We start from the raw sequence: 115,343 nt of genomic DNA, 5'->3' as shown, positions 1-115,343 counted from the left end.
CGTGGCTCTTTGAAGCAAACTCTAAACCTGGGCGAACTGTATTCCAAGATGAAAAGTTAAAAGAACAAAGTGAACTGACGCGCCAATTATTTTACGAATATGCCATCTACTTAACTGAACATTCTTTGCGCGATGCAAAAGAAAAAATGTCTCAAATAAAATCCGGAACTCCATCAAACACCGAACATATCCCATCCCCTATGATTCACTTACAAATACAAAAACAAAAACTTCCACCTCATTCATAAGGTGGAAGTTTTCTATTTACACAAGTTTCACTACAACCTCTGTTTCCACATTACACATCCCGCAATAAAAAACATGATTGCAGTACTCTTGTGAATTACTATGTGTTAACCCATCTACTGCACTTAATAATTCTTGATCCATATACGCACTATAATCGTCTATGTAATCTACAGTTTTCCCATAATCTTGGAGTATACCTTGGCAATTTTGACAAGAATATGTTTGTGATTCTAATGCGTTGCAAAGCGGGCAAATTCCCATCACGATTCCTCCATACGTTATCATTTACAAGCAGATTGAAGAGAGCATCTAGCCGTGTATAGGAGCGTCCTGTCCCACCCCTACTTAAAATAGAACTATAAAGTTGCTACCGATTTCATTTTAGTAAGTCATAAATAAGAAGTTAATGATTTGCCCCACAATAGCGGGATACAAAAAGAAAAACATATTTCATATCGCTCTTAGTTTAGCCTTCTTTCTAAAAAATACAACGATTACTCTTATTTCATAATTTACGAAATCGCTAAGATTTTTTTACAAAATTTACAAATTATTATTTCGTATATCTTTCTAGGTAACATCCATACTATGAGTACAAACTTAATTACCGATGGATTAGCGCCAAACGGGGCGATAATCTGGTTCAAATCCAGCTAGTCCAACCAAAAAAAATTTTTATAACTCTAAGGAGGATATATTCCTATGGCAAACCAAAATTCTTCAAATCAATTAGTAGTACCAGGAGCAACAGCTGCAATCGACCAAATGAAGTACGAAATCGCTCAAGAATTTGGTGTACAATTAGGAGCAGATTCTACGGCTCGTGCTAACGGTTCTGTTGGTGGAGAAATTACAAAACGTCTAGTTGCAATGGCTGAGCAAAGCCTTGGCGGATTCCAAAAATAAATATATATGGCAAAAAGGTCTCAAGGCATATGCCTTGAGACCTTCCTTAATTTACTGCAACATTTGTAAAAACTTCTTCGTGCGTTCTTCTTTTGGATTTGTAAATACATCTTCTGGTGTACCTTGTTCGACAACGACACCGCCATCCATGAAAATAACACGGTTCGCAATTTGATGCGCAAAACGCATTTCGTGCGTTACAATAACCATCGTCATGCCTTCTTTAGCAAGTTCTTTCATGACTTTCAGAACTTCTTGAACAAGTTCAGGATCGAGTGCTGACGTCGGTTCATCAAATAGTAATACTTCCGGCTCCATCGCAAGCGCGCGAGCAATTCCAACGCGCTGTTGTTGTCCGCCTGATAATTGGAACGGATATAAGTCTACTTTATCCGCAAGACCAACTTTTTCAAGGAAATAGTTTGCTTTTTTCTTCGCTTCTTCTTTCCCCATCTTTTTCACTGTAACGAGCCCTTCCATTACATTTTGAAGTGCTGTTAAATGCGGAAATAGATTATGGTGCTGGAATACCATACCTGTTTGCGTACGAAGATTGACAATATCTTTCTTCGATACTTTTTGAGAGAAGTCGAGCTCTTTATTACCGATGCGAATATTACCAGCGTTCGGCGTTTCTAACACGTTGAGACAACGCAGGAATGTCGTTTTACCAGATCCCGATGGCCCGATAATAACAACAACCTCCCCCTTCTCAACTGATAAATCTATATGCTTTAGTACGGTATTATCTCCGAAACTTTTTTGTAAATGTTGAATTGAAATCATAAAAACAAAAACTCCTTTTATGAAAGGGTTATTTTAGAGTGTAACGTTCTGAACGTTTTTCTAATATTTGTTGCACAATAGATAATAAGAAGCAAATTGCCCAATAAATTAGACCTGCTTCGAAATAAACAATTAAAAACTCATAGTTCATTGCCGCAATTTCCTGCGCTTTTCGGAACATTTCTGTTACTAAAATTAACGATGCTAATGAAGTATCCTTCACTAAACTAATAAATGTATTCGAAAGCGGCGGAATAGATACTCGCGTTGCCTGCGGTAAAATAACACGTTTTAATGCTTGCGGGTATGTCATCCCAATTGTGTAAGCTGCTTCCCACTGTCCTTTCGGGATTGAAAGGATAGAAGCACGAATAATTTCAGATGCATACGCACCAACATTTAACGAAAATCCAATAACTGCTGCTGTATATGGCTCAACTTCAATATTAAGAGTTGGAAGACCATAGAAAATAATAAATAACTGTACAAGAAGTGGCGTTCCGCGAATGATAGATACATAGATACGAGCAATCCATTGTAAAATACGACTACCTGAAATACGTGCAAGCGCCGTTAACGTCGCAAGTATAATCCCGATAATAAATGTAATAAGCGTTAATGGAATTGTCGTAAATACAGCTTCCTTCAGCATAGGCATGAAGGAAGACTGCATAATATCTATCCAAGTAGACAATCGATCTGAAAGCAACGCACTACTTAGATACATTTTCACCGAACCATTTTTTCGCTATTTTATCGTACGTACCATCTTTTTTCATATCTTCTAACGCTTTATTTACTTCTTGTACTAGCTTGTCGCTACCTTTACGGAATAAGAATCCACTTTGTGACGCTTCTTTTTCTGTATCTACAATTTTAATTTTTGCATCTTTTTTCGTTTCTAAGTAGTTTAATACTGATAACTTATCATTAATTGTGAAATCAACACGGCCAGTGTTTAATAATTCTGCAGCTTGGCTAAAGCCTTCTACATTCGTGATTTCTGCACCATTTTTCTTAGCAATATCTGCATAGTTACTTGTTAAAGATTGTGCTGCTTTTAATCCTTTTACATCAGCAAATGTAGCAGGTTTATCTTTATCCTTCGCAATAACTAATACCGCTGAAGATGAAACATATGGGCTAGAGAAGTCATATTTCTTTTGACGATCTTCACGAATACCAACTTCATTCGCAACCATGTCGAAACGTTTTGCATCTAAACCAGCAAGTAAGCTATCCCATTGTGTTTCTTTAAATACAGGTTTTACTCCTAAACGTTTTGCAACTTCTTCTGCTAATTCAACGTCAAATCCAGTTAATTTATTACTTGAATCGTGGAATGTGAACGGTGGATATGTACCTTCTGTTCCAATTACAAGTTCACCACTTTGTTTTATCTTTTGTAACGCATCTTGATTAGCTGTATCTTTTTTCTCTTCTTTACCACAGCCCGCTACAATCCCGATTGCTAATGTAGTTACTGCAAGTACTGAAAATAATTTTTTCATGATGGTAATCCTCCAAGTATTCTGATAGGAATTTAAAAACTATATTGATTGTATGCAATCTTGAACAATTTTTCAATGAAAATGTTCTTATTTAGTTTATCCTTTTTCTTCATAATCAAACAAAAGGGGAAAATAACGCTACATACAAAAAATAAGTAACATTTTTTAATATAGCATTTATAAAGAAAAAGGTAAAACAATACTTCTTATTTAACAGCCCTGATTCACTAAAAAAGAACTTGTGAAAATCACAAGTTCTCCTCCATACATATTAAGCGCTCTGGTTTCCTTCCATTTGCGTTTTGTACATATCGTAATAACGCCCGCGCTTTTTCATTAGTTCATCATGAGAGCCTTTTTCTAAAATCGTTCCTCTATCAAGCACAATAATTTGATCTGCGCTTTTAATTGTTGAAAGACGGTGAGCAATAATAAATGTCGTTCTTCCTTTTTTCACAACTTCTAACGCTTGTTGGATCATCGCCTCTGTTTCTGTATCAATACTAGACGTTGCTTCATCTAAAATTAAAATGGCTGGATCAAAAGCGAGTGCTCTAGCAAACGAAATAAGCTGACGTTCTCCGGTTGAAAGTGTGCTTCCTTTCTCCGTAATTTCTTCATCTATATTGTTCGCAAACCGTTCAGCACCAACATCACGCAATGCTTTTACGATGCGATCTTCTGAAATTTTTTCATTCTCTAAGCTTACATTAGAAGCGACCGTCCCGCTAAATAAAAACGGATCTTGCAGTACGATTCCCATATGTTCACGCGTTGCTTGTTTCGGCATCGCTTTTACATCGTGACCATCAATCGTAAGCTTCCCTTTTTCAAACTCGTAAAACTGGAAGAGTACATTCATAATAGAACTTTTTCCTGATCCAGTATGACCGACAAGTGCCACTGTCTCGCCTTGTTTCGCTTCAAAAGAAATATTTTTTAGCACTTCATCTTTTCCATTATAAGAAAACGACACATTATCAAACTTCACATTTCCTTGTAAGCGAGGCATACGTTCCTCTTCTACTGCTTCCCCTTTTTCCTCTAACAATTCAAAAACACGTTCTGATGCAACACGCGATTGTTCTAAGTTAGCAAGCTGATTTACCATATTTGTAATTGGTGAGAACAATCGTGTTAAATAATCAACGAACGCATACAGTATCCCTAAAGAAATGACGCCTGTAGCACTTAATGAAGCGCCACCGAAATACCAAATCACACCTGTGAAAGCGATATTTCTTAATACAGACACTAAATTATGAGAAGTTGCGGCATTTAAATTCAAAATTTTATTTTGATACTTAAAATAATCGCCATTTAATTCTTCAAACTCTTTTTTCGTTTCACGCTCTTGACGGAACGCTTGAATAATTGGCATACCTTGAATGGATTCATTCACTGTTCCGTTAATATCAGATAAACGTGAGCGCATTTTATGATTGTATACAGACGCATACTTTCTATAAAGAATTGCCCAAACGATTAAAATCGGGATGATAAGTAAACATAACGTCGCCAATTTTACGTCGAGTAAAAATAGCGCAGCGAATATCCCGATAATATAAATGATACTAGAAACGAATGTCGCAAGTACCGTTACGTATAGATCACGAATGGCTTCCGTATCATTCGTTACACGCGAAACAATTTTCCCTGCTGGTAAATGATCGAAATAACGAATCGGCAACGTTTGAATATGAGAAAAGACATCTTCCCTCATAATTTGAATAATTTTGTTCGCTGCTTTCTGTAAGAAAAATTGCTTTCCGTATGCAAATAATGAGACAACTACTAATAAAGCGAAATAGCCACCACCAAGTAATAATAGGGGGTTTATTTCTGGTTTATAAAAAGCAAACACTTCTTCTTTCGTTAATGCTTTCGCTTTATACACTTGCACCGCCTTACCATTTTGGACGGTAATCATATCACCTTTTACAGTACGTGACCCTTCAGCATTCACTTTATTTGGTACAAAGTAATATTGAAAACCGACCTGCATCACGCGTACTTCTTTTCCTTTTTTCTCACCTTGTTCAAAGCGATCACTTCGCTTATAAAAGGCACCATTATACGAAACAGCCTCTGCACTCTTTTCTGTTTCATACCAAGGTTTCTCTATTCCAACGATATGATCGTCAATCATCGTTTTCGCGACGAAAGGACCAGCAAGTTCTGCGATGACGAAAATAAATAACATTAGCATCGCTGCAAAAATTGTCCCTTTTACTTTCATGGCATATTGGAACAATCGTTTTGATACGCTCATATTTTCACCCCACTATCCGCACTTTCACTTTCCCCTTGTTGTCTTTCAAACTGCTCCGCATACCAGCCTCCGCTTTGAATAAGCTGTTCATGCGTACCTTCTTCCATTACTTCACCTTCATCCATAACGAGAATCCAATCCGCATGTTGTACGGCAGATAAACGGTGCGTCGTAATAATCGTCGTCTTTCCGCTTCTTTCTGTTCTTATATTGTCAATGATCGCTGCTTCCGTACGAGCATCAACAGCTGATAAAGAATCGTCCAAAATTAAAATTTCCGGATTTTGAATAACAGCTCGCGCAATTGAAATCCTTTGTTTTTGCCCTCCTGATAAAGAAACACCTTTCTCTCCGACGAGCGTTTCTAACCCTTCTGGTAAAAACTCTAAATCCTTTGTAAACGCCGCAATTTCAATTGCTTTCTCGAGTTCTTCTTCCGTCGCTTCTCGGTTCCCAAATAAAATATTTTCCCTCGCTGTCTTTGAGAACAAAATATGTTCCTGAGGTACATACCCAATCCACCCGAGTACATTTTCATTCGTTATTTTATCTAACGTCACATCAGAGACCGCAATATCCCCATCACCAAGCGGATATTGACGAAGAAGCTGACGTACAAGCGTCGTTTTTCCGCTTCCTGTTTTTCCAACAACTCCAAGCGTCTCCCCTTGTTTTAATGTAAATGAAACCTTCTTTAAATTTGTTTCATTTGATGAAGGATATGAAAAGGTAACGTCATCAAACTGAATATAATCCGGCTCTTGTACAAGCTTTGGGTTTTTCGGATCCTTTACATCCGGTTCGTACGCTAATGTTTCATTCACACGGTCTAACGAAGCGTTTCCTCTTTGCATAACATTGATTAACTCGCCAATTGCAAACATCGGCCAAATCATCATCCCTAAATACACGTTAAATGAAACAAGTTCACCAAGTGTCACCTTTGATTGAAATACAAGATACGCGCCGTACACTAAACCAATTAAATAACTAAGACCGACAAGCATTTTCACAGTCGGCTGGAATAATGCATCGATTCTTGCTACCTTCATATTTTTTTCGTAGACGTCATCTCCTAACTGATGAAACCTTCCCTCATCTGCATTTTCCTGTACGTATGCACGAATAACGCGCACGCCAGCAATCGATTCAAGTACTTTATCATTCATATCTCCGAACGCATCTTGCGCAACTGTAAATCTCTCATGCAATTTCTTTCCATATATGTTCATCGCATACGCCATAATCGGAAGTGGTATAAGCGCCGCAAATGTAAGCTCCCAACTGATTGTAAATCCCATCATAAAGACAATCGTAAGCATATATAAACTCGAATCCACGAGCGTTAATATACCGAAACCAGCTGTCATAGCAATTGCTTTTAAATCATTTGTCGCTCTCGCCATTAAATCACCAGTACGATTTTTATGATAAAACGTCGGTGTCATTTTAAGTAAATGCCCCATAAATTTAGAACGCATCGTCTTCTCGAGTACGAATGCTCCCCCAAACAGCTGATGTTGCCAAACGAAAGTAAGACCATATCCAATTACCGTAACCCCTATTAAAATAAGAATAAATTGCATAATCGCCGCATTCGTTAACGTTCCTGTTTTTATATTATCAATCGTAACCCCTAACACTTTCGGGGGAATGACTTCAACTATATTTACAATTAAAAGAGCTCCAATAGCGATACTATATCTCTTCCAATGCTCTTTAAAAAACCATTTTAGCTTTAGTAATACTGATAACAATGTAACCTCTCCCTTCTCGTTCTCGTTTCACTCCCATTTCTTTACCCACTATCCAGATCCATCACATTTACATTTCGTAATCCATACAATCTCATCACATTTTTCCACCTTCCAAAGTTTTATATAGTAATGTGGAAAACAAAAAAAAGCATACCGCCGCTTGACGATATGCACAAAAATGCATAAAAGCGTACGTTACGATATACGCAACGTACGCTTTTTATAAGACAAAGATGCCTTATATATCCGCACGGGTTGCGTAATGATATGAATGTTTTCTGCCATTTAACAGAGCTAAGCCCATTACATTTACGATTACAATCATTACGCACACCCCCTTCATTTATTTTCCATTTATAATCTTACAACTTTATTGAGTATTCTGTCAATTGTTTTTTCACAAACTGAATAAAAATATACGCTACATCCGTTTGAAATAAGAGAATCTTCTGTAAGAAAGGGCATACAAAATAAAAAAAGAATAAGAAATCGTTTTCACAAACATTTCATTTGAAAAATGTTATCAAACACCCTACAATCACCTTATACTCACTCTTACAAGTTGCTATTTTAGGAGGACTAATCATGACAACTAGCAATACGTACAAATTTTATTTAGACGGAGAATGGAGAGAAAGCTCTTCAGGAGCAACAATCGAAATTCCATCTCCATACTTACACGAAGTAATTGGACAAGTACAAGCAATTACTCGCGGAGAAGTAGATGAAGCAATTGCATCTGCAAAAGAAGCTCAAAAATCATGGGCGGAAGCTTCTCTACAAGATCGCGCAAAATATTTATATAAATGGGCTGATGAGCTCGTAAATATGCAAGATGAAATTGCCGATATCATTATGAAAGAAGTCGGTAAAGGTTATAAAGATGCGAAGAAAGAAGTTGTTCGTACAGCTGATTTTATTCGTTACACAATCGAAGAAGCTCTTCATATGCACGGAGAAAGCATGATGGGCGATAGCTTCCCTGGTGGAACGAAATCTAAACTTGCGATCATCCAACGCGCACCACTTGGTGTTGTATTAGCAATCGCACCATTTAACTACCCAGTAAACTTATCTGCTGCAAAACTTGCACCAGCATTAATTATGGGTAACGCTGTTATTTTCAAACCAGCAACTCAAGGTGCAATTAGTGGTATTAAAATGGTTGAAGCACTTCATAAAGCTGGCCTTCCAAAAGGTCTTGTAAACGTAGCGACAGGACGCGGTTCTGTAATTGGTGACTACTTAGTAGAACACGAAGGCATCAATATGGTATCGTTCACAGGTGGTACAAACACAGGTAAACATTTAGCGAAAAAAGCTGCAATGATTCCACTTGTATTAGAACTTGGTGGTAAAGACCCTGGTATCGTTCGTGAAGATGCTGACTTACAAGATGCTGCAAACCATATCGTAAGCGGTGCATTCTCTTACTCTGGTCAACGTTGTACTGCTATTAAACGTGTACTTGTACACGAAAACGTAGCGGACGAGCTTGTTAGCTTATTAAAAGCGCAAGTAGCTGAGCTATCAGTTGGATCTCCAGAACAAGACAGCACAATCGTTCCATTAATCGACGACAAGTCTGCTGACTTCGTTCAAGGTTTAGTTGACGACGCTGTTGAAAAAGGTGCAACAATCGTTATCGGTAACAAACGTGAGCGTAACTTAATTTACCCAACATTAATCGACCACGTAACAGAAGAAATGAAAGTTGCTTGGGAAGAGCCATTCGGCCCAATCCTTCCAATCATCCGTGTTTCTTCAGATGAGCAAGCAATTGAGATTGCTAACAAATCAGAGTTCGGCTTGCAAGCAAGTGTCTTCACAAAAGACATTAACAAAGCATTTGCAATTGCTAACAAAATCGAAACTGGTTCTGTTCAAATTAACGGACGCACAGAGCGCGGCCCTGACCACTTCCCATTCATCGGTGTAAAAGGTTCAGGTATGGGCGCACAAGGTATTCGTAAGAGCCTTGAATCTATGACACGTGAAAAAGTAACTGTATTAAACTTAGTTTAATCTTATATGTAGAAGCTGATCTAGTTTTAGATCAGCTTCTTTTTATATCAAATAATTATTCATTCCCAATAACAAACTCTTCTCTATAATCTGATTATTACTATATCCATTGACGTATAAAAATACATTTGTTACTCTTAACTACGTTAATTTAATATTAAAATCCTCATTCGTATCTCGGTGAGGTAGAGGTTGCAATCATTAAGAGTATCGTTTCAGGAGATGTAGTGGCATTGATGAAGGAATGAGAAAGGAATGATTGCCGAAGTAAGTTGTGTCCACCATGCACACTTGCTGGGTCTGCATTTAATAAGTGCAGAACTGTCACAAACGAAACGTTTCGTTTGTGGAGAGCTATCGAGAGGTATGTCGTGGGTTTCTTATAAGATAGAAAGCATGTAGCGGCAAATTACGTGCTTTTTTTGTTTTGTTTGGGACTTCTCTTCTCTACTAAGAAGACATACATATCTCCTCGCTTGACTTGGTTATACTAACTTTGGAGGTATTTTCTATGCAACAAAAAAAATGGGGCTTTTGGGTACTAACAGCTTTCGTTGTCGGTAACATGGTTGGCGCTGGTATTTTCATGGTGCCAAGTACGTTGGCACAAACAGCAAGCCCTCTCGGTGTCACTTTAGCTTGGTTAACAACAGGGTTTGGTGTATTAATGCTAGCTCTTGTTTTCGGTAATTTAGCAATTCGTCGTCCTGATTTAACGACAGGACCACAAAGTCATGCATATGCTTTATTCTCATCACCAAAAAAGAAAAAAATGGCTGGTTTCAGTATGGTATGGGGATATTGGGTTGCAAACTGGGCAAGTAACGTTGCCATCATTACATCTTTCGCGGGATATTTATCACTCTTTTTCCCAATTATGAAAGATACACGACTACTATTTTCAATCGGTTCTTTTAACATAGAAGTCGGAAAACTAATTACATTTACGATTTGTTCCATCTTACTTTGGGGAACTCATATTATATTAACAAACGGTGTAAGCGGAGCTGGAAAGCTAAACTTCTTAGCAACAACAACGAAAGTAACTGGATTCCTTTTATTCATCGTCGTTACTTTATTTGCATTCGAAGCTTCTAAGTTTGGACAATGGTACACACCGATGATCGATAAATCAGGTGTATCACACGGCCTTCTTTCACAAGTAAATTTAGCCGCTCTTACGACGCTTTGGGCGTTTATCGGAATTGAATCAGCAGTACTTTTATCAAACCGTGCTACCTCTCCTAAAACGGTAAAACGCGCAACAGTGGCTGGATTACTTATTACAGTTGCGATTTACTTAGGAATTACCATTTTAACAATGGGTGTACTTCACGTTGATAAATTACAAGCTTCGGAACGTCCATTAGCAGATGCACTAAACGCTGCAATGGGTCATGGCGGCGGGAAACTGATGGCATTACTTGCTCTTACTTCCCTATTCGGTTCTATATTAGGCTGGATTTTATTAAGCTCAGAAGTACCGTATCAAGCAGCAAAAGAAGGTTTCTTCCCTTCCTTCTTTACGAAAACAAATAAAAAAGGAAGTCCAATTTACTCATTACGACTAACAAACATTATGTCGCAAGTGTTCTTATTCTCAACACTATCCGGAACAATTGCGGAAGCTTATACATTCGTTATTACCGTATCAACACTAGCCTACCTCATTCCATATCTCGTTTCACCAATCTTCCAGTTAAAACTAGTCGCAACTGGTGAAACATATAAAAATGAAATGCGGGCAAGAATTACAGATGGCATAGTCGCAGTGATCGCACTTTGCTACGCACTATGGGTTATTAAAACCGGCGCATCCGATATAAAAACGTTCCTTCTCGGAATTGGTTTATTCGTAATCGGCTTTGCCTTCTATCCATTAATGAATCGTGATCAGAAAAAAAATAACGAAAAGAAAAACGAGCAAGTTGCATAACGCAATTTGCTCGTTTTTTCTTTTATAAAACATATATAATAGAACAAAGAGGTGAAAAACATGTCAATTGAATCGCTATGGAGCAGTCGCTTCCAACAACATATGCAAAATGTCATTACATACTTTGCACGTATGATTAACGGTTTACTATATAGCTTTATCTTTATTTCATGCGTTGGCGCATACTACTATGCTCAGTTTCTAAAAACATCCCCTTCTAAAGGACTATCTTTACTACTTATCACGATTGTACTTACATTCATTATAACCAGATGTCCTATCCGTACATTTATTCAAAAACCTGATGCTGTCTATTTACTAGCACTAGAAGAGAAATTAACTTCTTATTTCAAAAAATCTCTTCTATATAATTACATCATTCAGCTTTTCCCATTATTATTTACGTTCCTTATTCTCGTTCCACTTGCACTGCAATCCTTACAAGTAACGGTACCTTTCTTATGTACAATCTTTATCGTTTTAATGATTACGAAAGCTTGGAACCTGTACATACATTGGATGTGGCGTGATAGTTATGAAAAAAGCATATGGTTCATTATTCGTATTACTTGTAACGCACTAATTACTTATATGCTGTTTTACTCAGCACATGTTCTCATATTAGGCGGATTACTCTTACTACTTGCTTTCCTGCTTCTATACACGAAAAACCAGCCTACAAAACGAATACCGTGGGATTACATAATCGAACAAGAAGAAAAAATGAACGTTCGTTTTTATCAATTTGCTAGCATTTTCACCGATGTTCCGCAACTAAATAAGCAAGTAAATAAAAGAAAATGGCTTACCAATTGGATTGAACCTTTATTGCATAAAAAACGAGCAACTTTCTTCTATTTACATACACTCGCATTTTTACGCGGGAATGATTATTTCGGTATATATATTCGCTTAGGAGTAATTGGTGCCTTCGCCTTATATTTTATACCAAATATATACGTAAAAGGCGCTATCGCATACATCGTCCTATATATGATTTCTATGCAGCTCCGTTCCCTGTGGAAATATTTTTCGGGAAATATTATTGCAGCATTATATCCAATTGATACTGAAAAACGAATGAATCAATTTCTTCGCTTAATCTTTATATTGCTAAGTATTCAACTCATTGTATTTTCAAGTGTTATCCTCATTGCTACAGGTCAATTTTCACATAGCCTTATCATTATAATTATCGGGTTACTCTGGATCAAATTTATTATTGTGCCAAAAACGAAGCAACGCATTTCTTCGTTTTAACGAAAAGAAGTATCTTAAAAGCCAAGGAGAAAATAAATTATCTCCTTGGCTTTTTTATTTTTCTTCCTCAAACAAGAATTACCGGAACAACCGATATTTTATGATTTTACATACAAAAACGATAATACATGTTTACGCCCTAACAAAAAGGGTATGTATTAAATTAACAGGGCAAAGGAACTGGAGGGAATGAAAAACATGAATTAAAGTTTTACTTTATAAAAGGCATTGCTCAAGGATGATTCTGAAACCGATACTATAATGTAAGGAGCTGTTTGCAATGAGTAAAAAAATTGCTATTTTAATAACGGATTATTTCGAGGATACAGAATACACAGAGCCAGTAGAAGCTTTTAATCAAAAGGGATATGAATTAACAACTATTGAAATGGAAAAAGGTAAAACGGTACACGGTAAACAAGGAAAAAGTGAAGTCGTAATTGATAAAAGTATTGATGATGTTTCTCCAGAGAACTTTGATGCCCTCTTCATACCAGGCGGATTTTCCCCAGATATACTTCGTGCAGATGAGCGTTTTGTTCGCTTTAGCAAAGCATTTATGGATGCGAAAAAACCTGTTTTTGCTATTTGTCACGGACCTCAGCTACTTATCACTGCACAAACACTTGAAGGACGCGATGTGACTGGATATAAATCTATTGAGGTCGACTTAAAAAATGCTGGTGGACATTTTCATGACAAAGAGGTTGTCGTATGCCAAAATCAGCTAGTAACAAGTAGACAACCGGAGGATATCCCCGCGTTTATTGAAGAATCATTGCGTATATTAGGATAGTTACTTTGGCTAACCTCATTTTATTTGTATGAAAAAAATTTAATCAGTGGGGTTTTGTTCATCCCCTACTGATTATTAGCCCTCACCAACTGGTCGTTTACAGGCAATCCGACCTCCACAAATAGCGGGATAAATAAAAAGAGTGTAATCCAAAAGTGCAGTTTTAATGACCTTTTGGTTTACACTCTTTTCTCGTCCCAAAATTTCTAATCACTTTTCATAGGCCTTTCTCATATAGTGAAAATAACTATACGATTCCTATCCATAAGTTAAATAATAATTTTACACATATATAAATAAAAAAGATGGGAGCCTTAATTATGAATAACACTCCACCTTCAACGCCCCCAAATCCTACTGAAACAAATACTCGTGAAGTGAGCTTACAAACGTTACGCGTCATTGGGCTTATTGTACTAATTAGTGGCTACATATTAGTAGCTCTTTCTGAAGTAGGAACGCTAAAAAATCTTTTGCTACAGCCTAACACTACTCCAAATTTAGCTAAAGTTGATCCGTTCTAAAAATTATATAAAAAGCGAGTCCAGTTCGTTCGCTTTTTATATAGTTTTATCCAATCTGAGAAGCATTTCTCTCACCTTCATACTTCTCTCTCCCAATCGCCTTCATAAATAATAAAATACTGCTCATACCAACGATAAAATACAGAGCACTCATTCCCCAAGATGCAAGAAATGAACCTAGCATAACACCTAATGCCCCGTTCATTTTTGCAACTTGAAAGACCATCCCGTTAATCGCCATATAAGAACCTCTTGCCTCATTTGGCACCATATCTGCCATTATAGATTGACGAACCGGCACATACATCATCTCTCCTACAGTTTGGAACAGCCCTGCAATTAATAAGATCCATAAACTATTGCTCGTTCCGATTATTGTAAATCCAATTGTATAAATGAATAAACCTACATATAAAATTTTCAAATCGTTGAAGCTTTTTAGCATTTTAATAAGAAGTGCTGAACATAACACAACTAAAATTGTATTCTCTGCTGAAATCCAGCTCAACATTCGAATACCTGTTAAATCAAACGTAAAACCATTCCCGAATAAAAAGTGCACCGTTTCAAATTCCTGCTGCAAACGTACTCCTAAATAATTATTAATTTGAAACTCTAAAGACAATGTACATATACTTGCTGCACAAAAAATTAAAAATGCTCTATCTTTCATCACGACTTTATAACTATCTGCCATATCTTTTAATACATTTTTCTTCTCTACTGTTTTTCTCGCTACATACACTTCTTCCATATATACAGCCATCACATATAAAGTAATAACGGCAATAACTGTTAATCCGATAAACAATTGCAATCTATAGTTCTCAAATAGTAATCCGCCAAATATTGCTCCAATTGCCATTGATAAATTAATAGCCCAATAGTTAATGCTGTACATCACTTTTCGATTTTCAGGTGTACTCACATCAATTAACATCGCCTCTGTCGCAGGGTTCATAAGTCCAGACCCTAAACTATTCACTAACATAAAGATAAATGTTAGCCACGGTGAATCTACGTAATCCGAATTGGCAACCCCCATACAAGCGATGGAAATGACTTGTATACTTTGACCAATAATCATCACCTTTTTACGACCGAGCCGATCCCCAACATATCCACCGTATAAACCAATTACTAATGAAGCTATGACATTAATGAGTAATAACGCACCTGCAATCGCACTACCTAACTTTATTGAAAAGTATATCGCCATAAATGGAAAAATCATCGTGGACACAGCACGTGTTAAAAACGAAGTTATAATTCTAATTTTTATATTTCGATGCATACTCCAAAACCCCATTGTTTCCCCCTCCTTATGCTTACTTATTTTACTTTGAAAAAGAGGAAGAAAAAGGTTAGAATATTCTAAAGAGTTTCCCCTTTTATTATAGAAGGAAGTGTATATATGAAAATTATGGACTATTACATTAGACTAAGACTACATGCACAAGATCAACAGCATATCCGAAATAGCTTACAAGAACTAGCGGATATTTTATATTGCAGTACGAAAAACGTGAAAATTTTATTAAAGAAAATGAGCGAGGAGCAATTAATTCACTGGACTCCAGGGCGTGGACGCGGGAATAAAACGGAAATTAAATTTTCGCATAGTTTCCTAGAAGCGATTGAATCCTATACAGATGAACTGTTAGATCAAGAAAAATTAAAAGAGGTCTTTCTTCTTTTAAAAGAACCCCTATCTCTTGCACTTCAAAGAAAGATAGAAAATAAACTGCATCATCATTTTGGATACGAACCTTCAAACGATATGTACGATATATTAAAGATTCCTATATCGAGAAAGATATTCCCATTAGATCCGGCCTTTGTCGCTGTAACTACGGAGAGCCATCTTACGAGTCAAATTTTTGACACGTTAGTCGTTTATAACGGTGTTACTGAAACAATGGAGCCACACATTGCGCATACGTGGGATTTAAGTGAAGACGGGCTTACGTGGACCTTTTATTTACGAAAAGATATACATTTTCATAACGAAACAGTTTTAACTTCTAAAGATGTACAATTTTCATTTGAACGATTAAAGCAAGTTCACTCTCCTTTCGAATGGTTAACAGAAGAAATTGTTCAAATTGAAACACCATCACCACTGCAAATACGGTTCCATTTAGCAAAACCAAATTTATTTTTCTTACACTATGTAAGTTCCATGCAACTAGCAATTTTGCCGTGTGATGCTAGTATTCAAGATCATCATTATATAGGCACTGGACCTTTCAAACTTGCTCATTACTCTGAAGATAATATCGTACTCGAAGCGTTCACCCATTATTTTAAAGAGCGCGCGTTATTAGACCGTATTGAATTTTGGGGTATTCCTGATCATGTGCAAATCGATGCTGATTATGAACTACCAAATGAAGAGGAAAATGAAAGGCATGATATACAAATAGAAGAAATAGGTTGTATTTATGCTAGCTTCAACTTTACAAAACCTGGTCCTCATCACGACATGTACTTTCGAAAAGCCTGGAGAGAACTATATGACGTTGAAACGATACTTCATAGCATAGAGGGTAGACGAACAATTGCTGCATCAAGCTTTTTCCCTGAAAGAAGTCGCCAAACTTCTAAAAGATCTTACTCTTTAGAAAAAGCGAAAGAGTATTTAAAAAAGAGCATCTATAATGGAGAAACGATACATATTTACTTCTTCGCATTTAAAGATAGTGAAAATGACGCACACTTCCTAAAAGAACGGTGTGAAAGTTTAGGTATACAAGTAGAGCTTCACCCATTTCTCGTTTCAGATTATACGGATCATTCTATCGATAAACATGCCGATATTATTTTCATGGGAGAAGTGTTTGCTGCCGATCATGAACTTGCATTCTTAAATGTATTTAAAAATAAAAGTTGCTTCGTAAACCGGTTCATGGACCCGCACTATGCAAACCAAATTAACTGTTTACTTGATACCTTTTTATTAGAAGAAAATAAAAAGAAGCGCTATGAGCTCATGTATGAAATCGAAGAATTTTTACAAGCAGAGCACATCATTTTATTTAACTATCACGTTTTGAAAAGGAAAACATATCCTTCTTCTTTAAAAAATGTAACAATTGATTCATTCGGCTGGGCAAATTTTGCGAAGTTATGGATACAGCCATCCACGTATTAAAATGTGAGTTTTTATAAAGTGAAACTTTAATCAGTGGGGTTTTGTTCATTCCCACTGATTATCAGCCCTCACCAATCGGGCTTTTACAGGCAGCCCGACCCCCACCTAACTTCTTTGCCTCCGCTGAATTTTGAGGTGGGGGTCTTACTACCCGCAAATAGCGGGATAAAAGGAGAAGAAACATGAAACGCACCCTAGAAAAAAGACTTTCTTATCTATACACAGGTGAGTTATTTTCAGTCATTACTTTTATTTTCACAAGTTACTTACTTAATTACGCTTATCCTACATTACATTTATATTCCCTATATTCTTTTTGGGTCTCATTTCTTCTTTTAGAGTTTATCTTATTACAAGGAATAATTTACTGGTACGTAAAGTTGAAACGACTAAAAAAAGAGAAAACATCTGTTACGCCCATTAGGATGATTCAATATTTAAAAATACTTAAAAAGATAAATATAGCATTCATTATCGCAGGATTTATTACGTTTACTATTGATTTTATAATTTTGTTTCCCCACTTACCTTTAGGCGGGCTATCATTCACTCTATTTATTTATATTTTTGCATTACTTGAGTACATTAACTATTATCACACTCAGCTTTCATACGATAACATCTCTGATATTAAACATTTAATCAAATCAAAAAAACTAAAACAGTCCTGTATAAGTAAAGATTTTCAACGTATTTCACAACATGAAGCTTAATTAGTGAGAGTTTTGTTCATCCCACTAATTATTCACCCCCACCAATCAGGCTTTTACGGGCAGCCCGACTCCCCACAAATAGCAGGATAAAACAAAAACCCCTTACCGTCGTAAGGGGTTTTATTACTTCGCAAAACTTTCAGCTAGCTGTTTCTCTCTCCACATAAATGTAATGCCGAGACCAACTATTAAAACAACTCCCGAAAATGCATATGGATAATGAATGTTCATATCAAATAATATTCCGCCCATCGCTGGTCCTGCAATATTCCCTAAACTCGTATACGTTGAGTTCATACCAGCAACGAATCCTTGCTCTTTGCCAGCTGCTTTTGATAAAAACGTCGTTAAAGCTGGACGAAGTAAATCAAATGCTAGGAAAATGAAGCAAGTAACGAGAAGTACAATCCAATAATTAAAGACTACAGTTGAAACGAATGCTAATACTGCACCTACAATTAAACATATTTGAATTAACACTTTTTCACCGAACATGTCGACCAATTTGCCAAACATAAATACTTGCACAACTACCCCAAAGATTGAACTAATTGTAATAATTGCCGCAATATCTTTCGGTGTGAATCCAAATTTATGATCAGAGAACAGACTAAACACAGTTTCATACGCTGATAATCCGAATGCGAGTACAAATACGATAATAAATGCAATTGCATACATTGGATGTAATGATTTCTTTAAATCTCCAATAAAACTTGATTCTTTCGTATTAGCAGAAATCTCTGCAAGCTCTTCTTTCGTTAACGGTTCTTTTAAAATAAAGATAGAAATTACACATGCTATAAAAGCAATTGCTGCTGCAACGAAAAACGGCACACGTATACCGTATTCTGCAATAAATCCGCCGATTCCAGGCCCTATAATAAATCCAGTGCTAATAGCCGCTGATAAATATCCCATCGCCTTTGGACGTTCCTGCATAGATGTAATATCCGCAACATATGCCGTAACACCAGGCATAATAAACGCAGCACTAATTCCGCCTAGCACCCTCGCTACATAAAGCATCCACACATCTTTTCCTAATCCAAAAAGAAGTTCTGAAACACCAAAAATAAATAATCCAATGATGATCATTTTCTTCCTACCATAAAGATCGACCCACCGGCCTGTAATAGGTGACGTAATGAGCTGAGCCATTGCAAACACTGCAACGAGATATCCCATCGTCTTCCCTGTTAAACTCATGTCATTCATAAAGGACGGCATAACCGGAATGATTAATCCAATCCCTAAAAAAGCGATAAATATATTACTCAAAAGAATGACCAATACCATCTTTTGTTCTTTTATCGGTTTCTTCACTTTTTAACACCTCTTCCCGTAAGCTCCTCTCAAAAAAAATAATGCCCAAGAAGCTTTTTCTTTCTCCTACTATTTGTGGGCTAATCATGAGTAGAGATGCCCCTACCCATTAGAATTTCACTCTATCCTTCCACACATACATACGTATTAGGTGAATGACTATCATTCATTTCTCCTCAAAAATAAACCTACCTTTTCAGACAGGTTCATCTTACTACTTCTTTATATGTAGTGCATGTGTTAAAAAATCTAGTACTTCTGCCTTCTGTAGCTCGACTTGCTCATCATCTTTATGATCATATAAATAAACTTGTTCCGCTGCTGATTCAACTAGAGCGATAAATAACTTAGCTGTTCGCTCTGCATGAACCGAATCGCGAATTTCACCAGCTTCTTTCGCCTCATTTAAAAATTCACTTAGCCACATATAAAGAGGCTCATACACAGCTTCCCATTCTTTTATATGTTCTGTAGATGCAAGACCTGCATACATTAAAGCTTGTATTTCACGATACTCAGCTATGAAGTTAAACACGGCATCTATTACTTGCGTAACTTTACTTGAAAAAGGCGCATCATTTTGCACTTTTTCTTTCACTGCAAGTATCATCTTTTCAACCATCACTTCTGCTATTGCAGGCATAACAGATAACTTAGAAGGAAAATATAAATAGAAAGTTCCTTGTGCAATGCCAGCCAATTTCACGATATCAGAAATCTTCGTTTTTTCAACGCCCTTTTCCTGAAACACTTCAATAGCTGCATAGACAATTTTCTCTTTTTTATTCATCATCTAAACCCTTTCAAACGCATATTGAATGACTGTCACTCATTTTATAAAATAACTAGCTGTACTGTCAATTATCTTGCACTTTTTATAATAAAAATCTCCTAACGACTTGTTAGGAGATGCAGTACACCTTTACGAAAGAGCCTTTAATCCTGTCACTCCGCATACAATAAGAGCCACACTAATGATACGTGCTTTACTTTTTGACTCACCAAACAGGAACATGTTTAATAAAACGGCTCCTGCTGTTCCAATACCAATCCAAACCGCATACGCGACACTGACTTGTAAAAATAAGAAAGATGTATACAAGAATGTAAAGGATGTAGCAAACCCGCCTATATAAAGTGCACCATTTGCTAATGTCTTATCTTTACTATACATTTTAAGACCGATCACACCGACTATTTCACTAATTGCAGCACAAAAGACGAAAAACCAACCCATTTTTAAGCAGCTCCTTCCACAGTTTCTTCTTTATTATCAGCTAGCTTTAAACCGATAACGCCAGCTACAACCATTACGATAAAGAATAATTTCCCTACACTGAAACTTCCGCCAAAAAGGAATACATCCATTAAGAAAGTCCCGACCGTACCAGCTCCGGCAAAGATGGCATATACAGTTCCTGTCGCAAGATGTTCACACGCTTTAGAAAGGAAGTGAAAATCAACAGCGATAACTCCTAAAATAATAATCCAATGCCACCAAGTATCAGCCGTATTAAAGCCAAACACCCAAAAAATTTCAAAGATACATGTTAATATGACATATAACCAAGCTCTATTTTTCATACCTCTCACCTCTTATGACTGACTATCAGTCATTTTTGTTTTAAAAAAATATGCCTCTCATCACTACTATATATAAACAACTATCATCCTCATTTACATTATATTTGTTCCATTTCCAAGCTAACTGCATACTTTCATAAAAAAATGACTGAATGTCATTCATATGTATTGTACATGAATATTTTAAAAACTGTCAATGCCGAAAGTTTATTTAAAATTTCTTTCATCCGATTTGTATATTTCCTAATAATCTGTCAATAATGCTAGTAACATAATATTTTCTCCACTCCCCCTTGGAGAGATCCCTTGAATAGAGCAGTTAGCTTGTGCTAGCTGCTCTTTTTTATATTTGTTTCACCCAACATATCGAATCATCGCCACCTCATCACAATAATCAACCTTTGGACAATGTCTACAATCAATCCATACTTTCTCTGGTAGCGCATCTCTATTCACAAAATCAAACCCGCACTTTTGAAAAAATTCCGTTTCATATGTTAAAGAAATGACTCTGCTCACTTTTATTTTCGCTGCCTCATTTATTACATGGTTCACTAACATACGCCCGATTCCTTTCCCTGCATATGTATGCGAAACGACTAACGAACGGACCTCTGCAAGGTCCTCCCCTAACACATGTAATCCAGCAACCCCAATGATTTCCTCTTCTTCTTTCATAACATATAAACATTGTAAATATTGATAGAGAGATAAAAGCGAACGCGGTAAAACCACTCCCTCTTTTGCATAAGCTTCAATGAGACTATAAATTTCTTTCACATCACTCGTAACTGCATTAAAGATTTCCATATTTTATCCCCTTGTCCCTGATATTAATATTTATAAACCTAAATGAATTTTAATACATAATTTCATATAATAATACATCTCTCTTTTCTCCCCGTCAATTACTTTATACAAACAAAAAACCAAGCAATCTAGTCGATGCTTGGTTCCTCATTTCGTATCGGCAATACTGTCGAATATTTAATTTCACGAAGTGCTAAACTCGTCTGTATCCTTGTAATACCAAGCTTATTCAGCTTTCTAATAAACTGCTCCAGCTCTTTACGATCACGATTTGCAACTTTTAATAAATAATCATACTCTCCTGTTAAACAGTGACATTCTAACACTTCAGGCATCGACTCTAATTCTTTCTCCAGCACTTCAAGCTTATCCGATTGATGAATATTCGTACTTATAAAAATGAAACATAACAAATCAAAACCAAGCTTTTCTTGATTTAAAATGGCTACTTGCTTATCAATGAATCCTTCTCCATCTAATCTTTTTATTCTCGCGTGCATCGCAGCTGGTGATAAATTAACTCGTCGCGCAAGCTCTGCATTACTTACTTGAGACTCCTTCTGCAATATATCTAAAATTCGTACGTCTAAATCATCTAACACTTTAATAACAGATGACTCCATCAAAATTCCCCCTTTTTATTACCGATGATTATTCGAAAAAACAACTTATAATCTATATAAAACTGAATATCTTTCCATAAATATCATCCAAAACAAAATATATTATCAATTTTTATCCATTATACAAAAGAATATATTACATAATAAAGAAAAATGCTAAAATTATTTACAATTCATATTGATTACAACAAAGGGGATTTTAATATGCCTTATTTTTATGTCTTTTTACTATTATTAACGAGCTTATTATGGGGAGGAAATTTCGTCGTTGGAAAATCACTCGTCGATCATGCATCACCGCTGACACTAACAAGTTTAAGATGGATCATTGCAATCGTTTGTTTATTACCAATGGTATGGTTTAAAGAAAAGAAAATCTTTCCGCCTCGCGCTGCAATACTTCCGTTAGTACTAATGGGAATTTCAGGAGTCGCTCTTTTTAACATTTTTCAATTTTTAGCACTAGAAAAAACATCCGCAACGAATGTAGGACTTATTTCTACATTAAATGCGATTTCCATTGCACTATTTTCAGTATTATTTCTAAAAGAAAAAGTAAATACACTTCAAATTCTATCCATGATTCTTTCATTCTTTGGGGTTATTCTTGTCCTATTAAAAGGTAACTTTGCACTTTTATTTTCACTACATTTTAATAGCGGCGATTTATGGATGATTGCGGCTGTTTGCATTTGGGGAATCTATTCTGTTTGTAGTAAATGGGCAACAAAAACAACGACACCGCTCATGGCCACATTATACTCTGGTATTTTCGGTGTTATTTTATTACTGCCATTTAACATTGGGAGCTTCACTGTTTCCAATATAAACACTTCTTTCATCACATCCCTTTTATATACAGGGCTTATTTCTACCGTTCTTTGTATGGTATTTTGGAATATTGGCGTACAAAAATTAGGAGCTACTACATCAGGAATTTTTCTAAACTTCAATCCGATTTTCACAGCTATTTTAGCATTCCTTTTCCTCGGTGAAGAACTAACGTGGATACAAATTTTCGGGACAATGATCGTTGTGACAGGATGTTATTTATTTTCTCATTTCAAAACGGTTACTGTTCAGCCAACTAGAGCTTTATTGCGAAAACATTATTAATGAAAAAACATCGTCATCCGAGTGGCGATGTTTTTATTTACTCTTCATTTCTTTTATATACTGCTTTTCCTCTTCTGGTGATAAACGTTCCGTCGCCTTGCCAGTATCTCCACCTTGAAGGCTCCATAAAAAGTTGTGCTCCTCAACAGTTTGAGAAAAATCTCCTTTTTCCCATCTATTTATAATAGAGAATAACTTCATTTTATATTGAAAACCTGTACTATTTTCAATATCTCTTTTTACATTAAAAATTTCCTTTTCTGTCATTTCTAAAAATCCCCATTTTTCAGAGGATTTTACTTTTTGGTGCACCATTTTATGCATAGTAGAAATAATTTCACCTTCACTAGCTTGTGGAGATTCTTCTGCAACTTTCTTCTCTTTTTCGTTTTCCGCTTGCTGGGTTTGAATATTTTTATTCTCTTTTTCCACATATGCAAGCAATTTCTTTCCGCCAACTATAGACGAGATGATTACTATAATTGTAATACATATTCCTACAATCCATTTAAAAAGCATTAGCTCTTCATCGCTTCCTTAACAATATGACTATCTACATACTGCTTAAACTTCACGATTTTTCCGTTCTCCAGTTGCCATACATGAACAAACTCTGCTTCAAATGATTTTCCCGTTTCTTTATAAACTCCTGAATAAACACCTTCAGCAATAATTACATCTTTTCCGTTTACTTCATGGCACATATTTACACTCGCCTTAAAATCATCCCATTCTGATCCTAATCGGCTAAATACATTTTCCATTATTGCTTCTACACCTATATAAGTTCCCCCGTACGGGAATCCTTCTGCCTCTGTCCATTCTACTTTTTCAGAGAGGGCTTCTACTAAATGTTTTGCATTTGAAGAAGCTGATCCTTCATACGTGCTTCGAATAATTTCTAAATTTGATTTAGGCATATTACTTCCTCCCGTTTTATTTATTTTTTGCACAAGTTGTAACATTTACAGTTACAACTTGTGCAAAAAAATATTTATATTGTTTTATTCTTAATCCATCAGTTGTAATCATTATAGTTACAATCATAATTCAAGTCAAGTCAACAATTTATAAATAAGTTTACTTCGTTTTCATTACTTTCTCTTTTACGAAACGATCTACATAGCCTTCTGCTTTTACAACGAATAAATACGCACCCATTGCTAATAATGCAAGATCTAATTCATATCCTGGATTCTTTCCATCTCCTAATAAACCTGCTGCTCCATTTACCTTTACGATAGCTCCAGCTAAAATAAGAGCGAATAACAATCCTACATATCTTACGCCTAAACCGATGATTAATAATATACCACCAACTAATTCAACTGTTGCTACGCCATATGCAAGACCACCTGGTAAGCCGATGCTTGTAAACCATCCCGCTACGTTATCGATACCTGATTGAAACTTCGCTAAACCGTGTGCAAAGAACGTTACTCCTAACACGATACGAATCATTAAATTCCCAATATATTGGTTCATTTTAAACTCTCCTTTTTGTTTTGTTATGGTGAACTTTTATTTACAAGTCAAAACAATACGGTATTTCATTTCATTCGTCAAATACTTTTTTTAAGAAAACAAAAAACATTATCCCTTTTACGGATAATGTTTTCCTACAAAATAGCGCTAATTCAAGCTTTTACTCTATTGCACAAAAAAGTTGAAACATTTTTCCAGCGCCAACATACGGCAATAAAGACAAGTCCTCTTCTATAACCATCCCAACAACATTCACTTTCTCATCTTTAAGCAAATCATGTGTGGCAACTTGCATCTCTCCTGCATATCTACCGTACAATTCATTATCAATTGTAATGCTGCCTTTCTTTCTTGAAATTGTGTTCATCGGTTGTAATACAACTTTATTTCCTTCTCTTGATTCGACAGAGCGAATGACATCACGGGCTGGATCTAGTCTATTTGTATGCACTTGTTCTACCATTTTTAACACTTCACTTTTCTCTATCAATGGCTTGTACCGCAGCGGAATAATTCCTCTACTCGCACTCGCTATCTCTTGTACACTTTCTACACTTCCGCTTATATCCCCGATTAACACCTTATCGACACCACAATCTTGTACAAGTTCTAAGTACGCTTCAAGCGGGCGCATATTGCGGTGCTTTTCTAACGTTGGTAAGCCTTCATATAACGGACCACGTTTTTCATCATCTCCCGGAATAAATGCCATCGTTTTTATTCCGCACTCATGTAAGTATTCGTTTTGTTTTTGTAAAAAGGACTTTGCTAGTCCTGTCTCTGGACGCGGATAAAAATTATGCCATGCTTCTACATTCTCTACTCGTATACTTTCTGCAAGTAACTCTTTCCAAAATGACTTTGTAATCGTACTCGCATTTAAAGCCACTTTCATCTTATGAGATACGCGCGCAATTTCTTTCGGCGTAATGCCATAATCCATTCGTAAACCAGTAATACCCCATTCTACTAACTCTTCCACATTTTCGTACGTCATTCCTAAATGGTGTAGCGATTTTGGAGAAACATCGACCATTAATTCCATTTCATTTTCAAGAGCCTGCTTCCCAAGTATTTGAATTAACTCTTTATACGTATTTGGATCATCTTCTGGTATATGAAGTGATGTAAAAATAGATGAAAATCCATTTTTCTTCGCTACTTTTAGCCACTCTTCTTGTTTCGTTACTCGTTCTTTTGCAAGATAAATTGAAACTCCAATCATATGAATCTCCCTTTCTATGAATAGAAAAAGAGAAAGGAATCCCTTTCTCTATATGTTTTCTGCCATTTCTTCTTTGAATCCGAAGAAGTACGTAAAGATGAATCCGAAAGTATATGCTACTACTAATCCAAGGAAATATAATAAATATTTATTATCAGCAATTAACGGAATTAATGATAATCCTGATACACCAATTCCAAGTGCGGCTGTTTTCATAACTGCTTGGAATGCACCACCAACCGCTGCACCTAAACAAGCTGTAAGAAACGGTTTCCCAAGTGGTAATGTAACACCGTATAATAACGGTTCGCCAATTCCTAAAAATCCAACTGGTAATGCACCTTTAATTACGTTACGCAGTCGTTTATTTTTTGTTTTTACAAAAATCGCAATCGCTGCTCCTACTTGCCCAGCTCCAGCCATTGCAAGTACTGGTAATAAAGGTGTTACGTGCGTTTGATTAATAAACTCCATATGAATCGGTGTTAAACCATGATGCAATCCGACCATCACGAGCGGTAAAAATGTTCCCGCAAGTACTGCTCCTGCAAACGCGCCGCCAATATTTAAAATCCCATTAATTCCGCTTGTAATTCCTTCAGATAAGAAACCTGCTACCGGCTGAATGGCTAACATCGTTACGATACTTACGACTAATACAGTAATAAGCGGCGTTACAATAATATCAACTGCATTTGGCACTGCTTTTCGAACTTGTCTTTCCACTACAACCATAAGCCATGCTGCAAAAATAACTGCAAATAATCCGCCCCGTCCGGGTACGAGTGCTTCACCGAATAATTTTACAGTCGCCATCGCCGGGTTAAAAATTAAAATACCAGCAATTGCCCCAAGAACCGGTGTCCCGCCAAACTCTTTCGCTGTATTCCAACCGACTAAAATCCCTAAGAATGTAAAGATACCGCCACCAATGAGTAGTAACATTTGTAGCCATGTTGCATTCGGATCAGCACCTGCGTTTTTCGCAAAGTTAGCAACCCCGTTTATAATTCCTGACGCAACAAGACCCGGAATTAACGGAATGAAAATACTTCCTATTTTTCTTAAAAAGTTTTTCACTGGTGTATTATTTTTCTTCTTAATCTCTGATTTCATCTCTTGCCCGAGATCTTCAAGATGATGATCTGCCACCTCACCAATTCGCAGTCCTGTTAAACCTTCCATTTCAGCTGCTACTTTATTTACTGTCCCTGGTCCAACAACAACTTGAAGTGTCTCATCTTCAATAACACCCATAACCCCTTCAACCTTTTTCAAAAGGTCCATATTCACTTTACTTTCATCATGAAGCGTTAATCGCAGTCTCGTCATACAATGAGCAATACCACGAATATTTTTTACTCCCCCAAGTTGCTCTGAAATTTCTTTGGCCATTCTCTCTTCTTTCTTCATAATAGAATCCCCCTCCCTATTATTTTATAGTGCCTTCTTCACAAACCCTTTCGCTTCTTTTAATTTCTCCAGTGCTTCCCCATACTCACACTGCAATAACACCATAACAATCGCGGCTTTCACATTACGTTCTGCTTTTTCGTAATACTCTGCTGCTACTTCATAACTAACACCTGTTGCTTCCACAATAATGCGTTTTGATCGTTCTACTAACTTTTCATTTGTAGACTGAACATCTACCATTAAGTTTTTATACACTTTCCCTACACCAATCATAGAAGCTGTTGAAATCATATTGAGTACTAATTTTTGCGCTGTACCAGCTTTCAAACGCGTTGAGCCTGTTAAAATTTCGGCGCCTGTTTCTACTTCCACATTTAGCTTTGCATATTTACTTATTTCAGCATTTTTATTACAGGAGATACTAGCTGTACTCGCTCCCACGCTATGCGCGTATTTCAATCCGCCAATGACATAAGGAGTTCGACCACTTGCCGCAATTCCAATTACAGTATCTTTCTCGTTTAATCCGATACTTTTTAAATCTTCTTCCGCGAACTCTTCACGGTCTTCGGCACCTTCCACCGCTTTAGTAAACGCTTTCAATCCTCCTGCTATAAACCCCTGTACCATTTTATTATCTGTGCCAAATGTCGGCGGACATTCCACTGCGTCTAAAATACCTAAACGACCACTTGTACCAGCCCCAATGTAAATGAGTCGCCCTTCTCTTTCAAATGATTGAATTACAGTTTGCACAACCTGTTCAATCTGTTCTATCTCTTTTTCAACTGCTAACGCAACAGTTCGATCTTCTTCATTCATGCTTTGCAAAACTTCTTTTATACTCATCTCATCTAAATTCATCGTCTTTTCATTACGGTGTTCTGTCGATAAATTTTCTAACATATTACCACCTACTTTGAAATTTAATTTCATACTTTTATTATAACTTCAAGAAATTTAAAATCAATATGACTGTATTATTTTATGAAATTTAATTTCTTTTCATGACGAATTTATCCCACTTTAACTGGCAGTAAGACCCCCACCTCAAATTCAGCGAAAGCAAAGAAGATAGGTGGGGGATCAACTGCCTGTAAAAGTCCGATTGGTTCAACTAATAATAAGTGGGGGATGCCCCCCCACTTATTAAAGTTTCACTTTATGTCAGTACGCAAAAAAAAAGATGGGTTTCCCCATCTTCTCATTTTAACTTCCGTAACCGCAAGGCTTCTTCTCTTGTCTCCATAAATCGATCCAGCACTTTATTACCAATACGATTAAAAGTAATCACATATAAAGCATCAATCATATTCAGCTGTGTCATTCTCGAAGCAATACTCGCAATACGATGATCTTGTTCTACATCTGGCATACAAAGACGAATATCCGCCTCTTTATATAACGGTGATGATTGATCTAGCTTGGTAATCGCAATAACTGTTGCACCTTGTCTCTTCGCATATTGCGCCATTTCAAGTACATCTTTCGTACGACCAGATGTTGAAATCGCCACAAATATATCACCCTCTTTTAAATTTGTCACAAGCGGCAACATCATATGAAAATCAGATAGCATCATTGCAATAAATCCGAGCCTTGTAAATTTATAAGCCCCGTCCATCGCTGGAGTAGCTGATCCGCCTACTCCGTAAAATATAATTTTATCCGCATTTACAATAAGGTCTGCTGCTTTTTCCAGCTCCTTCTTATCTATAGCCGTAACGCTCGCCTCAATTGCAGCTTTATTCACATATGTAACTTTATTAAACAAGTCATACGGTCCATCTTCCGTATTCATCACTGAAAAATCGTTAATATTATAATCAGCAATCGTTAATTCGCGAACGAGTGCGATTTTAAATGCTTTAAAACTTCCGATTCCAATCGACTTACAAAAGCGAACAACGCTCGCCTCACTTGCGCCTGCATTCGTTGACACTTCTTTCGTCGTTAAGTTCGGAACAATCTCTGCATTCTCCATTATGTACATGGCAACCTTCTTTTCAGCTGGTGAAAATTGATCCATATTACTTTCAATTTTAAATAGTAATGTAGAAGCTTTCACTATTTAACCTCCACTTCTTACGGTTGCGTATCTTCTCTACTATCATTTGTATCATATAGATAAAAAGCATCATTACCAGGTGGATGATGAACAATTACAGTTCGCTCCCCTTTTTTATATGATGTTATTTCACCTTCAGATCGCTGCTTTTCCCATCCACCTATCCAAATTGCAAAGTCAGGTACAAAAGCAGTGTACTTATAGTCCTTCGGGTTTTCGTCTTCTACATAGGAAGAAAAAATAGAAACCGGAAAACCTTTCACTTTTGATTCTTTCCATGCAGTAAATGGTATACATAGCGCAATAAGTATGATTACACCGATAACCTTCCCCTTCGTAATCCTCACACATTTTTTCTCCTCGACTTATCATATACGTAGATTTTACCATAATTACAACCTATTCACGCTATATGACTATTGCTTTTTTCCAATAAAAAAGAGCTTACCTACATCAGATAAGCTCTTCTTCTCTATACAAAATACTTCTTCAAAAGTGGCGGCGTAATAATCGTCGTTAATATAACAACAATGACAATCGCTGTGAAATTTTCTTTCGCTAATAAATTCGCCGCAAGTCCATTCGCTGCGATGATAAGCGCCACTTCTCCGCGCGATACCATTCCCGCACCGATACTAATAGAAGATTGAAGGTTGAATCCTGTTAGTCTTGCTCCTAAACCTGATCCGATTAACTTTGTAAAAATCGCAATAAGCGTCATAATGATAATGAACCAAAGCTGGCTTCCGATACCTTGAAATGTAATTTCCATTCCGATACTTACGAAGAACACTGGTACAAATATCGCATAAGCAATTGGCTCAATCTTATGTTCTACCTCATGCTTGTATTCTGTTTGAGAAATCGCAATCCCTGCTGCAAATGCTCCAATAATACCGGCGATTCCCATCATTTCACTGTAATACGAAAAAGAGAAACAAATAATAAGTGCTGCACTAATTAATGCTTCTGTTACGCGAAGTGGTACGAGCATCTTCATAATCCATGGAACCACTTTCCAGGAGATGAAAACGATACTTACAAAAAAGATAATTTTCTTTGCAATGACAAGCGTTACATTTACATCTTGTGTACCTAAAAAACTCATCACAAATGCTAATAAAATAACAACAATTACATCATCAAATACAGCTGCCCCTAAAATCGTCGTACTTTCTCTCGTATTCATTTTCCCTAAATCTCTTAATGTTTGAACAGAAATACTAACCGAAGTGGCACAAAGTAATAACCCTAAAAAGATCGCATGCGACTGTAACATTCCAAACGCCAGTCCTGCTAAATACCCACCAAGGAATGGGAAAATAATCCCTCCCATCGCTACTGCGAATGCAGATTTCAAATTCCGATTTAACTCTTCTAAATCCGTTTCAAGCCCCGCCATAAACATAAGTAGTAAAACACCAATCTCACTCAGTTCATCAATCAATTCAGAACTATTAATAATACCAAGCACAGCCGGACCGATAATAATACCAACAATTAACTTACCAAGTACAGAGGGCTGGCCAAGTCTCACGCTAATATCACCAGCTAATTTCGTACAAAGTAAAATGACGACAAGTTCAAAATAAAATAACATAACATCTTCTCCTACTTTATAAAGTGAAACTTTTATGAGTGGTTTTGTCACTCTGTTAATCCTCGTCCATTCCTGCCAGTAGTTTCCCCTATTCATTCGCATTTTATTTGTCATATTTTTATTTGACAAAATATTCTGAATTATAATAAGATTAATCCAGCAATTTTAAAAAACTACCTACCATAACTGTACCTCCATTTACTTACATACTCTTTTCTAGTGGGCTCATACTATATTCGCAGTTATGGAAATGAAAAAACGGGGGGAGAGTCCAAAGTGAAGTCATTATTACGAAAAAAACCGCTTAGTACTGAATCACCACGGCAGCTAGATAGAACATTAACGGCACTCGATTTAACATTTTTAGGGATTGGCGCCGTAATTGGGACAGGGATCTTTGTATTAACAGGTATTGTCGCAGCGAAGCATTCTGGTCCTGGTATTATGCTATCATTCCTTATTGCTGCATTTACTTGTGCTTGTGTAGCCTTTTGTTATGCCGAATTTGCTTCTTCTATTCCTGTCTCAGGAAGTGTGTACACTTACGCATATATGACAGTCGGAGAAGTCGTCGCCTTCATCGTCGGCTGGTGTTTAATGCTCGAATATTTACTTGCAGTCGCGGCAGTAGCTGTCGGTTGGTCTGGTTATTTACAATCTTTACTACAAGGATTTAACATCCATCTGCCCACCATAATAGCCTCGGCCCCTGGCGTAGGAAAAGGTGGTATTATCGATTTACCGGCTGTTTGTATTTTACTACTCATTACGGGCCTTTTAAGTTTCGGTATACGCGAAAGCGCACGCATTAATAATGTTATGGTTCTTATCAAGTTAGCTGTTATTATCGCCTTTATCGTAGCAGGCGCAAAATATGTAAAACCTGAAAATTGGACGCCGTTCATTCCATTCGGATACGACGGTATCATTACTGGAGCTGCCACTGTATTCTTCGCCTTCTTAGGCTTTGATGCAATCGCCACCGCGGCAGAAGAAACGAAAAAACCACAGCGCGATTTACCAATTGGCATTATCGGTTCCCTTCTTATTTGTACTGTTTTATACATGATTGTATCTTTCGTTTTAACAGGTATGGTTCCATATACACAATTAGATGTTTCTGATCCAGTTGCGTTTGCCTTACATTTCGTTGGCGAAGATACAATTGCAGGACTTCTCGCTGTTGGCGCGATGACTGGAATGACAACCGTCCTCCTAGTCGTTATGTACGGACAAGTTCGCGTTTCTTATGCGATGAGCCGCGACGGACTACTTCCAAAAGCGCTAGCACGTGTAAATAAAAAAGTAAAAGTCCCTTTATTAAACACATGGATCACTGGTGTTGTTGCCGCTTTATTAGCAGGACTTTTAGACTTACATTTACTAGCGAATTTAGTAAACATCGGTACATTAACAGCATTCACATTCGTTTGCTGCGCTGTACTTATTTTACGAAAAACACATCCTGATTTAAAACGTGGATTCCGCGCACCTTTCGTACCTGTATTACCAGTTGTCGCCATTCTTTGCTGTTTATATTTGATGATTAATTTGTCTAAAACGACATGGATTAGCTTTATAGCTTGGCTTATAGTTGGCTTATGTTTCTATTTCTTCTACTCTAGAAAACATAGTCATTTAGCTACTGAAAAAACAAATGATGAAGAGAAAAAAGCATAACAAAATAGCTCGCCAATAAAACGGTGAGCTATCTTTCTGTATTATTATATTTTTTCGTTAACGATTGTAAAATGAAAAATATGCCGATGCAAGCTGTAAACGATGCCCAATTTCCTATCGGTGTAGCGTATTTAAAAACGCCAATACCTACAAGCAATAGGAAAATAATCACCTGATATATAAGCTTCCACTTTTGCATATATTCCCTCCTTTACTTCGTTCCCTTCTTTTTCTTCTTCCATGCATTTAAACTATCAAAGAAGAAATTAATAAATAACGTGCCTAAACCCGCTAATAAAAACGTCATTAAAAATAGAACCCATATACTTTTCTCTTTTAAGAAATAATATCCTACAAGGAGCACAACCGCGATCCATACATATTCAAGAATTCTTTTTAGCTTTTTCTCTTCCAAATTATTCGCTCCTTCATTCTATGCTACTTTTAGTATAACAAAAAAGAAGCCAATCATGATAAGCTTCTTTTTCTTCTCTCTTATTTGTTTATGCTTTTTTCAACGAGTGAAATCGCATATTCCACCGTACGATTCATCGTTTCTACTTGTGCATCTTTTACTTTCGCATCTTTTAATACAGCTTCTGCCACTGTAATTTTTTGACTCAATGATTTCACTGAACCATCCGTTACATTTGCAGCTTGCGCTTTTTTCACCACTGCTTTTGCAGTTTCAATATTGATTTGTAATTTTTCTTTCGGTGTTTTCGGTTGTTCTTCTGCTACTTTAGATTGTACAAATGTTACATTAGCTGTTTTTAATTCATTATACGCTTGAACGATTTGCTCTCCAGTACTTCCTACATTTTCAAATGCTTGCTTTGCAGTGTTATAGCTTTTCTCTAGTGCTTGAAATGCTTCCTTTGAATATTGACCTGGTTTGTCACCAAACTCATACGTACCAGCTAACACTTCTTTCACTTTCCCAAGCTCTTCATATAACGCGTTTACTTGCTCTAATTTTGTACGATTAGAAAACTCATTATACGCTGCTAATACTTCTGAAGAACTTAATGCTTTACTATATAATTTTGCAAGCGCAATTTGTCCATTTAGCGGAATACCACCATTCCCATTACTATCTGGATCTGCACCAAGTGCAAATGGTACGTTCGGGTGATATACTTTCCCTGTAGCTGGTTGGCTATTTACTTTTTTACCATCTACGTAAATTGCTACTTCACTTCCGTTATACGTTCCTGTTAAATGATACGTTTTATTTGCCTCTAATTGAACGCCAACACGTTTATAACTTCCACCAATATGAGCCCATAATTCTACATAACCACTTCCTGTAGCTTCAAAACCAATTCCGCCGCTCTCTGTATTTTGTAAAATACCTTGTCCGCGAATTTCATTCATTGAAAACACAGTTTCTAATGTAAATGTATTTGCTACTTTTTCTTTTTGTGCTGCTGAAAATGGAAGGTATCCAAATGTATTTGCTTTTCCGTTTAGCTTCATAACATTCTTTTTCAACACTTTATCATATTCAATAGTCACATTACCCTTAACATCACCTTTTGTACCAAATGATGAATTGTCTTTAAATGTACCATCTGCAAAGTTTACATCAAAAACATCCGCCTTTGGTACTTTCACATTCGGGTCAATATTATCTTTTTTCGTAGTAATCTCTGCCGTTAATGGTTGTACACTTTCGTTGCCGAATGAATCAATCGCAACGACTTCCAGTGTATATGTTTTCCCGCCATCTAGTCCTGCAAGCGTAAATGTCAGTTCTTTCGGCACTGGATCACGATAAAACTCTGAGAATGCTAACAATTTATTCTTTATTTCTCCCGTTTGCTTATCTCTCGCTTGTACACGGTAAGAATGAACAAGAAGGTTGTCCAACGCTTGCTGGAATGTTACTGTTGCTGCATTTTCTGTTACATTTGATACCGACAACTTCGCATCTTTTGCAAAGTATGGCTTTTCTTTATCACGATCTTCTACATGTGTAAATGTGTCTTTCTTTGATGGTAATTTAATTTTCCAAGGCTCGCCTGTCCAAGAATTTGTATGGAAATCACGGCGATTAATCGTTACTTCTTTATCATCTACTTCTACTAATAAACCTTGGCTTAATGTACTAGCTCCTGACGGGATATTTCCTTGTACTTTACCACCTTCAACCTCCATATAACTTACTGAAGATGTGCCAACTGATGTAAAGTCTTTTTGATGAATCGATCTTGGATCATCTAACGGATAATGTGAATGACCTGAAAACGTAATAACTTGTGGGTATTGTTTTAATACCTCATTAATTTTTGCACTATCTTGTGTTCCCCATTCATGACTACCGTATACTGTCTCTTTAATGTGTTGATGTAAAAATACGAAAATCGGTTTTTCTGGGTCATCTTTTTGTGCTTTCGCCATCTCTTCTTTTAACCAATTAATTTGCTTATCTGAATAATATCCGTGTGTTGTCCCATTTTCTGGCGACATAACAAGGAAGTGATACCCTTTCACCACTTTATGATAATAAATCGATTCCATTCCTGTTTTTTCTAAGAAACGCTTCTGTGCGCCCTCTACAGATAAACCGTTCCAATAATCATGATTACCAAGAGAATTCATTCGCACGGCATCTTTATTTGCATTTTCATTATACACTTGCATGAAACGATCATATTGCTGCAGTGACCCTGTATCTGTGAAATCACCTACGATAACAAATGCATCTTGCTTTGGCGCAAGCGTATTGAGCTGTTCAATCGCTCGTTTCCAGCGAAACGTATCATCCGTTCCACTATTTTTAATATGTACATCACTTACAACTGGGAAAACTATCTTCTTTTCACTAGGTGCCTTTTCTTGCTTCTTCTCTTCCGCTTTAACTGATGTACTCCACGGAAATGATACCAATGCTAATACAAAAACCATTAATAATCCAATAAGACCTTTTACTTTTCGTAAAGCAGTTCTGTCCACGTGTATCCTCCTCATAATAATCGATTCATTACAAGGGCTATTTTATCTAAAGCATATTAATGTCGTTTAAATAATAAATGAATTTTATTAGTTTTTTGTAAATATACAGTTAATTAAAGGTTAAGTCCAACATTCTTCTTACTATTGTATATAACCACTTTTTGTCTAAAAGAGTCTGAGCATTCTTTTCCCCTGTTTATTCACATATAATCTTTTCTATAACATGAATAATAATTTAAGTTTTAAGCCTATTAGACAATCTTAATTTTTAACATTTCCTTCTTTTTTTAACACATCGGCCATGCTTCTACATTTAATAGTAGTAAAAGACTACTTAAAAAGGAGGGGGGTGTATTGAAGAACAAAAAAAACATTGGCTGTTTTGCTCCTTTATCTATCATTTGCCCAGATCCTTGTCCACCGATCCCTCCTCCAAATCCAAATTGCGAGCGAGTAACAAATGAATTTGCAGGAAATTTCCTCCTAACGAATAAAACCATTCCCTCTGCCAAAGATGCATCGCAATCGATGATACTGTGGCAGAGTGATGGGATACTACTTATATCAGGTGCTGTCTCGGTTTACAATAGTACTAGCAGCACAGAAGCAATTACAATTGAAATTGTTGGAGCAGTAACCAATATTTTTACTGTGTTTCCCGGCAATACGATATCTTACACAGGAAAAAACTTGCAATCAGTCAGTATTATTAATATACAAAGTAATCCTTCACTATATTTAGAAGGCAAGTATTGTTGCCAATTTACATGTTGCTTATGAACACTCCCCCACTTAGCAAAGCTTGAAGTGGGGGTTTCTAACGTTTCGACCTAACGGACGATTAACGTCAGGGGAGTTAACACATTAGCGAGCTGTTTCACGCCTAACCCCTCTATCCCATTTGTCCATGCATTTGGGATTACTTTTCGTAAAATGTTAGCCGCAGCATTTACATCTGCATGAATTAAAGTTTTATTTGCTGAACGATATATGCCGCGATTTATTCGTTTTCCTGAAAAAGTTGTATTTTGGTCATTTTCTCCATACGTTGGAATGAAGTCGTTATCCAGAAAACTTGCTTTCGATGTATATGATTCTTCAGTTACAACAACTTGAATGCCTACAACATTTGCTTTGTATGTAATCATTTGAATCAGTAAACTATATGGGATATGACAAAACGATTGGTTATTTCTTTTTCCCATATTCGTTTCTTGTTTCCAACTTTTGTTTTGACCAATAACGATTTTACAAACTTCTTCTTCTTGAGCTAGTTTTACAATATGGTGACTAACTTTATGGAAGACGTCTTTTATTTTCAAGTAACGTTTTTGATGAAGTTTTTCTATCCTTTTAGAAGTTAAAGGTCCTTCATTAGTTTGTTTTCCATTTCTAAGAATGCTTGTAAAATGACTCTTCATTTTGTTGTAATATTGATTTATGCTTTTGACATGTTTGCCCTTAACAAGGACAGGTTTCATACCTGTGTTTGTTACGATGGTTGCAAGGTTATCAATCCCTAAATCAATACTCATATAACGAGCATTCTCTTCAATAATTTGTTGTTCAGAAGGAACATCAATTACCAATTCCACTACATATTCATTGTATTTTGGAATCACACGAACTTGTTTCAGTTTACCTTCAGTGAAACCCAGTTTCCCAATATTTAATTGTAATTTCGTCTTTGGAAACTTTAAAAATCTACCGTTTTTAATGATGCAATCTTGGTTTGTATACAGAATCTCTTTTTCAGAAGAACGAATATACTTTGGGATCCTATGCATTCCAGCATATTTGTTTGGATTCTTTTTATAGTCTTTTAAACTAGCAAAAAAAGATTTCCAATTTTGGAACAAACCTTTCATGATTGACTGGCTACATTGCGTAGGCAAAGCTCGATAATCATTTTGAATCATAGTCTTAAATAGTGCATCTAGAAAGTTGTAATCTACATAAGGCTTTTCAAAATTAGGTTCTGAAAACAAATTACATTTAATCTCTTTCTGTTCTTCTTTAGGCTTTAATTTCTCTTTTTCCAATTTCTTCTGATAGGCAAGAAGTTGTTTGTCATTCATCTTACCAATATTTTTATGAATATTATCCAGAACTTCTTTTTGCAAAGGCTGCAACTCTTTTTCTTGTGTTAATCCAGTGTACACCTGGCGTATATAAAAGTTTGTGGTGTTGTACATGTTCTTAGCGTTATGACAACATTCTTGAAAATAAGAATACATACGATGCCCTTTTTTAATCCAAATTTGAAGAGTTTTATAGTTTGATGGATTTTCCTTTGTCATTTTATTCACCTCCTTGTTAAGGATATTATAGCAAAAAAACAGAACGTATGTTTCTGTTTTTTCTTGAAAATAAAATATTTCTTTCGATTCACCTCACCACCTTCACTTACGTTTAGAGGTGGGAGTCCTCTCGAAAGGCATGATAGAATACCAATTTCATTACTTTCTCAATTAAAAAAAGCATACCATTTACGGTATGCTTTTTTATGAAATCGGATAACGTACAGTAATACAAAACTCTCCTTGATTAACAGTTGTTCCTGTCGTAGTAATTCGAACAGTCGTAAAATATCGAACAGTGAAAGTACCACTACTTTGTGGTTGTACAGTAATTGTGTCAACTACTGTTGCACCTACTAAAAAATCAACTGTAATCGGAGCAGCCCCTACATCATATTTCACGTATCCTGAACCATATACTTCTTGTGTAATATTATTCGTATATACAATTTGAGTACCAGCACCTGTAATAGACCAGTCTGTACATACTTGATCTTGCACAAGCGTTTTATTAGAACAACAGGACAAACTGGAACTTCTCATTCCCATTTTGATCCTCTCCTATTCTGCTATGAAAGTGGATAACGTGTTGTAATACAAAATTCTCCCTGATACGTTCCAGCAGGTGTTGCAGGTAACACAACTTGTATACTATCAAAGCGGCGATACGTAAAAGCGATACTCGTTCCTGGGTTTAATGTTTGTGTATCTATTACAGTACCCGCAGAATCAAGCGCCTCTACAGTAATTGGTCCTGGTCCAACATCATATTTAACAAAACCAGTACCAACTACATTTTGGTTAATATTATTTGTATAAAGAACGTTATCAATTGCTGTTGCAACTACAGTAGCAGACCACGGACTACACACTTTATCTTGTACATAATTTTTATCTGGACAACAAGTTAATGCTGACCCTGAGCACTCACAAGACATAGTTGTTTCCCCTCTCTCTTTTATATTCCCTATATGTGTATGTCCCTCAGAGTCTTTTGCCTGTACTATTCATCTATTTTCAAAAAATATTCAAATGACTAGATAGATTCCGTTTTATTTCTTTTTTTCATATATTTATAGACAAAGATACTAGCTACGATAAGCAGAACGCCTCCTAATATCGGTAACATATATTGTCCAACAACATCTGCAGCCTTCTCCCAATGCGGCCCTAATTTCATCCCAAAATAGACATATAAAGTCGTTAACGGGAACATTGCTACAAATGTATATATGCTAAATTTCCATATGTTCATTTTCGCCATACCACATGGAACAGAGATAAGCGTTCGAACTCCTGGTACAAAACGTCCAACAAATGCTACAACTGGTCCATATTTCTCAAAGAAATCATCTGCTTTTTGAATTTGCTCTTCTTTAATAAAGAAGTATTTCCCGTATTTTATTAATAGAGGACGGCCACCGTAATAACCGAGTGCGTATAACGTTAATGGTCCTGTCGTTCCACCAAGTGTCCCTGCTAATACAGCTAGCCAAAAATTCATATCTCCCTCGTACACCCAATACCCAACCATGGGTAAAACTACCTCCGCTGGAATAAATTCAAACGTTAATGCTAACACAACTCCAAAATAAGAAAACTGCTTTAAAAACTCGATTATATCTAAAATAATTTGCTCCATATTTTCAACTCCTATCCTACGTTTACATTATGCTTTTCTTGTAATTGCACTGGCGCCATTTTTACAATTCTGTTCAAAATGAATAACACAATTCCAATATCATCTAAAATACCGATAAACGGCAGGAAGTCTGGAATTAAATCAAGCGGCATCGCAACATACCCAACTAAAAAAGCAACAGATAAAATTTTCTTCTTTATTGAAACCTCTTTTGAAGTAAAAAAGTCAAATAGAAATGGAACGAAACGACGGACATGAAATACAACTCTTAATCTACTAATAAGTTTTTTCATTTTTATTTCTCCTCTCTTTGTATACAAAAAGGACCCTACCAAATATGGTAAGGGTCCTAAAAAAGACAATAAGGGGCCTTTACCATTGCTGGTAAAGGTCTCACTAACAACGAAACGTTGCCAATAAAGCCGAGGGTTTCTCCCTGTAATGACGACTTTACTGTAATAAGTTACTCCCCTTTATACACAATTTTATAAACTCACATTAAAATATTTCAGAGGGCTTGTCAATATATTTTAAGTCTCAACTCTTCTGCTTACTCTTCATTAAAAACAAATAAACGTATAGGAAATTTCTTACTATCTAATAATATACATACTCATTCTTTTAAATGAAAGGAGAAATTTCATTTGCATACCGTATGGAAAGGTGCACTTTCACTCGGATTATTAAATATAGGAATCAAACTATATAGCGCCGTAGAGGAAAACGATATAAAGTTTTTAAGTCTCCATAAAGAATGCTTAACACCTATTAAATATAAAAAATTCGCTCCCGATTGTACGGATGAAGAAGTCGATGATAAAGATATTGTAAAAGCCTATGAATACGCACCTCATAAATACATCATTATTGATGAAAAAGAATTAGCTGAGTTGCAAAAAGCTCACGAACCACGATCCATTCGGATTATATCTTTTGTCCAAAATAACGAAATTGATTCTGTTCTTTATGATCGCTCTTATTTTATAGGTCCTACCCCAGGATATGAAAAATCATATTTATTATTAAAAGAAGCTCTTGAACGTACAAATAAACTTGGGCTTATTCATATTTCTATTAGAAAAAAACAACATTTAGCTATTATCCGTAACTTTGAAGATGGGCTTATGTTACAAACCATTCACTATCCTAATGAAATTCGCGATATAACAAATACACCTAACTTACCAAGTAACGAAAATTATCCTATCCAAAAACAAGAACTCACCGCAGCAATCAATTTAATTCACCACCTTACAAACCCTTTTGAACAAGAAGTATATACAGATGAGTATAAAGAAGCCCTTACCGAATTAATCGAAAATAAAATTGAACAACAGGAAAAAACTGAAACAATCTCTCCAGCTCCGAACATCATTAATATTATGGAGACATTACAGGCAAGTATTGAACAAGCAAAAATAAAAAAAGGCAATAAAAAAGAACAAGAGGCCAAATGAAATCGACCTCTTGTTCTTTAAAGCGGATTACATTTCGGCATTTCAATTCCAGACGATTGTGCTAATTTTAATAAGTAATAACATTCCTCTCTTGCCATATGATCTGCCATTCTAGCTGATAATGCACTTAATATTTCATTCGATAACTCCAGCTCTTCCACTTCATGTAAAAAATGCGAAAATAATTTTAGTTCAAGTGAAACATCTTTTGTAAACTTCTTTAATGCTGGAAAATGATGAAGCTCCGTTCGTAAATACCCAGTCATCTCAACTGCCTTTAAGTAAAATTGTTCAAAATGCTTCGTAAACTCTTCGCTTTTCTCTTTTAATCTTTTTTCAACAAGATCTAGCCCACCAGAAATGGAACCTGCATGACCAGCCGCATCCGTTAACCAAACGAGATGATAATGCAGTTCATGAAAAACAGGCGGAACTTCCCCTTTCTTTAAAAACTCTAAAACCGTTATATACTCCTCCACTTCGTTTACCATATGATTAATAAAGGTTGGCGTAAAATGAATGGTAATTTTCCCTTCCAACTGCTTCTGTATAATATTTAATTTAAACGTCCGAATTTTCTTAGCAGCTTGTTCTGCCTCTTTTGAGAATGCCATCAGATTCACATTCCGAACTTTATTTAACAACTTCGTAAATGTTTCAACAAAGTAAGTAGCTTTCTTTATATCCTCTTTTTCCTTCGGAGCTAATGCATCAAGTAAAAATTGTGCATGATCAGTAAGTACCTTTAGCCAAAATTGATGCTCAAACAACGCACTTTCTTCATAATCTCTCTCCACTAAATCCCCTCCGTTTATTCATCCTTCTCTACCACTTGAAGTTTATATCCATCTGGGTCTTGTACTACAATACTCTTCGCACATTCATTTTCTGTATATAAAATTTCATAAAACGCTAGCTTCTTTTTTAACTTCTCTATGTTAGAAATCATAAATGTTAAAACCTCGCATGAATCTGTAACACTCTTCTCACGTCCACCTAAACTTCGATTCATAACAAAACTAATTCTCGTTGAATCGGCATCATACCAAACCCCTGTAATATCTAATTGCGGCCTTTCTAAACTAGGTCTTATTCCTAAAATCCCTTCGTAAAAATACAAGGTTTCCTTTAAATTCTTCACTTCTAATACAATACATTGCTCCACATTCATTCCCCCTGTACCTATTACCTTTTTATATGTGTCATAAATGCCCATTATGTCTGAATACAATACGTAGTAATGAACATGTAAGGAGGTTTATTCGTGAATAAATATATGAGATCATTCGTTCCCTATCATAGTCCTCTCGATCCTTGTCCTCCTATCGGAAAAAAATATTATTCTACTCCTCCTAATTTATTTTTAGGCTTTCAACCGCCAAACTTACCACAATTCACGCCAAAAGAAGCATTGCAAAAAGGGACTTTATGGCCCGTTTTTTATGACTATTATGAAAATCCTTATAAAAAAGGACGGTGACTACTGACGTGACTCAATCGCTACCAGAAGAATACTATCAGCTTTTACTGGAGCTTCAAGAACTGGACTTTGTACTAGTTGAACTCACTCTTTATTTAGATACACATCCAGATGACACCGCTGCTATTAATCAATTTAATGACTTTTCTTATAAACGGAGAGTATTAAAACAAAAGATGGAAGAAAAATACGGGCCACTTCAACAGTTTGGAAACAGCTATTCTAATGCCCCTTGGGGATGGAGCAAAGGTCCTTGGCCATGGCAAATATAAAGGAGAGAAACTATGTGGATTTATGAAAAAAAATTACAATACCCAGTTAAAGTGGGAACTTGCAATCCAGCACTTGCAAAATTATTAATTGAGCAATACGGCGGTGCAGATGGCGAGCTAGCTGCTGCACTACGTTACTTAAATCAACGTTATACAATTCCCGATAAAGTCATTGGCCTACTTACTGATATTGGTACGGAAGAATTTGCTCACCTTGAAATGATTGCTACGATGGTTTATAAACTAACGAAAGATGCAACTCCTGAACAAATGAAAGCCGCTGGACTTGATCCTCATTATGTTGATCATGATAGTGCACTTCATTACCATAATGCTGCTGGTGTTCCATTTACTGCAACCTATATACAGGCTAAAGGTGATCCAATTGCCGATCTATACGAGGATATTGCGGCTGAAGAAAAAGCACGCGCAACATATCAATGGCTCATTAACTTATCAGATGATCCCGATATAAATGACAGCTTACGCTTCTTACGTGAACGAGAAATTGTCCATTCACAACGTTTCCGAGAAGCAGTTGAAATTTTAAAAGAAGAACGTGATAAAAAAATATTTTTTTAAAACACGTATCCTAGCGATATGTGTTTTTTTATGTTAAAAGTTAAATCCTTCCTATTAAAGATATAAATAGTATATTTATTCGATTTAATGTATTATTTTTTAATATTTTCAAAATTCCCTATTGCTTTCTAGTCATCAGACCTTTAAAATAGTAACAGTTACTCGACAAATTATTTGAATTTTCGACAAAAACACTCATTAGGAGGATTTTCTTTATATGCGTACAACTTTAAAACCAGCGCAAATACTTTCGATTAGTTTATTACTATTCGCAGTTTTCTTCGGTGCTGGTAATATGATTTTTCCGCCCCTTCTCGGTCTTTCTTCTGGAGAAAATATGTGGATTTCCATTACAGGATTTATTATTACAGACGTCGGTTTATCTTTACTAGCTATCGTCGCTGTTGCCCTTGCCGGTGGTAGTTTCAACACTTTAGCAAGCCGTGTTCATCCAAAATTCGCAGCAATATTCGCTATCATTATTTATCTTTCAATCGGCCCACTATTTGTTATTCCACGAACTGGATCTGTATCTTATGAAATTGGGATTGCACCACTTTTCCCAGATCAATGGTATTCTATGTTAATTTTTAGCGCGATTTTCTTTACAGTCGTTTACTTCTTATCATTAAATCCATCAAAATTAGTAGATCATATCGGAAAAATATTAACGCCAATTTTACTTGGAATTATTGCAATTATGGCAACAAAAGCGATTCTTTCACCAGGAACGTTTGCAGAACCTATTGGTGACTATAAAGAAATTCCATTTTTCAAAGGATTTCTTGAAGGATTTTTAACGTTAGATGCAATTGGTGCTCTCGTATTATCAACAATTGTTGTAAATGCAATTCGCCAAAATGGTATACAAGAGAAGAAATCGATTGCGAAATATACAATTATTTGCGGAAGCATTGCAGCCCTATTCTTAACAATCGTTTATTTCCTACTCGGTTATATCGGCGCTTCAAACGGCAACTTAGGACAATTCGAAAACGGTGGTCAACTATTAGCTACTGTTATGTACCAATTCTTTGGGACAAGCGGTAATGTTTTATTAAGTATCGCCATTATCTTCGCTTGTTTAACGACAGCAATTGGTGTTGTAAGTGCATTCGCCAACTATTTCGAAACAGTATTAACAAACGTTTCTTACAAAAAGCTCGTACTATACGTTTGTATTTTTAGCTTCGTGATTTCAAACTTAGGTTTAAGTTTATTAATCAAAATTACATTACCTGTATTAATCATTTTGTATCCAATTACAATCATTTTAATTTTCGTATCATTTATTGATAAATATACGAAACGTAAACCTTCTGTATACATCGGAGCGATGATCGCAGCATTCATTATTAGCTGTATTCATGCACTTGATAATGTGGAATTGATACCAAGTTTTATCGCTAATATCGTACACACCATTCCTTTTTACAACTTAGGAATCGGCTGGATTATTCCAGCAATCATCGGTGGTATAATTGGATACTTTATTCCGCAAACAGAAGCTGAAGGCGAAGTTTCTACAAAATAAAAAAGAAGCAAGCATGAAATCCATGCTTGCTTCTTTTTATTTTCTATCGCTACATACAATATTTGTGTACGAACGAACCGTTAACATATAGTAACTAAAGTAAATGATGATATAAACGCCTATACTCCCTAGTAAAGGAAGACTATATTCAAACATTCCTGTAAAGCCCATCAAGCTTAAAAATGCAAAGAATGTATGACATATTGCCAGCAGTAATGGTACTACGAATATCGCACCTACTTGCTTTCTTACAGACTCTGTTGCTTCCTTTTTCGTTAGTCCCATTTTCTTTAACATTCCGTACGCCGGTCGCTCTGCCATCGCTTCTGTTATTTGTTTAAAGTATAAAATACAACCCGTTGCCAAAATAAAGACAATCCCTAAAAATACACTAGCAAATAATAATACTGCACCATCTTGCAATTCAGATTGGCTCGCCTCTTCAAATGATTGGAATTTCACTTCTTTAGGAATGATTGTCCCTAGCTCTTTCGTTAGCTCTCTATTACCGTTTCCTTCTACAATAAATCCGCTAACTGTTGAAATATCCTTTCCTTGCTGCAACTTATTAAATAGCGAATCTCGAACAACAAGCCCCACTGGTGCAAGTTTCGCACTAACAACTGTTTCTTCGCGGTGATCAACGATTGTTAAACCACTCTTCATCCCTTCAAAGGACACATCACTTCCTTCAAGCGAATTCTTTTCGATGTTATATGATTTATATGGATCTAATAAAATAACTTCCTTTTCAGAACCGAGAATAACTTGTTTATTACCTAACATAGAAGCTGATTTATTATAATCTGTCACTTTTATAATTTGTACATTACCATTACCTATTAAATACCCTGTTAATATTTGTTCTCCATCTATCTTCCCTTGCATAGAGAGCATAGCTACAGACGTTTCATGTTTGATTGCTAACTCATGTTTTTGAATTTCTTTTCTAACTTTCTTATCTAACTCCTTTCCAATTGTTACATACTCATAACTAACTGGATTCATTAATGTTGCCGTTTTCTGCGCTCCATAATACATACTAGAACTAATTCCAATTGTACATAGTGTCACTGCACTTAATAAAGATAATAGCGCAAGCATCTTTACATTTCCTTTTATTCTGAAGAACAATGAAGAAATCGATAAAATGTTCGTTCCATTCCAATATTTCGTTTTATCTCCCTTTATTTTATGGTGTGATTTCACTGTATATTGCTCAAATAGTAAGAACGTACCTTTTACAATACAACCAAAAATAAGTAGACCTGTAATAAAAATGGCTCCAAACCCAAAGATTTGTGTAAGTAACGCAATGGTATAACCTGTAATTAATAAAACAATCGCTCGCTTTGCCTTCTTACTTGAATACGTAGGTGCCTCTTCTTTCTGATTTTCACCATATAGTAATTCAACTAAACGATGCTTATAAATTAACTTTTTACTTTTCCATGATGCAATAAAGAAAATCGCACCTATCGTTATAAGAACTTCTACGATAGATAAAAATGAAATCGTAAATGTAAAAGTAAACGCACTTCCCATTAACTTCACAAGAAGCCCTGCACACATATTCGCTATAAATAAACCAGAAATAATACCTAATACACTTGCCGCAGCACCAACTAATAGTGTTTCATAAAAGAGTAACTTAGCAATTTCCTCTTTACGAATTCCTAATAAACTGTATAACGCAATTTCTTTTTTCTTCTTTCGCAAAAAGAAGCTATTACAATAAAAAATAAAAATCGTTAAAAAGATAATCAACAAAATTTGTGCAAACGTAAATGTCGTTTCCACCTTATCTGATTCTTTTAAAAGAGCTACTACACTTTCATTTCGTTTAATCGATACGAATGTAAAATAAATAATAATGCTGCCTACTAATGAAATAAAGTATAGAAAATAATCTTTCACATTTCGCTTTATACTACGTTTTGATACTTCTAAAAAATCCATCGTATACCTTCACCTGCTCTCGTATTTCTCTATACATGCAGTGTATACGAATTTGTATTTCTCCCCTATCGATTTTCATTACACCTCTCTTACAATATTGTAATATAACAAAATAAAAGAACCTAGTTTCCTAGGCTCTTCACATCGTATGTTTAAAAGTAAATAACTCTTCTTTTGACTGCACAGCAGATTGTTCCTCTTCTATAGCGGCCTTCTTTATCTCTCCTCCTAACCTTACTTTCATCATCGCCTCTTCTATACTTTTTACAATCATATTTCCTGAAAAAATAGTAAGTCCAAAAAATGTAATGGGAACGAGCGGAATCCACGGATTCACTGTTAATGATCTAAAATAGACTCCAATTAAACCTGACCATAAAAAAATCACTAGGTTATGATCCTAGTGATTCTTTATGCGCATGCCCTTCTCTTTTCGCAAACGGCATATACAAAATAAAACATCCAATAAGCGCAGCTATTTCTAATGAAATAATATAGTAAGGGTGTGGCCCTAACATATCGAGTAATGAAGCAGTTTTTGGCTTACGGGCTAAAAACATATAATTGCCACCTGTTTTGTAGTTCACAAAAGAAACGATTGGAATTACTATGTTTAAAAATACCATTGTACGCTTAATTGATTGCAAGGTCGGTCTATATCCTTCTACCCACGTCATAAAGAGTGGTGCCCAAATGAGTAATACATGTGCAACGAAGAATTCTATAAAGCGAAAATGCGGAAAAGCATATTGCACGTTCGGCGTTAAAATGGCTTGTGATGCCCCAATAATTCCCGTAAAAAATACAATCTCATATATGCGATAACTTTTCGTTACAATCATAATCGACGCTAACAATAAACTAATCGTACATAACTCAAATGGTAATGAAGTGCCTAGTTCAAAAATCCCCGCTTTCCATTCCCACATATGGAGCCCAATTTCACTTCCAATAAATAAAAATGCAATCGCATATCGAACCGTTATATTCCACTCACTTTGCCGTAATACATCTTGGTATTGATACAGAAAAAATATCCCCACTAACATAATAAATAATATAAGGACGTGTTGCCTTGAGTATGGAATAAATGGTTTTAATGGATGCGCACTAAAATAAGCTTCCATCTTGCCTCCTCCTCTCCTTCATACAATATTATTGTAAGAAAAAACGACGAGTCAATTCATTTGCTCACACTTGGACAAGCTCTACCTTACATTTACATATTCATACCTTACAAAACTGTAAGGTTATTGTAAGCTAAAACGATTTGTCAGATTCTTCACCTCTTTTATACTAAATGTAGATACTAAAACGAACGAAAAGGTGATAAATAGATGAAGAAGAAAAATAAAGTGTTAATTACTAGTGTAGTAGCAATCGGAATTGCAGCTGGATCATATTTTGCATTTGCTGGTGGCGGTGGTTCAGAAGTAGCAATGGCATATAGCGGATATAAAGTAACAGAAAAACAAATTGAAAACGCGCAAAAATTTGGCGGTGAAGTCATTCCAAACGGCATCGAAACAATTTCATTTGATCCAACAAAAGGTACGTATGAATTAGCTGTAAAAAAAGGTGATGAAGTAAAAAAAGGTCAACTCCTTTTTAAATATAATGACCCTACTGCGAAACAAGGTGTAACAGAAGCAGAAATGCAAAAGAAAATCGCACAAAAAGAAGTAACATTGTTCCAAAAACAAATTGATGCAGCGAAACAAAAATTACAAAAAGATAAAAATGCAGGCCTTCCTGCTGAAGCATTAAAAGCATCAGAAATCGAAGTACAACAATTAGAATCACAAATTGAAATGAAAAAGTTTGAAGTTGAAAAATCTGATGAAATGATTAAAGCAGCAAAAGAGAAAGTAAACACACTTTCTGTAACGAGCCCTACTGATGGCGTAATTGATGACATCGTAAAAATTGCTGATGAAAAAACAGGTATGAGCGGCATTACACTTCGTCACGCTGGTCCATTTAAAGTAAAAGGTCAACTTTCTGAATATGAGCTTGCTAGTATGAAAGTTGGGCAAGAAGTAACTGTTTCATCAAAAACTGTCGCTGGTAAGACTTGGACAGGAAAAGTAACAGAAATCGGTTCTACACCATTAAAGAGCATGGATGAAAACAAAACAGTTTCTAACTATCAATTCACTGTCACATTAGATAATAGTGAAGAATTACAAAACGGCTTCCACGTTTACGTAACAAGTAAATCTGGCGAAGCAACTGGTACGATTGTTCCGAAAAGCAGCATCGTGAAAAAAGGTGACAAAAATGTTGTCTTCGTTGTAAAAGACGGTAAAGCGAAAGAACAAGCAGTTACTGTTGAATTCGAGACTGATAACGAAGCAAAAGTTTCTGGAGTGAAAAAAGGAGAACAAATTATCTCTAAACCTGAAAAAGACTTAAAAGATGGTATGGAGGTCGTCGCCCGATGATTAACTTAAAAGGCATCACGAAATCTTTCCAAAATGGTGCAGAATCCGTTCAAATATTACACGGCATTGACGTAACACTGAACCAAGGAGAATTCACTTCTATTATGGGACCATCTGGTTCTGGTAAATCAACATTAATGAACATTATCGGTTGCTTAGATAAACCAACGACAGGTGCGTATGAACTAGCTGGTCAAAATATTTCAAACATGTCTGAGACAGAACTTGCACGCGTTCGTAATAAAGAGATTGGGTTCGTATTCCAAAACTTCATGTTATTACCAAGACTTACAGCACTTCAAAATGTAGAGCTACCTCTTATTTACGCTGGAGTCGATAAAAAAGAAAGACGCGAGCGCTCATTAGCCGCTTTAACAAAAGTAGGTTTAGCTGATCGTGCTACTCACCTACCGAACGAATTATCAGGTGGACAAAAACAGCGTGTCGCAGTCGCACGTGCAATCGTAAATAATCCAAAGTTCATTTTAGCCGATGAACCGACAGGAGCACTTGATACGAAAACAAGTACACAAATTATGGATCTCTTTTACGAATTAAACAAACAAGGCTCAACAATCATTATGATTACCCATGATCGTGAAATTGGGGAAGCTGCAGCAAGGCAAATTGTAATTCGTGACGGAAACATCGTCCAAGATTGGAGAGGTTAATTTTGAACACGAGTGAAAATATACGCATGGCCCTTTCCTCTATCTTTGCCCACAAAATGCGTTCTATCTTAACGATGTTAGGTATTATTATCGGTATTAGTGCCATCATTACTATCATTTCAATGGGTGATGGTACTAACGCAAAGTTTAAAAAAGAGTTAGGCCAAGGAAAAGATAATGAAGTAACGATTTACTACAACAATCCTGATTATGGAACGGATAGTGCCAAAATCACACCTGATATGCTAAACCGTCTTCAAACCGTACCAGGCGTTAAAGATGTGTATCCAGATGTAAGTATGAAAGTAAAAGCATCTGCTGGTTCAAAAGATGTAAATCTTGATTTAAAAGGTGGAACAGGCGCCTTTATGACAGATTCGAAAATAAAATTAGTTCACGGTCGTGAATTAAACGACAGCGAATTAAACCAAGCAATCCCTGCTGTTATATTAAATGAAGAAGCTTTCAACAAATTATTTAGTGGTTGGGAATCAAATCAATACACAGATATAAAAGGAAAGCCGTATAAAATAGTCGGTGTATACGAAACGAAAAATGAGTTCGGAATGGCTATGCCTGAAGGTTACACATCACTTGAAAACGCGCCTGTCATTTCAGGAGTAAATGAGTATGACTCTGTAAGATTAACGATGACCTCTCCAACAGAACGTAAAAGTGTAGAAAAACAAGCCGTTTCTGTTTTAAACGAAATGAAAGCTCCTAAATTTGAGCACAAATTCGAAGCACAAGATTTAGGTGAATTTACGAAGCAATTAGACGAATCCATTGGCATGATGAAAATGGTATTCGGTGGTATTGCTGCTATCTCCTTACTTGTTGGTGGTATCGGCGTAATGAACATCATGCTTGTATCTGTAACAGAACGTACACGTGAGATTGGTATTCGTAAAGCACTTGGTGCAACGCGCGGTAAAGTATTAACACAATTCTTAATTGAATCTTGTATTTTAACAGGACTCGGTGGTTTCATCGGATTCATGCTCGGTATCTTCTTCGCTTGGATCGTCTCAATCTTTGCTGGATGGCCACTCGTTGTCTCAAAAGAACTTGGACTTCTTGCAGTAGGTATCTCAATGTTAATCGGTATTATATTCGGTTTACTTCCAGCTAACAAAGCTGCAAAACTGGATCCAATTGAATGTTTACGATATGAATAAATAAAAAGCGTAGGATTTTACACTCCTACGCTTTTTATTTATCCCGCTTTAATGGGCAGTAAGACCCCCACCTCAAAATTCAGCGAAAGCAAAGAATTTAGGTGGGGGATCAACTGCCCATAAAAGCCCGATTGGTTCAACTAATAATCAGTGGGGGAGGAAGAATCCCCCCCACTGATTAAAGTTTCACTTTATCTATTAAATCGTGTTTCTTCTATTATATATGTTTCACGTTATCAACATCTTTAATTATTTTAACCTACTAAAGCTATTATAGAATCCTATTATTGCAAAAATAATATGTGACAGACTAAAATCAAGGCGTAATTTTTTCCATACCTCGACTTATTTTGTAACAATTATAACGATATTTCATTAATTTTCACCTCATTTCAATCTCTCCACAGCGAAAATAGTTATTTTTACATAACTAATCACCTGTTCTAACAGCAAAATACGCCATTTTTGTAACGGTTACGAAATTATTACGTAATAATACTGAAATATTATTAACCTATTAGAAATTGAAATACTCCCCTTTTTATGCATCTTATGCTCAAACCTCCCCTAAAAACTATAAGAAAGCGCTTTTAGGATATTACTGGAATTATTACAGAATATTAACGCCCCGTTACGAAAGCTTTGTAATTCTATGTTTTTCGCAAATAAGAAAATAATGGTTGCTATAATGAGGTCAACGAAAACAAATGCAATGGAGGCTATTATGAAAAAATTTATGGGTATAGCAACAGCAGCGGTTTTTGGTCTTGGGATTTTCACAACATCTGCTAAAGCAGAAACAATCGTAACGACTGATGTACTAAATGTACGAGAAAACCCAACTACTGAATCACAAGTTGTCGGAAAGTTATTAGATGGATATAAAGTTAACGTTTTACATACAGAAAACGGATGGTCAAAAGTGAAATTGAATAGCGGTAAAGAAGCTTTCATTAGCGCTGACTATACAAAAGACACTTACTACGTAACAGCAAACGTATTAAACGTACGTGCTGGTGCAAACACAGACTCAGAAATTCTTGGTAAATTGAAACAAGATGATGTAATTGAAACAACACACCAAGTACAAAATGACTGGATTCAATTTGAATATAACGGAAAAACAGCTTATGTTCACGTTCCTTACTTAACAGGTAAAGCTCCAGTTAAAGTTCAGCCAGCAGTTAAAGTTGAAAAAACAACTAAAGTTCAAGATACAGCTAAAGTTCGTGAAGCAGTTAAAGCCGGTGAGGTAGCTGAAACTCAAGCAAAAGCTAAAGCACAAGAAGCAACTAAAGCTCGTGAAGCAGCTGAGGCTCAAGCAGAAGCTAAAGCACAAGAAGCGGCTAAAGCTCGTGAAGCAGCTAAAGCTCAGGCAGAAGCTAAAGCTCAGGCAGAAGCTAAAGCTCAGGCAGAAGCTAAGGCCGGGGAAGCAGCTAAAGCTCGTGAAGCAGCTAAAGCCGAGGCAGCAGCTGAAGCTCAAGCAGCGGCTAAAGCTCAAGAAGCAGCTAAAGCTCGTGAAGCAGCTAAAGCCGAGGCAGCAGCTGAAGCTCAAGCAGCAGCTAAAGCTCAAGAGGCAGCTAAAGCTCGTGAAGCAGCTAAAGCTCAAGAAGCAGCTGAAGCTCGTGAAGCGGCTAAAGCTCAAAAACCAGCTACACAACAACCTGTTGCAAAAGAAACTGAAACAAGTGCACCATCATCTTCTCGTGAGTTACGTGTTGTAGCAACAGCTTACACAGCAGATCCACTTGAAAATGGTTATAAAGCAGGCGACCAAGTAAAATCAGCTTTAGGTCACAACTTAACAGCTAATCCAAATATGAAACTTATTGCAGTTGACCCAAGTGTAATTCCATTAGGTTCAAAAGTATGGGTTGAAGGTTACGGAGTAGCAATCGCTGGTGATACTGGTGGAGCTATTAAAGGAAATAAAATTGACGTTTTAATGCCTGATAAAGGTACATCAAGTAACTGGGGACGTAAAACAGTTACAGTTAAAGTATTAAACTAGTTCGTATAAAAAAGGTCAGTCTCATTGAGGCTGACTTTTTTTGCGTTCCTTCTAAAGGAAAATATACTCTACCTGAAATTATATCCACGATTTTTCAAATATATCTATCGTAACTTATAATATATCAACGATTCGACAAGGAATATCGATTTACCGACAAACTTTGACATTGAAAAGTACTTTATGATAAAAAGGCTGCCCAAAATTCGGACAGCCCCCTATACTTCCCTATTCCACACAAGTAAACTGCGTCCAAGCTCCTACATAATCTAATAAGAATAACTCTTCTTCCGCAATTGTACCGACAATATTTTTCCGTTCATCTATCGGCATTTCTTTTAGAATGATTTGCAGTTCACCTTTATACTTACCGAATGAGTTGTTTCCAATTACAACTTGCCCTCTTTCCTGTCGTACACTTTCGCGCACTGGGAAGTCATAGTCTTTATACTTTTTACGCACTTCTGTAGAACGTACCATATATTCTGTTATATCGCCGCGTCTTACGTGTAATTCTTGCAGTGTCGCTTTCTTTTCTAATTCAGTCGCTTCTTCTACAAAGTGTACTTTCAGCTGTAACATGTAACGATTTAAGTTTCCTAGTTTCTCTAACTCTTCTTCATTCGCATAAGCATTTCCGATAATCACATCATCAATAAGCCCTGTTGCCCATAAATGTTTCGCTTGTACTTCAATCGGTAAGTTACGATGTTGTTCTAACGTACATAATCCGTCATTAATATCCCATGGACCGATGTCGGCTGCATGGGACGTAATAAAGGCTGCCGTGCGAATGCCATGCTTTTTAAAGCGTTCACTACAGCGAATGAAATAATCATATGGAAGACCAGTGAATTTTTGTGGATAGAAGTTATGACAGCCAATTAAAGCTGGTTTATTCGCCTGGTGCGAAAGGATATTCTCTAAGTATGCAATATCGTTACTTACGTTTAGCTCAATTTTTAAGCCATACGGATTATTCGTCATTTTCGCTTCTGTTAATCCGTCAAATCCTAGATCTAAACGAATACCGTCTGCACCTAACTCTGCAAAGAATGATAGATCACTATAGCTAATACCAAGTTGATCGAATACTGCCGGAGCTACATCTAAAATAACTTCCATATTGTTATCTTTTGCATGATTAATAATTTCTTTAAATTCAGCTACAATTTCTTCTTTTGGACGATTCACAGATAATAGACATGTGAATATTCTTGAAAAACCGTGGCGTGCCGCTGCCGAAATGTATGCCATATCTTGTTCTTTCGTTGAATGCTCTGGATAAAGTGAAATTCCTAATTTACGCTCCATGCTTTTGCATCTCCTTCACACGTTGTATTAATGCCATGCTCGTAAATCTATATTTTGCAGATAAACATGTGGCACATAAAATCGTTGGTACAATAATTACGTACGGTGATTGTAAGCTTAGCATTACATATGCACCCATTGAACTACCGATAAATAAAATTGATATGAGTAGTAACACTAATAAAGATTTACTTTGTACCCATTTTGAATAATGTGCAATACACTGCCCCGCTACAAATGTAATTAAGATGATAATTGCTCCGAGCATTCTGTTTTCTCCTCTCCTGCTAATTGCTGTTTCTCATACATTTTGAAGAATGGATAGTAAATAACGAATGAGATCACAAAGTTAACAAGTACAAGTACACCAGCCATAATTGTCCAGTCTGTACTAATAATCGCTGCAATTGGTGCTAACATCGTAAATGGCAGTTTCGCCATCATGAGCGGAATCATGCCTGAAACAACTGCAAAATATGATACTGTCGTTGTCACTAACGGTGTAATAACGAATGGAATAATTAAGATTGGGTTCATTACAATTGGTGCCCCGAAAATAATTGGTTCGTTAATATTGAATAAACCTGGTACGAATGATAATCTACCTAACTCTTTTAGGAACTTAGATTTAGAGAACATAAACATAATAACTAAAGCTAACGTTGAGCCTGATCCACCGATCCATACGAACCATTGAATAAATTGCTCTGTAAATAAGTTTGGTAATTGATGTGCATTTCCTGTAGCTGTGAATACTTCCATATTTTCAAGAATTGCTGAATCCCACATTGGACGAATAATTGGTCCTAAAATCGCAGGGCCATGTATACCGAATGACCAGAAGAACACGATTAAGAATACTGTTAATAAACCGCCGAATAAATTATTTCCTACTAATACTGATTTTAGTGGTGCGATTAAATATGTGATTGTTGTATTTACATCGAATTTTAAACCGTAACGAATACCCCAGAATAAAAGAATAACGACTAAAGTTGGAATTAATGCTGCAAACGAGTTTGCAACTGCTGGTGGTACACTGTCTGGTAATTTAATCGAGATATTATGCTTAATCATAAAGTGATAAATTTCTACTGCAATTAAAGCTGTAACAATTGCGCCGAATAAAGACGTTGCACTTAATGTTCCTACTGAAATGTATCTTCCTGCATCAATAACACCTGGTACAGCTTTCGTAATTTGAATTGGTTCAACTGATGCTAGTAAAAAGGCGAGTACAGATAACAACCCTGCACTTAACTGATTGAGCTGATAAAAGTTTGCGAGTGAAGCTCCTACCCCAAATGCTGCGTATAACGCCATTAAACCTACTGTAAACCGGAATGGAATATCTAAAATATGGCGAAATGGTGCAATCCATTCCATATATGCATCAATTGGTAAATTTAAAAAGATAACGAAAAATGATCCGACAATCGTTAACGGCAATGTAGAAATAACTCCGTTTCGAATTGCTAATAAATGTCGTTGTCCTGCAATCTTTTGCGTTGTTGGCATAATCTTTTGTTCCATAAAACTCATAAAACCATTCATCAATACCCCTCCTCTTTCTCTTTACTACGTAAGGACAAAAAGTTATAACATTATAATGTTTATATTTAAAAAAATATAATTATGCTAAAACTAATTGTTCTGCTTGTTTCAGTACTTTTAAACCGTCACACATGCCATAATCTCTTTGTTCTATTATTGCAACCGGTATATCGTATGATTTCGCAAGAAACTGTACCGCTGGAAACAAATACTTCACTTGTGGTCCGATTAAAACAACATCAGCATTTTTTATTTCCAGTTTCACAAGTTCTGAATCAACTGCTTTGATTTTATAATCCTTCCCTTGTTTCTTTGCCTCTTCTTGCATTTTTCTTACAACCATACTCGTTGACATGCCTGCTGCACAACATAATAAAATGTACATCTTATACTGTCACTTTCTCTTCTACTCGTTTATGAAGAGTAATAAATTCTTCAGCAAGTTCTTTCACTGTAATTGCATTCATTAAATGATCTTGTGCATGCACTAACAGTAAACTGATTTCTGCATGATTTCCTCTTGCTTCTTCTTGAATTAAGTCTGTTTGAATGCGATGAGCTGCCGAAATCTCTTCACTAGCAAGTGTCATCTTTTCGCTCGCATTCTCAAAATCTCCTTGTCTTGCAAAAGCAATTGCTTCAAGCGCCGCGCTTCTCGCATTGCCACCATGTAAAATTAACGCAAATGGAGTTTGCATATCAGTCATTTTAAATTCCCCCAAGCTATCTTTTTTCTATATTGTTATCTTATTATGAAAACGCATACAATTAAACATAAAAAACTTCCGTTGTGTAACGGAAGTTTTTATATACTTTTTCAAAACGATAGTAAAATCTCTTGAAATTCTTCAATCATTCCAGCCTGAGTTAATTTCTCTATCGTATGCTGACTAGACATAATATCATATAAAAAATCATAAAGCTTTTGTAAATCTTCATTATTATTGCGCTTTACACTAAATAAAATAATAACTTGTACTTTCTTATCTCCCCAGTCAACCGCTTTATTAAGTGTACAAAACATCAAAAATGTTTTCTCACTTAATAACTGCATCGGATGTGGAATTGCAACTAAATTCCCAACGGCTGTCGGAGATGTATTCTCTCTTTCCATAACAGAATCATAAAATTTTTCTGGTACATAGTTTTTCTCAGCAGCTTTCTCACATAAGAATTGGATAACCTCTTCCTTCGTAGAAGCGCTATGATTTAAAAAGATCAAATCTTCCTTTATATACTGCTGCACACTAGTATTCACATGCGTAAACAACTGCTGACCGATTGACTTAATCTCTTTATCATCAAATATTGAGTTCACTTTTATAACAGGCACAGGCAAACCACTCGGTATATGAATCGTACTAATGATACAATCTATTTTATCTTTATAAAGGTCTTCCACTTTCAATTGATAATAACCTGTAATCCCTACAATCTCTAATTTATCTCGGAACTGTGATAGAATTTTATATTTCAATAGCTGGGCGCTTCCTTGACCAGTCGCACAAACTAGTAAACATCTTTTCTTTTGATTCTGTTCCTGTAAACGACTCATCGCTCCCCCGAAGTGAATCGCAATATAACCAATTTCACTTTCTGGAATCGATTCTCCCGTATAATAACCAATTATATCTCCAACGAGAACCGCAATTTCAAAAGCATACGGATAATTCTTTTTCACTTCTGCCAAAAGAGGATTTCTCGTATTTAACTTATACTTCAAACGGTTTAATAACGTTTTTAAATGAACACCAAATCCAAATAATAATTCTTCATCATAATAAAAAATAAGATTCCGTTCTTCCGCTACTTTAAAAAGAATATGTTGCATAAATGCATATAGATCTTTCCCTAATAGTTCTTCCACATTTTCATAACGATCTCTCGCTGTAACAGCAGTACTCAATAAATGCATCGTCACATATAAAACTTCTTCTTCTGGAAATGAAAGATGCAACTCTTTCTCTAAATCTCCTACAATCTGTTTCGCAATTGTATATTCTTTCTTTATGATAAGTTCTGATTGCTCCGCATTCAGCCCTTTCATATAATGTTGATTTTCACAACGCCTTATTGCAATTGCAATATGAATGACTAAATTATCAATTTCAATATCTGATAAATATATCGTTCCTCCCTCGATATACTTTAATATAACCGAACGGATAAGTGGGATATGAGGTAACGATAAATATGTATCCCTCTGCTCAAATTGCTCATGAAACGGAGTATGATCATAGCGCGGTAAACCATATTGTGATAAACAAGACCGAATATGAAACTCCTCTCCCACAATACGTATACCATAATACGGTCTCTTTTCAATTTGTAATTGATAGCGACCACATATATCTGTCACATCTTTCATAATTAAATTTACAGTCGATTTACTCACATAAATCTCCTCTGCTAACTGTGAAAGCTTCACATACCCCTCTGTCGTTACAATACGTTGCAGAATGTACGCTATCCTTTCTTCATAAGAAGTCGGGATCTTTTCAGTCTGTTTTTGAAATAAACCCACGCAAAACTCTTCAAACTTCTTCGTTTGTATAATTTCTAGTTCGTATCCAGTCCCTCTTTGCGATTCAATTTTCGCTCCGTTTTCTTCCAATATATCATTTAATAATTTTATATCTTTTTGAATCGTCTTCGTTGATACATGTAAACGGCTCGCTAAAAAAGCTCGATTTAACATCGATTTCTCTTCTAAAAACTCCTCTAAAATAGAAATTAATCGCTGATGCACTTTTGTCATAGCTCTTCCTCTCACAATTTATATATAAAAAGGAAAAAGCTGCTGAAGTCAGTAGTTTTTTCCTTTTTCATTTTATCTATTTCTTTAATGTAAATCCGAATTTATCCCATGCTTGTAAATAATCTAATAAGAAAATTTCTTCTTCTACAATTCGGCCAACTACATTTGTTTTTCCTGTGTTCACCATATCTTTTAACGCAATTTGTAATTCACCTTTATATTGACCATACTGTTCATTATCAATTAAAAGATCACCGCGTTTAATTTCGCGTGTATTATGTGGTTTGAACTCTTCTTTCTTATATTTCACACGACTTTGTGTCGAGCGAATCATATATTCAGATACATCTCCACGATAAAAATGAGGCTCGTCTAATACGATAATTTTTTCTAGTTCTGTTGTTGTATCATATAATCCTATATCAAATGTTTGTTTCTCTTTATTTAATGCACCTAGTGCTTGTAATTCTTCTGCTGATGCATACGCGTTCGCAATAATAACATCATCAATTAACTCTGTCGCAAATAAATGCTTCGCTTGTGTTGTCATCGGTAATTCACGATGCTGCTCTAACGTACATAACCCTTCTGTTACTGGCCAAGGTCCGTATGTTGCATCAAATGATGATATAAACGCAGCCGTTCTCATACCGTAATCTTTAAATTGTTTCGAGCATTTAATGAAATGATCGTATGATAATCCTGAATAACGATGCGGATAAAAATTATGGCAACCAATTAAATTTTCACGGTTTGGTCTATGGCTCATAATGTTATCTACATATTTCGTACCGTTACTCATATTAATTTCAATTTTTAAGCCGTATGGATTGTAAGTCATAATCGATTCTTCTAAACCAGAGAATCCAACATCTAAACGAATACCGTACGCTCCTAACTCATGGAAGAAAGATAAATCATTATATGAAATACCTAATTGTGTAAAAACAGACGGACTAATATCAACTAATACTTGGAACCCTAATGCATTTGCATGAGAGATCGTTTCTTTAAACTCTTCTATAATTTTCTCTTTTTCTCCATCTACAGACAATAAGCATGTGAATACACGTGTAAATCCGTATTTACTTGCTAATGTTAAATATTCCTTATCTTTCTCTACTGTTGAATGTTCTGGATAAATAGAAATACCTAATCGTCTCATATGTACACGCCTCTTTCTTCATTGTTTTGTAAACCTTTTCAAATATGTGTAGTGAAAAAGTATATATCCCCTTCTCATTCACTACTTTTTGAATCCGCTTTCTTTAAAGAAAAAACAACTTCTATCATTCATAACAACTACAAGTCTATACATCTATACTTTACAACTTTTTTTCATAGTTGTGTAGCTTTTACACAAATTTGTCAGTTTTTCCACCTCGAAAATTGTTATACGTTTTCAAGGCACCTTCCTTGACTGTTACATTGACCAATACATATACTCGAAAGAAAAGAGAAAATTTTATATAGGGGATGAATATATGGGAGAAGCAATACTCGTAAAACGAGAATCGTTATGGACGAAAGAGTTTGTCGCTTTAATTTTTGCAAACTTATGTATGTTTTTAGGGTTTCAAATGTTAATTCCTACTTTACCTGTTTATGTGAAAGAAATTGGCGGCACAAGTTCCAATATCGGATTTGTTGTCGGCATGTTTACCGTGGCGGCACTTTTTGTTAGACCGCTAACTGGAAATGCCTTGCAAAAATTTAATAAAAAAATCATTTTAATGATCGGTACTGCTATTTGTTTACTCGCTATGGGCAGTTACCTTTTCGCTTCAACCGTCTTCCTATTGCTTGCCGTTCGAATTTTACACGGGGCTGGTTTTGGTATTACAACGACTACATATGGAACTGTCGTTTCAGATTTAATTCCACAAGCTCGCCGCGGAGAAGGCATGGGATATTTCGGTCTTTCTGGAACGATTGCAATGGCGCTCGGTCCACTTATCGGACTTTGGCTCATGCAAACATATAACTTCACGATTCTTTTTTTATGTGCACTTTCATGTACAATTGTTTCATTAATATTAACGAAACTACTTCAAATCAAAAAATCGCCGCAACCACCACAGCAAACATCTGGTACTTTTCTCGATGGATTTATTGAGCGCAAAGCTTTACTTCCTTCATTATTAATATTATGTATTACATTAATGTACGGCGGAATCGGAAGCTTTATTACATTATTTGCTACGGAAGTCGGAATTGCTGATATAAGCCTCTTCTTCTTATTTAATGCACTTGCAATCGCTGTCACTCGTCCGTTTTCTGGAAAGTTATACGATGCGAAAGGTCATGCATTTGTTATTATTCCAGGAGTTATCATTACGTTTACAGGTATTATTTTACTGTCGTATACAACTACAATTCCGAGTTTAATTATTGCAGCAGCATGCTACGGAAGTGGTTTTGGAGCGATTCAACCTGCACTACAAGCATGGATGATTGACCGAGTAGCACCGCACCGACGAGGAGTTGCAACAGCTACATTCTTCTCCGCATTTGACCTTGGAATTGGTGCTGGCGCGATTATTTTTGGGTTCATTGCACATTTTACAAACTACGCAACTGTATATCGTTATTCCTCTCTATTACTTATTGCTTTCCTGTTCATTTACATTACAAGTATAAGAAAGCAAAAGCATGGAGATAAAAACAGAGAAAAAGCTGCTGGATAATTTCAGTGGCTTTTTTTATCGTATTTTTGCTGTTATAAAACCACATGCATTTTCCTACATATTTTTTTAACTTTCATCAAAAAATATACGATGAACTCGCAGACGCTTTCCTTCATATCCACCTGAACAATACTATTCTAAAAAGTGTGATTTATTTACAAAATTAAGATTTATACAAGATGAAAACCAATAAAATACAGCTGTTTCTTTAAAGAATTGTAAACTTTTTGTCCCTTTGTAAAGTTAGTGTAAATTTTACTAGCAAACCGTTTACAGTGCCTCAAGGTTTAGTTAATAATTACAGCGTACATGAAATTTAAGGAGTGGAGTGCGTGGAATATAATGTTCAAGATATGATCTTCCAGTTCATTGGTGGATTAGGTATTTTCTTATTCGGGATTAAATACATGGGCGATGGACTGCAACAAGCAGCTGGTGATCGTCTTCGCGATATTTTAGATCGCTTTACAACAAACCCACTTATGGGTGTACTAGCAGGTATGTTAGTTACTGTATTAATCCAATCAAGTTCAGGAACAACCGCTTTAACAGTCGGACTTGTAAGTGCCGGATTTATGACATTAAGACAAGCAATCGGTGTTATTATGGGTGCGAACATCGGAACGACAGTTACTGCATTTATTATCGGAATTAAAATCGGAGAATATGCGCTCCCAGTTATGGCAATTGGAGCGATTTTACTATTCTTCTTTAAAAATAAAAAAGTACATTCTCTAGGTCAAGTTGTATTCGGTTTTGGTATGTTATTCTTCGGTTTAGAATTAATGAGCGCAGGTATGAAACCTCTTCGCTCTTTAGAGTCATTCCAAGAGTTAATGGTTAGCATGAGTGACAATCCAATTTTAGGAATTATTGTCGGTACAGTGTTCACTTTAATTGTACAAAGCTCAAGCGCAACAATCGGTATTTTACAAGAACTATTCGGTCAAGGTGCTATTGATTTACAAGCTTCTCTTCCTGTATTGTTCGGTGATAACATCGGTACAACAATTACAGCAGTATTAGCAGCAATCGGTACTTCAATTGCCGCAAGACGTGCAGCATTAGTTCACGTTATCTTTAATATTATCGGTACCATTATCTTTACAATTTTATTAGTACCATTTACAAGTTTAATCCAATATTTCCAAACGTCATTAAACTTAAATCCAGAAATGACAATTGCATTTGCACATGGAACATTTAACGTAACAAATACAATCATTCAGTTCCCATTTATTGCAGTATTAGCATGGATCGTAACAAAAATCATTCGTGGTGAAGATTCATCTATTAACTTCAAACCGCAACATTTAAATCCAATCTTTATTGAGCAATCTCCAGCTATTGCTTTAACTGAAGCTCAAAAAGAGGTTGTACGTATGGCTGAATTTTCATTACACGGCTTAAAAGAAGCGAATCAATATTTAAATACACAAGACAAAAAGCATGAAAACATGGCTACTCAATTAGAAGGAGCTATTAACAATTTAGATAAAAAAATTACCGAGTATTTAGTTTTACTATCGGAAAAGCCGCTTTCACCTTCAGACTCTGAAAAACATTCCGTTTTAGCAGGTGTTGTTGGAGATATTGAACGTGTTGGTGATCATGTAGAAAACCTAGTAGAACTTGTAGATTTCCAAATTTCAAACCGTGTTTCCCTATCAGACGAAGCACTAGCTGAACTAAATGAAATGCTTGAATTAACAATTTCAACATTACAAGACGCAGTTGAAGCTTTAACAAACTTCGATACTGAACTAGCACAAACGGTTATTGCAAAAGAACGTAAAATCGACCAAATGGAACGTGTTCTTCGTAAACGTCACGTATTACGTCTAAACGAACGTAGCTGTTCAGGTGATGCAAGTATCATCTTCGTTGATATGGTAAGTAACTTAGAGCGTATCGGTGATCACGCTGTAAATATTGCTGATGGTGTTTTAGGTGAACAAGGTAAAATCAATTTAAAACAATCATTATAATAGAAAAGAGACGCTAACTTAAGCGTCTCTTTTCTTATTTCATATTTACAACAGTTCTTCCTTTTAACTTTCCTTGCAATATAAGTATAAACTTTTCATCTAACTCTTCTAATGTACATTCTTCTGTATAAGATAGTAGCTCTTTATTTTCCCATTCACTTGCTAAAAGCGTCCACACATCTCTTCTCACATCCACTGGGCATTGCACAGAATCGATTCCTAAAAGGCTTATGCCTCGCAAAATAAACGGATATACCGTTGTTTGCAATTCTTGTCCTGCCACATTACCGCACGTCGTTACACAACCACCATACTTTACCGTTTTTAAAGCGGTTTCTAGCATATGTCCACCTACAGTATCGATAACCCCGGCGTATATCTCTTTTAACATTGGTCTTCCTGATTCATCATTCAACTCCGTACGATGAATCACTTGTTTCGCTCCTAGACGTAGTAGCATCTCTTCTTCTTCCATTTTCCCTGTCGCTCCTACTACGTTAAATCCTAGCTTACTTAAAATACTAACCGCTACACTCCCTACGCCGCCTGTTGCACCCGTTACTAAAACATCTCCCATACTAGGCGTTATGCCTGCTCCAATAAGCTTATATACTGATAAAGCAGCTGTAAAACCTGCTGTCCCGTACATCATACTTTCCTTTAATGACATTCCCTCTGGTAAAGGGATGATCCAAGATGCTGGCACGCGAATATACTCTCCGAAACCACCAGAAGTATTCATACCTAAATCATATCCCGTTACAATAACTTGGTCTCCTACCTTAATGGTTTCATCTGCACTACTCACAACCACTCCTGCTGCATCAATCCCTGGCGTATGAGGATATGTTCTCGTAACACCTTTATTACCCGTGGCTGAAAGAGCATCTTTATAATTTAATGAAGAATAATGAACCTGTATTAATACGTCTCCCTCAGGTAAACTACTTACTTCTCTCTCTACAACGTTTCTTACAAACTGCTTACTTTCTGTTTCGTTCACAACGATTGCTCGGAATGATGTATGATTCATTATGCTCTCTCCTTTATCCGTAAATTTCTTCTTTATTATATAGAAGAAATAAGTAAACCTACTCATTTCTTCTTGGCTATATTTCAACAAATCTTACTTCTCTATTACTTTCTCACAATACATATTTTCATTTCTACTAAAACAACTTATACTTATTCTACATCTTAAAAATAAAATATAGAAAATCTGACTTTTTATAAATATATTGAATTTTTACGAAATGTAAATGATTTGTAATGTTTTTTTCGTCAAATTTCATTATAATAAGTGGATATGAGTGTCGTATTTCAATCCAAATGAAGGAGTACAAGAAATGGAGCAAAACCCATCTTTGCAAGAAAATACACGCAGTAAACCGAAAAAAGGTAAGAAAAAAACAAAAATTATTATAAGCGTTATTCTATTCTTTTTAATAATAGGTGGCGGTTATACTTGGTTTTTAGTAAATAAAGCATCTTCTGCTGTTCGAAATGCCGCACACGATTTAGCACGCGGTGATAAATCTGATTTACGTGATAAAGCTGTAAAACCTATCGCAAATAATGTCTCTGTCTTAGTCATGGGTGTTGATGAAAGCGATGTCCGCGGGAAAGAATATGGTGAAGCTATAAGAACGGATGCACTATTACTTGCCACGTTTAATAAAGATAGCAAAACTGTAAAACTATTAAGCATTCCACGAGATACATATACTTATATTCCAGTGGAAAAGAAAAAAGATAAAATTACACACGCTCATGCATACGGTTCTACTAAAAACGGAAAAGATGGTGGACCACAAGCAAGTATTGATGCAGTTGAAAAATTAATGAATGTTCCTGTCGATTACTTTGTAAAGTTTAACTTCAAATCATTTATGAAAATTGTCGATGATTTAGGCGGGATTGAAGTCGATGTACCAGTTGAATTTACTGAACAAGATAGCAATGATAATGCTGATGCAATTCATCTGAAAAAAGGTGTTCAAAAGCTAAATAGTGAAGAAGCTCTTGCTCTTGCTAGAACGCGCCACATCGATAGTGATGCAATGCGTGGACAACGTCAACAACTCGTTATTGAAGCCATTTTAAAGAAACTAACAAGCGTTGGATCTGTAACAAAAGTTGGTAACATCATTGATGATATTAACGGACAATTCGTTACTAACTTAACATTCGATGATATGCTTTCATTCTACAAGTACGGATCGGACTCGGAAATTGAGAAATTACAAATTCAAGGTGAAGACTGCTATATGGAAAAAGGTGACGATACATGTAGCAAATCTGCTGGTGGCGGCCGAACGTATTACTACAATCCAGATAAAAAAGAATTAGCAACTGTTACAAACGAACTTCGTACTCACCTTGGATTACCTGCATATACAAAAACAGACTCTGATTCAAAGAAAACAAGCACAGAGAAAACAAAAGAATCTAAGTCGGAAAATTCAAGTGAACGCGAATCAAGTAACAACGAATCTAAAAATAAGAATAAAAATAGCAGTGAAGAAACAGAAACATCGTCTAACGACAATGAATAAAAAAGAAGCAGTTCTCTATGGAGGTAGAGTACTGCTTCTTTTTATTTCTCTATAATTAAAAATCAGAACTTTCTAACTATCTTTTTTAATATTTTTAAATTATAATAAATAGTAGCAATCTATTCCAATTATCAGGGGGCTCATACATATGAAAGCTGCAGTAAAACATAACATCTCAGATTTTAAAGACTACTTAAAATCAAACGATATATACATGGAAGAAAATATAGATGAAAATGATGGTTCTGTTCATTTTTCAGTAGGGTTAGAGACAGAAGCTGGCGCAAAAATCCAACTAATCGCTGCTTTCCAAAACGAACATCCTACTGTGGATATATACTGCTTCAATGTTGCTCACGTACCTGATGCAACATCAACAAATGATATTTTGCATGTCATCAATGAATTAAACACATCTTACCGATTTGCAAAATTCACGTTAAATAAGCAAAATGCAATTGATATTTCAGCATCACTTGCATTCTCAGAACCAAATTTCAATCCAGCACTTGTCTTTGAACATACGAGAATGCTATATAAATTAGCAAATGACGAATATAAAAACTTAATGAAAGTTATTTGGGCATAAATAAAAGGATGGGCTGCAAGCAGCGCCATCCTTTTATTTCGATAACATATCAATCCACATCTTAACAGCAGTGCCTACAATCAAAATCGATAACATATATTGCAATGCTTTTTGATTGATCCTCTTCCCAACTCGTGCTCCAAGCGGCGCAGCAAAGATACTTGCAATCGCAATAATAAGAGCTGGAATTACAACTACTTGCCCAGTTATCACTTTTCCAGTCGTAATCCCTATTGAGGAAATAAACGTAATAGCGATAGATGTTGCTATTGTTGTACGTATCGGCAATTTTAAAATAACTAGCATAATAGGAACTAATAAGAAAGAACCTCCAGCACCTATAATGCCTGATGCGCCTCCTACAATAAACGCTAACAAGCTTGCTAACCATTTATTATATGTCACTTCACCACTATTATTTCGTTTCGGTACGAACATCATAATAGCAGCTATTGTTGCTAACGCTGCATAAACAACATTGACCGTATGTTCCGCTAATACGTTAGCACCAAAACTCCCTATGAAACTTCCTATTAATATACTAGCTCCCATATACACAACTAGCGTTTTATCCATATCATTACTTTTCCGATAGGCCCATGCCCCTGCAAAAGTTGCAAAGAATACTTGAACCGCTGTAATACCACTTACTTCATGTGACGTATAACTAGTAAATCCTAGCAATACCGGAATGTATAGGATCATTGGATAATTAATAATCGCACCGCCAATTCCAACCATTCCTGATATAAACGATCCTATAAACCCAATTATAAAAAGTAATACGACTAAGCTCATCTTACATCCCCTCCCTTCTAAAAAGAAGGTGAATTAAATGAATAAGTTTACATTCCCATCCGAAGCATCTGCTAAATAAGCTCCTACTCCTGCAAACTCTACCCCTTCCATAATCTCTTCCTCTTTTAACCCTAATAAATCTACTGTCATTTGACAAGCTACAAGTTTAATCCCCTGTTCTTTCGCCAAATCGATTAAATCTGGTAAAGGCATAGCATTATGTTTTTTCATAATACCTTTAATCATCTTTTGTCCCATACCAGCAAAATTCATTTTCGATAATCCCATCTTGTCTGCACCACGCGGCATCATTTTTCCAAATACTTTTTCTATGAAAGTTTTCTTCACCTTCACATGCTCATCTTTCCTTAAAGCATTTAATCCCCAAAAAGTATGAAAAATAGTTACCTCTTGATCATACGCCGCTGCACCATTTGCAATAATATAAGCAGCCATCGCCTTATCATAATCTCCGCTAAATAAAACAATTGTTGTTTTCTTCTGTTGCTCCATGTTGTGCTCCCTCCAATTACCTATAGGGGTATTTTATTATTTATAAAAAGGCTCAAATCATTTATCTCTGTACTATACGACTTTCCCTTCCCACGCTAACATACCACCTACCATATTGATTGCTTGAAAACCGTAGCTCTCTAAAAACTGAACTGCTCTTCCACTTCTTCCGCCAGAGCGACAAACGATAATATATTCTTTATGCTTATCCAACTCATGCATTCGAAACTCTAGTAGTCCTAACCTAATAGGAAGCACTCCCTTAATTTTCCCTTCCGCCACTTCTTCTACTTCACGAACATCGATTACATGTAACTCTTCATTTCGTAATAATCTTTCCTCTACTTCTTTCGCTGTTATTTCTTTCATTTTGATATTCCTTTCTTACAAAGCGTTCATACCACCTGAAACATTGATAACGTGCTGAAACCCTAATTTTTTTAATACTTTTGCAGCCTGCTTACTTCTCATACCGCTCTGACAAATAACGATTACTTCTTTATTTTTATCTAACTGATTTGCCTTACTCGCTAGCTCATTTAGCGGGATATTTTGAAATCCTTTCATATGATTTCCTCTATATTCACCTACTGTGCGAACATCGATAAATTGTTTTCCCTTTTTTCCTGCTATACTCTTTAATTCTTTCCCACTTATATTTTGAACACCTTTTACCGGTAAAAAACGTGAAATAACAAATCCTGCAGCCAGTACAATAAAGAGCGTACTTAATATTGTATTCATATAACCAACCTCTCTACATTTATAAACATGCTACGCCTTCTTAATCCAAAACTTTAGCACATCAGCTTCTTCTACATGCTTTACGATGTCATGACCACCTTTATTTGCCCACGCCGGAATATCCTTAATTGACCCTTTATCCGTTACATGTACTTCTAACACTTCTCCAGTTTGTAAAGTATCCATCGCTTTCTTCGTTCTTACAATCGGCATCGGACATGCTAAACCTTTCGCATCTAATACTTGTTTTACATTCATCATCTATTCCTCCATTTTTTATTTATTTCTTATTCGTGAACTGCACAACGATTTGGACCAATCTCCATTTCACGCTCTTTATCTACACTCGGATGAATCTTCCCCATATTCGTTTGACGAATTTCTTCGTAAGCATTCGGCTGAGGTGGTAAATTCTCCGTTACAACTTTACGAAACTCTCCCTCACTCTCAATATTTAGTCCTGCATTATACGTAAATAAATCTTTTAACTTTGCGCTCACAACACCATTCTCATCCATTTCACTTACTTTTGAATAATGAGCTGGTAACACGATTAATTGTTGAGATAGTACTTTATATCGATCATATAAAGTTTCTCGTAAATCACTCACCCAATCTTCAGCCTTTCCAGCAAGATCTGGACGCCCGATTGAATCTACAAATAAAATATCGCCTGATAATAAATAGGAATCATCTACAATAAATGATGTACTTCCAATCGTATGCCCCGGTGAGTATAATGCGTCAATTTCAATTTTAGTACCCCCCACCGTAATAACAGATCCTTCAACGAGCGGTTTATATGAGAAAACAACTTCCTCCGCATCTTTTGGCGGTAACCAATACGTGCCACCTACTCTGTCAGCTAACTTACGGCCTCCAGAAATATGGTCTGCATGTAAATGTGTATCCATTACATTCGTAATCGTAACGCCATGCTCTTTCGCAAACTCTTCATATGCTTCAACTGTTCTTACCGCATCAATAACTGCTGCCTCACCGTTTGAAACGACCATATAAGATAAACAACCTTTTCCAAGACGGTTAAATTGATATATACTTCCTCCGCCCTGTACATCTCCTACTTGTAACGGCTTCACATATTCACTCCAAGCTTTCATACCGCCAGCTAAATAATAAATATTTTCTAATCCGGCCTCTGTTAATTGCTCTGCCACAAATATAGAAGACCCTTCTTTTGCACATACTACTAAAACATCTTTATCTTTAGGTAATTCACTTACAATATGCTCTACACCATCTAACAAATCAAAATACGGTTTATTTATAGAAGAAATTTGTCTCCCTTCAATTTTCCAATCTTCATAATCCGTCTCATTACGAACATCTAAAATAAACAACTCTCCGAATAAAACTTTCTCTGCAACATCTTTTGCTTGTAGCGGTTTAATGTTCACCCAATTACCCCCATAGGTATATTTTTATTTAAAAAATTTTATTTTTCCACATTCCCTTGCCACTCTAACATACCTGGAATGACATTTTTCACATTTGAATACCCTTTATCTTTCAACATTTGGCAAGCTACATCACTACGGTTACCAGTTCGGCAAATAACATATATTTGCTTCGTCTGATCTAATGCTGCACTGTCTAGTTCACCTAATGGAACTGAAATAGCCGCTGTAATATGACCAAAGGCGAATTCCGCTGCTTCGCGAACATCTACTACAATACACTCTTCACCGCTTAATAATATCTCTTGCAATTCCGCATTCGTAATTGTATGAGGATATTTCACTACTTCATTCACTTCATGCTCGTGTGCTTTCCTAACGTAATGCATCAATAAATCACCTTCGTGTTTCGTCCCGATATATTGATGACCTACTTTACTCGCCCAACTTTGTATATCTACAGTAGACCCTTTATCTGTTGCCTGAACTTCAATCACTTGCCCTGATGCCAAACCTTCCATTGCCTTCTTCGTCTTCACAATCGGCATCGGACAAGCCAAACCTTTACAATCTAGACTCATATCCACTTTTATACTCATAGTCGATTCCTCCATAATTAATATACATATACCTGTATGGGTATATTAAAATGTTTTTGAAAATCTGTCAACACTTATGTTTGACAGATTATCGGCTTTTTACAAGTAATTGAACAGCTTCTTTAATTAACTCTTCATTTGAACCATTACCTTTTTCAAACTGCTCACGTAAACATTGCTCTAAATTCGTTCCAACAACAAGTCCAATTGTACGATCAAGTGCAGAACGAGATGCCGTTAATTGTGTAATAACCTCTCGGCAATCTTTTCCTTCTTCCATCATACGAAGTACACCACGAACTTGACCTTCAATACGTTTTAATCTATTTTTCATATCTTGATTATATTCCACTGTAGACCACCTCCGTATTTATAACTATATTATACATTACTTTGTAACTTTGTATAATATCATATACCCTCAAGGGTATATTGTAAAACGTTTTGTTTTTTGAACCTTTCTAACGTATAGTAAAAATGCAAAAGCCACTGATTTTATTGACTTTTGCATTTCTCAACTACACTGCATTATTATCTTACTTCTTATAAACTCCTTGTAAAACTATAATCCATTTCTCCACCTAGTGCTGCAGCTGTATCACCGGTTTCTCTAAAATCATGTGTATATATTTTTTCAAATGAATCGAAATCTACTTGCTTATAAAATTCAAAACAAGGGAATCCATCATGCTCTCCTTGAATATCAATACTACCATCCTTTTTCACACATACATGTAATACATAATCTACAGGAGGTGCATATATATTTAATGGATTACTTGCACTCGCACTCATTTTAAATTGCACACCATCAGGATTCCATACGATATTCGTGCACACAATATTTTCAGTACTCGCTTTTCCTGTTCTTTTATTCACAGAACCATCTGGATTCGTAACCTTCTCTGTCGTAATACCCGTGTTCGCATATGAAAACACTTCTTCTTTATAAAAATCCACTACTACCTCTTGCTCAACTCTAGAGCGCATCGTATTTACCGCATGTGGTGTAAATTCACGCGAATCACCTTCAAATTGAATTACTTTTCCTGTTTCCATATCCTTTCTCGGTTCTGTCCAAGACATTGGAATAAATACGCTGGCTCTAATTTTTACGATATTAGTCATAAGAAACACCTCTATAATTCTAGTTTTATATACTGCATTATTTAATAAAAAAACACCATTTCAGCCACATAATTAAAATCTTTCTCTTTTACGTTGGCTACTTCCTTCTTAAAAATGACGCTATATTTATATCTAGATTTTCGTTTTAAAGCTATATTCCATTTCTCCAGCTAGTGCTGCTGGGGTATCATTCGTTTCTCTGAAATCATGTGTATATATTTTTTCAAATGAACGAAAGTCTATTTGTTTATAAAATTCATAGCAAGGGAAACCATCATGTAAACCTTCAATATGCACAATGCCACTTGTATTAACTCTTATAACCAAAAAATAATCTGCTGCGGGTGCCGCTGCATTTAACGGATTACTTGCACTTGCTCTCATTTCAAATGAAACTTCATCCTCGCCCCATACGATATTAGTACATACAATATTTTCTGTACTTGTTTCTCCTTTTTGATATTCAATTGAACCATCTGAATTTGTAATTTTCACAGTAACGATGCAAGCATCTACATATGTGAAAATTTCTCTTTTATAAAAATCAACAATCACTTCTTGTTCTAATCTTGAACGCTTTGTATTTACAGCGAATGGTGTAAATTCACGTGCATCTCCAGCGTATTCAAAAACTCTTCCTGTTGCAGCATCCTTAATAGGCTTCAGCAACGCATACGGTGCAAATACACTCCCTCTAATTTTTACGATATTAACCATGTGAAACCTCCGTTGATTCTATTTATATAAATTATTATTTGTTCTACCAACATAATATAGTCAATTTGATTGACTATATTATGTATAGTACAATAGACCTTACCAATAGTCAACTTAATTGACTACAAGTGCGGAGGTTATACACATGGATCATCAAACATTTAACGAATTAGATCTCACTTCACTTTTATCATTATCGTTCAGCACATTAATTACTGAACTACATGACAGATTAAGTGAATTAGGATTTGAAGATATTAGGCCAGCACACGGTTTTATGTTCAAACGAATCCTTCCTAATGGAGCAACAGGTATAGAACTAGCTGAGTATTTAGGAGTTTCTAAACAAGCTGTAAGCAAAATGATCGATTCTCTTGAAAACAGTGGTTATGTCATGCGTAAAAAGCATCCTACTGATAAAAGAGGTAAAATCATTATTTTAACCGAACGTGGTTTAGCTGTAATGAAAGCGAAAGAAGAAATAGTAGCTGAAATAGAGCAACGATGGATTGAAAACATAGGTACTGAACGAATGCAAATGCTCAAGGAAGATTTAACAACATTCGTTACTAAAGAAAATACAGAGAAATTATCATCAAATATACGACCTGTTTGGTAAGCAAAAACTCCACATAAAAACGAATCCATTTTGATCAGTCCCTTTCAAAATGGATTCGTTTTCTACAGTTTTATTAATAATTATTGCTTCTTTTAAATTTCATATCAAATGTGCAGCAAGAGTCTATATTTTACGCATTATATAATTCCATAGCTCTCTGCACGACTAATTCTGCCGTATTCTCCTCTGGTGGCATCAATAAATTCGTAACCGTTCCATACACAATAGGGTTTAACTCCACTTCATACCCACCATATGCAAACTCTTCTTTTGTCGGTAAATAACCAATATATCCATTCGTATATCCACCTAAAAAAGCTATTTCATTTTGAAGACGCTCTTTCACTTCTAAAGCTGTTTCTGAAAAAGGTTCCATCGGTATACCAGAGAACATACCATCATTAATTTGGAACAGTTGAACTTCTAAATCAATACGTAACTGCCGAATACCTTGCTTATATTTCTCTAAAACGATAGTAAGCCATTCATCCGTATTCACACCCCACTGCTTCTCCGCCAATTGAGCCATGCTTCGTATCTCATCCATTTCAGGAATATCTTTCAACTTCATTTGCATCGTACTCGAAACTGTTCTTACATTTACAATTGGGCTATATGTAACTGTTGGTAACATCGTTAATACATGTCCACTAAGCATGTAAGCCATTTTTGTTAATGCTTCCTTAGAACCACGATACTTCGCATTCACATTTCCAGCAGCACCTTGCACAATAATAACAGGACAGTTTACGATCTTCTCAAGAATCTCTCTCGTCATCCCTGGATAATCCGCTGATAATGCATCGCTATCACCTTTTAAAACATTCGGATGCGCCGTACAAAATACTACAATCCCAGATAAATCCCTCGTTTCAGCATCCCTTATCGCTAACATCCCAATTCGTTTATCTACAACACCCTCTATATTTGTTCCCATCTTCGCTCTTCCATCAGATGTTCTCTCTCTTCGGTTGACACCGATATCACCTGTCGTAACACCCCATCCAACTTCGCACAACTTCAAATTGTTATTCGCAGTAACAGCACCTTGCACTACATTATTTACTAAAATCGTTTTATACGACTTTACTAAAGGTTGCTCACCAACAGTTTCCGGACCAGAGTGTGTATGTGTATAAACAACTGTAATTCGCTCAAATGGCACATGAAGCCTACTCGCTACTCGCTCACGAATCATATTCGTATCTTCTACTAACATCCCAATATTATCAATACTTATAAACACCGTTTTCACTTCATCTTTTTCAAATACAAAAATCGTCCCATAAATATGCTCTTCAATATTATTTATTCCTGTCTCTCTATGGTATCCGACAAAATCAATACCTACAGGCGGTGTAATATCAACCTTACAAACCCCTATTTTGCTCATTTGAATCGCTCCATTTCTCTATATAACTCCCTTTTTTCAAGAATAGCATATTTGACTTTGTTCCAAATAAAAAAGAACGGACAAGAAATTCTATGTCCGTTCTTTTCATCACACATACTTCCGATGCACCATCTTCCCATCATAAGAAAACACAACGCCCTTACTCTCCACAATGGACTCCATATGCACCGTTCTTCCCCACAGCTGATGAAGATATGGTAATACCTTTTCTAAGTATTTTAAATCAAGCTCGATTCCTTCGTAACTATGTTTAATGTATAATTCTCCGTTCTTTAAGTAGTCTCCGTCTTCTACTACTAAGTACGGGAAGCCACCATTTGTACGCATATTTACGAGCTGGTCACGTACATGTTCCCACTCTTTATCTATTACTTTATATTCTTTTCCTTGGCGCTGGAATAAGTACATATCTTCTCTCATTACGAGGTCTTTATTTAAGTAGTTTCTTAAGAACGATACGTCCCATTCAATTTCGCGTACTTCAAAGATTTTATCACGACCAGACCCTGGTTTTACACCGCGTCGCTTCATTTCTTCTGTCGGGTTATTGTAGCGTTCTTCAATATCTTCGAACATTTTAATACCGAGGTAGTATGGGTTAATGCTTGTTTTTGATGGTTGAACTACACCTGCATTAAGCTTTGCGAATTCAATCGCTTCAGAAGATGTTAAGTCCATTTCACGGAGTATGCGTTGATGCCAATACGAAGCCCAACCTTCGTTCATGATCTTCGTTTCAAGCTGCGGCCAGAAATATAACATTTCCTCGCGCATCATCGTTAATATATCGCGCTGCCAATCTTCTAGCTCACGGCTATATTCTTCAATAAAGAGTAGTAAATCTTTCTCTGGTTGCGGCGGAATTTTCTTCTTTTTATGCATATTAGGTCGTTCTCTCTTTTTGTTTCGATCATCTAAATTCCATAAATCATCGTACTGTGATATCCTTTTCTTTTCTATATCCTCTTCTAAATCTTCAATACTCCACGCAAGTTTCGGACGCATAAGCGATGGATCAATATGCTCTTGAATAGCAAGTACGGCATCCAAAAATGTCTCTACTTCTGCCTTTCCATACTTATGCTCATATGCTTTCACACGTTCAGCTGTTGCAGACATACTTTCTACCATATCTCGCTTCGTATTTGAAAAACGAATATTATTTTTAAAGAAGTCACAGTGTGCTAAAACGTGCGCTACAATTAATTTATTTTGAATTAACGAGTTCGTATCTAATAAAAAGGCATAACATGGATCAGAGTTAATAACGAGTTCGTATATTTTACTAAGACCTAAATCGTATTGTAATTTCATTCTGAAAAATTGTTTTCCAAAACTCCAATGTGAAAACCTCGTCGGCATCCCATATGCACCAAATGTATAAATAATTTCTGCTGGACATATTTCATAACGCATCGGATAAAAATCAAGCCCAAATCCAGTCGCAATTTCCGTAATTTCCGCAATCGCATATTGCAGTGCTTTATCGTCACTTGCTCTCATTATTTTCCCTCCTTACACTTTCCCTTAAGAAAGTGTATGATTGGAAACAAGCTTTCATGAGGATTGATTGCATAATAAAAAGACATCCTCATAAAAACGAGAATGTCTCATCTATTAACCTTCAATAATCTCCATCTTCTCCGTAATCGGTGTACGAGCTTTTCCTTCTGGTGCTTTATCGAAATAGCCAATGTGAAGAATTCCAACGATGCGTTGACCTCTTGTTAAACCAAGTCCTTCTATAAATAATGGATTGTAGTTTAATCCGCCTGATTTCCAAACACAACCTAACCCACGTTCCCAAGCAAGCAGTTGGAAGTTTTGCATAAATGCACATGTTGCAGCGTAATCTTCGTCGCGTTGAATTTGACGTGGATCTTCATTAATATAAACAACAATTTGTGCAGGCGTGCTTAAGAAGCGATCAGATAAAATTTTACCGCGTTTCGCTCTTTCTTCTTCTGTGAAAGAGTTTAATACTGCATCTACTAATTTCTGGCGGCCTTCTCCAATGTATAATTTACAATTCCATGGTTCACGGTGTTTATGATTCGGTGCCCACGTTGCGTCGTTTAATAATTCAATTAATAACTCTTTATCTACTGCTTTATCTGTAAATGTACGAACAGAACGTCTTTCTTTAATTACATTCGCGATGGAAGTATATGTAGTCATATTTTTCTCTCCCTTATTTTTATCTATATGTATAAGTTTATTTTTATTATTGATATTGATTTTCAATTTCGATTATACCCTAGTTTTTTACTATTAATCAATGTTTTATGTTGGAAAACTTCCAAAAACGTCATTTTATACTGTGAATAAAAAAACTTAGCTTGTTCACAAGTTTTTCACATTTTATGGAAATGATATGTGTACAGTTTTCCACATTATCTATCTAGGAGGAATTTACATGTACAAAAAAATCGTAGTAAGTATGACTATGGCAGCATTATTATGCGGGATACCTACCTTCCCTGCTTCCGCTGCCACGCTAAAAGAAGTAACATTCCATCATCATAAACCAATTTCAGAAGAAGAAATGCAGTCGCTCGAAAAACTCGGCTATAACAAACATGAAATTTGGAAAGCTGCCCACATTGCAAAAATGAGTAAAAAAGAAATGAAAGATGTTTTAGCTTACTATAAACAAAATAAATCTTGGGAGACAACAGCCGAGCATTTCGGTGTAGATCCAAGTATGTTGAAAAAGCATCATATGAATAAAGAAACAAAAAAAGCACTAATGCAAGAATTAGCAAATATGCAAAAATCTACACCAGACGGACTAAAACAAAAAATGAAAGATTATAATATCGGATTACGTCAGCTCACGGTATTAACAATCATCTCTCAAAAAAGTAATACCCCTCTCGATGATGTACTGAAAATGAAAAAAGATGGAATGGATATTAAACAAATTGCAGAAAAATTAAATGTAAAAAAAGAAGATATACGAGCAGAAATGATTAAATTAGTGAAGTCTATTAAGGAAAAGAAAACAAATTAACATGCCAAAAAGGAAGAGGTTTTCAATACTCTTCCTTTTCTTTATGAACTTTCAACTTTGAAGTATAAATTCCCGTCTTTCCCAAAAACTAACACAAGTAAATGATGTATGTCAGGGGTGAGAAAATGTTTCGTTTATCATCTAAAAAGAAAAAACAAACAGTCTGTTCTATTCCGGAATTTATTCACACTATGAAAGAATCGAGTGATTTTGCATCTTATAACATTGTAGAAGATGGGGCGTTATGTTTGTTTTATTATAAATCCACAGTAGAATCCCTTGTTATTAAGCGATTCATTTTAGCACCTATAAAAATTGGATTGGACAGGATTCACACCATTGAAGACATTGTAAATATTGTATCTATTGAAGAGATTATTATCTCTCCTTCCATTGATGATATTCGTGAAAAATTATTAAGTGGGTATGTGTTATTACAGCTAAAAAAAGGTTCCGAACAAGCAGCTTATGCACTCCTACGCGCTGAAAGTACAGTTTTAGGAACTCGTTTAGTAAATGATACAGAAAATGAATATAGTGTTATCGGCCCTAAAGTCGGTTTTGTTGAAAACGTTGATATAAATATACATTTATTGCGCCGAAATATTGTGACCGAACAATTAATTTTCAAAGAGGTTAGCGTTGGTTCTATGTCCAAAACAAAAATCGTAGTTGCTTATATCGAAGGAATTACAAATGAACAGCATATTAACACCGCAATGCAACGTCTACAAGATATTGATTTTGATTACCCTTTTGATGCAACTATGGTTGAACAGTTTATTAGCGATAATAGCAACTCCCCCTTCCCTGTTTTACTACCTACAGAGCGTTTAGATCGCTCCGTTTATGCGTTACTTAATGGAGGGGTTGTCATTTTAACAGACGGTTCACCATATGCATTAGCCGGGCCAGCGACATTGCTCGATTTTTTCGTCTCTCCAGAAGATTATTATTTACCATGGATAGCAGGATCATTTCTTAGACTGGTTCGTTTTTTTGGAGCTGCATTCTCTCTGTTCTCTTCAGCTATTTATACAGCTGTATTAACGTATCACTATCAAATGATTCCAGCTGATTTACTTGGTCCTATTATTTATTCTAGAGCTAACGTACCGTTCCCACCTATGTTAGAAGCACTCTTTTTAGAAATTACAATTGAATTACTACGCGAAGCTGGAGCGCGTTTACCGACTAAAGTCGGCCAAACGATTGGTATTGTTGGGGGGATTGTCATTGGCCAGGCATCTGTTGAGGCCGCTTTAACAAGTACTATCTTATTAATTGCTGTTGCATTGTCTGCACTCGCTTCTTTTACAACACCAACAGTAAAAATGTCTTCTACTATCCGGATATTAAGATTCCCTCTCATCATTTTAGCGGGAGCATTTGGAGGGGTTGGTCTTATCGTCGGATTTGTATTCATATTAGCTCATTTAATTCGCCTAAAATCACTTGGATCACCTTATTTATTACCTTTATATCCATTTCGCGGGTTAGGTACAGCTGAAGGACTCCTTCGTCTTCCATTTAGTCAAACTGCAGGACGTGCTTCTTTTCTAAGACCAAAAAAGAAATGGCGCTATGATCCAAACAAAGCGAAAGAAAAACACGACGGTGAGGAAAAATGAAAAATATTTTATTATGCTTTTTCATTATCATTTTAATTTTTCAATCTGGTTGTACAGAAACGAATATAGTAGACACACAACGAATGATTCATGTAAGTGGATTCGATACAACGAATGATAATAAATTTCGTGGGACGATTCTCTATCCAGATTACACAAAAGAAGTGCAATCAAAACCAGAAACTCAATCCACTACTGCTGGTACCATTGAAACAATCTCTTCCCTTCTAAACGCCAAATCGCCACATACGATCGCTGTAGGTCAAATGCGTGTTGTCCTATTTGGAAAATCATTTGGTGAACGTGGAATCGGAAATGTCATTAACAACTTACAACGTGACCCTAACATTGGCCGAGATGTGCAGCTAGCCCTTGTAGATGGTTCAACAGAAGAATTACTTAAACATGTCAAAACAAATGGATCGCTATATCTATCTGAATTACTGGAACAAAACATAAAAAATGAGACAATCCCGCGGACAGCTTTACATATTTTTTTATATAACTTCTATTCATCTGGATGCGATACATTTCTTCCTTACATTCAAGTATCAGAAGACAAATCTGCTTCCATTAAAGGGCTCGCATTTTTAAAAAAGGATAAAGTGGTTATGTATACAGATAAGAAAAGGTCTTTTTTATTTAAATTACTCATTAATCCAACTAAAAATGGGCGTTACGAAGTTCCGATACGTCAAGGTAAACATAAAGGATTGATTGCTACTCAAAACATATCTGGAAAAAGTGTATGTTCTCTTTCACCAAACGGTGATATTCCGAAAGTTAACATACACTTAAAATTAAATGGACTCATAAAAAATGCTCCTAGTTGGCTTGATTTATCAAAGAGTGAAAATGTAACTTACGTAAAAAGACATGTAGAAAAAACGCTTGAGAAGGATTTAAACGAATTAATAAAACAGTTCCAAGAAAAAAAAATCGATCCAATCGGTATACGTGAAGAAATTCGTAGTCATTCAAGAAAATGGAGCATGAAACAAATTCAAGACATGTATCCTAACGTAGACGTTGCTGTTAATGTGAAAATTAATGTCGTACAATCTGGTATCGGAGAATAGTGAGGTGCTATCATGGCTAGACAAGATAAAACACATACTGTTTCCCCTTATTTCACATTCCTTCTATTACACTCTCTTCAAATTGGAGTAGGTGTGCTAGGATACCAAAGGATTATTGCACAATTTGCCGGTTATGATGCTTGGATTTCTCTTATCATTGCTGGCATTGCAACTCATATCGTGTTATTTTGTATGCTTAAAATGTTAGAAAAAGATAATGATTTAATGAATATTCATACGACATGTTTCGGAAAGTGGATTGGAACATTTTTTTCCGTATGCTTTGCCGCATACCTTCTATTATTTTGCCTAACTGTTCTTCGTACGTATATTGAAGTTATTCAAGTTTGGGTCTTTCCTACAATTAAACCGTGGAAATTAACTTTACTATTTCTACTTGTAGCTTATTACATAATTAGAGGCGGCTTTCGTTCTGTAACAGGAATATGTTTTTGGGGCGTCATAATACCGATTTTCGTCCTACTTTTCTTAGTTTTCCCGATGAAATATGCACATGTTCGCAATATTTTTCCAATTCTTACTCATTCACCTTTAGGCATTCTAACCGCATCTAAAGCTTCTGCATTAGAGTTTCTTGGATTTGAAGCAATCCTTATTTTTTATCCATTTATTAGAAAAGGAAAATCGTTAAATAAATGGGCACATGGTGGTATTGCTTTTACAACGATTCTATACGTAATACTAGCCATCGTTTCTCTTATGTACTATAGCCAAGGACAACTCCACCATACCATTTGGCCAACATTAACAATGCTAAAAATTATTAAAGTTCCTTTTATCCAAAGGTTTGAGTACATTATTATTTTCCTATGGTATCTGATTATTTTACCTAATCTTTGTTTAACAATTTGGTCTTCTTGTTGCATTACTAAAAGATCGTTTCACATACCGTTTAAAATTACACTGCCATTGTTTATCGCAGTCATATTTATTTCATCTTTATTTTTCACAAACCGAGAAAGTATCAATGTATTAAATACCGTGCTGTCTCAGGCTGGCTTATATATTGTATACGCTTATATCCCGATTTTATTTTTATTCCATTCACTACGATGGCATTTCAAAAATCAGTCGAAAAAATCTTCAACCGATACACCATAATCTCTGATACAATTTGATTAATACATTTGTAAAGGGGACAAGCGTATGAAGAAATATGTATTTTCTTTACTTGCAGTACTGAGTTTAATTCTTGTTGGATGCGGAGCTACTGGTACAAATGAAAAAAAATCACCTGAATCAAAAGAAGAGCATGACCACGCATCGCATACTCAACAAGCTGACATTCAAGAAAAAACAAAAGGAGTCGACACACTTCCTACCTTCCTAGACAAGCTTGATCCACAAATGAAAGATATCTACACTGTCGCTGGACAAAATGCAGAGTTATTAGATTGGATTCCATGTTACTGCGGTTGCGGTGAAAGTGTAGGACATAAAAATAATAAAAATTGCTTTATTCGTGAAATTAAAAAGAATGGTGAAGTTGTTTGGGATTCCCATGCAACGACTTGCGTCAATTGCCTAGAAATCGCAGTTGAATCTGCTTCCATGAAAGAAAAAGGAAAATCAACGCTGGAAATTCGCAACTATATTGACAATAAGTATAAAGAAGGATACGGAAAACCAACACCTACGCCAATGCCAAAAGCTTAAAAACGAGGATACACCTCGTTTTTTCGTTTCATTCACTTTTTTTCTTAACAAATTCTTTCAAGTGTATTTCTCCTTACTTGTCACACACTATATATAACTCCTCAGTAAGGAGGGTACACAGTGCAAACATATAACGACTATGACAAAGCTCTCTATTACACATATAGCTGTAATTGGGATAAATTACTCGTTCTTATGGTTCAAACGAACGATCAACTATTTTCTAAGCGTATTGAACATTTTTTACACGCTTATCAATACAGTAAAGAAATGCCAGAAGTTGATAAACAATTGCAGCTCCTATTTCAATATATTGACCATGCATCCCAAAAGTCACATATAGAAGAAGTAGAACAAATTCAAATGTAAAATATAGCGCTATTCTCTTCAGGAGAATGGCGCTTTTTTAAATATTGATATCAATAAAAGTTTCCTCTTATAAAACTTTTATTGATAAACATATTTTTTCTTTCTTTTCTGTGCTACTTCATACTATAATTTAGTATGTAACTATTATAAGAGAGGTATAAAATATGGGACGAGAAAAAAAGCAAGAATATGCTTTACTTACCGCATGGGGAGCTTCTTTTGTCGCTACACTAGGAAGTCTTTATTTTTCCGAAATCATGAAATTTGAGCCTTGTGTACTTTGTTGGTATCAACGTATTTTTATGTATCCATTCGTTTTATGGCTTGGTATCGCTGTAGCAAAGAAAGATTATCGCATCGCAAGTTATTCTTTACCAATTGCAAGTATCGGTGCTTGTATTTCTTTATATCACTATGCAATTCAAAAAGTCGCAGCATTTTCAGCTGCTGGGGCAGCTTGCGGCCGTGTACCTTGCACCGGAGAATTCATAAACTGGTTTGGTTTTATTACAATCCCGTTTTTAGCACTTATCGGCTTTATTACAATCGCTGTATGTAGTTTTATTGTAATAAAAAACAAATAAGGAGATGAAACAATGAAAAAAATGCTTATATTTGGTGGTATTATTATCGCTCTGTTTGCAGCAATTTTCGCTGTCACACAAATGGAAGAAAAAAATGCTACTAGCCAAAAAATTGATAATGCTACTGAAAGTAAGACAAATGGCCCTGACTACTATACAAACAAAATCTCTCTTTCAGATCTTCAAAAGAATTTAAAAGAGAAAAAAGAAGAAACAGTATACTTTTATCAAACATCTTGCGTTCATTGTCAAAAGCTATCTCCTGTCGTAGTACCAATGGCTAAAGACTTGAACGTTGATATGAAAGTTATGGATATTGAAAAACTAGATGTTCCTTGGGATGAATATAAAATTAAAGGGACTCCAACAATCATTCACTTTAAAGATGGCAAAGAAGTAAGCCGTATTAGTGGTGAACAACCGGAAGACAAATTAAAAGAATGGCTTGAGCAAACGAAAAAATAACGAGAAAAGGAAACTCCTTCTACACATGAAATGGGCGTAAAATCCCAAACTAATGTATAAGGAGGGGGTTTTATGCCAGAAGTGAAATGTTCTGTTTCCAATTGCTCATTTTGGGGACAAGGTAACTTTTGTCAAGCAAGTGCAATCGTTGTTCAACCAGATGCTCAAGAGGCTGGTTCAAATGCAAATGATTCGTATACAGGCGCGGTTTTAACAAACGAGACGCTAGAAAGTTCTGTAACCACAAGTGTAGAAACTTGTTGTCATACATTTAAGCCAAAATATTAAATAAAAAAAGCATACGATTACTCGTGTGCTTTTTTACATTCCTCTCCAAAAATCATGCATCATAAAAAAGTACAAAATAACGAGAACAACTGTCCCACATAAGGTAATGCGCCGATATATACTCTTCTCTCCTTCTCTTGCTTTCACAAATGCCCAAATAAATCCGAAGAACAATATTAAATCAACATATGGAACATAAAAAGAAAAAACGAGAAACGCATACAAATACACGATAAATAAACAGGTCGTTACTAAGAAAATTTTAAAAGCAAATTCACTTTTCATAATGTAACCGCCCCCCTATCTGTACTGTATTATATTCAGCAAAATACAATAGTTGCAGTTAAACTCAAAGTAGAAATAAGCTACCGTCTATAATACGGTAGCTTATTACGGAATATTATATTTCCGTTTATATATATTACTTAAAGTCGAAGTAGGAATTTGCTCATAACGAATTTTTTCTCCTGTTTCATCCACAATATACAAATTGTTTCCTATATAATATATTCCATCTTTTCGTTTTGAATACACTGCATATCTTTCGTTTGGCAATAACGTTTTCACTTTCGTTAACTGTCCATTTGGTTCTTGCCAATATATATCGGCACGGTCTACTAACGTAAGCACGCCAATTTGCTCTTCTTCCACTTTACGACCATTCCAACTTACAACACGGTAACCAAGCTTATTCGCTTCATATTCGGGGCTCGTATGAAAACGGGAAATGATTACTTTTGTTTGTAACTGGACTCGATCATATAACCACTGTATATCCCTGTCATGCATGCGAATACAGCCATTCGATTCGCGGCTTCCAATCGTCCATTCCCGATTCGTTCCATGAATGGCATACTCCTTCTTATCCAAACCTAACCAACGCGTACCGAGAGGATTATTCGGTGCACCCCCAGCTATTTTTTTTCGATGGTATTCTTTATTTTTAAATTTAGTTATAATACAAAAATTACCTTCAGGCGTAGGTGTACGGTCTCTTCCAGTTGTTACGGGGAATGTCTTTGTATAATTTCCATTTTCAAAAAAAGATAATTGGTTTGTCGTAAGATTCACTAATATTAAATGATCTGTATCAGCAAAAGCACTAACCGGTAGGATGAAAAATAATAGTATGACGAAACATAACTTTTTCATCTATATCCCTCCCCTAGCGCTCAATATAATAATTGGAATTAACTTTACTTTGCTCTTATCAATGAAAACTATCCATTTACAATAACGCCTCCATTTACATGTATCATTTGCCCGGTAACATAGGATGAATCCCCAGACGCTAAGTATACGTATGCTGGCGCTAATTCATATGGTTGACCAGGTCTTTGCATCGGAACATTGCTCCCAAACTGAGAGACTTTCTTCTCATCAAAACTCGATGGGATAAGTGGCGTCCAAATTGGTCCCGGTGCAACACCATTTACACGAATCCCTTTTTGCACTAATGACTGAGAAAGTGATCTTGTAAAAGCTACGATTGCTCCTTTCGTTGCGGAATAATCAATTAATGTTTCATTTCCTTCATATGCAACGATAGATGCCGTATTTATAATGACATCCCCTTGCTTTAAATGAGAAAGTGCTGCTTTCGTAACGTGAAAATAAGAAAAAATATTAATGCGAAACGTCTTTTCTAGCTGTTCTGCTGTAATATACTCTAATCCTTGCTGTGGATATTGTTGTGCGACATTATTTACTAAAACATGTAAACTGCCTAGCTGCCGAACGGTCTCTTCTACAATATCTTTACAATGCTGTTCATTACTTAAATCACCCGGCAACAACACACACTTTACCCCTTCTTGTTCTACATGTTGTTTCGTCTCATTTGCATCTCCATCTTCATCTAAATAAGCAATCGCGATATTTGCTCCCTCTTTTGCAAAAGCGATGGAAACAGCTCTTCCAATCCCACTGTCTCCTCCTGTAATTAATATATTTTTTCCTTTTAACTTTTCACTTCCTTTATAATTTGGATCTTCAAACTGCGGAAGTGGATTCATTAATGATTCAATACCAGGCTGTTTATTTTGATGTTGCGCAGGCATTGTTACAAAGTTTTTTTGCTGCGGCATATCTTCTTTCAACTCCTTTTCCTTATAATATGCGCACAATAAAAACTGAAATTCACACATCGTTTTACGATTAATATTCGAATTTAAGACACAAAATATGAATTGTTGTAAACTTTTTATGCAAAACTATTGCAAAATAGTTAAAAAACGAATATTATATATAACTGTTGTGAAAATTATTCGTAAACAGAAAGGATGTTTATATGTTTAACCTTTCAAAACATAAAACTTCTATTAAAACTGAAATTATGGCAGGTATTATTACCTTCTTAACAATGGCATATATCATTGTCGTAAACCCTGTCATCCTTGGGGATGCAGGAGTTCCATTTGAACAAGCATTTACAGCAACAATTATCGCTGCTGTTGTCGGAACATTATTTATGGCGATCTTTACAAACTTACCAATCGCAATTGCACCAGGTATGGGATTAAATGCTTACTTCTCTTACTCTGTTGTAAAAGCTCATGAAGGCATGACTTTCGCAATTGCATTCTCTGCTGTATTCGTAGCAGGTATGATTTTAATTTTGTTATCATTCACATCTTTCCGTACAAAATTAATGGAAGCAATTCCTGAAAACTTAAAACATGCAATTACTGCTGGTATCGGTCTTTTCATCGCCTTTATCGGTTTACGTTTAACAGGTATCGTTACAAAAAATGAAGCAAACTTAGTTGGACTTGGTGATCTTCACTCTGCTCCAGTACTACTAGCATTAGCTGGACTTGGAATTACAATTGTCCTTATGTCTTTAAATGTAAATGGTGCACTATTTATCGGAATGCTATTAACTGGTATTATCGCTTACTTCACAGGACAATTAACATTCTCAAACGGTGTTACATCAATGCCTGGATTACCAGAAGGAATTATCGTTTCTAATCCAATTACTGCTGTTTCTGATGTAATTAACTACGGATTGTACGGCGTTGTATTTTCATTCTTCCTTGTTACATTATTCGATACAACAGGTACATTACTTGGCGTTGCTCAACAAGGTGGATTTATGAAAGATGGAAAGCTTCCAAAAGCTGGACGAGCTCTTCTATCTGACTCATTCTCAGCAACAATCGGTTCTATGTTCGGAACAACACCATCAACAGCTTACATTGAATCATCTGCTGGTGTTGCAGCTGGTGGTCGTACTGGTTTAACAACTGTTACAGTAGCTGTTCTATTTGCACTAGCAGCATTCTTCGGACCATTAGTAAGTGCCGTTTCTGGTGTATCAGCTATTACTGCACCATCATTAATTATCGTTGGTAGTCTTATGATGGGATCAGTTCGCCACATCGATTGGGACGCATTTGATGAAGCATTCCCAGCATTCTTAGTAATCTTAAGCATGCCACTTACATCAAGTATCGCAACAGGTATCGCACTTGGATTTATTTCATACCCACTTATGAAAGTGGCAAAAGGTAAATTCCGTTCTGTTCACCCACTTGTGTATGTATTCGGAATCTTGTTCGCTTATCAATTGATTTTCTTACCACATTAAAATCCCTCATACAGAGGGATTTTTTATTTATAGAAGGAAAGTAGAGCATCGAAATTAGATGCTCTACTTTCCTTCTATAACAATCATACGAATTACTTTTAACACTTCTCATTTACTTGTAATTCTTTACTGTACTTTTGAATGAAAATTGATGAAATAACCATTACCATCCCTACACTCAACCCAATAAGCTGATCCAATAGCATTTCATCATGAATGAACCAGCACAGTAAAAATACACCGCCAAAAATAAGCAACATAGTAAATCCAGTATGTCTAAGCTCTTTATATACATTTTCCATCTGTATCACCACTCCACATACTTTTATCCATATTACACCACATATCCATCAAGCAAACATATTGTCCTCTGGCAGTATGCAGCTACCTTTTGATCATGTGTAACAACTAGCACCGTTTTTCCTTGTTTATGAACCTCTTTTAAAATGCTCATAATTTTTTCTCCGTTTTCTTGATCGAGAGCACCAGTCGGTTCATCAGCAAGTATAATTTTTGTATCTTGTGCTAATGCCCTCGCTATCGCTGTCCTTTGCTGTTCTCCTCCAGATAATTCGTGGGGATACTTATTAATATGTCTCTCCAGCCCTACCATCTCAAGCATTTCTTTTGATATTTGTATACGTTTCTTATGAGAAATTTTTCTATATATAAGCGGGAGCATTACATTTTCAATAACTGTATAATCATCTAATAGCGAAAAGTTTTGAAACACAAATCCAACTTCCTTATTTCTATACTTATGATAGTTTGACTTTAATGTACTCGTATCCATGCCATCTAAAAAATACTTTCCAGTAGAGGGGTTATCAATTAAGCCAATAATATTAAGTAAGGTTGATTTCCCTGAACCAGATGGTCCCATAATGGCTATCATTTCGCCTTTTTCTATTGTAAGATTAATATCTTTTAAAGCACTAAAATTACTCTTTCCGTATCCCTTAGCCACATTTGCGAGCTGAATCATCTATAACACCTCTTTCATATATGTATTTTTTATTTTTAGTACATTGAAATAAATGATTGCATATATAACGAGGATCATTACAAGTGATAAAGTACCTATAACAACCAATGATTCTATAGAGACTTTTAACGTTCCAAAGAAAGATAACATACTATTTTCTAGCCCTTTCTGAATTTCAATTACTCCGCTATTCTCCCATTGGAAATACATAATTCCTATACATATAGATAAAACGAATAACAACATATACTCAATAACAAACGGAAGACATAGTTGAAAAGTACTTGCTCCTAATGCTGATTTAATAGAAATATTTTTACGTTCCATATAAAGCGTGGCCATTGATGTTAATAAAATAGATATAAATGAAAAAGATAAGACTGTACCGCTTAATAATAAGGGATATGACATATTATCACTACCTTGCTTTTCATTTTCTAATAATTTATCCGGATTTGTAACATAATACGAATACCCCTTACCTTCTGTTACCTTTAATACTTTCTTTTGAAATTCATTTATATTTATCTTCTCATTTGTTTCTATAATTAACCCATTGTATAAAAGGTCTACACTATAGAACTCTATTTCTTCTGTTCCAATTGGTAAAATCGCCATGTCATCTAATAATGTAATACGATTATCTGATATTTCACCGCTTCGAGGATATGTAAATGCTGAATTTTTTTCTAAAAAGCCAATTACTTTTAGTTTCATTTTTCCAGATGGTATGATATCACCAATAGATGCCTTTCCTCTATAATTAGCCCCTAATATAACAGGTCTACTATCAAATACTGATTTATGAAATTCCGATTCCTCAAAATATCTTCCTTGTGAAATTCGTATATGAAAGTATTTATTAATATCTTTATCAACAATAAGAGTCTTTATCGTTCCATTTTCTTTTTTTAAACTAAGTGAATAGTTACGGAACAGATAATTAGTTTTATTTGTTATTGGTATCGTATTCGATAACCCTTGAATGAAATGTTGATAATCACTTTTCGCTTTTTCTTCGCTAAACAATGTTATATCTTGCGTCGCATAAAGTTCATAGAAATTTTTATGCGTCGATAAATTATTTGCTACCGTCATCATTTTTCGATATCCCGAAAGATTACTAACAAATTCTATTGCTGAAGAAAATGCAATAATTAAAGAAATTACTATAATCAAACTTGGTAACAACCGTTTTTTCACAGACCGTATAGAATCAAATATAAAAAACATGAAGACCTCCTACGTTCTTAAGTGTTTTCCGGGATATATATTTATAATGTGCTTGATTGGAATTACAGTAACAAAAATTGTAAGAAAAATTATAAAAACAACATTGCATATCAATACATATAGTGTTAACGGTTTTACTAAGTATGTCTCAAAATAAGTATGAATTGTTCCCGAAAATATTTCTAACGTAATAAAAACTAAGAACATCGCTGCTAGAGAAATAAACAAAATTTGAATATATAGTTCGCAGTAAATAGATATATTAGAAGCACCTACTGCTTTTTTTAATGAAATCTCTCTTTCTTTTTTATAAATCCAAAATAAAACCGCAGAAATGCCAGAAACAATTGCAACAAGAATGAATTTATAATAATACTTATTTGCTGAATCTATATGTGTCACATGTAGTTCCTGAAGATCTCGTTCATTCAGTATTTGAACATCTCCCGAAAGCACTTCTTTACTCCTATCCATAAACTTTTTTATTTCTTTATGAATAGATGATGTAGGATTAACAACTGTTAATTGTAATTGTTTACTCGCGATAATACCTTTTTTAGATATAGTAGGTAAGTTTTGAAGTGGAACGTATATGCCTGCTACACCGACGTCACTGTCTTTTCTCGATATAGTTCCTATTTTTTTATATGTATCATCAAATTCATATAACTCCTCTACATTCGTTTGATCGCCAACAACCATATCGCTTACATTTTCACGATGAAAATATTGTCCTTCAGAAATATATGGCTTCCAATAATAATCATCTTTTAGGTTCACAGCTATGATCTTTGTTGCCCCTGAACTATTTAATGCTTTTAAATGCTCTACGTAAATATCACTTCTAACAAAAGTATCTTGTATGAAAGGAATTACCTCTTCCAATTCAGTTGCATTCGCTATCGGAACAGTTAAAATTTGATTCTTCTCTGGAAAACCGATTTGAAAAGCAGATATAAAGTTTCGTTTAGACTCTGTTAAAAGTGCGGCTATTGATATAGAAAGAAAAGAAATAAAAAATGCCATAAGAAGAATGACTGAAAACAGTTTATTGTTTTTTATATTTTTAAAAGCTAAATACATGTCTCTGCTCCTTTTAGATAAGAAGGAGATGATAAACATCCCCTTCTCCTTATCCAAATATTTATAAAGACAACTGTTTAATGCTTTTTACCACTGTAATCGTAAGTTACCATTACTATCAAAAGTACCTTTGTGTGTATCTTCTTGATAGTCATTATTCTCATTAGCATAATGCTCAGAGTATAGTCCTTTTGCACCAAAGGCGTTATATGCACCATTACTCACAGTTGCGTTTAATGCTCTTCCAGATTCATGGGATCCTAATTTGTCTGAAGCGCTTTCAATATATGAATTATTTCCATTTGATTTAATAAAAGAAATTGCTACTGAACAACGAGATGCATTTTGATTCATAGTAGTTTGAGCTCTGTAGGATAGTAGGTTACCGCTTTTGTGACCGCTTAGAGTTGGATAGAATGCACTTGTTGAGATTGATGTTGCTAATATTACTAAAGTCGTAATTGAAAAAACTTTTCCTTTCATTAACAATCACCTCATAAATTTAATAGTTTAGTAGCGCTACATCATCATAATATCCTTCAAATAAATTCTCCTCAATAAGAAACCCGATGTTTTACAAACTCTTTAAACACTTAAACATTAATACATTTTTAAAAAGTAACGTATAAGCAGCAATATAAAAAGGCTGCGGAGAAAATCTTCTCCACAGCCTCATACTTATTTTTGTAAAAACGACTGTAAATCTGCAAACTGTCTCTTTGCATCTTCATAGCCTTGCTCATATAGATTTTGTAGTTTTGCTGTATCTTTTTCCATACGATCTACTTGAAGCGGCACTTCCGGACGAATAACAAATAAATTCCCAGCTTGTTCTTCTTTTTCAATGTAGTGAAGTGTTTCATTATACACTTCATAACGATTCAACATCGTGTTAACAAGGTTCGGATATTTTTTATAAGCTTTCGATGCAATCCAGCCAAATTTTGATTTTTTCTTCGCATAACCATGGTTTCTCGTCAAGATAACGACTGACTTTTCAAACCCATCTTCCTGTGCTTTACGAACTGGAATCGGATCAGAAATCCCGCCATCTAACAATTGCTTACCTCGGTAATTTACTACTGGTGCAATGAAAGGTAATGAACTAGATGCTTGTAATAAATTTAGTGCATCATCATTCGTTCCTTCTTTTTCAAAATAAATAGACCTTCCTGTTTCACAATCCGTCGTCCCTACAAGGAAACGCTCTGGGCTATTAAAGTATGTTTCAAAATCAAACGGTACATGCTTTTCTGGAATCTCATGAAAAATGAAATCCATATCAAATAGCTGACGTTTTCTCCATAAGTTTTTATATGATAAATATTGTGGGTGTGATGCATAATCAATATTGACCGTTTTATTTCTATTTCTTTGTCTGGAAAGATACGACGCTGCATGACAAGCACCAGCTGATACACCGATTACATATGGAAAATATAAATCTTGTTCCATAAAGTATTCTAATATCCCACCCGTATATACACCACGCATACCGCCGCCTTCTAATACTAACCCCGTATTTTCAAGCATGTTATTCTCTCCTCTTTATATATTGACTCTTTAATTATTCACCATGTTAAGTATCTTTTTCTATTATATATGAGTTCTTTTAGAAATTATATTCAAAAGTCTTGAAATGAAGGAGTTTTTTCTTCCAATTATATTTCCAAATGACCGGAGACATCCTTTATAAACCTTTGAATAAAATCTTGCTCTTCTTTCGTATATCCATCTAAAAGTAACAGCCACTTTTCTTCAGCTTGTTTATGCAATTTATCATGAGCTTTATATATTTCATTTCCGCTTTCCGTTAAGCGGAAGAAAATTTCTTTTTGATTATCTAACATTTGCATCTTCTCAACGAATTGCTTTTGAAACAACTTTGTACAAATTTTAGAGATTGCCCCCTTCGTCATTCCCATTTCTGTCGTAATAGCAGTTACATTCATCAAAGCATTTTTTCCGATACACTCGATCACATGTAGTTCAGATAAAGACATACCATTTATACCTGTTTCACGAAGAAACTTCTCATTTTGCCCTTTCAAATGTTCTTCTTTTTTATGCAAAAGTGTACGAATGTCCGAAAGTATTTCCACTTGTTTCATTGTACGTTCCAATCCGTTCGCCCCCTAGGTTTCCAAAGAAACAATTTAACTATATACCATTTTAAAATCATTTTTTCATATTTACAAGTGAGAAAATTATGTTAAAATGAATTTAGTTTCCGAGGAAACTAAATTATAAGGAGGTTAACATGATGAAAAAATCCAAACTAAATTTCATTTTATATGTTGTCTGTATGAGTGCCTTACTCGGTTCCTTCGCTCAAAATATTTACACACCTATTTTGCCTATGATTCAAGATTCTTTTCACACTTCTCTTTATCTTATAAATTTAACAGTTTCACTTTTCACATTCGTTCTTGCAATTATGCAGCTCATATATGGACCTTTAATTGATACAAAAGGGAGAAAATCTATCCTTATCCCTAGTTTAATCATTAGTACAATTGGTTCAATCGGATGTGCTTTTTCGGCGAACATTTATTTATTTCTATTTTTTAGAACTGTTCAAGCTATAGGAATAGCGGCTATACCTGTAGTCGCAGCAACAATTATAGGCGATTTATTTGAAGGAAAAGAACGCGGAGAAGCAATGAGCCTTTATCAAATGTTACTTGCTCTCGCACCTGCGATTGGCCCTCTCATTGGTGGTTATCTCGGCAGTATAAATGGCCACGTATCCGTATTTCTGTTTTTATCTACACTTGGCATTCTCTTATTAATTATAAACATTTCACTACTTCCAGAAACAAAACCAACTGTAATTAAGCAACCGCAAGCAAAAAAGAAGTACTGGTTTATCTTAAAAAATAAAACTGGATTTTCTATTACTCTTATTGGCTTCATTCAATTTTGTATTTACTTTTGCTTCCTCGTTTTTTTACCGAGTATTTTAACAAATTTATTTCACTTAACTATAAGTAAAATTGGTCTTATATTTGTACCAATGTCCCTTTCCATCATGTTAGGAAGTTATTGCTACAAGTTTTTGCAAAAACGCCTCACGACAAAGCAAGCTTTATTCACTACTAGTTTCTTCAATATTATATGTGTCACTTTATTCTCTTTCACATATAGCATCAACATCCCATTCATCATTATCGGCACCTCTTTATACGGTTTTAGCATGGGACTTTCTATGCCAACTCACACTACTTTATTAACGGAAGAATTCGTACAAGAACGCGCAACAGCCATCGGTATGTACAACTTCATCCGCTATCTCGGTATGGGCACAGGGCCACTTGTAGGTGGATTTCTTGTATTTAATCAAAATTACTTTTGGATTTTCTTCCTAGGTGCAATTACATTTCTATTTATCATTTTATGCGCAATGAAAATGATATGTTTTCAGGCTGTACAAAAAGCAAAATAGAGACCTATAGATGGTCTCTATTCTAAACTCTTTGATCTGCAACGATATGAATATCAATATACTTCGTTTCTCTCATAATTTCATTTACAATTGAACCTTTTCGTATTTCTTCCCAACGTGTTCTTGCCGATTGTCCGAGTAAAATTTGTGTTACTTGTAGTCTTTTCGCGACTTCAATAATAACATCCGCTGGCTTTCTTCCTTTTGCCTCTTCTAAAACAAAACTCGCATCAAATTGATTCGTTAGCAACTTCCACTCTTCAATCGTTTGCTTTTTCCCTGCTGAAAGGGACTCTATATTTTCTCTTTCAACATTTAATACATACAATTCAGCGTTTAACCGATCCGCCATGCGCCATCCCCGTCTTATTAATTTCTCTGCTGTTGAACTGTATTGTACACAAACAAGAATTTTTTCTTTCACACCAATCGGTTCTATAACGGTTTGGCTAATTTTCTCATCCATATCATCTGCAACTTCACGAAGCGATAATTCCCTTAGTGCTCCTAAATTATTAAGCGTAAAGAAGTTTTGTAAGCTTTGCTCTATTTTTTCTTCCTTATATATCTTCCCGTCTATTAATCTCTTCCTTAATACTTCCGGCGTTGCATCAACAAGCTGAATTTCATTTGCTTTTTGCAAAATAAAATCTGGAATACGTTCTCGCACTTTAACATTCGTAATTTGAGCTACAATATCATGAACGCTTTCTAAATGTTGAATATTAAACGCTGATAATACAGATATACCAGCATCTAGCAATTCCTGTACATCCATATAACGTTTCTTATTTTTCGACCCGGGAATATTACTATGCGCAAGTTCATCCACAACAACAATTTGTGGTGCACGTTTTATAATTCCTTCCACATCGAGTTCATAAAATACTTTCCCTTTATAATCAATTTCTTTTAAAGGAACTTTTTCTAAATCAGCAATTGCGTCTTCCGTTTCTTTTCTCCCGTGTGTTTCAATTAAACCAATTACAATATCCATACCATCTTTTTGCATTTCTCTTGCATCAAATAGCATTTTATAACTTTTCCCTACTCCTGGAGCCGCTCCTACATATAGCTTTAACTTTCCTCGATTTTGCTGACGAATATATTCTAAATACTCTTCTGGTGTTCGCCTTTGAAAAGTTGGTTTATAGTCATCCGCATACAAAACACTCACAACCTTTCTTTCAAAACAACGCTACCTCAATCCGTTAGATTGAGGTAGCACTGTTACTATTTCATTAGTTTCTGTAATTCTACATTTAACTTTAAGACGTTCACACGATCTTCTCCAAATAAACCAAGTGCAGCACCTTCCGTTTGATTTTTAATCAATTGATCTAGCGTTTCTTTCGGGATTTTCGTTAATTTCGAAATGCGCTCTACCTGTACGGAAGCTGCCTTCGGACTAATGTCAGGATCAAGCCCTGAACCTGAATTTGTCACTAAATCGATCGGCACTTCTGTAACTGGAACAGCCCGGTTTTGTTTCTTCCAGTCTTCCATACTTTTCTCTACTCGTTTCTCTAAATCTGGATTAGACGGTGCATAGTTATTTGAACCAGATGCTTCTGCTTTATATTCAATACTAGAGACACGCCCATGAAAATAACGTGGATCTGTGAAATTTTGGCCAATTAACTTAGAACCAATCACTTCATTTTTATCATTATATATTAGACTTCCATCCGCATTCTCCTTCATTACTGCTTGTGCAATACCAGTAACAATAAGCGGATATACAAGTCCGCACAACACTAAAAATGTAAAAGTAATACGGACAATCGGTGATAGTATACTTTGTTTCTTCGCCATCTTTTTCCCCTCTTCCTTATATAAACAAGCCGACAATTATATCGATTACTTTAATTCCAATGAACGGTACAATAACTCCGCCAAGCCCATAAATAAATAGGTTTCGGCCAAGTAGTGCATTCGAACTCATCGGTTTATATGCAATACCTTTCATCGCTAACGGAATGAGTAACGGAATAATAACAGCATTAAATATTAGTGCTGATAAAATCGCTGACAGTGGTGATGTTAGTTTCATAATGTTTAATGCTTCCATTTGCGGAATCGCAAGTGTAAACATCGCTGGAATGATTGCAAAATATTTTGCGATATCATTCGCAATACTAAACGTCGTTAACGCACCACGCGTCATTAACAATTGCTTACCGATTCCTACAACCTCAATAATTTTTGTCGGGTTCGAATCTAAATCAATCATATTCGCTGCTTCTTTCGCAGCTGTCGTACCACTATTCATTGCTAATCCAACGTCAGCCTGCGCTAGTGCCGGCGCATCATTTGTACCATCACCTGTCATCGCTACAAGTTTCCCTTTATCTTGCTCTGCTTTAATAACCGCAATTTTATCTTCTGGTTTACACTCAGCAACGAATTCATCTACCCCTGCTTCTTTTGCAATTGTCGCTGCTGTTAATGGGTTATCGCCTGTACACATAACTGTTTTAATCCCCATTTGACGCAATTGTTCAAAACGCTCACGCATACCAGGTTTTACTGTATCCTTTAAATAAATTAAACCGTAAATACGATTATCCACTGCAACTACAAGTGGTGTCCCGCCCTCTTTTGAAATGAAATCTGCTTTTTGATTTACATCTTTCGGAATCGTTCCACCTTGTGACTGAACCCATTCAATAACGCTACCTACAGCACCTTTCCTCACTTTCGTTCCGTCCTGTAAATCAACACCACTCATTCTCGTTTCTGCTTTAAATGGAACAAATTCACCTTGTTCTGCAATTTCTCGATTATATGATATAGACTTCGTTTTTACATATTCTATAACTGATCGACCTTCTGGTGTTTCATCTAAAACTGAACTAATCGCAGCCCATTTTCCTACTTGCTCAATCGTTTCATTTCCTACAGGAAGTAATGTATGTGCCATTCGGTTCCCGAAAGTAATCGTACCTGTTTTATCTAAAATAATTGTATTAATATCACCTGCAGCTTCTACTGCTTTACCCGACATCGCTAACACATTGAACTTTGTCACCCGGTCCATCCCAGCAATACCAATTGCTGATAACAACCCACCAATTGTCGTTGGAATTAAACAAACTAACAATGCGACAAGTACAGCTGTATCAATTTGAAACCCTAAATAGTTTGTAAAGATCGGCAACGTCACAACAACGATTAAGAAAATAAGCGTTAAGCTCGTTAATACTGTATTTAAAGCAATTTCATTCGGCGTTTTTTGACGAGCAGCGCCTTCTACTAACGAAATCATTTTATCAATAAATGATTCACCAGGATTACTCGTAATGACAATTGTAATCTCATCACTTACGACCATCGTTCCGCCTGTTACGGAACAAAAATCACCGCCCGCTTCTTTTATTACAGGAGCTGATTCACCTGTAATCGCAGATTCATCTACAGAAGCTAACCCTTTCATTACTTCACCATCACTTGGGATCATCTCACCTTGCTTTACAATAACAACGTCACCTTTTCTCAAATCAGTTGCTGAAACTTGAACAATGTCCCCATTTTCTTTCACCACATTTGCAAACACATCTTTCTTCGACTGTTTTAAAGAATCGGCTTGCGCTTTCCCCCGCCCTTCTGCTAACGCCTCTGCAAAGTTAGCAAATAAAACTGTAAATAAGAGAATGAGAGAAACTGTTATATTAAACCACCCTGGTACACTACTAGCACTACTTGGAAGAAACGATAAAATGAACGTAATGATAAATCCAATTTCCACAACGAACATAATCGGATTCTTTATCATGACTTTCGGATTCAATTTCGCAAAAGATTGTTTCATCGCATGTGTTACGATATCACGATCCATCGTTTTCGCTTGTCTAACCTCATCTTCTATAGCATGTATTTGTGACTGATTTACTTGTTTTTCTTTTACTACTACCGGTCTCATCATTTACCCTCCATTACTTCAATGTAAGAAATTCTGCAATTGGGCCAAGTACTAACATCGGGAAGAATGTTAACGCACCGACAATTACAATCGTTCCGATGAAGATGCCACCAAATAAACCATTATCTGTACGGAACGTTCCGACTGTTTCTGGTACTACCGTCTTCTCTTTCAATGAAGCTGCCACAGCTAACATCGTAATTAAACTGAAATAGCGTCCTAAAAACATAACTAAACCAGTTGTAATATTCCAAAACGGTGTATTATCTGCTAAACCTTCAAATCCAGATCCGTTATTCGCAGCTGACGATGTGTATTCATATACAACTTGCGTTAAACCGTGGAAACCGGAATGTGAGATAGCATCTGTTCCTAAACTTGTTGAAAGAGCTAATGCTGAAAATCCTAAAATAAGCAATGGATGGAATAAAATCGTTACCGCAATTAATTTCATTTCCTTACCTTCAATTTTCTTACCTAAAAACTCCGGTGTCCGTCCAACCATTAAGCCAGATATAAATACTGCAATAATGGCATACATAATAATGTTTACAAAACCTGCTCCAACACCGCCATATACTGTGTTTAACATCATATTTACGAGTGGAACTAGACCGCCAATTGGTGTTAATGTATCATGCATCGTATTAACAGCCCCTGTTTCAGCAGCTGTCGTTACAGTCGCATAAAGAGAAGAAAATACTGTTCCAAATCGGACTTCTTTTCCTTCTGTACTTCCTTGTACATGTTCGATACCCATTCCATTTAACGCTGGATTTCCATGTAATTCCGATGTCGTAATCGTTATAAATCCAAGTAAAAACACCATAAATAGTGATACGAAAAGGATACGACCTTGTTTTTTATTCCCTACCATTCGTCCGTACGTAAATGGAAGTGCTGTTGGCAATAGCATCATAAGCATCATTTGCAAAATATTACTCATTTGTCCTGGATTTTCAAAAGGATGTGTAGAGTTTGCTCCGAAAAATCCACCGCCGTTATTTCCGAGTTCCTTAATGGACACGAATGATGCAACAGGCCCACGTAATATACTTTGCTTTGCCCCATCGATTGTTTGTGCTGTAACGGCCCCGTCTAACGTTTGTGGTACACCAAGTGCGACAAAGACTAGTGCCGCAATAAATGCGATAGGAAGAAATACTCTCGTTAGTGCTCTCGTAAAATCAACGAAAAAGTTACCGAGTTCCTTCCCAGCAAGCCCTCTTATAAACGCCATTACAAGTGCTAACGTCGTTGCTGGTGCTGCAAACATTAAAAATGTAATTCCGATTAATTGTGATAAATAAGATAAACCATTTTCACCGCTATAATGCTGTAAGTTTGTATCAGCCATAAAACTAATTGCTGTATTAAAAGCAAGCGTAGGCTCCATCCCTTCAATGTGTGCTGGATTTAATGGCAATACTCCTTGTAGTCTGAAAATGAAATATACGACAACAATCATAAATCCATTTAATAAAACTAATGACAATGCGTACTGTTTCCACGTTTGATTGTATTCTTTTACACCCGTAATTTTAAAAATAAGTTTTTCAAAAGGCCCGAATACTTTATCTAACTTTTTACTACCTTGAAAGGCTTTCTCTAAATAAATCCCCATTGGCTTTGCCACAAGAATAAACAACAGCATGGTAATAACAACTGCGACCCAAATCATAATGAATGATTCCCCCTAATTAAAACTTTTCTGGATTTAATAATGCATACACTAAGTACACCGTAATTGCTGCAACAATAACTGATAAGGCAACCGTCATGATTGCTTCCCTTCTTTCACAACTTTATCTGACCAACTTGCAAGACTTACCATCGATGCGACTAACACAACAAAAATCCCGATCATTACAACATCTAACATAGCCACTCCTCTTTCCTGTAAAAATTTACCATTAAATTATCAAAAAAAGAACACTAAGCTCTACTTAGTGTTCGAAATGAACAACACAAAGTAAACCTCCTCTCTAAACGCTTACGAGGTTAGCTGTCGGATTCGGGCCTAAAGAGTAGCCCTACTTTCAAAACTGAAAGATTCACCCCAAGTGACGATGCACAAAATTGGTTCCCCCGCTCCATTTCTGGAACTCAGCGATTTTAGGTTTTTTTGGAAATTTTATGAATGATTTATGAGAGTAAATATACTCCTCTATATTTAACTTGTAAAGAGGGAAATTACTGAAAATAAGAAAATATCCATCTATTTAAACGCTTACATTGAGTGTTATTAATATGATTTCATCTGTTTTCTCGTCTTTTCTTTCTTTTTCACAGAAATAACCTTTTAAATACGAAATAAAAAGAGCGAATGACATGAAGTGCATAGCTTGTTGCACTCAGCATTCGCTCTTTTTCATTCACTATTTATTCTCCTCGTAAAAAAGTACGTAAATTTCTCCCACGAATATAAACTTGTGCTAATTCTACATGTAACTGTTCATATTCGTTAATATCCGTCTCTAAATATAAATTATCCTTTGATGGTAATATAATATATGGCCGTGGAAACAGAGGATCAATCTGGATCAATTCTTGAACTCGCTCTACTGATACCGCCCAACGGTTCGCTATATCTCCTAGTAACAACACTTTCATCTTCTTCTCCTCCGCCCTATTCAAAAAATAAAAAAGAAATATTATCACAATTCGTAAACACAACAAATGTAGCTCCAATTGTTTCATAGAGCCTCGCTGGATATCGTTTATTCCTTGTAACAACAGTAATAGGTGCTTGAACAGAATAGCGAATGTGTTCTGTGAAGAAACTAATGATTGGAAGCTCATCCCCTAGTAAAATCACCTTCTTAATACACTCACAAATACTAGTAAAATCTTGCGCCTTACTACAGCTATAAGTCCAATCAAACCCACAATCCCTAACTTCAGCCGCTATCTCTTCATTTGCTGTAAAAATAATTAACTCATGTTGAAATGCAACTAAATCTCTTAAACTATTTACCTTACTTTCTCCTCCAACACAAATAAGTGTTAGTTCCATGTACCTCATCCTCCTTAGCATAAAAGAACTCAAACATAGATTGATATTCTCCTATACTAATCAGATCGATGAAGTGATGTATCCATCATGGCACCGTCCCCTCTCAAGACGCTTACGAAGTTAGCTGTCGGATTCGGACTTTGAGAGTAGCCCTACTTTCAAAATTGAAAGATTCACCCCGAGTGACAATGCACAAATTGGTTCCTCCGCTCCATACAATTGGACTCAGCGTATTACAAAAAATGTATTCCGGCTGATATATTACTCCTGTAATTGGAAAAAGTAAACAGAAAAAAAGCCAGTTACAAAACTGACTTTCCCCTTACTTATACACGCGTTTTATTCACTTTATATGCAAAATGATTCGTCGGCCCATGACCACTTCCAATATTCAAAGGCTCTTCAATTGCTATACTAATAAATCGTTTAGCTTCTTGAACTGCCTGTTCAATCGAGTATCCTTTCGCAAGTCCTGCTGTAACCGCTGAAGCAAATGTACACCCGCTTCCGTGCGTTTGCTTTGAAGGAATTCGTTCACTTCTAAATTCGATAAACGTTTTCCCATCAAAGAGTAAATCAATTACTTCATTACCTTGATACTCTGCATGGCCGCCCTTCATAAGTACGTATTTCGCACCTAATTCATGCAGTACTTTCGCAGCTTCCTTACTATCTTCAACATTATGAATTTCCATCCCAGTTAACACTTCTGCTTCAGGAACATTCGGCGTTACAACTGTTGCTACTGGTAATAAATATTCCTTTAATGCTTGTACTGCTTCTTGTTGTAATAATGATGCACCGCCCTTAGCAATCATAACAGGATCTAGTACAATATTATTCCACCCAAATTTATTAATATGTTCTGCTACAATTTGAATAATTTCACTGCTAAATAACATTCCTAGTTTCACAGCATCTGGTGTTAAATCCGTACCAATTGAATTCAGCTGTTCCGTAATACCTTCTAACGGAACTGGATATACCCCTTGAACGCCCAGCGTATTTTGAGCAGTAATTGCCGTAATAGCCGTCATCCCATACACACCAAGCTCTTGGAATGTTTTTAAATCTGCTTGAATGCCGGCACCGCCTCCACTATCAGATCCTGCAATTGTTAAAGCTTTATTTACTTTCATCCCACTCATCCTTTTCTATCCAAAATAGCGATGATAAATTGTTTTTGCTTCGCTTATATCTTTCGTTCCATGTACGAGTACACGTCCATCTTTGAAAGCAACTAATCTCTTTTCTTCAACTGAAAATGATAATAAATATGGATTTACATTTAAATCATTTACGCGATCTTTCAGCAGCTCTTTGTATCGTTCAAAATCCATTTCTTCTTTATGAGGTGGCCTAATTTGAACTGTATTTCTCCCGCATAAAACTGCTGTTTTCGATGTGTTTTCTTTATTTAAATACGGGTATATCGCACTCTCTCCGCACGAAGGACAATTATGCTTACGAAGCTTTTGCACATTCATACATGAATATTCATTCTTCCACACATCAAACGACACAAGTCCATCTCGAAGTGATTCATAATCTTCCACTAACAATTTAAGAGCTTCCGTTACTTGATGAGAAACGACGAGAGATACAGCAGGTGATATAATGCCCGCTGTATCACATGTCGCCCCGCCAAGCGGAATCGATTGTAATAAACAAGATAAACATGGCGTTTTACTAGGGAGAATTGTGTAAGAAAGGCCGTAACTCCCTACACATGCTCCGTAAATCCATGGAATAGAATGTTTTTGCGCTATATCATTCACAATAAAACGTGTTTCGAAATTATCAGTTGCATCAATCATTACATCTACGTTTGTAACAAGCTCTTCTAATTCCTCAGCTGTTACATCTTGAACGAGAGCCTCTACTCTTACTTCACGATTGATCTCTGCTAGACGTTTTTTTGCCGCTACAGCCTTCGGAAGATTATTTTCTACATCACTCTCTGCGTACAATTGTTGCCTTTGTAAATTACTCCAATCGACATAATCTCGGTCAACAATCGTTACTGTGCCAACACCTGCTCTTACAAACATCTCTGCATTTGCACTACCTAATGCACCTGCACCGATAATGAGTACATGCTTTTCTCTTATCTTTCGTTGCCCATCTTCTCCAATTGGAGAAAATAATTCTTGGCGAGAATATCGATTATTCAACTACGCTCATTCCTTCTAAAGGACTGCTTGCTGTTGCACAACGTTTACGTGCAATACGCCCCGCTTCAAATCCTAATCGTCCTGCTTCAATACTTAATTTCATTGCTTGTGCCATTTTTATTGGATCTTTTGCTCCCGATACAGCCGTATTTAATAACACACCATCCGCTCCTAATTCCATCGCAAATGCCGCATCAGCTGGGCTACCGATACCAGCGTCAACGATAACTGGCACTGTCGCTTGTTCAATAATGAAACTTAAATTTAATGGATTTACAATACCAAGCCCTGAACCGATTGGTGATGCTCCTGGCATAATTGCATGCACACCTAGTTCTTGTAATTTACGTGCTAATACAACATCATCAGATGTATACGGAAGAACGATAAATCCTTCCTCTAGTAACATTTCAGATGCCTTTAACGTTTCTACTGGATCAGGTAATAACGTTCTATCATCACCAATAACTTCTACTTTGATCATATCGCAAAGCCCCGAAGCTTTTGCTAATTTTGCAATACGAACAGCTTCTTCAGCATTTTTTGCTCCAGCTGTATTCGGTAATAACTTATATTTTTTCACATCAAGTTTCTCTAATAAATTAGGCTGCTTTGCATCAAATATATCCATACGACGTACTGCGAACGTTAAAACCTCAGCCTCAGATACATCAATTGCCTTTTGCTGTACATCAAAATCAGGGAATTTCCCTGTTCCTAATAAAAGTCTAGAATGAAATGAAAATGGTCCAATGTTTAACATAATCAACCGCCTCCTACGAAAGTTACAATCTCAATTTGGTCTCCATCAAAAACAGATGTATCTGTATGATCATCTTTTTGTAAAATATCTTTATTACGCTCTACTACTACAATTCTGTTATCTAACTCTAAATGTGTAAGTAGCTCAGCCACTGTTTTTACACTCTCTGGCACTTCCATTTGATTACCATTAATTTTTAAATTCAAACTTCCATCCCCTTTCTAAACCGGTTTAGAAAGCAATGAATCTAGCAAGTGATTCTCCTGCTTTCCTTCTATTAAATCAGCCATATACTGACCAGAAACCGGGCTTAATAAAATGCCATTTCGATAATGTCCAGTACAAGCATATAAACCTTTTATTTCTTCATGCTCTCCCATATAAGGAGCTTCATGATTTGATTGTGGCCTTAATCCTGCCCATGTGCTTTCCCACTCTGCTTCTTTTAAAGCTGGCAATATTGTATAAGCACGCTCTAATATAGAAGTAATACTTTCTGGTTGCACTGTTTTATTAAACGTATGAGGCTTCATCGTTGCTCCAATTACGTAACGTCCACCACGCTTTGGGGCAATGTAAAATCTTTCTTGGAAAATAGGCGCCTTTAAAAGTGGTTTTCTACTTCTTACCGCTACTACTTCTCCTTTAACTGGATATGTACCCCATTCGCGGTGAAAATAACCTAGTAACTTCGTGCTCCATGAACCACCCGCAATCACAACCTTCTCGCACGCGATAATACCTTCGCCTGTAACAATCCCAGTCACTTTATTATTTTCAATACGAATATCAAACACTTCTGTCTGTTCATATATATCAGCACCCGAGAATGACGCGGAATGTGCGAATGCTTTCGTAAGCTCTGGTGCAATAACATGACCGTCTTTTGGATAATATACAGCACCTATAATTGACTCAGATAGAAACGGCTCTTTCTCTCGTAAAAGGTCGCCTGTTAGAAAATAAGAATCTTCACCTGTTTTCTGCTGCCAATCCATAATGTGAAGAATTCTTTCCTTCTCATCTTCATTTTGGGCAATGCGATAAATGCCTTTCTCTTCATACCCAATATCGATGCCTGTTTTTTCACGTAAAACTTCTGCAAGTTGTGGAAATATAGCACGGCTTTCTCTAGCAAGTTCAAATAGTGGGTCATACGCATCCCATTCTGCCTGAACCCCAAGTAAACCAGCGGCTGCTTTCGAGGCTTCAGATGCAATTCTTTGCTTCTCTACAATCGCTACTTTATGTCCTCTTTCTGCTAGAAAATGTGCAACTGAACTACCAATTACACCTCCGCCAATAATCGCTACATCATACTTCTTACACATGTTTTTCCGCCCACTTTCTTATTGATTCCTTATAAGATTTTGCTTTGCTATATGGATTACTACTACTTATAATCCCAGACATAACAGCAATACCACTGACACCGTTAGTAAGAACATCCCCGGTGTTTTCCGTGGTGATTCCTCCAATTGCTGTAATCGGTATGGATAAACACTTTGCAATGTCTGAAACTTCTTCAAGCCCTCTCGCTGGCACACCTTTTTTACAATCTGTCGGAAATACATGACCATAGACGAGTGAATCCGCTCCATTCTTAAATGCATCGATTGCCTCTTCTAAGGAATGCACAGAATAACCGACATGCAAATAAGAAAACTTTTCTTTCACTGACCTTACATTTGCGCTTCGATATCCTAGCTGCACGCGCGGAATGTTTAATAAAATAGCAATATCAATTCGATCATTTATCACTATTTTCGATGCCGTAAAGCCTTTCTTCAAAAGACTTTCCACACCTTCATACAATTCCTTCGTACTTTTCTCACGTTCACGAATATGCAAATAATCAATCTCACTTTCAATTTGCATCGCTACATTCACTAACTCTTCGAATGACATGTGACCATTTGAGATTACATGAAGCTCATTTTTCATATTCATTCGCCTACTTTAAAATGTTTTCGAATAATTCCTCAGCCGGAATGATTTCTTTCGTCATTCCTTTATCTTTCAGCCATTTATTTTGTTTCTCCCATGACTCTTTTGAATCCGATAAGAATGGCTCATCTTTCGTTTCCATCTTCTCTAATAAAATTTTCATACTTTCTTTTTCAACTTCTGGTACAAGCGGGAAGTTTTCTTTTTCTTGATGATTTAATAAAATATTTAATGCTTCATCCGGATTTTTCTTCATGAAATCATAGCCTTTTTTCGTACCACGTAAGAAGGCTTGCAACGCTTCTTTATCTTTTTTCAACGTTTTATCACCTGTTACCAATACAAGCTCATGATAGTTTGGTACACCGTAATCAGCTGGATTAAAGTATGCTGGTTCATGACCTTCATGACGCATAACAGGTACTTCATGGTTAATATATGCCCCTGTTACCGCATCCACTTTTTTCGTAATTAGTGCCGGTACTAAATCAAAGCCAACATCGACTACTTTCACTGTATCTGGATTACCACCAGCTTCTTTTACCATCGTTTTTAAATACATCTCACTTAAAGGTGTTCCAGAATAGCCAACTGTTTTCCCCTCTAAATCTTTTGGCGATTGAATACCTGCTGATTTCAGCGATACAACATGATTTAATGGTGAACGTACGATAGCTCCAATTGATTTCACTGGAATTTGTTCATTTGCTTTTGCCATGACAACGTCTGGCTGATAATATAAGCCAACCGTTACTTTTCCTGCAGCTGCTAAAGTTAATGGGTCAGTCGGATTGGAAGGGAATTTAATATTCACCTTTACTCCTTCTTCTTTAAAGTAGCCTTTTTCAATCGCCGCATAAATAAAGCTATGTACCGCATTTGGGTACCAATCAAGCATGACCGTTATTTCTTTTTCTTTTTTATTCTTATCTGATGCAGAATTACTAGAACATCCAGTAATCATTGCAACTAATAATGTCAACACAAAGATGCGTTTTAAAAATTTCATGAATACTTCCTCCAACTAATAAATTTCTTTTCTAATACTGAGATAAGTATGACGAAGAAAATAGCTAATAATGATAACAATACAATGGGTGCAAATACACCTGCTCCGTCTAACTGCGTCATCATTCTTTTACTGAAATATCCAAGCCCAGCTTGTGCACCGAGCCATTCACCGATTGCTGCCCCAATTACACTAAGCGGAACTGCAATTTTTAAAGCTGAGAAAAAATAAGGAAGAGCAGACGGCAATTTTAATTTAAGAAAAACATCTTTTTTCGTTGCCCCATACGTAACTAATAGCTCCTCCCATTCTTTTTTCGTACTGCGTAGTCCATCATACGTATTGACCGCAATTGGGAAAAACGTAATTAAAACAGTAACAACAACCTTACTCCAGATCGTATATCCAAACCATAAAACAAAGAGCGGAGCAAGCGCTGTAATCGGAATCGTTTGTGAGGCAACTAATAGTGGATAAAATGCTCTCTCCATCCAATTACTCGCATTCATTAACATCGCTAGCCCTACCCCAAGTACGATAGAAATAGCCACCCCTATTAAAACGACGTATAAGGTTGCCGGCAAATGAACCGTAAATAATATATCTTTTAGTTTCCAGATCTTCATCACAATTGCAGACGGTGACGGTAAAATGTACATTTCGTCTACGATTCTTGCGCCTACTTCCCAAAAGGCAAGTAAAATACTAGTAAGTGTAAGGGCAGGTAATAGCTCCTTCAACCGGTTCATCATACGAGTACCTGCCTTTGTAACATACTAAGAAGCTCATCTTTAAGCGCTAACACTTCAGGCTTATATAAATCTTTTCTTGTTCGATTACGATCAAGTGGTACGACCCTCTCGGTTAAAGTAGTTATCGGTTGCTGCTCTACTACTAAAATTCGATTAGAAAGAAACAACGCTTCTTCCACATCATGAGTGATAAATAAAATTGTTTTTTCCCACTCTTTCCATTGTTCAAACAGCCATTCTTGCAAAGATGCCTTCGTTAAAGCGTCCAACGCGCTAAACGGTTCATCTAACAACAATATCTCCCCGCCTGTTAATAAAGTTCGAATAAAAGATACGCGTTGTCTCATACCACCAGATAAATCTTTCGGATATTTTGTCTCATACCCTTGTAAGCCAAATTTATGTAACAGTTCCTTTGCCTTTATTTGTGCTTCTTTCTTCTGTACACCTTGGCACTCTAGCGGTAGGGCAGCATTCTCAATAATCGTTCTCCATGGCAGGAGCATATCTTTTTGGGGCATATACCCTACAGGATGGCTCTTTATTTCTGTCAGCTCTATCTGTCCCGTACTTGCTTCTTCTAAACCTGTAATAAGGCGAAATAGAGTACTTTTGCCGCATCCACTCGGTCCAATAATACTTACAAACTCTTTATCTTGTATAGAAGCATTTAATTCATTGATGATTGGTTTCTCATCATAATGAAAAGAAACATTATGAAACTGTAGTATGTTCTTGCTCCTCAAATCCCCACATCTCCTTACGATAGGACATATCCCAGAATAAATATTCAAATCGACTGGAATATAGGAATATCTCCTCTAATCGATCTAGCTCTTTGTCAGACTTTCCAACTGCCATTTCATTTAATAAATCGATTAACCAAATACAAAGGCTACCGTATTCTTCCGAACTATATCCTTGAATCCACTCACCAAAGAACTCATGATCTCTTGCTCCAGGAATATCGTTTAAACGCTTTCCAATTTCCCAGTAGCTCCACATACATGGAAGAAGTGCTGCTATTAATTCCGCAAGTGTGCCATTTTGAGATACAGACATCATGTAATTTGTATAAGCTAAATTTTTAGCAGATGGTTTTGCAGATTCTATCTCCTCTATAGAAATACCAAGTCTTTTTGCATATTGTTTATGGATCGTCATTTCTCCATTTAATATGCCATCAATTTGTTCAGCAAATTTCCCCATTACTTGTGGATTCGTTGCTTTTACAACACCAATCGCATATAGCTTTGCATAATCTAACAAATATAAATAATCTTGAATAATATAATACTGAAACTTATCTTTTTCTAATGTGCCATCTCCCATACCTACTACAAACGGATGATTATGACTCATCTCCCAAACTGGTTGTACAGTTTCTAATAATCTATCGCAAAATTTCATTTCGCTATCCCCTTTCAATTTATATATCTAAATAAAAAACCACTTCTAAATAAGAAGTGGTTACAGCAAATAAAATTATAATTTATTCGTTGCTCCACTTCCCTTCGCTAGTATTACCTAGATCAGGTCTGTAAGGGTTAAGGATTATTCCTCTCTCAGCACAACAAGCACCCCTAGTGGTTTCAATATGAAATTTTCAAACAAAAAAGCCCCGTTTCTATACGCAAAGAAACGGGGACTCATTATTAGTGTCCGTATTGCTTCCCTACGCTAGCATAATCTAGATCAGGTAATGAAAAGGATCAAAGGCTTACGGCCTACTCTCAGCTGGCAACACCAGCTCTCCTAGCAAACTATGAAATTAACACTGTCAGTATAACACCGTAATAAGACATCATCAACTATTTTAATTTTCTCAATTGTCAACAAAATAACAAAACTATATAATACTTATATTCTATGTTAGAAATTATTATCCTAATTAATTGGATAAAAAGGAATCATTATCCTCAAAAAATTTATTTTTATATTGATTTCATATTACATTTATGTGAATACACCCACTATATTATATCTTTATACTATAATAAAATTACAACTATACAACTAGAGGAGGTCTCTATTATATGAATATGAAAGCTACTGCTTTAACAGCAACTACTGTCGCAATTGCCTCTTTACTTCCTTCTATGGGAGAAACAAATGTACAAACAGCCAACGCTGAACAATTATCTAATGTGAAAACTGGATATGTCAAAGTCGATCAAGTAGCCTTACATACAAAAGATAACGCAAATAGCTCATCAATTGATACAATTCGCTTTAATACGAAAGTAAACATACTTGAAACAACTAATGGCTGGTATAAAGTATCTGTTAATAATAAAGTAGGTTACGTACAAAAAGATGCTATTCTACTAAAAAACAAACTCCAATCTAATAATCAATACATCGTTAATGCCAATGCATTAAACGTTCGTTCTGAACCTAATTTAGAATCTTCAATTTTAGATGTATTACCAAATGGAAAATTCGTTACCATTCAAGAAGAACAAGGCGAGTGGTATAAAATTTTACATAATGGCAAAACAGGTTACGTACAAAAAGCATTCGTGTCTAATGGTTCACAACCTTTAGTAAAAGGCATCACAGTTCAAAATAATACGAAATACACAGTTGCAACACCTAAACTTAATGTACGTGGCAACGCTAGTACAAGTAGTGCACTACTTGGTTCATTACAAAATGGTACACAAATACAAGTAGTGGAAACTGTAGGAACTTGGTATAAAATTCGTTTTGGCACAGGATACGGATACGTAGCAAAACATTATGTGATGCAAAATCAATCACAAGCTCAAACGGCTCAAACTACTTCCATTCCAGCAGTTTTCAAATTCCCTACTCAAGGAAGAATTAGCTCAACCTTTGATATACGCTGGGAACAAATGCATTATGGTATAGATATTGCAGCTCAAGGTAATGTCTCTATCCAGGCGGCGGCTGCAGGTAAAGTTGTGAAATCATATTATTCAGCTAGCTATGGCAATGTTGTGTTCATCGCCCATCAAATAAACGGGAAATTATATACGACAGTCTATGCTCACATGAAAGATCGCACTGTACAAGCTGGTGATCAAGTACAAGCTGGACAATTAGTAGGTCATATGGGCAACACAGGTCATTCATACGGGCAACATCTTCATTTTGAGTTACACAATGGAGAATGGAATTTTGAAAAAACAAATGCAGTAAACCCACTGCCATATTTAGTTAGGTAAATTGTATGCAACGCAATATCAATATACCTCTCTTAATTGAATATTTAGCCTTTTTAGGTTTAATCTGTTGTTTAATCATTTACAATACAAACACTGTATTTTTATCTATTATCATTGCTTTTGTGGCTTTAGAAATTATGATGGAATCCTTTCAAGTACAACTAAAACAAAAAATTGCCCATATATATAATGCCATCTTTCTATTAAGTGCCCTAATAACAAATATTATTAGTATTGGTTTTTATTTATCTACCGTATTTCCTGTATTCTTTATGGCTGTTTTATTATTCATAGCTAGATACATTCATGTCCCTACTAACAAAAAACACGAACAAAAAGCTTAGAAAGAGGAGACACTGTGTACCGATCTTTCAAAGATAATCCGCTAAAATATATATTGAATTTATACACAAAAATAAATACTTTTTTTGGTATACAAGGAAGTAATACGGCACAATTTCTCCTTTATGGAATGTTATTTCTCGTCTTAATTGCGTTCTCCTTGCTTTACTAATAAAAAAAGGATCTCACATAAACTTGAGATCCTTTTTAATTTATATAAATTTTTTATATAGAAAATGCTTTTTATCCACAAGCATATTTTTCATAAATAAAGCTAAGATTATATTTTTTCTCTAAGCTCATTCTTTGTTCATCATCACACCAATAGAACAGAATATCATGAATTGTTGCATAACGCTTATTTTTAAGAAATAGTTTAAAGAATGATGGTAAACAATCATGTAATTGTATAAATATATAATTGCGTAATATTTCTTCTTTATATTCAATGCCCTTACAAATATACAGCAATTCTTCACAATAATATGCATGTTGTGGAACTTGAATCATTTCGAAAAATGGCACATATGATAATAACTTCCCGATAAAATGATCATATCGATCCATTATTCCTATCGTCATATGCTCCATCATTTCTTTCATTACATATAAATAATCATCTACATGAGTAGTTTTCAATGGGTCTAATCGATCTGAAATTTGAGAAAGTACAGCTCTTTGACAAGCTAACACCGCTTGACTAGGTCCATAATATGATAGGAAGTCTGTACACTTATGATATTTTCGTAATAAGTCATGTGTGTATAAGTCATACACAAACGTATTACAATACATCGCTAGGCTCATCATATCACTATTTAATTGCTCTTTTGATAGTAATTTAGCTCTCTTACACATATAAAAGAATGTAAATTCTAATACTTCTTTATGAGATAATAGATGTTTACAATCCGTTATACATTTCTCATTAAATTTAACCCTATCCCAAATTTCTACATCCCCATCAGTCAATTCACCAATACGATATTTAATAATTAAATAGTTTAAAGCAACCGCTTGCGTCAAAAGATCCCACGTTTCATATTCCAATGAAGTGTGAACAAACTCAGCAAGTCCCTGAGTTATCATAAAAGTATTTGCTTCTTTATACCAACCAATCTCTTGGCATAAGCGAAGAATACGTACTAGAGTTGGAATTTCATCTTTATGAAACTGCGGCAAATTCTTTACTTTATCCATTCCATATACGATAAATGCCGCTAAATTTTCTTCTTTATAAAATTCTTTTTCTTTCCACACTAATATAGTTCGTTCTTTCCCTTCGCCTTTTGGATGACAAGGTACAAGCAAAGAAAATAATTCAGCGAAATTATTTGGTTCTATATATGTATCTGTAACCAAATTCCAATTTGGATCGCGCTGTACAGCCCTCATATAATTCCCCTTCCCTTTTGTCTACATAGGAAATATTAATCCATTATCACATCATTAACGATGAATATTGTTATATTCGAAATCTTTCATAATGCTTATATCTATCAGTATATCATTTTTTCTCTTATTAAAAATTAAGAATGACAAATTCAAAAAAAAATGTCGAAATTACTAACCATATATTTATTATATAATGTCTCAGATACATCATGCTAACATATTAGTTTAATCCATATATACTAGAATAATGCATCTGATTTTTATACGTAACTTATCCCACTAATAAAAATCTCTCTTCATTCCGTATGCTCCGAGATTTCACTTAAAGCGAATCCCGCTTGATCATCTGCCAATTCTCTTATAGCTAAATCACCTAGTGCTAGCATCCCAACGAGTTGACCACCCTCAACTACTGGTAATCGTCTAATTTGATACTGTGCCATTAACTCTGTAGCTTTTTCAATAGAATCATCTGGAGAAACTGAAACAATGTTTGTTGTCATTACATTTGTAATTTTATTAGATCCAGGATGTTTCTCAGCAATCCCACGAACAACTAAATCTCGGTCCGTAACAAGCCCAACAACTTGCTCATTTTCAACAACTGGAATCAATCCAATCGATTCTTCTTTCATCTTTACAGCAGCCTCATATACATTGTCTAGCGGTGTGCAATGTACAACATGAGTACTCATAAAGTCTCTCACTCGTGTCATTTTTGTCTCCTCCTTTTTATACATACCATAGCTTTTCCTAAATCCCTTTATTTATTTCAGGAAAATCAGTTGATAAAGGAGGATTCCACAAAATAAAAAAGAGCCAGCATATTGCTGACTCTTTTTTTATGACCCGTACGGGATTCGAACCCGTGTTACCGCCGTGAAAGGGCGGTGTCTTAACCACTTGACCAACGGGCCATGGCTCCGCAGGTAGGACTCGAACCTACGACCGATCGGTTAACAGCCGATAGCTCTACCACTGAGCTACTGCGGAATAATATATGGTGGGCCTAAATGGACTCGAACCATCGACCTCACGCTTATCAGGCGTGCGCTCTAACCAGCTGAGCTATAGGCCCATACACTTTTACAGGGGCAGTAGGAATCGAACCCACACTGGAGGTTTTGGAGACCTCAGTTCTACCTTTAAACTATGCCCCTAAAGGATGCCGACTAGAGGACTTGAACCCCCAACCTACTGATTACAAGTCAGTTGCTCTACCAATTGAGCTAAGTCGGCATAAAAAAATGGTGGCTCGGGACGGAATCGAACCGCCGACACGAGGATTTTCAGTCCTCTGCTCTACCGACTGAGCTACCGAGCCAACATAAATGGCGGTCCCGACCGGGGTCGAACCGGCGATCTCCTGCGTGACAGGCAGGCATGTTAACCACTACACCACGGGACCATTTGGTTGCGGGGACAGGATTTGAACCTGCGACCTTCGGGTTATGAGCCCGACGAGCTACCGTGCTGCTCCACCCCGCGACAATATAATGTTTTTTAAAAAAATGGAGGAGGTAGAGGGATTCGAACCCCCGCGCGACTCTCGCCGCCTGTCGGTTTTCAAGACCGATCCCTTCAGCCGAACTTGGGTATACCTCCGAGATATAAAGCTTTAGTGGTGGACCTTGTAGGACTCGAACCTACGACCGGACGGTTATGAGCCGTCTGCTCTAACCAGCTGAGCTAAAGGTCCTTTATGGTAGCGGCGGAGGGGATCGAACCCCCGACCTCACGGGTATGAACCGTACGCTCTAGCCAGCTGAGCTACACCGCCATAAAAGATATTAAAATAAGTGGAGCCTAGCGGGATCGAACCGCTGACCTCCTGCGTGCAAGGCAGGCGCTCTCCCAGCTGAGCTAAGGCCCCGTGTTTTTGGAAAATCGGGAAGACAGGATTTGAACCTGCGACCCCCTGGTCCCAAACCAGGTGCTCTACCAAGCTGAGCCACTTCCCGTTAATAAAAGCGCGCCCGAGAGGAGTCGAACCCCTAACCTCTTGATCCGTAGTCAAACGCTCTATCCAATTGAGCTACGGGCGCATATGGTGCCGAGGGCGGGGGTCGAACCCGCACGGTGGTCACCCACCGCAGGATTTTAAGTCCTGTGCGTCTGCCTGTTCCGCCACCCCGGCATGTCATATTGAAAATTGGAGCGGAAGACGGGATTCGAACCCGCGACCCCAACCTTGGCAAGGTTGTATTCTACCACTGAACTACTTCCGCAAGACATGTTTGAGTTATTTTATTAAAAGTGCGGGTGAAGGGAGTCGAACCCCCACGCCAAAGGCGCTAGATCCTAAGTCTAGTGCGTCTGCCAATTCCGCCACACCCGCATATTAATTATTCAAAGAAAAATGGGGCGACTGATGGGAATCGAACCCACGAATGCCGGAGCCACAATCCGGTGCGTTAACCACTTCGCCACAACCGCCATGATTTTCTGGTGCCGACTAGAGGACTTGAACCCCCAACCTACTGATTACAAGTCAGTTGCTCTACCAATTGAGCTAAGTCGGCTAAATGGTGGAGGATGACGGGATCGAACCGCCGACCCCCTGCTTGTAAGGCAGGTGCTCTCCCAGCTGAGCTAATCCTCCATTTGCCTGGCAACGTCCTACTCTCACAGGGACAAGGTCCCAACTACCATCGGCGCTAGAGAGCTTAACTTCCGTGTTCGG

Annotated in this window: 124 protein-coding genes, 20 tRNA genes, 1 rRNA gene, 1 pseudogene and 5 riboswitches (1 of these 151 running past the window's edge); of the genes and pseudogenes, 39 read left to right on the top strand and 107 right to left on the bottom strand. The window is 36.0% G+C overall.

Annotated elements, in window-relative coordinates; all coding sequences use genetic code 11:
• On the top strand, positions 1 to 248 hold the end of the coding sequence (locus tag JDS82_RS18060; RefSeq protein WP_199713669.1) for a YheC/YheD family endospore coat-associated protein. 1,213 nt of this gene lie to the left of the window's left edge; only the last 248 of its 1,461 coding nucleotides appear in the window; the start codon falls outside the window, past its left edge; the stop codon is at positions 246 to 248.
• A 16-nt stretch (positions 249 to 264) separates the two neighbouring features.
• Here the strand turns inward: JDS82_RS18060 and JDS82_RS18055 are convergent, their stop codons facing one another.
• Positions 265 to 510 carry a hypothetical protein gene (locus JDS82_RS18055; protein WP_000510463.1) on the bottom strand — a complete coding sequence of 82 codons (246 nt, stop codon included), beginning with the start codon at positions 508 to 510 and terminating at the stop codon, positions 265 to 267.
• 441 nt (positions 511 to 951) lie between these two features.
• On the opposite strand from JDS82_RS18055, the gene sasP reads away from it, so the two are divergent.
• Positions 952 to 1,155 carry a small acid-soluble spore protein, SasP family gene (gene sasP, locus JDS82_RS18050; RefSeq protein ID WP_000013339.1) on the top strand — a complete coding sequence of 68 codons (204 nt, stop codon included), beginning with the start codon at positions 952 to 954 and terminating at the stop codon, positions 1,153 to 1,155.
• 51 nt (positions 1,156 to 1,206) lie between these two features.
• Here the strand turns inward: sasP and JDS82_RS18045 are convergent, their stop codons facing one another.
• The 5 genes from JDS82_RS18045 to JDS82_RS18025 form a co-directional block, all read right to left on the bottom strand.
• Positions 1,207 to 1,941 carry an amino acid ABC transporter ATP-binding protein gene (locus tag JDS82_RS18045; RefSeq protein WP_000623593.1) on the bottom strand — a complete coding sequence of 245 codons (735 nt, stop codon included), beginning with the start codon at positions 1,939 to 1,941 and terminating at the stop codon, positions 1,207 to 1,209.
• 28 nt (positions 1,942 to 1,969) lie between these two features.
• A complete protein-coding gene (locus JDS82_RS18040; RefSeq protein ID WP_064056163.1) occupies positions 1,970 to 2,668 on the bottom strand; it encodes an amino acid ABC transporter permease in 699 nt (232 codons plus the stop codon).
• Positions 2,655 to 3,452: an amino acid ABC transporter substrate-binding protein gene (locus tag JDS82_RS18035; RefSeq protein WP_000732834.1), complete on the bottom strand. Its 798-nt coding sequence runs from the start codon at positions 3,450 to 3,452 to the stop codon at positions 2,655 to 2,657. The genes JDS82_RS18040 and JDS82_RS18035 overlap by 14 nt, the downstream gene beginning before the upstream one ends.
• 271 nt (positions 3,453 to 3,723) lie before the next feature.
• Complete coding sequence (locus JDS82_RS18030) at positions 3,724 to 5,724, bottom strand: ABC transporter ATP-binding protein (RefSeq protein WP_199713668.1); 2,001 nt, start codon at positions 5,722 to 5,724, stop codon at positions 3,724 to 3,726.
• Positions 5,721 to 7,481, bottom strand: coding sequence for an ABC transporter ATP-binding protein (locus JDS82_RS18025; protein ID WP_064056165.1), 1,761 nt, complete (start codon positions 7,479 to 7,481; stop codon positions 5,721 to 5,723). The genes JDS82_RS18030 and JDS82_RS18025 overlap by 4 nt, the downstream gene beginning before the upstream one ends.
• A 585-nt stretch (positions 7,482 to 8,066) precedes the next feature.
• Between JDS82_RS18025 and gapN the strand changes: the two genes are divergently transcribed.
• From gapN to JDS82_RS18000, 5 genes are all read left to right on the top strand, one after another.
• Positions 8,067 to 9,506 (top strand): NADP-dependent glyceraldehyde-3-phosphate dehydrogenase, encoded by a 1,440-nt coding sequence (gene gapN, locus JDS82_RS18020; RefSeq protein WP_064056166.1) that lies wholly within the window; start codon positions 8,067 to 8,069, stop codon positions 9,504 to 9,506.
• A gap of 178 nt (positions 9,507 to 9,684) precedes the next feature.
• A riboswitch (Lysine riboswitch) is annotated at positions 9,685 to 9,871 on the top strand.
• 146 nt (positions 9,872 to 10,017) lie between these two features.
• A complete protein-coding gene (locus JDS82_RS18015; RefSeq protein ID WP_016089172.1) occupies positions 10,018 to 11,442 on the top strand; it encodes an amino acid permease in 1,425 nt (474 codons plus the stop codon).
• A 60-nt stretch (positions 11,443 to 11,502) separates the two neighbouring features.
• A complete protein-coding gene (locus JDS82_RS18010) occupies positions 11,503 to 12,702 on the top strand; it encodes an ABC transporter permease (protein WP_064056167.1) in 1,200 nt (399 codons plus the stop codon).
• A gap of 280 nt (positions 12,703 to 12,982) precedes the next feature.
• Complete coding sequence (locus tag JDS82_RS18005) at positions 12,983 to 13,498, top strand: type 1 glutamine amidotransferase domain-containing protein (RefSeq protein WP_199713667.1); 516 nt, start codon at positions 12,983 to 12,985, stop codon at positions 13,496 to 13,498.
• A 320-nt stretch (positions 13,499 to 13,818) separates the two neighbouring features.
• On the top strand, positions 13,819 to 14,022 hold the full coding sequence (locus JDS82_RS18000) for a hypothetical protein (RefSeq protein WP_064056169.1): 204 nt from the start codon (positions 13,819 to 13,821) through the stop codon (positions 14,020 to 14,022).
• A 46-nt stretch (positions 14,023 to 14,068) separates the two neighbouring features.
• Here the strand turns inward: JDS82_RS18000 and JDS82_RS17995 are convergent, their stop codons facing one another.
• On the bottom strand, positions 14,069 to 15,331 hold the full coding sequence (locus JDS82_RS17995; protein WP_199713666.1) for an MDR family MFS transporter: 1,263 nt from the start codon (positions 15,329 to 15,331) through the stop codon (positions 14,069 to 14,071).
• Between the two features lie 105 nt (positions 15,332 to 15,436).
• Here JDS82_RS17995 and JDS82_RS17990 point away from each other — a divergent pair, with 105 nt between their 5' ends.
• The gene (locus tag JDS82_RS17990) at positions 15,437 to 17,176 is read left to right on the top strand and encodes an SgrR family transcriptional regulator (protein WP_199713665.1); all 1,740 of its coding nucleotides are present in this window, start codon (positions 15,437 to 15,439) and stop codon (positions 17,174 to 17,176) included.
• A 182-nt stretch (positions 17,177 to 17,358) separates the two neighbouring features.
• On the top strand, positions 17,359 to 17,889 hold the full coding sequence (locus tag JDS82_RS17985) for a hypothetical protein (RefSeq protein WP_064056172.1): 531 nt from the start codon (positions 17,359 to 17,361) through the stop codon (positions 17,887 to 17,889).
• A 123-nt stretch (positions 17,890 to 18,012) separates the two neighbouring features.
• Here JDS82_RS17985 and JDS82_RS17980 read toward each other — a convergent pair whose 3' ends face one another.
• From JDS82_RS17980 to JDS82_RS17955, 6 genes are all read right to left on the bottom strand, one after another.
• Complete coding sequence (locus JDS82_RS17980) at positions 18,013 to 19,215, bottom strand: MFS transporter (protein ID WP_061677864.1); 1,203 nt, start codon at positions 19,213 to 19,215, stop codon at positions 18,013 to 18,015.
• 214 nt (positions 19,216 to 19,429) lie between these two features.
• Positions 19,430 to 20,008: a TetR/AcrR family transcriptional regulator gene (locus tag JDS82_RS17975; RefSeq protein WP_060629685.1), complete on the bottom strand. Its 579-nt coding sequence runs from the start codon at positions 20,006 to 20,008 to the stop codon at positions 19,430 to 19,432.
• A gap of 129 nt (positions 20,009 to 20,137) precedes the next feature.
• Positions 20,138 to 20,452 carry a DMT family transporter gene (locus JDS82_RS17970; RefSeq protein ID WP_064056173.1) on the bottom strand — a complete coding sequence of 105 codons (315 nt, stop codon included), beginning with the start codon at positions 20,450 to 20,452 and terminating at the stop codon, positions 20,138 to 20,140.
• A gap of 2 nt (positions 20,453 to 20,454) precedes the next feature.
• A complete protein-coding gene (locus tag JDS82_RS17965) occupies positions 20,455 to 20,799 on the bottom strand; it encodes a DMT family transporter (RefSeq protein WP_000796014.1) in 345 nt (114 codons plus the stop codon).
• A 354-nt stretch (positions 20,800 to 21,153) separates the two neighbouring features.
• Positions 21,154 to 21,609, bottom strand: a complete 456-nt coding sequence (locus JDS82_RS17960) for an N-acetyltransferase (RefSeq protein ID WP_064056174.1) — start codon at positions 21,607 to 21,609, stop codon at positions 21,154 to 21,156.
• 128 nt (positions 21,610 to 21,737) lie between these two features.
• A complete protein-coding gene (locus tag JDS82_RS17955) occupies positions 21,738 to 22,232 on the bottom strand; it encodes an Lrp/AsnC family transcriptional regulator (protein ID WP_064056175.1) in 495 nt (164 codons plus the stop codon).
• A gap of 204 nt (positions 22,233 to 22,436) precedes the next feature.
• On the opposite strand from JDS82_RS17955, the gene JDS82_RS17950 reads away from it, so the two are divergent.
• Entirely contained in the window at positions 22,437 to 23,348 is a 912-nt protein-coding gene (locus tag JDS82_RS17950; protein WP_064056176.1) for a DMT family transporter, read from the top strand.
• A gap of 33 nt (positions 23,349 to 23,381) precedes the next feature.
• On the opposite strand, the gene JDS82_RS17945 is transcribed toward JDS82_RS17950, so the two are convergent.
• From JDS82_RS17945 to JDS82_RS17905, 9 genes are all read right to left on the bottom strand, one after another.
• The gene (locus JDS82_RS17945) at positions 23,382 to 23,867 is read right to left on the bottom strand and encodes a PRK06770 family protein (protein ID WP_000897985.1); all 486 of its coding nucleotides are present in this window, start codon (positions 23,865 to 23,867) and stop codon (positions 23,382 to 23,384) included.
• On the bottom strand, positions 23,867 to 24,268 hold the full coding sequence (locus JDS82_RS17940) for a nuclear transport factor 2 family protein (RefSeq protein ID WP_001126714.1): 402 nt from the start codon (positions 24,266 to 24,268) through the stop codon (positions 23,867 to 23,869). Before JDS82_RS17940 ends, JDS82_RS17945 begins: the two co-directional genes overlap by 1 nt.
• A gap of 160 nt (positions 24,269 to 24,428) precedes the next feature.
• On the bottom strand, positions 24,429 to 24,833 hold the full coding sequence (locus JDS82_RS17935; RefSeq protein WP_199713664.1) for a DoxX family protein: 405 nt from the start codon (positions 24,831 to 24,833) through the stop codon (positions 24,429 to 24,431).
• 160 nt (positions 24,834 to 24,993) lie between these two features.
• Positions 24,994 to 26,058, bottom strand: a complete 1,065-nt coding sequence (locus JDS82_RS17930) for a DUF871 domain-containing protein (protein ID WP_199713663.1) — start codon at positions 26,056 to 26,058, stop codon at positions 24,994 to 24,996.
• Positions 26,059 to 26,106: 48 nt separating this feature from the next.
• A complete protein-coding gene (locus tag JDS82_RS17925; protein ID WP_048567144.1) occupies positions 26,107 to 27,471 on the bottom strand; it encodes a PTS transporter subunit EIIC in 1,365 nt (454 codons plus the stop codon).
• Between the two features lie 24 nt (positions 27,472 to 27,495).
• On the bottom strand, positions 27,496 to 28,380 hold the full coding sequence (gene murQ, locus JDS82_RS17920) for an N-acetylmuramic acid 6-phosphate etherase (RefSeq protein WP_016089194.1): 885 nt from the start codon (positions 28,378 to 28,380) through the stop codon (positions 27,496 to 27,498).
• A gap of 298 nt (positions 28,381 to 28,678) precedes the next feature.
• Positions 28,679 to 29,542, bottom strand: a complete 864-nt coding sequence (locus JDS82_RS17915; protein WP_199713662.1) for an SIS domain-containing protein — start codon at positions 29,540 to 29,542, stop codon at positions 28,679 to 28,681.
• Positions 29,543 to 29,559: 17 nt separating this feature from the next.
• Positions 29,560 to 29,889: a hypothetical protein gene (locus JDS82_RS17910; protein WP_001223249.1), complete on the bottom strand. Its 330-nt coding sequence runs from the start codon at positions 29,887 to 29,889 to the stop codon at positions 29,560 to 29,562.
• Positions 29,890 to 30,014: 125 nt separating this feature from the next.
• Positions 30,015 to 31,238 (bottom strand): cation:proton antiporter, encoded by a 1,224-nt coding sequence (locus tag JDS82_RS17905; protein WP_053215530.1) that lies wholly within the window; start codon positions 31,236 to 31,238, stop codon positions 30,015 to 30,017.
• A gap of 123 nt (positions 31,239 to 31,361) precedes the next feature.
• Here JDS82_RS17905 and JDS82_RS17900 point away from each other — a divergent pair, with 123 nt between their 5' ends.
• A complete protein-coding gene (locus JDS82_RS17900) occupies positions 31,362 to 32,822 on the top strand; it encodes a branched-chain amino acid transporter BcaP (protein WP_199713661.1) in 1,461 nt (486 codons plus the stop codon).
• A gap of 28 nt (positions 32,823 to 32,850) precedes the next feature.
• Here JDS82_RS17900 and JDS82_RS17895 read toward each other — a convergent pair whose 3' ends face one another.
• The 3 genes from JDS82_RS17895 to JDS82_RS17885 all read right to left on the bottom strand — a co-directional run bounded on the left by JDS82_RS17895 (position 32,851) and on the right by JDS82_RS17885 (position 35,780).
• Entirely contained in the window at positions 32,851 to 33,021 is a 171-nt protein-coding gene (locus tag JDS82_RS17895; RefSeq protein ID WP_001174844.1) for a hypothetical protein, read from the bottom strand.
• 12 nt (positions 33,022 to 33,033) lie between these two features.
• Positions 33,034 to 33,237 carry a hypothetical protein gene (locus tag JDS82_RS17890; RefSeq protein WP_000391504.1) on the bottom strand — a complete coding sequence of 68 codons (204 nt, stop codon included), beginning with the start codon at positions 33,235 to 33,237 and terminating at the stop codon, positions 33,034 to 33,036.
• 80 nt (positions 33,238 to 33,317) lie between these two features.
• The gene (locus JDS82_RS17885; RefSeq protein ID WP_199713660.1) at positions 33,318 to 35,780 is read right to left on the bottom strand and encodes a LamG-like jellyroll fold domain-containing protein; all 2,463 of its coding nucleotides are present in this window, start codon (positions 35,778 to 35,780) and stop codon (positions 33,318 to 33,320) included.
• A 354-nt stretch (positions 35,781 to 36,134) separates the two neighbouring features.
• On the opposite strand from JDS82_RS17885, the gene JDS82_RS17880 reads away from it, so the two are divergent.
• The gene (locus JDS82_RS17880) at positions 36,135 to 36,560 is read left to right on the top strand and encodes an S-Ena type endospore appendage (protein WP_199713659.1); all 426 of its coding nucleotides are present in this window, start codon (positions 36,135 to 36,137) and stop codon (positions 36,558 to 36,560) included.
• Positions 36,561 to 36,610: 50 nt separating this feature from the next.
• Here the strand turns inward: JDS82_RS17880 and JDS82_RS17875 are convergent, their stop codons facing one another.
• The 5 genes from JDS82_RS17875 to JDS82_RS17855 form a co-directional block, all read right to left on the bottom strand.
• Positions 36,611 to 38,080: an RNA-guided endonuclease InsQ/TnpB family protein gene (locus tag JDS82_RS17875; protein ID WP_199713658.1), complete on the bottom strand. Its 1,470-nt coding sequence runs from the start codon at positions 38,078 to 38,080 to the stop codon at positions 36,611 to 36,613.
• Between the two features lie 204 nt (positions 38,081 to 38,284).
• Positions 38,285 to 38,629, bottom strand: coding sequence for a DUF3992 domain-containing protein (locus JDS82_RS17870; protein WP_000525812.1), 345 nt, complete (start codon positions 38,627 to 38,629; stop codon positions 38,285 to 38,287).
• A 20-nt stretch (positions 38,630 to 38,649) separates the two neighbouring features.
• On the bottom strand, positions 38,650 to 39,018 hold the full coding sequence (locus tag JDS82_RS17865) for a DUF3992 domain-containing protein (RefSeq protein ID WP_063223747.1): 369 nt from the start codon (positions 39,016 to 39,018) through the stop codon (positions 38,650 to 38,652).
• A 98-nt stretch (positions 39,019 to 39,116) separates the two neighbouring features.
• A complete protein-coding gene (locus JDS82_RS17860; RefSeq protein WP_049114279.1) occupies positions 39,117 to 39,722 on the bottom strand; it encodes a DedA family protein in 606 nt (201 codons plus the stop codon).
• 11 nt (positions 39,723 to 39,733) lie between these two features.
• Positions 39,734 to 40,015, bottom strand: coding sequence for a YkvA family protein (locus tag JDS82_RS17855; RefSeq protein ID WP_000733852.1), 282 nt, complete (start codon positions 40,013 to 40,015; stop codon positions 39,734 to 39,736).
• Positions 40,016 to 40,366: 351 nt separating this feature from the next.
• On the opposite strand from JDS82_RS17855, the gene ku reads away from it, so the two are divergent.
• Positions 40,367 to 41,179, top strand: a complete 813-nt coding sequence (ku, locus tag JDS82_RS17850) for a non-homologous end joining protein Ku (protein WP_060487610.1) — start codon at positions 40,367 to 40,369, stop codon at positions 41,177 to 41,179.
• A 17-nt stretch (positions 41,180 to 41,196) separates the two neighbouring features.
• On the opposite strand, the gene JDS82_RS17845 is transcribed toward ku, so the two are convergent.
• Both JDS82_RS17845 and JDS82_RS17840 read right to left on the bottom strand, forming a co-directional pair.
• Positions 41,197 to 41,976 carry a DUF2935 domain-containing protein gene (locus tag JDS82_RS17845; RefSeq protein ID WP_199713657.1) on the bottom strand — a complete coding sequence of 260 codons (780 nt, stop codon included), beginning with the start codon at positions 41,974 to 41,976 and terminating at the stop codon, positions 41,197 to 41,199.
• 14 nt (positions 41,977 to 41,990) lie between these two features.
• The gene (locus JDS82_RS17840; RefSeq protein ID WP_199713656.1) at positions 41,991 to 42,395 is read right to left on the bottom strand and encodes a VOC family protein; all 405 of its coding nucleotides are present in this window, start codon (positions 42,393 to 42,395) and stop codon (positions 41,991 to 41,993) included.
• Positions 42,396 to 42,443: 48 nt separating this feature from the next.
• Here JDS82_RS17840 and JDS82_RS17835 point away from each other — a divergent pair, with 48 nt between their 5' ends.
• From JDS82_RS17835 to brnQ2, 4 genes are all read left to right on the top strand, one after another.
• Positions 42,444 to 42,659 (top strand): spore coat associated protein CotJA, encoded by a 216-nt coding sequence (locus JDS82_RS17835; RefSeq protein WP_001046257.1) that lies wholly within the window; start codon positions 42,444 to 42,446, stop codon positions 42,657 to 42,659.
• A gap of 8 nt (positions 42,660 to 42,667) precedes the next feature.
• Positions 42,668 to 42,931, top strand: a complete 264-nt coding sequence (locus JDS82_RS17830) for a spore coat protein CotJB (RefSeq protein WP_199713655.1) — start codon at positions 42,668 to 42,670, stop codon at positions 42,929 to 42,931.
• Positions 42,932 to 42,943: 12 nt separating this feature from the next.
• The gene (gene cotJC / locus JDS82_RS17825; protein ID WP_000265275.1) at positions 42,944 to 43,513 is read left to right on the top strand and encodes a spore coat protein CotJC; all 570 of its coding nucleotides are present in this window, start codon (positions 42,944 to 42,946) and stop codon (positions 43,511 to 43,513) included.
• Between the two features lie 217 nt (positions 43,514 to 43,730).
• On the top strand, positions 43,731 to 45,047 hold the full coding sequence (brnQ2, locus tag JDS82_RS17820; RefSeq protein ID WP_098202200.1) for a branched-chain amino acid transport system II carrier protein BrnQ2: 1,317 nt from the start codon (positions 43,731 to 43,733) through the stop codon (positions 45,045 to 45,047).
• A 36-nt stretch (positions 45,048 to 45,083) separates the two neighbouring features.
• On the opposite strand, the gene JDS82_RS17815 is transcribed toward brnQ2, so the two are convergent.
• The 3 genes and pseudogenes from JDS82_RS17815 to JDS82_RS17805 form a co-directional block, all read right to left on the bottom strand.
• Positions 45,084 to 47,006 carry an FtsX-like permease family protein gene (locus tag JDS82_RS17815; RefSeq protein WP_199713654.1) on the bottom strand — a complete coding sequence of 641 codons (1,923 nt, stop codon included), beginning with the start codon at positions 47,004 to 47,006 and terminating at the stop codon, positions 45,084 to 45,086.
• A gap of 139 nt (positions 47,007 to 47,145) precedes the next feature.
• Positions 47,146 to 47,382 (bottom strand): annotated as a pseudogene (locus JDS82_RS17810) (peptide ABC transporter permease); the annotation flags it as partial.
• A 16-nt stretch (positions 47,383 to 47,398) separates the two neighbouring features.
• On the bottom strand, positions 47,399 to 48,133 hold the full coding sequence (locus JDS82_RS17805; RefSeq protein ID WP_199713653.1) for a YwaF family protein: 735 nt from the start codon (positions 48,131 to 48,133) through the stop codon (positions 47,399 to 47,401).
• A 210-nt stretch (positions 48,134 to 48,343) separates the two neighbouring features.
• On the opposite strand from JDS82_RS17805, the gene JDS82_RS17800 reads away from it, so the two are divergent.
• The 4 genes from JDS82_RS17800 to entC all read left to right on the top strand — a co-directional run bounded on the left by JDS82_RS17800 (position 48,344) and on the right by entC (position 53,310).
• Positions 48,344 to 49,450, top strand: a complete 1,107-nt coding sequence (locus JDS82_RS17800) for an efflux RND transporter periplasmic adaptor subunit (protein ID WP_199713652.1) — start codon at positions 48,344 to 48,346, stop codon at positions 49,448 to 49,450.
• On the top strand, positions 49,447 to 50,121 hold the full coding sequence (locus JDS82_RS17795; protein ID WP_000609098.1) for an ABC transporter ATP-binding protein: 675 nt from the start codon (positions 49,447 to 49,449) through the stop codon (positions 50,119 to 50,121). The genes JDS82_RS17800 and JDS82_RS17795 overlap by 4 nt, the downstream gene beginning before the upstream one ends.
• A gap of 26 nt (positions 50,122 to 50,147) precedes the next feature.
• Positions 50,148 to 51,299 carry an ABC transporter permease gene (locus tag JDS82_RS17790; RefSeq protein ID WP_412678034.1) on the top strand — a complete coding sequence of 384 codons (1,152 nt, stop codon included), beginning with the start codon at positions 50,148 to 50,150 and terminating at the stop codon, positions 51,297 to 51,299.
• Between the two features lie 601 nt (positions 51,300 to 51,900).
• Positions 51,901 to 53,310 carry a cell wall-binding protein EntC gene (gene entC / locus JDS82_RS17785; protein WP_199713686.1) on the top strand — a complete coding sequence of 470 codons (1,410 nt, stop codon included), beginning with the start codon at positions 51,901 to 51,903 and terminating at the stop codon, positions 53,308 to 53,310.
• Positions 53,311 to 53,538: 228 nt separating this feature from the next.
• Here entC and JDS82_RS17780 read toward each other — a convergent pair whose 3' ends face one another.
• The 7 genes from JDS82_RS17780 to JDS82_RS17750 all read right to left on the bottom strand — a co-directional run bounded on the left by JDS82_RS17780 (position 53,539) and on the right by JDS82_RS17750 (position 60,101).
• Complete coding sequence (locus JDS82_RS17780) at positions 53,539 to 54,624, bottom strand: DUF871 domain-containing protein (protein WP_199713651.1); 1,086 nt, start codon at positions 54,622 to 54,624, stop codon at positions 53,539 to 53,541.
• Positions 54,614 to 54,892, bottom strand: coding sequence for a hypothetical protein (locus JDS82_RS17775; RefSeq protein ID WP_000900028.1), 279 nt, complete (start codon positions 54,890 to 54,892; stop codon positions 54,614 to 54,616). The genes JDS82_RS17780 and JDS82_RS17775 overlap by 11 nt, the downstream gene beginning before the upstream one ends.
• Positions 54,868 to 56,178, bottom strand: a complete 1,311-nt coding sequence (locus JDS82_RS17770) for a PTS sugar transporter subunit IIC (RefSeq protein WP_001013048.1) — start codon at positions 56,176 to 56,178, stop codon at positions 54,868 to 54,870. Before JDS82_RS17770 ends, JDS82_RS17775 begins: the two co-directional genes overlap by 25 nt.
• A gap of 79 nt (positions 56,179 to 56,257) precedes the next feature.
• Complete coding sequence (locus JDS82_RS17765) at positions 56,258 to 56,563, bottom strand: PTS sugar transporter subunit IIB (RefSeq protein WP_000275638.1); 306 nt, start codon at positions 56,561 to 56,563, stop codon at positions 56,258 to 56,260.
• A gap of 1 nt (position 56,564) precedes the next feature.
• A complete protein-coding gene (locus JDS82_RS17760; RefSeq protein WP_000131328.1) occupies positions 56,565 to 56,885 on the bottom strand; it encodes a PTS lactose/cellobiose transporter subunit IIA in 321 nt (106 codons plus the stop codon).
• A gap of 110 nt (positions 56,886 to 56,995) precedes the next feature.
• Positions 56,996 to 58,936: a BglG family transcription antiterminator gene (locus JDS82_RS17755; protein WP_048567154.1), complete on the bottom strand. Its 1,941-nt coding sequence runs from the start codon at positions 58,934 to 58,936 to the stop codon at positions 56,996 to 56,998.
• A gap of 76 nt (positions 58,937 to 59,012) precedes the next feature.
• Positions 59,013 to 60,101, bottom strand: coding sequence for a DUF871 domain-containing protein (locus tag JDS82_RS17750; RefSeq protein ID WP_001253361.1), 1,089 nt, complete (start codon positions 60,099 to 60,101; stop codon positions 59,013 to 59,015).
• 319 nt (positions 60,102 to 60,420) lie between these two features.
• Between JDS82_RS17750 and JDS82_RS17745 the strand changes: the two genes are divergently transcribed.
• A complete protein-coding gene (locus JDS82_RS17745) occupies positions 60,421 to 61,623 on the top strand; it encodes an MFS transporter (protein ID WP_048562484.1) in 1,203 nt (400 codons plus the stop codon).
• Between the two features lie 332 nt (positions 61,624 to 61,955).
• Positions 61,956 to 63,611 (top strand): Na/Pi symporter, encoded by a 1,656-nt coding sequence (locus tag JDS82_RS17740; RefSeq protein WP_199713650.1) that lies wholly within the window; start codon positions 61,956 to 61,958, stop codon positions 63,609 to 63,611.
• 34 nt (positions 63,612 to 63,645) lie between these two features.
• On the opposite strand, the gene JDS82_RS17735 is transcribed toward JDS82_RS17740, so the two are convergent.
• Positions 63,646 to 64,644, bottom strand: a complete 999-nt coding sequence (locus JDS82_RS17735) for a YhdH/YhfP family quinone oxidoreductase (RefSeq protein ID WP_199713649.1) — start codon at positions 64,642 to 64,644, stop codon at positions 63,646 to 63,648.
• Positions 64,645 to 64,957: 313 nt separating this feature from the next.
• Here JDS82_RS17735 and JDS82_RS17730 point away from each other — a divergent pair, with 313 nt between their 5' ends.
• Together JDS82_RS17730 and JDS82_RS17725 are read left to right on the top strand one after the other, a co-directional pair.
• Positions 64,958 to 66,166, top strand: coding sequence for an LCP family protein (locus tag JDS82_RS17730; RefSeq protein ID WP_002108773.1), 1,209 nt, complete (start codon positions 64,958 to 64,960; stop codon positions 66,164 to 66,166).
• A 148-nt stretch (positions 66,167 to 66,314) separates the two neighbouring features.
• Positions 66,315 to 66,755 (top strand): hypothetical protein, encoded by a 441-nt coding sequence (locus tag JDS82_RS17725; protein WP_000642361.1) that lies wholly within the window; start codon positions 66,315 to 66,317, stop codon positions 66,753 to 66,755.
• A gap of 33 nt (positions 66,756 to 66,788) precedes the next feature.
• Here the strand turns inward: JDS82_RS17725 and JDS82_RS17720 are convergent, their stop codons facing one another.
• From JDS82_RS17720 to JDS82_RS17675, 10 genes are all read right to left on the bottom strand, one after another.
• Positions 66,789 to 67,553: a sulfite exporter TauE/SafE family protein gene (locus JDS82_RS17720; protein WP_000060746.1), complete on the bottom strand. Its 765-nt coding sequence runs from the start codon at positions 67,551 to 67,553 to the stop codon at positions 66,789 to 66,791.
• A gap of 33 nt (positions 67,554 to 67,586) precedes the next feature.
• On the bottom strand, positions 67,587 to 68,066 hold the full coding sequence (locus JDS82_RS17715; protein ID WP_000437733.1) for a DsrE/DsrF/DrsH-like family protein: 480 nt from the start codon (positions 68,064 to 68,066) through the stop codon (positions 67,587 to 67,589).
• A gap of 72 nt (positions 68,067 to 68,138) precedes the next feature.
• Entirely contained in the window at positions 68,139 to 68,435 is a 297-nt protein-coding gene (locus JDS82_RS17710) for a rhodanese-like domain-containing protein (RefSeq protein WP_098058502.1), read from the bottom strand.
• A gap of 15 nt (positions 68,436 to 68,450) precedes the next feature.
• The gene (locus JDS82_RS17705; RefSeq protein WP_001092309.1) at positions 68,451 to 68,810 is read right to left on the bottom strand and encodes a rhodanese-like domain-containing protein; all 360 of its coding nucleotides are present in this window, start codon (positions 68,808 to 68,810) and stop codon (positions 68,451 to 68,453) included.
• A gap of 30 nt (positions 68,811 to 68,840) precedes the next feature.
• Positions 68,841 to 69,071, bottom strand: a complete 231-nt coding sequence (locus tag JDS82_RS17700) for a sulfurtransferase TusA family protein (RefSeq protein WP_002108774.1) — start codon at positions 69,069 to 69,071, stop codon at positions 68,841 to 68,843.
• 26 nt (positions 69,072 to 69,097) lie between these two features.
• Positions 69,098 to 70,228, bottom strand: coding sequence for an MBL fold metallo-hydrolase (locus JDS82_RS17695; protein ID WP_199713648.1), 1,131 nt, complete (start codon positions 70,226 to 70,228; stop codon positions 69,098 to 69,100).
• A 38-nt stretch (positions 70,229 to 70,266) separates the two neighbouring features.
• The gene (locus tag JDS82_RS17690; RefSeq protein WP_097815084.1) at positions 70,267 to 70,842 is read right to left on the bottom strand and encodes a sulfurtransferase TusA family protein; all 576 of its coding nucleotides are present in this window, start codon (positions 70,840 to 70,842) and stop codon (positions 70,267 to 70,269) included.
• 73 nt (positions 70,843 to 70,915) lie between these two features.
• Positions 70,916 to 71,179, bottom strand: coding sequence for a metal-sensitive transcriptional regulator (locus tag JDS82_RS17685; protein ID WP_000456204.1), 264 nt, complete (start codon positions 71,177 to 71,179; stop codon positions 70,916 to 70,918).
• A gap of 191 nt (positions 71,180 to 71,370) precedes the next feature.
• On the bottom strand, positions 71,371 to 71,955 hold the full coding sequence (locus JDS82_RS17680; protein WP_048562492.1) for a DUF3238 domain-containing protein: 585 nt from the start codon (positions 71,953 to 71,955) through the stop codon (positions 71,371 to 71,373).
• A 132-nt stretch (positions 71,956 to 72,087) separates the two neighbouring features.
• A complete protein-coding gene (locus JDS82_RS17675; protein ID WP_000247255.1) occupies positions 72,088 to 72,672 on the bottom strand; it encodes a DUF3238 domain-containing protein in 585 nt (194 codons plus the stop codon).
• 145 nt (positions 72,673 to 72,817) lie between these two features.
• Here JDS82_RS17675 and JDS82_RS17670 point away from each other — a divergent pair, with 145 nt between their 5' ends.
• Complete coding sequence (locus tag JDS82_RS17670; protein ID WP_048562493.1) at positions 72,818 to 73,291, top strand: MarR family winged helix-turn-helix transcriptional regulator; 474 nt, start codon at positions 72,818 to 72,820, stop codon at positions 73,289 to 73,291.
• 130 nt (positions 73,292 to 73,421) lie between these two features.
• Here the strand turns inward: JDS82_RS17670 and JDS82_RS17665 are convergent, their stop codons facing one another.
• From JDS82_RS17665 to JDS82_RS17655, 3 genes are all read right to left on the bottom strand, one after another.
• Complete coding sequence (locus JDS82_RS17665; protein ID WP_199713647.1) at positions 73,422 to 74,684, bottom strand: neutral/alkaline non-lysosomal ceramidase N-terminal domain-containing protein; 1,263 nt, start codon at positions 74,682 to 74,684, stop codon at positions 73,422 to 73,424.
• A 108-nt stretch (positions 74,685 to 74,792) separates the two neighbouring features.
• Positions 74,793 to 76,208 carry a stage V sporulation protein SpoVR gene (gene spoVR / locus JDS82_RS17660; protein ID WP_048567159.1) on the bottom strand — a complete coding sequence of 472 codons (1,416 nt, stop codon included), beginning with the start codon at positions 76,206 to 76,208 and terminating at the stop codon, positions 74,793 to 74,795.
• Positions 76,209 to 76,322: 114 nt separating this feature from the next.
• Positions 76,323 to 76,883 (bottom strand): nitroreductase family protein, encoded by a 561-nt coding sequence (locus JDS82_RS17655; RefSeq protein ID WP_061672593.1) that lies wholly within the window; start codon positions 76,881 to 76,883, stop codon positions 76,323 to 76,325.
• 238 nt (positions 76,884 to 77,121) lie between these two features.
• On the opposite strand from JDS82_RS17655, the gene JDS82_RS17650 reads away from it, so the two are divergent.
• The 9 genes from JDS82_RS17650 to JDS82_RS17610 all read left to right on the top strand — a co-directional run bounded on the left by JDS82_RS17650 (position 77,122) and on the right by JDS82_RS17610 (position 83,811).
• Positions 77,122 to 77,718 carry a hypothetical protein gene (locus tag JDS82_RS17650; protein ID WP_199713646.1) on the top strand — a complete coding sequence of 199 codons (597 nt, stop codon included), beginning with the start codon at positions 77,122 to 77,124 and terminating at the stop codon, positions 77,716 to 77,718.
• 125 nt (positions 77,719 to 77,843) lie between these two features.
• A complete protein-coding gene (locus tag JDS82_RS17645) occupies positions 77,844 to 79,349 on the top strand; it encodes a spore germination protein (RefSeq protein ID WP_048562497.1) in 1,506 nt (501 codons plus the stop codon).
• Positions 79,346 to 80,428, top strand: a complete 1,083-nt coding sequence (gerYC, locus tag JDS82_RS17640; protein ID WP_199713645.1) for a spore germination protein GerYC — start codon at positions 79,346 to 79,348, stop codon at positions 80,426 to 80,428. The genes JDS82_RS17645 and gerYC overlap by 4 nt, the downstream gene beginning before the upstream one ends.
• 12 nt (positions 80,429 to 80,440) lie before the next feature.
• The gene (locus JDS82_RS17635; RefSeq protein WP_199713644.1) at positions 80,441 to 81,550 is read left to right on the top strand and encodes a GerAB/ArcD/ProY family transporter; all 1,110 of its coding nucleotides are present in this window, start codon (positions 80,441 to 80,443) and stop codon (positions 81,548 to 81,550) included.
• A 45-nt stretch (positions 81,551 to 81,595) separates the two neighbouring features.
• Positions 81,596 to 82,105 carry a PCYCGC domain-containing protein gene (locus JDS82_RS17630; protein ID WP_199713643.1) on the top strand — a complete coding sequence of 170 codons (510 nt, stop codon included), beginning with the start codon at positions 81,596 to 81,598 and terminating at the stop codon, positions 82,103 to 82,105.
• A gap of 120 nt (positions 82,106 to 82,225) precedes the next feature.
• Complete coding sequence (locus tag JDS82_RS17625; protein ID WP_001195461.1) at positions 82,226 to 82,474, top strand: YhdB family protein; 249 nt, start codon at positions 82,226 to 82,228, stop codon at positions 82,472 to 82,474.
• A 164-nt stretch (positions 82,475 to 82,638) separates the two neighbouring features.
• Positions 82,639 to 83,058, top strand: coding sequence for a disulfide formation protein C (locus JDS82_RS17620; RefSeq protein WP_000532271.1), 420 nt, complete (start codon positions 82,639 to 82,641; stop codon positions 83,056 to 83,058).
• A gap of 12 nt (positions 83,059 to 83,070) precedes the next feature.
• Positions 83,071 to 83,523: a thioredoxin family protein gene (locus JDS82_RS17615; RefSeq protein ID WP_000738444.1), complete on the top strand. Its 453-nt coding sequence runs from the start codon at positions 83,071 to 83,073 to the stop codon at positions 83,521 to 83,523.
• A gap of 72 nt (positions 83,524 to 83,595) precedes the next feature.
• Positions 83,596 to 83,811 carry a DUF1540 domain-containing protein gene (locus JDS82_RS17610; RefSeq protein WP_001115401.1) on the top strand — a complete coding sequence of 72 codons (216 nt, stop codon included), beginning with the start codon at positions 83,596 to 83,598 and terminating at the stop codon, positions 83,809 to 83,811.
• A 33-nt stretch (positions 83,812 to 83,844) separates the two neighbouring features.
• On the opposite strand, the gene JDS82_RS17605 is transcribed toward JDS82_RS17610, so the two are convergent.
• From JDS82_RS17605 to JDS82_RS17595, 3 genes are all read right to left on the bottom strand, one after another.
• On the bottom strand, positions 83,845 to 84,096 hold the full coding sequence (locus JDS82_RS17605; protein ID WP_000834191.1) for a hypothetical protein: 252 nt from the start codon (positions 84,094 to 84,096) through the stop codon (positions 83,845 to 83,847).
• 105 nt (positions 84,097 to 84,201) lie between these two features.
• Positions 84,202 to 84,963, bottom strand: a complete 762-nt coding sequence (locus JDS82_RS17600) for a L,D-transpeptidase (RefSeq protein WP_000732017.1) — start codon at positions 84,961 to 84,963, stop codon at positions 84,202 to 84,204.
• Between the two features lie 68 nt (positions 84,964 to 85,031).
• Complete coding sequence (locus JDS82_RS17595; protein WP_098058493.1) at positions 85,032 to 85,898, bottom strand: SDR family oxidoreductase; 867 nt, start codon at positions 85,896 to 85,898, stop codon at positions 85,032 to 85,034.
• A gap of 203 nt (positions 85,899 to 86,101) precedes the next feature.
• Here JDS82_RS17595 and JDS82_RS17590 point away from each other — a divergent pair, with 203 nt between their 5' ends.
• Positions 86,102 to 87,403 (top strand): NCS2 family permease, encoded by a 1,302-nt coding sequence (locus tag JDS82_RS17590; protein ID WP_064056194.1) that lies wholly within the window; start codon positions 86,102 to 86,104, stop codon positions 87,401 to 87,403.
• A 98-nt stretch (positions 87,404 to 87,501) separates the two neighbouring features.
• Here the strand turns inward: JDS82_RS17590 and JDS82_RS17585 are convergent, their stop codons facing one another.
• The 7 genes from JDS82_RS17585 to JDS82_RS17555 form a co-directional block, all read right to left on the bottom strand.
• Entirely contained in the window at positions 87,502 to 87,705 is a 204-nt protein-coding gene (locus tag JDS82_RS17585) for a hypothetical protein (protein ID WP_048562504.1), read from the bottom strand.
• A 32-nt stretch (positions 87,706 to 87,737) separates the two neighbouring features.
• Positions 87,738 to 88,388 carry an ABC transporter ATP-binding protein gene (locus JDS82_RS17580; RefSeq protein WP_000615291.1) on the bottom strand — a complete coding sequence of 217 codons (651 nt, stop codon included), beginning with the start codon at positions 88,386 to 88,388 and terminating at the stop codon, positions 87,738 to 87,740.
• Positions 88,389 to 89,621 carry an ABC transporter permease gene (locus tag JDS82_RS17575; protein WP_199713642.1) on the bottom strand — a complete coding sequence of 411 codons (1,233 nt, stop codon included), beginning with the start codon at positions 89,619 to 89,621 and terminating at the stop codon, positions 88,389 to 88,391.
• A 9-nt stretch (positions 89,622 to 89,630) separates the two neighbouring features.
• Positions 89,631 to 90,704: an ABC transporter permease gene (locus tag JDS82_RS17570; RefSeq protein ID WP_000280214.1), complete on the bottom strand. Its 1,074-nt coding sequence runs from the start codon at positions 90,702 to 90,704 to the stop codon at positions 89,631 to 89,633.
• Between the two features lie 87 nt (positions 90,705 to 90,791).
• Positions 90,792 to 91,187 (bottom strand): hypothetical protein, encoded by a 396-nt coding sequence (locus JDS82_RS17565; protein ID WP_048562505.1) that lies wholly within the window; start codon positions 91,185 to 91,187, stop codon positions 90,792 to 90,794.
• 195 nt (positions 91,188 to 91,382) lie between these two features.
• Positions 91,383 to 92,237: a patatin-like phospholipase family protein gene (locus tag JDS82_RS17560; RefSeq protein WP_000892701.1), complete on the bottom strand. Its 855-nt coding sequence runs from the start codon at positions 92,235 to 92,237 to the stop codon at positions 91,383 to 91,385.
• A gap of 128 nt (positions 92,238 to 92,365) precedes the next feature.
• Positions 92,366 to 92,815 carry a MarR family transcriptional regulator gene (locus tag JDS82_RS17555; RefSeq protein WP_370512824.1) on the bottom strand — a complete coding sequence of 150 codons (450 nt, stop codon included), beginning with the start codon at positions 92,813 to 92,815 and terminating at the stop codon, positions 92,366 to 92,368.
• Between the two features lie 152 nt (positions 92,816 to 92,967).
• Here JDS82_RS17555 and JDS82_RS17550 point away from each other — a divergent pair, with 152 nt between their 5' ends.
• Complete coding sequence (locus JDS82_RS17550) at positions 92,968 to 94,149, top strand: MFS transporter (protein ID WP_061672602.1); 1,182 nt, start codon at positions 92,968 to 92,970, stop codon at positions 94,147 to 94,149.
• Between the two features lie 22 nt (positions 94,150 to 94,171).
• Here JDS82_RS17550 and kdpDN read toward each other — a convergent pair whose 3' ends face one another.
• From kdpDN to tenA, 18 genes are all read right to left on the bottom strand, one after another.
• Positions 94,172 to 95,326 (bottom strand): KdpD-like non-kinase potassium sensor, encoded by a 1,155-nt coding sequence (gene kdpDN, locus JDS82_RS17545; protein WP_199713641.1) that lies wholly within the window; start codon positions 95,324 to 95,326, stop codon positions 94,172 to 94,174.
• A gap of 56 nt (positions 95,327 to 95,382) precedes the next feature.
• Entirely contained in the window at positions 95,383 to 95,964 is a 582-nt protein-coding gene (gene kdpC, locus JDS82_RS17540) for a K(+)-transporting ATPase subunit C (RefSeq protein ID WP_048567162.1), read from the bottom strand.
• 16 nt (positions 95,965 to 95,980) lie between these two features.
• Positions 95,981 to 98,071 carry a potassium-transporting ATPase subunit KdpB gene (kdpB, locus tag JDS82_RS17535; protein WP_048567163.1) on the bottom strand — a complete coding sequence of 697 codons (2,091 nt, stop codon included), beginning with the start codon at positions 98,069 to 98,071 and terminating at the stop codon, positions 95,981 to 95,983.
• A 13-nt stretch (positions 98,072 to 98,084) separates the two neighbouring features.
• Positions 98,085 to 99,752: a potassium-transporting ATPase subunit KdpA gene (gene kdpA, locus JDS82_RS17530; RefSeq protein WP_199713640.1), complete on the bottom strand. Its 1,668-nt coding sequence runs from the start codon at positions 99,750 to 99,752 to the stop codon at positions 98,085 to 98,087.
• A 19-nt stretch (positions 99,753 to 99,771) separates the two neighbouring features.
• Positions 99,772 to 99,852 (bottom strand): K(+)-transporting ATPase subunit F, encoded by an 81-nt coding sequence (gene kdpF / locus JDS82_RS17525; RefSeq protein WP_000214976.1) that lies wholly within the window; start codon positions 99,850 to 99,852, stop codon positions 99,772 to 99,774.
• Positions 99,849 to 99,953, bottom strand: coding sequence for a SipW-dependent-type signal peptide-containing protein (locus tag JDS82_RS17520; protein WP_000887892.1), 105 nt, complete (start codon positions 99,951 to 99,953; stop codon positions 99,849 to 99,851). The genes kdpF and JDS82_RS17520 overlap by 4 nt, the downstream gene beginning before the upstream one ends.
• 94 nt (positions 99,954 to 100,047) lie before the next feature.
• Positions 100,048 to 100,193: riboswitch (cyclic di-AMP (ydaO/yuaA leader) on the bottom strand.
• A gap of 260 nt (positions 100,194 to 100,453) precedes the next feature.
• Positions 100,454 to 100,684 carry a hypothetical protein gene (locus JDS82_RS17515; RefSeq protein WP_048562512.1) on the bottom strand — a complete coding sequence of 77 codons (231 nt, stop codon included), beginning with the start codon at positions 100,682 to 100,684 and terminating at the stop codon, positions 100,454 to 100,456.
• 16 nt (positions 100,685 to 100,700) lie between these two features.
• Positions 100,701 to 101,087, bottom strand: a complete 387-nt coding sequence (locus tag JDS82_RS17510) for a hypothetical protein (protein WP_142950451.1) — start codon at positions 101,085 to 101,087, stop codon at positions 100,701 to 100,703.
• Positions 101,088 to 101,180: 93 nt separating this feature from the next.
• A riboswitch (cyclic di-AMP (ydaO/yuaA leader) is annotated at positions 101,181 to 101,328 on the bottom strand.
• Between the two features lie 85 nt (positions 101,329 to 101,413).
• Complete coding sequence (thiD, locus tag JDS82_RS17505) at positions 101,414 to 102,235, bottom strand: bifunctional hydroxymethylpyrimidine kinase/phosphomethylpyrimidine kinase (protein WP_098058483.1); 822 nt, start codon at positions 102,233 to 102,235, stop codon at positions 101,414 to 101,416.
• A gap of 6 nt (positions 102,236 to 102,241) precedes the next feature.
• A complete protein-coding gene (gene thiF / locus JDS82_RS17500) occupies positions 102,242 to 103,261 on the bottom strand; it encodes a thiazole biosynthesis adenylyltransferase ThiF (RefSeq protein ID WP_001065412.1) in 1,020 nt (339 codons plus the stop codon).
• The gene (gene thiG, locus JDS82_RS17495) at positions 103,254 to 104,024 is read right to left on the bottom strand and encodes a thiazole synthase (RefSeq protein WP_000931990.1); all 771 of its coding nucleotides are present in this window, start codon (positions 104,022 to 104,024) and stop codon (positions 103,254 to 103,256) included. Before thiG ends, thiF begins: the two co-directional genes overlap by 8 nt.
• Before the next feature lie 2 nt (positions 104,025 to 104,026).
• Entirely contained in the window at positions 104,027 to 104,230 is a 204-nt protein-coding gene (gene thiS / locus JDS82_RS17490) for a sulfur carrier protein ThiS (protein WP_001049512.1), read from the bottom strand.
• Positions 104,231 to 104,245: 15 nt separating this feature from the next.
• A complete protein-coding gene (thiO, locus tag JDS82_RS17485) occupies positions 104,246 to 105,355 on the bottom strand; it encodes a glycine oxidase ThiO (protein WP_000335192.1) in 1,110 nt (369 codons plus the stop codon).
• A complete protein-coding gene (gene tenI / locus JDS82_RS17480; RefSeq protein WP_000787184.1) occupies positions 105,348 to 105,968 on the bottom strand; it encodes a thiazole tautomerase TenI in 621 nt (206 codons plus the stop codon). Before tenI ends, thiO begins: the two co-directional genes overlap by 8 nt.
• A 10-nt stretch (positions 105,969 to 105,978) precedes the next feature.
• Positions 105,979 to 106,980: an ABC transporter substrate-binding protein gene (locus tag JDS82_RS17475; protein WP_000670445.1), complete on the bottom strand. Its 1,002-nt coding sequence runs from the start codon at positions 106,978 to 106,980 to the stop codon at positions 105,979 to 105,981.
• Entirely contained in the window at positions 106,977 to 107,729 is a 753-nt protein-coding gene (locus JDS82_RS17470; protein WP_199713685.1) for an ABC transporter permease, read from the bottom strand. Before JDS82_RS17470 ends, JDS82_RS17475 begins: the two co-directional genes overlap by 4 nt.
• Positions 107,729 to 108,478, bottom strand: coding sequence for an ABC transporter ATP-binding protein (locus JDS82_RS17465; protein ID WP_001256802.1), 750 nt, complete (start codon positions 108,476 to 108,478; stop codon positions 107,729 to 107,731). The genes JDS82_RS17470 and JDS82_RS17465 overlap by 1 nt, the downstream gene beginning before the upstream one ends.
• Positions 108,447 to 109,142, bottom strand: coding sequence for a thiaminase II (gene tenA, locus JDS82_RS17460; protein ID WP_000666832.1), 696 nt, complete (start codon positions 109,140 to 109,142; stop codon positions 108,447 to 108,449). The genes JDS82_RS17465 and tenA overlap by 32 nt, the downstream gene beginning before the upstream one ends.
• Positions 109,143 to 109,224: 82 nt before the next feature.
• Positions 109,225 to 109,327, bottom strand: a riboswitch (TPP riboswitch).
• 60 nt (positions 109,328 to 109,387) lie between these two features.
• A riboswitch (TPP riboswitch) is annotated at positions 109,388 to 109,499 on the bottom strand.
• A gap of 269 nt (positions 109,500 to 109,768) precedes the next feature.
• On the opposite strand from tenA, the gene JDS82_RS17455 reads away from it, so the two are divergent.
• Positions 109,769 to 110,923 (top strand): SH3 domain-containing protein, encoded by a 1,155-nt coding sequence (locus JDS82_RS17455; protein ID WP_048545817.1) that lies wholly within the window; start codon positions 109,769 to 109,771, stop codon positions 110,921 to 110,923.
• Positions 110,924 to 110,928: 5 nt separating this feature from the next.
• Positions 110,929 to 111,267, top strand: a complete 339-nt coding sequence (locus tag JDS82_RS17450) for a hypothetical protein (RefSeq protein ID WP_001189485.1) — start codon at positions 110,929 to 110,931, stop codon at positions 111,265 to 111,267.
• A gap of 241 nt (positions 111,268 to 111,508) precedes the next feature.
• Here JDS82_RS17450 and JDS82_RS17445 read toward each other — a convergent pair whose 3' ends face one another.
• The 23 genes from JDS82_RS17445 to rrf all read right to left on the bottom strand — a co-directional run.
• Positions 111,509 to 112,660 carry a DUF3965 domain-containing protein gene (locus tag JDS82_RS17445; RefSeq protein WP_199713639.1) on the bottom strand — a complete coding sequence of 384 codons (1,152 nt, stop codon included), beginning with the start codon at positions 112,658 to 112,660 and terminating at the stop codon, positions 111,509 to 111,511.
• 296 nt (positions 112,661 to 112,956) lie between these two features.
• On the bottom strand, positions 112,957 to 113,376 hold the full coding sequence (locus JDS82_RS17440; protein WP_000199000.1) for a CBS domain-containing protein: 420 nt from the start codon (positions 113,374 to 113,376) through the stop codon (positions 112,957 to 112,959).
• Positions 113,377 to 113,505: 129 nt separating this feature from the next.
• Positions 113,506 to 113,577 (bottom strand) — tRNA-Glu (locus tag JDS82_RS17435).
• A gap of 1 nt (position 113,578) precedes the next feature.
• A tRNA-Asn gene (locus tag JDS82_RS17430) sits at positions 113,579 to 113,653 on the bottom strand.
• A gap of 8 nt (positions 113,654 to 113,661) precedes the next feature.
• Positions 113,662 to 113,738, bottom strand: a tRNA-Ile gene (locus JDS82_RS17425).
• Between the two features lie 11 nt (positions 113,739 to 113,749).
• Positions 113,750 to 113,820, bottom strand: a tRNA-Trp gene (locus JDS82_RS17420).
• Positions 113,821 to 113,826: 6 nt separating this feature from the next.
• Positions 113,827 to 113,899 (bottom strand) — tRNA-Thr (locus JDS82_RS17415).
• Between the two features lie 9 nt (positions 113,900 to 113,908).
• Positions 113,909 to 113,984 (bottom strand) — tRNA-Phe (locus JDS82_RS17410).
• 8 nt (positions 113,985 to 113,992) lie between these two features.
• Positions 113,993 to 114,068: transfer RNA gene (locus JDS82_RS17405), tRNA-Asp, on the bottom strand.
• A gap of 3 nt (positions 114,069 to 114,071) precedes the next feature.
• Positions 114,072 to 114,148: transfer RNA gene (locus JDS82_RS17400), tRNA-Met, on the bottom strand.
• Between the two features lie 24 nt (positions 114,149 to 114,172).
• A tRNA-Ser gene (locus tag JDS82_RS17395) sits at positions 114,173 to 114,265 on the bottom strand.
• 17 nt (positions 114,266 to 114,282) lie between these two features.
• Positions 114,283 to 114,359 (bottom strand) — tRNA-Ile (locus JDS82_RS17390).
• A gap of 4 nt (positions 114,360 to 114,363) precedes the next feature.
• Positions 114,364 to 114,440, bottom strand: a tRNA-Met gene (locus JDS82_RS17385).
• Positions 114,441 to 114,460: 20 nt separating this feature from the next.
• Positions 114,461 to 114,533: transfer RNA gene (locus tag JDS82_RS17380), tRNA-Ala, on the bottom strand.
• 14 nt (positions 114,534 to 114,547) lie between these two features.
• Positions 114,548 to 114,621, bottom strand: a tRNA-Pro gene (locus JDS82_RS17375).
• Positions 114,622 to 114,631: 10 nt separating this feature from the next.
• Positions 114,632 to 114,705 (bottom strand) — tRNA-Arg (locus JDS82_RS17370).
• 3 nt (positions 114,706 to 114,708) lie between these two features.
• A tRNA-Leu gene (locus JDS82_RS17365) sits at positions 114,709 to 114,797 on the bottom strand.
• Between the two features lie 16 nt (positions 114,798 to 114,813).
• Positions 114,814 to 114,888, bottom strand: a tRNA-Gly gene (locus JDS82_RS17360).
• Between the two features lie 29 nt (positions 114,889 to 114,917).
• Positions 114,918 to 114,998 (bottom strand) — tRNA-Leu (locus tag JDS82_RS17355).
• Positions 114,999 to 115,020: 22 nt separating this feature from the next.
• Positions 115,021 to 115,096 (bottom strand) — tRNA-His (locus JDS82_RS17350).
• A gap of 10 nt (positions 115,097 to 115,106) precedes the next feature.
• Positions 115,107 to 115,182: transfer RNA gene (locus JDS82_RS17345), tRNA-Thr, on the bottom strand.
• Positions 115,183 to 115,186: 4 nt separating this feature from the next.
• Positions 115,187 to 115,262, bottom strand: a tRNA-Val gene (locus tag JDS82_RS17340).
• Between the two features lie 4 nt (positions 115,263 to 115,266).
• Positions 115,267 to 115,343: ribosomal RNA gene (gene rrf, locus JDS82_RS30380) — 5S ribosomal RNA — on the bottom strand; the annotation flags it as partial.

Origin of the sequence: Bacillus cereus group sp. N14 (genome assembly GCF_016483555.1) — a bacterium.
GTDB classification, from domain to species: domain Bacteria; phylum Bacillota; class Bacilli; order Bacillales; family Bacillaceae_G; genus Bacillus_A; species Bacillus_A wiedmannii.
Note: the sequence above shows the minus strand (reverse complement) of the source record. Positions and strands in the feature narration are given on the sequence as shown.

Coding starts and splice junctions, on each gene's coding strand:
- JDS82_RS18055 (WP_000510463.1), bottom strand. CDS start 510: ATGGGAATTTGCCCGCTTTGCAACGCATTAGAATCACAAACATATTCT.
- sasP (WP_000013339.1), top strand. CDS start 952: ATGGCAAACCAAAATTCTTCAAATCAATTAGTAGTACCAGGAGCAACA.
- JDS82_RS18045 (WP_000623593.1), bottom strand. CDS start 1,941: ATGATTTCAATTCAACATTTACAAAAAAGTTTCGGAGATAATACCGTA.
- JDS82_RS18040 (WP_064056163.1), bottom strand. CDS start 2,668: ATGTATCTAAGTAGTGCGTTGCTTTCAGATCGATTGTCTACTTGGATA.
- JDS82_RS18035 (WP_000732834.1), bottom strand. CDS start 3,452: ATGAAAAAATTATTTTCAGTACTTGCAGTAACTACATTAGCAATCGGG.
- JDS82_RS18030 (WP_199713668.1), bottom strand. CDS start 5,724: ATGAGCGTATCAAAACGATTGTTCCAATATGCCATGAAAGTAAAAGGG.
- gapN (WP_064056166.1), top strand. CDS start 8,067: ATGACAACTAGCAATACGTACAAATTTTATTTAGACGGAGAATGGAGA.
- JDS82_RS18015 (WP_016089172.1), top strand. CDS start 10,018: ATGCAACAAAAAAAATGGGGCTTTTGGGTACTAACAGCTTTCGTTGTC.
- JDS82_RS18010 (WP_064056167.1), top strand. CDS start 11,503: ATGTCAATTGAATCGCTATGGAGCAGTCGCTTCCAACAACATATGCAA.
- JDS82_RS18005 (WP_199713667.1), top strand. CDS start 12,983: ATGAGTAAAAAAATTGCTATTTTAATAACGGATTATTTCGAGGATACA.
- JDS82_RS18000 (WP_064056169.1), top strand. CDS start 13,819: ATGAATAACACTCCACCTTCAACGCCCCCAAATCCTACTGAAACAAAT.
- JDS82_RS17995 (WP_199713666.1), bottom strand. CDS start 15,331: ATGGGGTTTTGGAGTATGCATCGAAATATAAAAATTAGAATTATAACT.
- JDS82_RS17990 (WP_199713665.1), top strand. CDS start 15,437: ATGAAAATTATGGACTATTACATTAGACTAAGACTACATGCACAAGAT.
- JDS82_RS17985 (WP_064056172.1), top strand. CDS start 17,359: ATGAAACGCACCCTAGAAAAAAGACTTTCTTATCTATACACAGGTGAG.
- JDS82_RS17975 (WP_060629685.1), bottom strand. CDS start 20,008: ATGATGAATAAAAAAGAGAAAATTGTCTATGCAGCTATTGAAGTGTTT.
- JDS82_RS17970 (WP_064056173.1), bottom strand. CDS start 20,452: ATGGGTTGGTTTTTCGTCTTTTGTGCTGCAATTAGTGAAATAGTCGGT.
- JDS82_RS17965 (WP_000796014.1), bottom strand. CDS start 20,799: ATGAAAAATAGAGCTTGGTTATATGTCATATTAACATGTATCTTTGAA.
- JDS82_RS17960 (WP_064056174.1), bottom strand. CDS start 21,609: ATGGAAATCTTTAATGCAGTTACGAGTGATGTGAAAGAAATTTATAGT.
- JDS82_RS17955 (WP_064056175.1), bottom strand. CDS start 22,232: ATGGAGTCATCTGTTATTAAAGTGTTAGATGATTTAGACGTACGAATT.
- JDS82_RS17950 (WP_064056176.1), top strand. CDS start 22,437: ATGCCTTATTTTTATGTCTTTTTACTATTATTAACGAGCTTATTATGG.
- JDS82_RS17945 (WP_000897985.1), bottom strand. CDS start 23,867: ATGCTTTTTAAATGGATTGTAGGAATATGTATTACAATTATAGTAATC.
- JDS82_RS17940 (WP_001126714.1), bottom strand. CDS start 24,268: ATGCCTAAATCAAATTTAGAAATTATTCGAAGCACGTATGAAGGATCA.
- JDS82_RS17935 (WP_199713664.1), bottom strand. CDS start 24,833: ATGAACCAATATATTGGGAATTTAATGATTCGTATCGTGTTAGGAGTA.
- JDS82_RS17930 (WP_199713663.1), bottom strand. CDS start 26,058: ATGATTGGAGTTTCAATTTATCTTGCAAAAGAACGAGTAACGAAACAA.
- JDS82_RS17925 (WP_048567144.1), bottom strand. CDS start 27,471: ATGAAGAAAGAAGAGAGAATGGCCAAAGAAATTTCAGAGCAACTTGGG.
- murQ (WP_016089194.1), bottom strand. CDS start 28,380: ATGTTAGAAAATTTATCGACAGAACACCGTAATGAAAAGACGATGAAT.
- JDS82_RS17905 (WP_053215530.1), bottom strand. CDS start 31,238: ATGAATAGGGGAAACTACTGGCAGGAATGGACGAGGATTAACAGAGTG.
- JDS82_RS17895 (WP_001174844.1), bottom strand. CDS start 33,021: ATGCAAAAGTGGAAGCTTATATATCAGGTGATTATTTTCCTATTGCTT.
- JDS82_RS17875 (WP_199713658.1), bottom strand. CDS start 38,080: ATGACAAAGGAAAATCCATCAAACTATAAAACTCTTCAAATTTGGATT.
- JDS82_RS17870 (WP_000525812.1), bottom strand. CDS start 38,629: ATGGGAATGAGAAGTTCCAGTTTGTCCTGTTGTTCTAATAAAACGCTT.
- JDS82_RS17865 (WP_063223747.1), bottom strand. CDS start 39,018: ATGTCTTGTGAGTGCTCAGGGTCAGCATTAACTTGTTGTCCAGATAAA.
- JDS82_RS17860 (WP_049114279.1), bottom strand. CDS start 39,722: ATGGAGCAAATTATTTTAGATATAATCGAGTTTTTAAAGCAGTTTTCT.
- JDS82_RS17855 (WP_000733852.1), bottom strand. CDS start 40,015: ATGAAAAAACTTATTAGTAGATTAAGAGTTGTATTTCATGTCCGTCGT.
- JDS82_RS17840 (WP_199713656.1), bottom strand. CDS start 42,395: ATGGGCATTTATGACACATATAAAAAGGTAATAGGTACAGGGGGAATG.
- cotJC (WP_000265275.1), top strand. CDS start 42,944: ATGTGGATTTATGAAAAAAAATTACAATACCCAGTTAAAGTGGGAACT.
- brnQ2 (WP_098202200.1), top strand. CDS start 43,731: ATGCGTACAACTTTAAAACCAGCGCAAATACTTTCGATTAGTTTATTA.
- JDS82_RS17815 (WP_199713654.1), bottom strand. CDS start 47,006: ATGGATTTTTTAGAAGTATCAAAACGTAGTATAAAGCGAAATGTGAAA.
- JDS82_RS17805 (WP_199713653.1), bottom strand. CDS start 48,133: ATGGAAGCTTATTTTAGTGCGCATCCATTAAAACCATTTATTCCATAC.
- JDS82_RS17800 (WP_199713652.1), top strand. CDS start 48,344: ATGAAGAAGAAAAATAAAGTGTTAATTACTAGTGTAGTAGCAATCGGA.
- JDS82_RS17795 (WP_000609098.1), top strand. CDS start 49,447: ATGATTAACTTAAAAGGCATCACGAAATCTTTCCAAAATGGTGCAGAA.
- JDS82_RS17790 (WP_412678034.1), top strand. CDS start 50,148: ATGGCCCTTTCCTCTATCTTTGCCCACAAAATGCGTTCTATCTTAACG.
- JDS82_RS17780 (WP_199713651.1), bottom strand. CDS start 54,624: ATGGAGCGTAAATTAGGAATTTCACTTTATCCAGAGCATTCAACGAAA.
- JDS82_RS17775 (WP_000900028.1), bottom strand. CDS start 54,892: ATGCTCGGAGCAATTATCATCTTAATTACATTTGTAGCGGGGCAGTGT.
- JDS82_RS17770 (WP_001013048.1), bottom strand. CDS start 56,178: ATGAATGGTTTTATGAGTTTTATGGAACAAAAGATTATGCCAACAACG.
- JDS82_RS17765 (WP_000275638.1), bottom strand. CDS start 56,563: ATGTACATTTTATTATGTTGTGCAGCAGGCATGTCAACGAGTATGGTT.
- JDS82_RS17760 (WP_000131328.1), bottom strand. CDS start 56,885: ATGACTGATATGCAAACTCCATTTGCGTTAATTTTACATGGTGGCAAT.
- JDS82_RS17755 (WP_048567154.1), bottom strand. CDS start 58,936: ATGACAAAAGTGCATCAGCGATTAATTTCTATTTTAGAGGAGTTTTTA.
- JDS82_RS17750 (WP_001253361.1), bottom strand. CDS start 60,101: ATGAGACGATTAGGTATTTCTATTTATCCAGAACATTCAACAGTAGAG.
- JDS82_RS17745 (WP_048562484.1), top strand. CDS start 60,421: ATGGGAGAAGCAATACTCGTAAAACGAGAATCGTTATGGACGAAAGAG.
- JDS82_RS17735 (WP_199713649.1), bottom strand. CDS start 64,644: ATGAATCATACATCATTCCGAGCAATCGTTGTGAACGAAACAGAAAGT.
- JDS82_RS17730 (WP_002108773.1), top strand. CDS start 64,958: ATGGAGCAAAACCCATCTTTGCAAGAAAATACACGCAGTAAACCGAAA.
- JDS82_RS17725 (WP_000642361.1), top strand. CDS start 66,315: ATGAAAGCTGCAGTAAAACATAACATCTCAGATTTTAAAGACTACTTA.
- JDS82_RS17720 (WP_000060746.1), bottom strand. CDS start 67,553: ATGAGCTTAGTCGTATTACTTTTTATAATTGGGTTTATAGGATCGTTT.
- JDS82_RS17715 (WP_000437733.1), bottom strand. CDS start 68,066: ATGGAGCAACAGAAGAAAACAACAATTGTTTTATTTAGCGGAGATTAT.
- JDS82_RS17710 (WP_098058502.1), bottom strand. CDS start 68,435: ATGAAAGAAATAACAGCGAAAGAAGTAGAGGAAAGATTATTACGAAAT.
- JDS82_RS17705 (WP_001092309.1), bottom strand. CDS start 68,810: ATGAATACAATATTAAGTACGCTCTTTATTGTACTGGCTGCAGGATTT.
- JDS82_RS17700 (WP_002108774.1), bottom strand. CDS start 69,071: ATGATGAATGTAAAACAAGTATTAGATGCGAAAGGTTTAGCATGTCCG.
- JDS82_RS17690 (WP_097815084.1), bottom strand. CDS start 70,842: ATGGAGGAATCGACTATGAGTATAAAAGTGGATATGAGTCTAGATTGT.
- JDS82_RS17680 (WP_048562492.1), bottom strand. CDS start 71,955: ATGACTAATATCGTAAAAATTAGAGCCAGCGTATTTATTCCAATGTCT.
- JDS82_RS17675 (WP_000247255.1), bottom strand. CDS start 72,672: ATGGTTAATATCGTAAAAATTAGAGGGAGTGTATTTGCACCGTATGCG.
- JDS82_RS17670 (WP_048562493.1), top strand. CDS start 72,818: ATGGATCATCAAACATTTAACGAATTAGATCTCACTTCACTTTTATCA.
- JDS82_RS17665 (WP_199713647.1), bottom strand. CDS start 74,684: ATGAGCAAAATAGGGGTTTGTAAGGTTGATATTACACCGCCTGTAGGT.
- spoVR (WP_048567159.1), bottom strand. CDS start 76,208: ATGAGAGCAAGTGACGATAAAGCACTGCAATATGCGATTGCGGAAATT.
- JDS82_RS17655 (WP_061672593.1), bottom strand. CDS start 76,883: ATGACTACATATACTTCCATCGCGAATGTAATTAAAGAAAGACGTTCT.
- JDS82_RS17650 (WP_199713646.1), top strand. CDS start 77,122: ATGTACAAAAAAATCGTAGTAAGTATGACTATGGCAGCATTATTATGC.
- JDS82_RS17645 (WP_048562497.1), top strand. CDS start 77,844: ATGTTTCGTTTATCATCTAAAAAGAAAAAACAAACAGTCTGTTCTATT.
- gerYC (WP_199713645.1), top strand. CDS start 79,346: ATGAAAAATATTTTATTATGCTTTTTCATTATCATTTTAATTTTTCAA.
- JDS82_RS17635 (WP_199713644.1), top strand. CDS start 80,441: ATGGCTAGACAAGATAAAACACATACTGTTTCCCCTTATTTCACATTC.
- JDS82_RS17630 (WP_199713643.1), top strand. CDS start 81,596: ATGAAGAAATATGTATTTTCTTTACTTGCAGTACTGAGTTTAATTCTT.
- JDS82_RS17620 (WP_000532271.1), top strand. CDS start 82,639: ATGGGACGAGAAAAAAAGCAAGAATATGCTTTACTTACCGCATGGGGA.
- JDS82_RS17615 (WP_000738444.1), top strand. CDS start 83,071: ATGAAAAAAATGCTTATATTTGGTGGTATTATTATCGCTCTGTTTGCA.
- JDS82_RS17610 (WP_001115401.1), top strand. CDS start 83,596: ATGCCAGAAGTGAAATGTTCTGTTTCCAATTGCTCATTTTGGGGACAA.
- JDS82_RS17605 (WP_000834191.1), bottom strand. CDS start 84,096: ATGAAAAGTGAATTTGCTTTTAAAATTTTCTTAGTAACGACCTGTTTA.
- JDS82_RS17600 (WP_000732017.1), bottom strand. CDS start 84,963: ATGAAAAAGTTATGTTTCGTCATACTATTATTTTTCATCCTACCGGTT.
- JDS82_RS17595 (WP_098058493.1), bottom strand. CDS start 85,898: ATGCCGCAGCAAAAAAACTTTGTAACAATGCCTGCGCAACATCAAAAT.
- JDS82_RS17590 (WP_064056194.1), top strand. CDS start 86,102: ATGTTTAACCTTTCAAAACATAAAACTTCTATTAAAACTGAAATTATG.
- JDS82_RS17585 (WP_048562504.1), bottom strand. CDS start 87,705: ATGGAAAATGTATATAAAGAGCTTAGACATACTGGATTTACTATGTTG.
- JDS82_RS17580 (WP_000615291.1), bottom strand. CDS start 88,388: ATGATTCAGCTCGCAAATGTGGCTAAGGGATACGGAAAGAGTAATTTT.
- JDS82_RS17575 (WP_199713642.1), bottom strand. CDS start 89,621: ATGTTTTTTATATTTGATTCTATACGGTCTGTGAAAAAACGGTTGTTA.
- JDS82_RS17570 (WP_000280214.1), bottom strand. CDS start 90,704: ATGTATTTAGCTTTTAAAAATATAAAAAACAATAAACTGTTTTCAGTC.
- JDS82_RS17565 (WP_048562505.1), bottom strand. CDS start 91,187: ATGAAAGGAAAAGTTTTTTCAATTACGACTTTAGTAATATTAGCAACA.
- JDS82_RS17560 (WP_000892701.1), bottom strand. CDS start 92,237: ATGCTTGAAAATACGGGGTTAGTATTAGAAGGCGGCGGTATGCGTGGT.
- JDS82_RS17555 (WP_370512824.1), bottom strand. CDS start 92,815: ATGAAACAAGTGGAAATACTTTCGGACATTCGTACACTTTTGCATAAA.
- JDS82_RS17550 (WP_061672602.1), top strand. CDS start 92,968: ATGAAAAAATCCAAACTAAATTTCATTTTATATGTTGTCTGTATGAGT.
- kdpC (WP_048567162.1), bottom strand. CDS start 95,964: ATGGCGAAGAAACAAAGTATACTATCACCGATTGTCCGTATTACTTTT.
- kdpB (WP_048567163.1), bottom strand. CDS start 98,071: ATGAGACCGGTAGTAGTAAAAGAAAAACAAGTAAATCAGTCACAAATA.
- kdpA (WP_199713640.1), bottom strand. CDS start 99,752: ATGATTTGGGTCGCAGTTGTTATTACCATGCTGTTGTTTATTCTTGTG.
- kdpF (WP_000214976.1), bottom strand. CDS start 99,852: ATGACGGTTGCCTTATCAGTTATTGTTGCAGCAATTACGGTGTACTTA.
- JDS82_RS17520 (WP_000887892.1), bottom strand. CDS start 99,953: ATGTTAGATGTTGTAATGATCGGGATTTTTGTTGTGTTAGTCGCATCG.
- JDS82_RS17515 (WP_048562512.1), bottom strand. CDS start 100,684: ATGAAAGTGTTGTTACTAGGAGATATAGCGAACCGTTGGGCGGTATCA.
- JDS82_RS17510 (WP_142950451.1), bottom strand. CDS start 101,087: ATGGAACTAACACTTATTTGTGTTGGAGGAGAAAGTAAGGTAAATAGT.
- thiD (WP_098058483.1), bottom strand. CDS start 102,235: ATGAGTGGGATGAAAGTAAATAAAGCTTTAACAATTGCAGGATCTGAT.
- thiG (WP_000931990.1), bottom strand. CDS start 104,024: ATGTTAAACATTGGACCATTTTCATTTCATTCTAGACTTTTATTAGGA.
- thiO (WP_000335192.1), bottom strand. CDS start 105,355: ATGTGTAAGAAGTATGATGTAGCGATTATTGGCGGAGGTGTAATTGGT.
- tenI (WP_000787184.1), bottom strand. CDS start 105,968: ATGAAAAATGAGCTTCATGTAATCTCAAATGGTCACATGTCATTCGAA.
- JDS82_RS17475 (WP_000670445.1), bottom strand. CDS start 106,980: ATGAAATTTTTAAAACGCATCTTTGTGTTGACATTATTAGTTGCAATG.
- JDS82_RS17470 (WP_199713685.1), bottom strand. CDS start 107,729: ATGAACCGGTTGAAGGAGCTATTACCTGCCCTTACACTTACTAGTATT.
- tenA (WP_000666832.1), bottom strand. CDS start 109,142: ATGAAATTTTGCGATAGATTATTAGAAACTGTACAACCAGTTTGGGAG.
- JDS82_RS17455 (WP_048545817.1), top strand. CDS start 109,769: ATGAATATGAAAGCTACTGCTTTAACAGCAACTACTGTCGCAATTGCC.
- JDS82_RS17450 (WP_001189485.1), top strand. CDS start 110,929: ATGCAACGCAATATCAATATACCTCTCTTAATTGAATATTTAGCCTTT.
- JDS82_RS17445 (WP_199713639.1), bottom strand. CDS start 112,660: ATGAGGGCTGTACAGCGCGATCCAAATTGGAATTTGGTTACAGATACA.
- JDS82_RS17440 (WP_000199000.1), bottom strand. CDS start 113,376: ATGACACGAGTGAGAGACTTTATGAGTACTCATGTTGTACATTGCACA.